General features: G+C 41.1%; 107 protein-coding genes, 2 CRISPR repeat arrays, 1 riboswitch and 1 other annotated feature (2 of these 111 running past the window's edge). Of the genes, 77 read left to right on the forward strand and 30 right to left on the reverse strand.

Annotated elements, in window-relative coordinates; genetic code table 11:
- The 7 genes in view from fabD to I6N90_RS21335 are tightly spaced (at most 39 nt apart) and all read left to right on the forward strand, a layout consistent with a single transcriptional unit that may run on beyond the window.
- Nucleotides 1-575, forward strand: the final stretch of a protein-coding gene (gene fabD, locus I6N90_RS21305; RefSeq protein WP_197937679.1) for an ACP S-malonyltransferase. Its footprint begins 694 nt before the window's first position; only the last 575 of its 1,269 coding nucleotides appear in the window; its start codon lies off the left edge, out of view; its stop codon occupies nt 573-575.
- A 36-nt stretch (nt 576-611) separates the two neighbouring features.
- Nucleotides 612-4,601, forward strand: a complete 3,990-nt coding sequence (locus I6N90_RS21310; RefSeq protein WP_197937680.1) for a type I polyketide synthase — start codon at nt 612-614, stop codon at nt 4,599-4,601.
- Nucleotides 4,594-8,070 carry a beta-ketoacyl synthase N-terminal-like domain-containing protein gene (locus tag I6N90_RS21315; protein ID WP_197937681.1) on the forward strand — a complete coding sequence of 1,159 codons (3,477 nt, stop codon included), beginning with the start codon at nt 4,594-4,596 and terminating at the stop codon, nt 8,068-8,070. Before I6N90_RS21310 ends, I6N90_RS21315 begins: the two co-directional genes overlap by 8 nt.
- A gap of 8 nt (nt 8,071-8,078) precedes the next feature.
- Nucleotides 8,079-8,345: an acyl carrier protein gene (locus I6N90_RS21320; RefSeq protein WP_232243226.1), complete on the forward strand. Its 267-nt coding sequence runs from the start codon at nt 8,079-8,081 to the stop codon at nt 8,343-8,345.
- A gap of 21 nt (nt 8,346-8,366) precedes the next feature.
- Complete coding sequence (locus tag I6N90_RS21325; protein ID WP_197937683.1) at nt 8,367-9,509, forward strand: radical SAM/SPASM domain-containing protein; 1,143 nt, start codon at nt 8,367-8,369, stop codon at nt 9,507-9,509.
- A gap of 39 nt (nt 9,510-9,548) precedes the next feature.
- Nucleotides 9,549-10,646, forward strand: coding sequence for a hypothetical protein (locus I6N90_RS21330; protein ID WP_197937684.1), 1,098 nt, complete (start codon nt 9,549-9,551; stop codon nt 10,644-10,646).
- Between the two features lie 19 nt (nt 10,647-10,665).
- Complete coding sequence (locus tag I6N90_RS21335) at nt 10,666-12,057, forward strand: glycosyltransferase family 2 protein (RefSeq protein WP_197937685.1); 1,392 nt, start codon at nt 10,666-10,668, stop codon at nt 12,055-12,057.
- 113 nt (nt 12,058-12,170) lie between these two features.
- Here the strand turns inward: I6N90_RS21335 and I6N90_RS21340 are convergent, their stop codons facing one another.
- From I6N90_RS21340 to I6N90_RS21350, 3 genes are all read right to left on the reverse strand, one after another.
- Nucleotides 12,171-13,511, reverse strand: a complete 1,341-nt coding sequence (locus I6N90_RS21340; RefSeq protein ID WP_197937686.1) for a WG repeat-containing protein — start codon at nt 13,509-13,511, stop codon at nt 12,171-12,173.
- A 170-nt stretch (nt 13,512-13,681) separates the two neighbouring features.
- Entirely contained in the window at nt 13,682-14,296 is a 615-nt protein-coding gene (locus I6N90_RS21345) for a hypothetical protein (RefSeq protein ID WP_197937687.1), read from the reverse strand.
- A gap of 108 nt (nt 14,297-14,404) precedes the next feature.
- Nucleotides 14,405-14,713: a hypothetical protein gene (locus I6N90_RS21350; RefSeq protein ID WP_197937688.1), complete on the reverse strand. Its 309-nt coding sequence runs from the start codon at nt 14,711-14,713 to the stop codon at nt 14,405-14,407.
- Nucleotides 14,714-14,862: 149 nt separating this feature from the next.
- Between I6N90_RS21350 and I6N90_RS21355 the strand changes: the two genes are divergently transcribed.
- The 8 genes from I6N90_RS21355 to I6N90_RS21390 all read left to right on the forward strand — a co-directional run bounded on the left by I6N90_RS21355 (nt 14,863) and on the right by I6N90_RS21390 (nt 21,067).
- Nucleotides 14,863-15,696, forward strand: coding sequence for a cyclase family protein (locus tag I6N90_RS21355; RefSeq protein WP_197937689.1), 834 nt, complete (start codon nt 14,863-14,865; stop codon nt 15,694-15,696).
- 13 nt (nt 15,697-15,709) lie between these two features.
- Nucleotides 15,710-16,531: an alpha/beta fold hydrolase gene (locus I6N90_RS21360; protein ID WP_332262492.1), complete on the forward strand. Its 822-nt coding sequence runs from the start codon at nt 15,710-15,712 to the stop codon at nt 16,529-16,531.
- A 47-nt stretch (nt 16,532-16,578) separates the two neighbouring features.
- Nucleotides 16,579-16,833 carry a hypothetical protein gene (locus I6N90_RS21365; protein ID WP_197937690.1) on the forward strand — a complete coding sequence of 85 codons (255 nt, stop codon included), beginning with the start codon at nt 16,579-16,581 and terminating at the stop codon, nt 16,831-16,833.
- Between the two features lie 121 nt (nt 16,834-16,954).
- Nucleotides 16,955-17,452, forward strand: a complete 498-nt coding sequence (locus I6N90_RS21370; protein ID WP_232243227.1) for an RNA polymerase sigma factor — start codon at nt 16,955-16,957, stop codon at nt 17,450-17,452.
- Nucleotides 17,442-18,086 (forward strand): hypothetical protein, encoded by a 645-nt coding sequence (locus I6N90_RS21375; protein WP_197937691.1) that lies wholly within the window; start codon nt 17,442-17,444, stop codon nt 18,084-18,086. Before I6N90_RS21370 ends, I6N90_RS21375 begins: the two co-directional genes overlap by 11 nt.
- A 360-nt stretch (nt 18,087-18,446) precedes the next feature.
- Complete coding sequence (locus tag I6N90_RS21380; protein WP_197937692.1) at nt 18,447-19,628, forward strand: NupC/NupG family nucleoside CNT transporter; 1,182 nt, start codon at nt 18,447-18,449, stop codon at nt 19,626-19,628.
- A gap of 141 nt (nt 19,629-19,769) precedes the next feature.
- Nucleotides 19,770-20,477, forward strand: coding sequence for a purine-nucleoside phosphorylase (gene deoD, locus I6N90_RS21385; RefSeq protein WP_197937693.1), 708 nt, complete (start codon nt 19,770-19,772; stop codon nt 20,475-20,477).
- Nucleotides 20,478-20,602: 125 nt separating this feature from the next.
- Complete coding sequence (locus I6N90_RS21390) at nt 20,603-21,067, forward strand: GNAT family N-acetyltransferase (protein ID WP_197937694.1); 465 nt, start codon at nt 20,603-20,605, stop codon at nt 21,065-21,067.
- 83 nt (nt 21,068-21,150) lie between these two features.
- Here I6N90_RS21390 and I6N90_RS21395 read toward each other — a convergent pair whose 3' ends face one another.
- Both I6N90_RS21395 and coaA read right to left on the reverse strand, forming a co-directional pair.
- Complete coding sequence (locus tag I6N90_RS21395; RefSeq protein ID WP_197937695.1) at nt 21,151-21,351, reverse strand: hypothetical protein; 201 nt, start codon at nt 21,349-21,351, stop codon at nt 21,151-21,153.
- 95 nt (nt 21,352-21,446) lie between these two features.
- Complete coding sequence (coaA, locus tag I6N90_RS21400) at nt 21,447-22,367, reverse strand: type I pantothenate kinase (RefSeq protein ID WP_197937696.1); 921 nt, start codon at nt 22,365-22,367, stop codon at nt 21,447-21,449.
- A 140-nt stretch (nt 22,368-22,507) separates the two neighbouring features.
- On the opposite strand from coaA, the gene I6N90_RS21405 reads away from it, so the two are divergent.
- On the forward strand, nt 22,508-22,996 hold the full coding sequence (locus I6N90_RS21405; RefSeq protein ID WP_197937697.1) for a cysteine hydrolase family protein: 489 nt from the start codon (nt 22,508-22,510) through the stop codon (nt 22,994-22,996).
- Between the two features lie 111 nt (nt 22,997-23,107).
- On the forward strand, nt 23,108-23,860 hold the full coding sequence (locus I6N90_RS21410) for an ankyrin repeat domain-containing protein (protein WP_442950977.1): 753 nt from the start codon (nt 23,108-23,110) through the stop codon (nt 23,858-23,860).
- Between the two features lie 88 nt (nt 23,861-23,948).
- Here the strand turns inward: I6N90_RS21410 and I6N90_RS21415 are convergent, their stop codons facing one another.
- On the reverse strand, nt 23,949-25,142 hold the full coding sequence (locus I6N90_RS21415; RefSeq protein WP_197937698.1) for an oxalate decarboxylase family bicupin: 1,194 nt from the start codon (nt 25,140-25,142) through the stop codon (nt 23,949-23,951).
- Nucleotides 25,143-25,364: 222 nt separating this feature from the next.
- Here I6N90_RS21415 and I6N90_RS21420 point away from each other — a divergent pair, with 222 nt between their 5' ends.
- The 4 genes from I6N90_RS21420 to I6N90_RS21435 all read left to right on the forward strand — a co-directional run bounded on the left by I6N90_RS21420 (nt 25,365) and on the right by I6N90_RS21435 (nt 29,262).
- On the forward strand, nt 25,365-25,658 hold the full coding sequence (locus I6N90_RS21420) for a hypothetical protein (protein WP_197937699.1): 294 nt from the start codon (nt 25,365-25,367) through the stop codon (nt 25,656-25,658).
- Nucleotides 25,659-25,733: 75 nt separating this feature from the next.
- Nucleotides 25,734-25,813, forward strand: a riboswitch (ZMP/ZTP riboswitch).
- Nucleotides 25,814-25,865: 52 nt separating this feature from the next.
- Nucleotides 25,866-26,489, forward strand: a complete 624-nt coding sequence (locus I6N90_RS21425) for a DJ-1/PfpI family protein (protein ID WP_197937700.1) — start codon at nt 25,866-25,868, stop codon at nt 26,487-26,489.
- Entirely contained in the window at nt 26,486-26,965 is a 480-nt protein-coding gene (locus I6N90_RS21430; RefSeq protein WP_197937701.1) for a GNAT family N-acetyltransferase, read from the forward strand. The genes I6N90_RS21425 and I6N90_RS21430 overlap by 4 nt, the downstream gene beginning before the upstream one ends.
- Before the next feature lie 290 nt (nt 26,966-27,255).
- Nucleotides 27,256-29,262: a serine hydrolase gene (locus tag I6N90_RS21435; RefSeq protein WP_197937702.1), complete on the forward strand. Its 2,007-nt coding sequence runs from the start codon at nt 27,256-27,258 to the stop codon at nt 29,260-29,262.
- Between the two features lie 139 nt (nt 29,263-29,401).
- Here I6N90_RS21435 and I6N90_RS21440 read toward each other — a convergent pair whose 3' ends face one another.
- Nucleotides 29,402-31,171 (reverse strand): methyl-accepting chemotaxis protein, encoded by a 1,770-nt coding sequence (locus I6N90_RS21440; protein WP_197937703.1) that lies wholly within the window; start codon nt 31,169-31,171, stop codon nt 29,402-29,404.
- A 313-nt stretch (nt 31,172-31,484) separates the two neighbouring features.
- Between I6N90_RS21440 and I6N90_RS21445 the strand changes: the two genes are divergently transcribed.
- The 4 genes from I6N90_RS21445 to I6N90_RS24915 all read left to right on the forward strand — a co-directional run bounded on the left by I6N90_RS21445 (nt 31,485) and on the right by I6N90_RS24915 (nt 33,761).
- A complete protein-coding gene (locus tag I6N90_RS21445) occupies nt 31,485-31,952 on the forward strand; it encodes a GNAT family N-acetyltransferase (protein WP_197937704.1) in 468 nt (155 codons plus the stop codon).
- A 50-nt stretch (nt 31,953-32,002) separates the two neighbouring features.
- Nucleotides 32,003-32,500 carry a hypothetical protein gene (locus tag I6N90_RS21450; RefSeq protein WP_197937705.1) on the forward strand — a complete coding sequence of 166 codons (498 nt, stop codon included), beginning with the start codon at nt 32,003-32,005 and terminating at the stop codon, nt 32,498-32,500.
- 152 nt (nt 32,501-32,652) lie between these two features.
- Nucleotides 32,653-32,979 (forward strand): NUDIX domain-containing protein, encoded by a 327-nt coding sequence (locus I6N90_RS21455; RefSeq protein ID WP_197937706.1) that lies wholly within the window; start codon nt 32,653-32,655, stop codon nt 32,977-32,979.
- Nucleotides 32,980-33,413: 434 nt separating this feature from the next.
- The gene (locus I6N90_RS24915) at nt 33,414-33,761 is read left to right on the forward strand and encodes a hypothetical protein (protein ID WP_232243229.1); all 348 of its coding nucleotides are present in this window, start codon (nt 33,414-33,416) and stop codon (nt 33,759-33,761) included.
- A 204-nt stretch (nt 33,762-33,965) separates the two neighbouring features.
- On the opposite strand, the gene I6N90_RS21465 is transcribed toward I6N90_RS24915, so the two are convergent.
- From I6N90_RS21465 to I6N90_RS21500, 8 genes are all read right to left on the reverse strand, one after another.
- Complete coding sequence (locus I6N90_RS21465) at nt 33,966-35,168, reverse strand: MFS transporter (RefSeq protein WP_197937708.1); 1,203 nt, start codon at nt 35,166-35,168, stop codon at nt 33,966-33,968.
- A gap of 67 nt (nt 35,169-35,235) precedes the next feature.
- Nucleotides 35,236-35,517, reverse strand: a complete 282-nt coding sequence (locus I6N90_RS21470) for an ArsR/SmtB family transcription factor (protein ID WP_197937709.1) — start codon at nt 35,515-35,517, stop codon at nt 35,236-35,238.
- Between the two features lie 122 nt (nt 35,518-35,639).
- A complete protein-coding gene (locus I6N90_RS21475) occupies nt 35,640-37,463 on the reverse strand; it encodes an ABC transporter ATP-binding protein (RefSeq protein ID WP_197937710.1) in 1,824 nt (607 codons plus the stop codon).
- Nucleotides 37,463-37,861: a hypothetical protein gene (locus tag I6N90_RS21480; protein ID WP_197937711.1), complete on the reverse strand. Its 399-nt coding sequence runs from the start codon at nt 37,859-37,861 to the stop codon at nt 37,463-37,465. The genes I6N90_RS21475 and I6N90_RS21480 overlap by 1 nt, the downstream gene beginning before the upstream one ends.
- Complete coding sequence (locus I6N90_RS21485; RefSeq protein WP_232243230.1) at nt 37,846-38,334, reverse strand: hypothetical protein; 489 nt, start codon at nt 38,332-38,334, stop codon at nt 37,846-37,848. Before I6N90_RS21485 ends, I6N90_RS21480 begins: the two co-directional genes overlap by 16 nt.
- Entirely contained in the window at nt 38,331-38,855 is a 525-nt protein-coding gene (locus I6N90_RS21490) for a MauE/DoxX family redox-associated membrane protein (RefSeq protein WP_197937713.1), read from the reverse strand. The genes I6N90_RS21485 and I6N90_RS21490 overlap by 4 nt, the downstream gene beginning before the upstream one ends.
- An 8-nt stretch (nt 38,856-38,863) precedes the next feature.
- Nucleotides 38,864-39,352 (reverse strand): hypothetical protein, encoded by a 489-nt coding sequence (locus tag I6N90_RS21495; RefSeq protein WP_197937714.1) that lies wholly within the window; start codon nt 39,350-39,352, stop codon nt 38,864-38,866.
- A complete protein-coding gene (locus tag I6N90_RS21500) occupies nt 39,349-39,846 on the reverse strand; it encodes a hypothetical protein (RefSeq protein ID WP_197937715.1) in 498 nt (165 codons plus the stop codon). The genes I6N90_RS21495 and I6N90_RS21500 overlap by 4 nt, the downstream gene beginning before the upstream one ends.
- 588 nt (nt 39,847-40,434) lie before the next feature.
- On the opposite strand from I6N90_RS21500, the gene I6N90_RS21505 reads away from it, so the two are divergent.
- Both I6N90_RS21505 and I6N90_RS21510 read left to right on the forward strand, forming a co-directional pair.
- A complete protein-coding gene (locus tag I6N90_RS21505) occupies nt 40,435-41,496 on the forward strand; it encodes an endonuclease/exonuclease/phosphatase family protein (RefSeq protein ID WP_197937716.1) in 1,062 nt (353 codons plus the stop codon).
- An 83-nt stretch (nt 41,497-41,579) separates the two neighbouring features.
- Nucleotides 41,580-41,876, forward strand: a complete 297-nt coding sequence (locus tag I6N90_RS21510; RefSeq protein WP_197937717.1) for a metal-sensitive transcriptional regulator — start codon at nt 41,580-41,582, stop codon at nt 41,874-41,876.
- Between the two features lie 116 nt (nt 41,877-41,992).
- Here the strand turns inward: I6N90_RS21510 and corA are convergent, their stop codons facing one another.
- A complete protein-coding gene (gene corA / locus I6N90_RS21515; RefSeq protein WP_197937718.1) occupies nt 41,993-42,943 on the reverse strand; it encodes a magnesium/cobalt transporter CorA in 951 nt (316 codons plus the stop codon).
- Between the two features lie 271 nt (nt 42,944-43,214).
- Here corA and I6N90_RS21520 point away from each other — a divergent pair, with 271 nt between their 5' ends.
- The 6 genes from I6N90_RS21520 to I6N90_RS21545 all read left to right on the forward strand — a co-directional run bounded on the left by I6N90_RS21520 (nt 43,215) and on the right by I6N90_RS21545 (nt 46,439).
- The gene (locus I6N90_RS21520; protein ID WP_197937719.1) at nt 43,215-44,216 is read left to right on the forward strand and encodes a cell wall hydrolase; all 1,002 of its coding nucleotides are present in this window, start codon (nt 43,215-43,217) and stop codon (nt 44,214-44,216) included.
- A 328-nt stretch (nt 44,217-44,544) separates the two neighbouring features.
- Nucleotides 44,545-45,075 (forward strand): S-layer homology domain-containing protein, encoded by a 531-nt coding sequence (locus tag I6N90_RS21525; protein WP_197937720.1) that lies wholly within the window; start codon nt 44,545-44,547, stop codon nt 45,073-45,075.
- Between the two features lie 9 nt (nt 45,076-45,084).
- Nucleotides 45,085-45,321 (forward strand): S-layer homology domain-containing protein, encoded by a 237-nt coding sequence (locus I6N90_RS21530; protein WP_197937721.1) that lies wholly within the window; start codon nt 45,085-45,087, stop codon nt 45,319-45,321.
- The gene (locus tag I6N90_RS21535) at nt 45,322-45,777 is read left to right on the forward strand and encodes a hypothetical protein (protein WP_197937722.1); all 456 of its coding nucleotides are present in this window, start codon (nt 45,322-45,324) and stop codon (nt 45,775-45,777) included. It abuts the gene before it with no gap.
- A gap of 3 nt (nt 45,778-45,780) precedes the next feature.
- Complete coding sequence (locus I6N90_RS21540; RefSeq protein ID WP_197937723.1) at nt 45,781-46,176, forward strand: hypothetical protein; 396 nt, start codon at nt 45,781-45,783, stop codon at nt 46,174-46,176.
- The gene (locus I6N90_RS21545; RefSeq protein ID WP_197937724.1) at nt 46,173-46,439 is read left to right on the forward strand and encodes a hypothetical protein; all 267 of its coding nucleotides are present in this window, start codon (nt 46,173-46,175) and stop codon (nt 46,437-46,439) included. The genes I6N90_RS21540 and I6N90_RS21545 overlap by 4 nt, the downstream gene beginning before the upstream one ends.
- A 417-nt stretch (nt 46,440-46,856) precedes the next feature.
- On the opposite strand, the gene I6N90_RS21550 is transcribed toward I6N90_RS21545, so the two are convergent.
- Nucleotides 46,857-47,006: a transposase gene (locus tag I6N90_RS21550; protein WP_197937725.1), complete on the reverse strand. Its 150-nt coding sequence runs from the start codon at nt 47,004-47,006 to the stop codon at nt 46,857-46,859.
- A gap of 251 nt (nt 47,007-47,257) precedes the next feature.
- On the opposite strand from I6N90_RS21550, the gene I6N90_RS21555 reads away from it, so the two are divergent.
- Both I6N90_RS21555 and I6N90_RS21560 read left to right on the forward strand, forming a co-directional pair.
- Nucleotides 47,258-48,109, forward strand: coding sequence for a hypothetical protein (locus I6N90_RS21555; RefSeq protein ID WP_197937726.1), 852 nt, complete (start codon nt 47,258-47,260; stop codon nt 48,107-48,109).
- A 48-nt stretch (nt 48,110-48,157) separates the two neighbouring features.
- Nucleotides 48,158-48,421, forward strand: coding sequence for a hypothetical protein (locus I6N90_RS21560; RefSeq protein ID WP_197937727.1), 264 nt, complete (start codon nt 48,158-48,160; stop codon nt 48,419-48,421).
- A gap of 189 nt (nt 48,422-48,610) precedes the next feature.
- Here I6N90_RS21560 and I6N90_RS21565 read toward each other — a convergent pair whose 3' ends face one another.
- Nucleotides 48,611-48,748: a hypothetical protein gene (locus I6N90_RS21565; RefSeq protein WP_197937728.1), complete on the reverse strand. Its 138-nt coding sequence runs from the start codon at nt 48,746-48,748 to the stop codon at nt 48,611-48,613.
- Nucleotides 48,749-48,813: 65 nt separating this feature from the next.
- Between I6N90_RS21565 and I6N90_RS21570 the strand changes: the two genes are divergently transcribed.
- From I6N90_RS21570 to I6N90_RS21615, 10 genes are all read left to right on the forward strand, one after another.
- Nucleotides 48,814-49,314 carry a hypothetical protein gene (locus I6N90_RS21570; RefSeq protein WP_197937729.1) on the forward strand — a complete coding sequence of 167 codons (501 nt, stop codon included), beginning with the start codon at nt 48,814-48,816 and terminating at the stop codon, nt 49,312-49,314.
- Nucleotides 49,254-50,342 (forward strand): ABC transporter ATP-binding protein, encoded by a 1,089-nt coding sequence (locus I6N90_RS21575; protein ID WP_197937730.1) that lies wholly within the window; start codon nt 49,254-49,256, stop codon nt 50,340-50,342. Before I6N90_RS21570 ends, I6N90_RS21575 begins: the two co-directional genes overlap by 61 nt.
- The gene (locus I6N90_RS21580) at nt 50,339-51,499 is read left to right on the forward strand and encodes an alkaline phosphatase family protein (RefSeq protein WP_197937731.1); all 1,161 of its coding nucleotides are present in this window, start codon (nt 50,339-50,341) and stop codon (nt 51,497-51,499) included. The genes I6N90_RS21575 and I6N90_RS21580 overlap by 4 nt, the downstream gene beginning before the upstream one ends.
- Nucleotides 51,500-52,387, forward strand: a complete 888-nt coding sequence (locus tag I6N90_RS21585; RefSeq protein WP_197937732.1) for a carbohydrate ABC transporter permease — start codon at nt 51,500-51,502, stop codon at nt 52,385-52,387.
- 10 nt (nt 52,388-52,397) lie between these two features.
- Nucleotides 52,398-53,225 carry a carbohydrate ABC transporter permease gene (locus I6N90_RS21590; protein ID WP_197937733.1) on the forward strand — a complete coding sequence of 276 codons (828 nt, stop codon included), beginning with the start codon at nt 52,398-52,400 and terminating at the stop codon, nt 53,223-53,225.
- A 14-nt stretch (nt 53,226-53,239) separates the two neighbouring features.
- The gene (locus tag I6N90_RS21595) at nt 53,240-54,577 is read left to right on the forward strand and encodes an extracellular solute-binding protein (RefSeq protein WP_197937734.1); all 1,338 of its coding nucleotides are present in this window, start codon (nt 53,240-53,242) and stop codon (nt 54,575-54,577) included.
- Between the two features lie 23 nt (nt 54,578-54,600).
- The gene (locus I6N90_RS21600; RefSeq protein WP_197937735.1) at nt 54,601-55,335 is read left to right on the forward strand and encodes an HAD hydrolase-like protein; all 735 of its coding nucleotides are present in this window, start codon (nt 54,601-54,603) and stop codon (nt 55,333-55,335) included.
- The gene (locus tag I6N90_RS21605; RefSeq protein WP_232243232.1) at nt 55,335-56,264 is read left to right on the forward strand and encodes a sugar phosphate isomerase/epimerase family protein; all 930 of its coding nucleotides are present in this window, start codon (nt 55,335-55,337) and stop codon (nt 56,262-56,264) included. Before I6N90_RS21600 ends, I6N90_RS21605 begins: the two co-directional genes overlap by 1 nt.
- Before the next feature lie 31 nt (nt 56,265-56,295).
- Nucleotides 56,296-57,234: an NAD(P)-dependent oxidoreductase gene (locus I6N90_RS21610; RefSeq protein ID WP_197937736.1), complete on the forward strand. Its 939-nt coding sequence runs from the start codon at nt 56,296-56,298 to the stop codon at nt 57,232-57,234.
- Between the two features lie 177 nt (nt 57,235-57,411).
- Nucleotides 57,412-57,777, forward strand: coding sequence for a winged helix-turn-helix transcriptional regulator (locus I6N90_RS21615; protein WP_197937737.1), 366 nt, complete (start codon nt 57,412-57,414; stop codon nt 57,775-57,777).
- A 120-nt stretch (nt 57,778-57,897) separates the two neighbouring features.
- On the opposite strand, the gene I6N90_RS21620 is transcribed toward I6N90_RS21615, so the two are convergent.
- The 3 genes from I6N90_RS21620 to I6N90_RS21630 all read right to left on the reverse strand — a co-directional run bounded on the left by I6N90_RS21620 (nt 57,898) and on the right by I6N90_RS21630 (nt 60,545).
- Entirely contained in the window at nt 57,898-58,275 is a 378-nt protein-coding gene (locus I6N90_RS21620) for a hypothetical protein (protein WP_197937738.1), read from the reverse strand.
- 95 nt (nt 58,276-58,370) lie between these two features.
- Entirely contained in the window at nt 58,371-58,901 is a 531-nt protein-coding gene (locus I6N90_RS21625; protein ID WP_197937739.1) for an NAD(P)H-dependent oxidoreductase, read from the reverse strand.
- 849 nt (nt 58,902-59,750) lie between these two features.
- Complete coding sequence (locus tag I6N90_RS21630; RefSeq protein WP_197937740.1) at nt 59,751-60,545, reverse strand: hypothetical protein; 795 nt, start codon at nt 60,543-60,545, stop codon at nt 59,751-59,753.
- A 449-nt stretch (nt 60,546-60,994) separates the two neighbouring features.
- Here I6N90_RS21630 and I6N90_RS21635 point away from each other — a divergent pair, with 449 nt between their 5' ends.
- The 3 genes from I6N90_RS21635 to I6N90_RS21645 all read left to right on the forward strand — a co-directional run bounded on the left by I6N90_RS21635 (nt 60,995) and on the right by I6N90_RS21645 (nt 68,304).
- Complete coding sequence (locus tag I6N90_RS21635; protein ID WP_197937741.1) at nt 60,995-61,429, forward strand: hypothetical protein; 435 nt, start codon at nt 60,995-60,997, stop codon at nt 61,427-61,429.
- 81 nt (nt 61,430-61,510) lie between these two features.
- Entirely contained in the window at nt 61,511-64,417 is a 2,907-nt protein-coding gene (locus tag I6N90_RS21640; protein ID WP_197937742.1) for a glycoside hydrolase family 66 protein, read from the forward strand.
- 38 nt (nt 64,418-64,455) lie between these two features.
- A complete protein-coding gene (locus I6N90_RS21645; RefSeq protein ID WP_197937743.1) occupies nt 64,456-68,304 on the forward strand; it encodes a TIM-barrel domain-containing protein in 3,849 nt (1,282 codons plus the stop codon).
- 125 nt (nt 68,305-68,429) lie between these two features.
- On the opposite strand, the gene I6N90_RS21650 is transcribed toward I6N90_RS21645, so the two are convergent.
- Nucleotides 68,430-68,957, reverse strand: coding sequence for a hypothetical protein (locus tag I6N90_RS21650; RefSeq protein ID WP_232243233.1), 528 nt, complete (start codon nt 68,955-68,957; stop codon nt 68,430-68,432).
- Nucleotides 68,958-69,014: 57 nt separating this feature from the next.
- The gene (locus tag I6N90_RS21655; RefSeq protein WP_197937745.1) at nt 69,015-69,440 is read right to left on the reverse strand and encodes an NUDIX hydrolase; all 426 of its coding nucleotides are present in this window, start codon (nt 69,438-69,440) and stop codon (nt 69,015-69,017) included.
- A 342-nt stretch (nt 69,441-69,782) separates the two neighbouring features.
- On the opposite strand from I6N90_RS21655, the gene I6N90_RS21660 reads away from it, so the two are divergent.
- Nucleotides 69,783-73,853, forward strand: a complete 4,071-nt coding sequence (locus I6N90_RS21660) for a bifunctional 2',3'-cyclic-nucleotide 2'-phosphodiesterase/3'-nucleotidase (RefSeq protein WP_197937746.1) — start codon at nt 69,783-69,785, stop codon at nt 73,851-73,853.
- Nucleotides 73,854-74,275: 422 nt separating this feature from the next.
- On the opposite strand, the gene I6N90_RS21665 is transcribed toward I6N90_RS21660, so the two are convergent.
- Together I6N90_RS21665 and I6N90_RS21670 are read right to left on the reverse strand one after the other, a co-directional pair.
- Nucleotides 74,276-75,661: a response regulator transcription factor gene (locus I6N90_RS21665; protein ID WP_197937747.1), complete on the reverse strand. Its 1,386-nt coding sequence runs from the start codon at nt 75,659-75,661 to the stop codon at nt 74,276-74,278.
- Nucleotides 75,654-77,456, reverse strand: coding sequence for a sensor histidine kinase (locus I6N90_RS21670; RefSeq protein ID WP_197937748.1), 1,803 nt, complete (start codon nt 77,454-77,456; stop codon nt 75,654-75,656). The genes I6N90_RS21665 and I6N90_RS21670 overlap by 8 nt, the downstream gene beginning before the upstream one ends.
- Before the next feature lie 183 nt (nt 77,457-77,639).
- On the opposite strand from I6N90_RS21670, the gene I6N90_RS21675 reads away from it, so the two are divergent.
- From I6N90_RS21675 to I6N90_RS21690, 4 genes are read left to right on the forward strand one after another with little or no spacing between them, the layout of a single operon-like run.
- The gene (locus I6N90_RS21675; protein WP_197937749.1) at nt 77,640-79,001 is read left to right on the forward strand and encodes an ABC transporter substrate-binding protein; all 1,362 of its coding nucleotides are present in this window, start codon (nt 77,640-77,642) and stop codon (nt 78,999-79,001) included.
- 26 nt (nt 79,002-79,027) lie between these two features.
- Nucleotides 79,028-79,912, forward strand: a complete 885-nt coding sequence (locus I6N90_RS21680) for a carbohydrate ABC transporter permease (RefSeq protein ID WP_197937750.1) — start codon at nt 79,028-79,030, stop codon at nt 79,910-79,912.
- Between the two features lie 13 nt (nt 79,913-79,925).
- A complete protein-coding gene (locus tag I6N90_RS21685) occupies nt 79,926-80,750 on the forward strand; it encodes a carbohydrate ABC transporter permease (RefSeq protein WP_197937751.1) in 825 nt (274 codons plus the stop codon).
- Nucleotides 80,747-82,480 (forward strand): glycoside hydrolase family 66 protein, encoded by a 1,734-nt coding sequence (locus tag I6N90_RS21690; RefSeq protein ID WP_197937752.1) that lies wholly within the window; start codon nt 80,747-80,749, stop codon nt 82,478-82,480. Before I6N90_RS21685 ends, I6N90_RS21690 begins: the two co-directional genes overlap by 4 nt.
- 402 nt (nt 82,481-82,882) lie before the next feature.
- On the opposite strand, the gene I6N90_RS21695 is transcribed toward I6N90_RS21690, so the two are convergent.
- Nucleotides 82,883-83,230, reverse strand: coding sequence for a DUF4181 domain-containing protein (locus tag I6N90_RS21695; protein WP_197937753.1), 348 nt, complete (start codon nt 83,228-83,230; stop codon nt 82,883-82,885).
- 163 nt (nt 83,231-83,393) lie between these two features.
- Here I6N90_RS21695 and I6N90_RS21700 point away from each other — a divergent pair, with 163 nt between their 5' ends.
- The 16 genes from I6N90_RS21700 (at nt 83,394) to I6N90_RS21775 (ending at nt 103,142) form a co-directional block, all read left to right on the forward strand.
- A complete protein-coding gene (locus I6N90_RS21700; RefSeq protein WP_197937754.1) occupies nt 83,394-83,828 on the forward strand; it encodes an RrF2 family transcriptional regulator in 435 nt (144 codons plus the stop codon).
- A 206-nt stretch (nt 83,829-84,034) separates the two neighbouring features.
- Entirely contained in the window at nt 84,035-84,589 is a 555-nt protein-coding gene (locus tag I6N90_RS21705) for a hypothetical protein (protein WP_197937755.1), read from the forward strand.
- Nucleotides 84,590-84,624: 35 nt separating this feature from the next.
- Entirely contained in the window at nt 84,625-84,861 is a 237-nt protein-coding gene (locus tag I6N90_RS21710; RefSeq protein WP_197937756.1) for a DNA-binding protein, read from the forward strand.
- A 182-nt stretch (nt 84,862-85,043) separates the two neighbouring features.
- Complete coding sequence (locus tag I6N90_RS21715) at nt 85,044-86,270, forward strand: MDR family MFS transporter (protein ID WP_197937757.1); 1,227 nt, start codon at nt 85,044-85,046, stop codon at nt 86,268-86,270.
- Nucleotides 86,271-86,467: 197 nt separating this feature from the next.
- Nucleotides 86,468-87,190 (forward strand): hypothetical protein, encoded by a 723-nt coding sequence (locus I6N90_RS21720; RefSeq protein WP_197937758.1) that lies wholly within the window; start codon nt 86,468-86,470, stop codon nt 87,188-87,190.
- On the forward strand, nt 87,187-87,873 hold the full coding sequence (locus tag I6N90_RS21725; protein WP_197937759.1) for a hypothetical protein: 687 nt from the start codon (nt 87,187-87,189) through the stop codon (nt 87,871-87,873). The genes I6N90_RS21720 and I6N90_RS21725 overlap by 4 nt, the downstream gene beginning before the upstream one ends.
- A gap of 233 nt (nt 87,874-88,106) precedes the next feature.
- Nucleotides 88,107-89,564: a DEAD/DEAH box helicase gene (locus I6N90_RS21730; protein WP_197937760.1), complete on the forward strand. Its 1,458-nt coding sequence runs from the start codon at nt 88,107-88,109 to the stop codon at nt 89,562-89,564.
- Nucleotides 89,565-89,933: 369 nt separating this feature from the next.
- Nucleotides 89,934-91,343: a CRISPR direct-repeat array (repeat unit 32 nt; unit sequence GTCACTCCCTATGCGGGAGTGTGGATTGAAAC).
- A gap of 377 nt (nt 91,344-91,720) precedes the next feature.
- Nucleotides 91,721-93,235 (forward strand): type III-B CRISPR module RAMP protein Cmr1, encoded by a 1,515-nt coding sequence (cmr1, locus tag I6N90_RS21735; protein WP_232243234.1) that lies wholly within the window; start codon nt 91,721-91,723, stop codon nt 93,233-93,235.
- Nucleotides 93,226-95,145, forward strand: a complete 1,920-nt coding sequence (gene cas10, locus I6N90_RS21740) for a type III-B CRISPR-associated protein Cas10/Cmr2 (RefSeq protein ID WP_197937763.1) — start codon at nt 93,226-93,228, stop codon at nt 95,143-95,145. Before cmr1 ends, cas10 begins: the two co-directional genes overlap by 10 nt.
- Nucleotides 95,114-96,475 (forward strand): type III-B CRISPR module-associated protein Cmr3, encoded by a 1,362-nt coding sequence (gene cmr3, locus I6N90_RS21745; RefSeq protein WP_197937765.1) that lies wholly within the window; start codon nt 95,114-95,116, stop codon nt 96,473-96,475. Before cas10 ends, cmr3 begins: the two co-directional genes overlap by 32 nt.
- 26 nt (nt 96,476-96,501) lie before the next feature.
- Nucleotides 96,502-97,437: a type III-B CRISPR module RAMP protein Cmr4 gene (cmr4, locus tag I6N90_RS21750; protein ID WP_197937767.1), complete on the forward strand. Its 936-nt coding sequence runs from the start codon at nt 96,502-96,504 to the stop codon at nt 97,435-97,437.
- Entirely contained in the window at nt 97,434-97,862 is a 429-nt protein-coding gene (gene cmr5, locus I6N90_RS21755) for a type III-B CRISPR module-associated protein Cmr5 (RefSeq protein ID WP_197937768.1), read from the forward strand. The genes cmr4 and cmr5 overlap by 4 nt, the downstream gene beginning before the upstream one ends.
- Nucleotides 97,863-97,867: 5 nt before the next feature.
- Nucleotides 97,868-98,686 (forward strand): type III-B CRISPR module RAMP protein Cmr6, encoded by an 819-nt coding sequence (cmr6, locus tag I6N90_RS24920; RefSeq protein WP_197937769.1) that lies wholly within the window; start codon nt 97,868-97,870, stop codon nt 98,684-98,686.
- Nucleotides 98,687-98,692: 6 nt separating this feature from the next.
- Nucleotides 98,693-99,715 (forward strand): DUF6602 domain-containing protein, encoded by a 1,023-nt coding sequence (locus tag I6N90_RS21765; RefSeq protein WP_197937889.1) that lies wholly within the window; start codon nt 98,693-98,695, stop codon nt 99,713-99,715.
- 175 nt (nt 99,716-99,890) lie between these two features.
- Nucleotides 99,891-101,496: a CRISPR direct-repeat array (repeat unit 32 nt; unit sequence GTCACTCCTCGTGTAGGAGTGTGGATTGAAAC).
- Nucleotides 101,497-101,731: 235 nt separating this feature from the next.
- Entirely contained in the window at nt 101,732-102,118 is a 387-nt protein-coding gene (locus tag I6N90_RS21770) for a DUF3846 domain-containing protein (protein ID WP_197937770.1), read from the forward strand.
- Between the two features lie 106 nt (nt 102,119-102,224).
- The gene (locus I6N90_RS21775; protein WP_197937771.1) at nt 102,225-103,142 is read left to right on the forward strand and encodes a phosphotransferase; all 918 of its coding nucleotides are present in this window, start codon (nt 102,225-102,227) and stop codon (nt 103,140-103,142) included.
- A 94-nt stretch (nt 103,143-103,236) separates the two neighbouring features.
- On the opposite strand, the gene I6N90_RS21780 is transcribed toward I6N90_RS21775, so the two are convergent.
- The gene (locus I6N90_RS21780; protein ID WP_197937772.1) at nt 103,237-104,202 is read right to left on the reverse strand and encodes a proline dehydrogenase family protein; all 966 of its coding nucleotides are present in this window, start codon (nt 104,200-104,202) and stop codon (nt 103,237-103,239) included.
- 116 nt (nt 104,203-104,318) lie between these two features.
- Here I6N90_RS21780 and pdxR point away from each other — a divergent pair, with 116 nt between their 5' ends.
- A complete protein-coding gene (pdxR, locus tag I6N90_RS21785) occupies nt 104,319-105,728 on the forward strand; it encodes a MocR-like pyridoxine biosynthesis transcription factor PdxR (RefSeq protein ID WP_197937773.1) in 1,410 nt (469 codons plus the stop codon).
- On the opposite strand, the gene I6N90_RS21790 is transcribed toward pdxR, so the two are convergent.
- On the reverse strand, nt 105,708-106,298 hold the full coding sequence (locus I6N90_RS21790) for a DJ-1/PfpI family protein (protein ID WP_197937774.1): 591 nt from the start codon (nt 106,296-106,298) through the stop codon (nt 105,708-105,710). The genes pdxR and I6N90_RS21790 overlap by 21 nt on opposite strands.
- A gap of 152 nt (nt 106,299-106,450) precedes the next feature.
- Here I6N90_RS21790 and I6N90_RS21795 point away from each other — a divergent pair, with 152 nt between their 5' ends.
- The 5 genes from I6N90_RS21795 to I6N90_RS21815 all read left to right on the forward strand — a co-directional run bounded on the left by I6N90_RS21795 (nt 106,451) and on the right by I6N90_RS21815 (nt 112,083).
- Nucleotides 106,451-107,317 carry a LysR family transcriptional regulator gene (locus tag I6N90_RS21795; protein WP_332262496.1) on the forward strand — a complete coding sequence of 289 codons (867 nt, stop codon included), beginning with the start codon at nt 106,451-106,453 and terminating at the stop codon, nt 107,315-107,317.
- 339 nt (nt 107,318-107,656) lie between these two features.
- Nucleotides 107,657-108,106 carry a hypothetical protein gene (locus tag I6N90_RS21800; protein WP_197937776.1) on the forward strand — a complete coding sequence of 150 codons (450 nt, stop codon included), beginning with the start codon at nt 107,657-107,659 and terminating at the stop codon, nt 108,104-108,106.
- Nucleotides 108,107-108,208: 102 nt separating this feature from the next.
- Nucleotides 108,209-109,684 carry an amidase family protein gene (locus I6N90_RS21805; protein ID WP_197937777.1) on the forward strand — a complete coding sequence of 492 codons (1,476 nt, stop codon included), beginning with the start codon at nt 108,209-108,211 and terminating at the stop codon, nt 109,682-109,684.
- Between the two features lie 52 nt (nt 109,685-109,736).
- Nucleotides 109,737-110,000 (forward strand) — a binding site (T-box leader).
- 78 nt (nt 110,001-110,078) lie between these two features.
- Complete coding sequence (locus I6N90_RS21810; protein ID WP_197937881.1) at nt 110,079-111,335, forward strand: MFS transporter; 1,257 nt, start codon at nt 110,079-110,081, stop codon at nt 111,333-111,335.
- 121 nt (nt 111,336-111,456) lie between these two features.
- Nucleotides 111,457-112,083, forward strand: a complete 627-nt coding sequence (locus tag I6N90_RS21815; RefSeq protein ID WP_197937779.1) for a nitroreductase family protein — start codon at nt 111,457-111,459, stop codon at nt 112,081-112,083.
- A 130-nt stretch (nt 112,084-112,213) separates the two neighbouring features.
- Here the strand turns inward: I6N90_RS21815 and I6N90_RS21820 are convergent, their stop codons facing one another.
- Nucleotides 112,214-112,753: a superoxide dismutase family protein gene (locus tag I6N90_RS21820; RefSeq protein WP_332262493.1), complete on the reverse strand. Its 540-nt coding sequence runs from the start codon at nt 112,751-112,753 to the stop codon at nt 112,214-112,216.
- A gap of 247 nt (nt 112,754-113,000) precedes the next feature.
- Between I6N90_RS21820 and I6N90_RS21825 the strand changes: the two genes are divergently transcribed.
- Together I6N90_RS21825 and I6N90_RS21830 are read left to right on the forward strand one after the other, a co-directional pair.
- Nucleotides 113,001-114,047 (forward strand): NADH:flavin oxidoreductase/NADH oxidase, encoded by a 1,047-nt coding sequence (locus I6N90_RS21825; protein ID WP_197937782.1) that lies wholly within the window; start codon nt 113,001-113,003, stop codon nt 114,045-114,047.
- A 186-nt stretch (nt 114,048-114,233) separates the two neighbouring features.
- Entirely contained in the window at nt 114,234-114,674 is a 441-nt protein-coding gene (locus I6N90_RS21830) for a MarR family winged helix-turn-helix transcriptional regulator (protein WP_197937784.1), read from the forward strand.
- A 61-nt stretch (nt 114,675-114,735) separates the two neighbouring features.
- Here I6N90_RS21830 and I6N90_RS21835 read toward each other — a convergent pair whose 3' ends face one another.
- On the reverse strand, nt 114,736-115,343 hold the 3' portion of the coding sequence (locus tag I6N90_RS21835) for a helix-turn-helix transcriptional regulator (protein ID WP_197937785.1). The gene runs 310 nt beyond the window's last position; only the last 608 of its 918 coding nucleotides appear in the window; the start codon falls outside the window, past its right edge; its stop codon occupies nt 114,736-114,738.

Genomic DNA, 115,343 nt, shown 5'->3' on the forward strand with positions numbered 1-115,343 from the left:
ATGTTACGGGTAAAGCTTATGAATCCCCTGAACACGTTGTTAGTTACTTAACGCAGCAGCTAACTGCCCCAGTTCGTTGGGATGACAGTATGAAGTTGTTGCACAGTGAAGGAGTTTCAGTCGCTGTGGAGCTAGGGGCCAAGCAAGTTTTGACGCAGTTTATGAAGGTAGATGCAGCTTCAATTACCTGTTATCCCTATGAAAAAGCAGCAGAGCTCGATTTCCTTCGAAATGAACTGGCAGCCGATAAACTTACGCAGCTCCGCAAGCAAGTGACAAACAACGTTGTAACCAAATGTCTAGCGGCGGCTGTATGTACACGCAATCGAAATTGGGATTTGGAAGAGTATGAGCAAGGTTTTGTTATCCCTTACAGACAAATACAACGGCTGCAAGAACAGTTAGACGTGACAGGGGCTCCACCAACTGAAGCGCAGATGCAGGAGGCGCTGGAGCTACTCAAGGGGATGTTGGAAACGAAAAAAGTACCCCAAACGGAGCTGCAAGAACGATTTGCCGACATTCTGAAGCAAACGGGAACAACAGCGTTATTTCCAGCCTATGCAAGTGCTTAGTTTATAACAAGCCCGATTAAGTATGGAGGTGAAGGGGTGGATTTTAAATCAATCAAGTTGAATCGGGGGCCAGCTGCCGAGCTTGAAGATGTCTCTTTTGATCGTACATCCGGCGGAGATATTGCAATAATCGGAATAGCGGTAAAGCTTCCGCTTGCTGATACGTTAGACCAATTCGTCACAAACCTGCAAATGGGAAAAGATTGTGTGAGGCCAATCCCTCACATGCGGAAGCGGGATACGGACACTTATTTCAAGGGGATCGGTACAGATCCTGAAGGTTTAGCTTATGGCGAAGCTGCATATCTCGATGAGATCGACAAGTTTGACTATCCCTTTTTTAAGTTGTCACCGAGAGAAGCGAGCTTGCTTGATCCAAATCAGCGGATATTTCTAGAGACTGCATGGCGTACGATCGAAGATGCTGGTTACGGTGGAGGGAAACTACGAGGGAGTCGGACAGGCGTTTATGTCGGTTACGGATCAGATGGGGACTATTTGAAGTTGATCCGTAAAGTTGAGCCAGATGCTGTATCGATGTCATTAGCTGGTAACATACGTCCGATCATCGCTAGCCGATTGTCCTATCTAATGGATTTAAGAGGGCCTAGTTTGCTTGTTGATACAACATGCTCCTCGTCCCTTGTAGCTGTCCATCTGGCTTGCCAAGCTATTCGCAATGGCGAGTGTGACTCCGCAATTGTAGGTGGAATTCAGCTTCATCTTATTCCAGTTCGGGAATTTGAGGTTGGAATTGAATCATCTACTTCACGGGCACGAACGTTCGATGATCGAGCAGACGGCACTGGAACAGGCGAAGGTGTCGTCGCAATGATGCTGAAACCGCTGGATCAAGCATTAGAAGCACGTGACAACATTTATGCGGTCATCAAGTCTAGTGCAATGAATCAAGATGGCGGCTCAGTCGGAATAACAGCTCCAAACGTGGAAGCGCAAGAGGCTGTTATTGTTGACGCATGGAATCGGGCGGATATAGACCCTGAGACGATAGGCTATATCGAGACACATGGAACAGCTACTAAGCTTGGAGACCCCATCGAAGTAGAAGGGCTAAAGCGAGCGTTTCGGCAATTTACAGATAAACGTCAGTTTTGTGCAATCGGAGCTCTCAAGAGCAATATCGGACATTTAGACAATACAGCAGGTATCGCGGGTTTGCTCAAAGCTGTGTTATCGCTGAAGCATAAGTGTATCTATCCGACGCTGCATTTTGATAGACCAAATCGAGTAATCGATTTTGCAGAGTCACCCCTTTATGTAAGCGACAGATTGATGGAATGGGAGGAAGGCGCGCATCCCCGCAGATGTGGTGTTAGCTCCTTTGGTATAAGCGGTACGAACTGTCACGTTATTTTGGAGGAGGCTCCAGAAACCAGCACATTATCTAAGAGCAATAACGGTGAGTATCGATTGTTTGTATTGTCAGCACAGTCAGAGTCAGCATTACAAGCTTATGTGGATTCAAGTATTGCATTTATTGAGCACAATTCTACAGTTGAATTTGGCGATGTGTGCTTTACATTAAGTACGGGCCGAGACCATTACCGATACCGAATAGCAATTGCAGCAAAGAGTGTAGACGAAGTTTTGGATGAGCTTAGACGCTTTACAACGATAGGTTTTACGGCTTACCTGAATCGATCGGATGACGAGAAGTTCAATTATTTACACGCAGAAATAATAGATCGCTTTAGCTCTCAGCAAGAGGTAATACGTTCTACCGCCGAGGCTGTGCTAACCTCCTATGTGCAATCCGACAAACGAGATAGGCAACTCTGTGGTGAGTTAGGCAAGTTGTATGCGCAGGGAGCTACTTACAATTGGGATCGAATATATCGACAAGAGCGAAGAAAACGTGTCAGTTGCCCAACATATCCATTCGATAGATATCGTTGTTGGGTGAAGTTGACGGGCACAAACCTGGCGGTCAATCCTCAACAAGAAATGACGAAAGATGATCTCGTGAATGAGTTTAAAGGACTACGAGGGAATGATTGCAGCAGCTTTTACCATCAGCGAATATGGGGTCATGAACCGTTAACGAGCGGCACCCGAAGAAATCGGGGCCGACAGTCTATTCTCATTTTTCATGATGACCAGCATGTTGGCAGTCAGTTAGTCAGTAGATGGAAGGCAACTAATGTTGAGGTTATAGAAGTTGTTATGGGCGAGCGTTACGAACAAGTGAATGAGTCAGCGTTTGTCATTCAAGATGAGCTGCATGATTATGAGCGGTTATTGCTCGATTTAGCTCATGTGTCGATTAATGGGGTCGTTGATCTACGTTATACATCAATGCGAGCAGAAGCGGAAACCTTTCCGGAGCATGAATTAAGTATTGAAAGGTCGATTTATAGATTTTATCGTCTGACACACGCTTTAACACGTCGAGCTAATAATGATCCGTTAGAGATAACGATTGTATCTGCCTATGCGGACGAAGTGATCGCTGATCAAGCAAGAGTGCTGCCTGAGCAATTCGCTATGATCGGATTAAGTAAGGCAATTGGTTGGGAGAATCCGCATATACGTATTCGCTGGATCGATCTCGACGATTCATCAGATTCGGTGGAGTCCATATGGTCGGAACTCCAATATGAATCTAACGATTATTGGAGTGCTTATCGTGACGGGAAACGTTTCGTAGAACGAGTTGACGTACTGGATGTTGAAGAACAATCAGCCAATAGCCATCTTATGAATCTCGATTCTGAAGGTATATATGTAATTACAGGCGGTCTAGGCAACATTGGATTGCTTATCGCTGAGCATCTTGCAAAAGAAGCAAATGGGTCAATAAACATCGCCTTAATAGGCAGGAATGTTTTGCCGCAACGTGAACAGTGGTCTGAAATCGAGCTGAGGAATGAAGACGACAGATTAGTTCAAAAGCTTCGAGCCATTCGCGCTATTGAAGCGGCAGGTGCTACGGTGGAGCTAATCCGTACTGATGCGGCCAATAAAGAACAGCTAAGCGAGGCGATTACTGAGTTGCGGCAACGATATGGGCGGATTGCGGGTATCGTCCATGCTGCTGGCATTGCTGAAGGGAACCTGTTGAGCCGCTTGTCAGCAGAGGAGCTTCAAGCTGTAATTGCATCGAAGGTGACAGGCACTTGGCTCTTGGATCATCTAACACGGCAAGATAAACCAGATTTCTTCGTTTTATTTTCATCAGCAATAACGTTGGTAGGCGGGATCGGCTCAGGTCCATATACAGCAGGCAATGCATACTTGGATGGATATACAGCCTATCGGAATCGACTTGGCTTACGAACGCTGACGATCAACTGGCCTGCTTGGGAACAGTTGGGTGTTGCTGGGGATGCAGACTTTGATGAGTCTAAGGAGATGTTCTGTTTGATGCCTGCCGAGCATGGAATAAAGGCTTTTCGAGAACTGCTTTCTGGGGCTGAAGCTACACCAATACAGCAAGCAATTGTCGGGAAATGGAATCGTAAGAGCAGTTTGTTCGCTCTAGGAGAGATGTTGCCATTCCGACAATCTGAACAGGTTGGGCAGGCGTTGGCACTGTCGTCACATGCAAATAACGTTCAGTCTAACATTGCAACTACCAGACAAACGAAAGCGGTAAATGGTAAGTCGCTTGCAGCGCCGAAAACGTATAGCGAAATTGAACAAGCGGTAACAGAAGCATGGAAATTGGTGCTTGGGTATGAGGAACTCGACATAAACGCCAATTTCTTCGAGATAGGAGGGGATTCGATACTCATTGTAAAAGTGCATCATTATGTCGACGAGTGTTTTCCTGATTTAACAACAATTGCCGATCTGTTCTCCTATCCGACAATAACACGAATAACTAGCCATCTTTATTCTGTTATTACCAGTAGAGTTGACAAAGCTGAGCCAAAACGTGAGTCGATTGAAGCTGATTCATTTAACGATTCGATTCTAGCGTTGTTTGGTCGAATGGAGCAAGGCGAATTATCGATCGATGATGCAGTTGATCTATTTCGCGAGCTGGAGGTAGCAAATGGATAATCTAGTGAGCCAAATATTTGAGCAAGTGACTGCAGGCAGGATAGACAAAGATGCGGCATTGCAGCTGCTTCGAACGATAAAGAAGGAACCCACTTCTATGTCGAAGGATATAGCTATAATCGGACTTTCGCTCAAAATGCCAGGTGCGAGCAACTTGGAGCAATTTTGGGATAATATCGAGCAAGGTCGAGATTTAATCGGTCCGTTTCCTGCAACAAGGCAACAGGATAGTGCAGGATTTATTCGATCGTTCACTCAACTTAGTGAGGAGAACATCCGTTATAGCTATGGAGGATATTTACAAGATGTAGATAAGTTTGATTACACATTTTTTAATCTATCACCGAAGGAAGCGGCCTTAATGGACCCAAATCAGCGATTGTTTTTGCAATCTGCTTGGGAAGCTATTGAGGATGCGGGGTATGGTGGCAAACGTATTCAGGGGAGTAAAACAGGCGTTTATATCGGATATGCGGATTGGCCTGTCTATGGTCAATATATAACAAAAAACCAGCCATCCAATATTCCGATGGCAAGTGCAGGGAACACACCTTCCATTATGGCTGGACGGATTGCTTATTTGCTCGATTTGCAAGGTCCTGCCCTGCTAGTTGATACAGCATGCTCATCCTCATTGGTGGCGGTACATCTCGCTTGTATGGCTTTGCGGAACGATGAGTGTGAAATGGCAATTGCAGGCGGGGTAAAGGTTTGTTTGATGCCTGTAGACGGATTGTTCGAGATTGGCATCGAATCTTCGAATCGCCAAACGAGTGCATTTGACGATAGTTCAGATGGTACGGTGTGGGGGGAAGGGACAGTTGCACTGCTACTCAAGCCGCTGAGTCAAGCGATTCGAGATCGAGACCCAATCCATGCTGTTATTCGAGGCAGTGCGACGAACCAAGACGGCACGTCGGTTGGCCTGACGGCTCCAAATGCAGCTTCCCAAGAGAAATTGCTCATTCGGGCATGGCAGGATGCGAGAATTGACCCGGAGACGATTGGCTACATCGAAGCCCATGGTACAGGAACTAAGCTCGGAGATCCAATAGAGACTGACGGTATACGAAGGGCGTTTCGCAGCTATACGAATCGTAGACAGTTTTGCGCGATTGGTTCCGTTAAAACGAACATTGGGCATCTAGATGCAGCCTCTGGTGTAGCTGGGCTCGCGAAAGTAATAGCTGCACTCAAATATAAAAAGCTGCCGCCAACGCTACATTTTATGAGGCCAAATCGGAATATCCCCTTCGAGAGCTCACCGATTTATGTGAATGATCGACTGGAAGAGTGGGTGGTAGAAGAGGGACATCCGCGAAGAGGTGGTGTAAGCTCATTTGGATTCAGTGGTACAAACTGTCATCTCGTACTAGAGGAAGCACCGCCTAGAGCGACTGAAGCAGTCCATTCTGACTATACTGGCAATGATCAATTGATCATTTTGTCAGCGAAGAGCAAGTCGTCGTTGGAGCGACTCATACAAACTTATGTCACTCGGTTGCCACTCTTTGAAGAGAGCTTTTACGATCTCTGTTACACAGCAAATACGGGGAGAGGGCATGATAACTTCAGAATAGCCATTATCGCGAATAGCACCTCTTACCTTCTGAGACAACTGCAATGGGTGGTTGAGAATGGATTAGACAACATGATGAGGAGAGGGATTTATTACGACGAACATCGAGTAGCAAGTAGCCGAAGAGCTGAACGAAAGAGAGGTGAATGGACGTCAGATGAGCTGAAAGCTCGAAGTATTGCAGCAGAGGAACTTATACAACAGGCTATTTCTACGACTGGAATGCTGGATCGCGATAGCCTTGAGCAGTTGGCTGAACTTGTTGTACAAGGTGCGGAAGTAGATTGGGACAATCTATACGAGGGACAAATTCGCTCGAAGCTGCATATCCCTGTATACCCCTTTGAAGCATCGAGATGCTGGATAGATCCAGCTGCTGATACGTATCAAGCTTTGCCCCAAATTATTAGTCATAATGATTACACGAAAGAAACCCAGACCCCATCTTCTTCTACCACCACTACATTATTAGAACGTACACCTAGACTAAAAGGGAAAGCAGATGGTCATTATTCTTCATTAGAAATACAGATGGCTGAATTATGGGAGCAGCTACTTGGTGTTCAAGAATTCGACCTGGATGATGACTTTTTCGAACTTGGCGGCAACTCAATTACTGCGATTCGGTTGGAGGTTGAGTTAGAACAAAGGGGCATCCAGTTTGGCTCAGATCTGCTTTATCGCTACCCGACGATTCGTGAAGCAACAGCTTATTTAGAGGGACGGTCTAGTGACCGAGCTACAGAAGTAGAGCCAGAAGAGGAAGCTGATACAGGGCAGATCGGAATCTATCAAACCGCCGTTACTAGTGAGCAGGATAAAATCAAATTGCAAACAGAGATAAATGACTGTATTCCATCTAATCGTTCGGAAACGTTACTACTGCCCGATATCGAGCCATTTAACGATTTGTATTATCGAAATTGTTTTTATAATTCCTTTTTTCCTGTAGTCAACCATTTTGGCGGGAGCATCCTCCCTTTTCTCATCAACGATTTAATTGTATTTCAACATACAGATGCGGAAGATGCGGGGCAGTACGAGTTGCAATATGAAGAAATTAAGCCGCTTGAAACGCTATTTGTAGAGCAACATTTTACGGTAGAAACTCGATATAGCTATACGGATATAACGGGTGAGTTCGTACAAAGTATTTGCCAAGGACATCCTGTTATTGTGTGGGTGGATAGCTATTATATCCCATTCAGAAGCGACACATTTATGAAACAACATGTGGATCATACATTGCTGCTATACGGATATGATGAGCGCAATCGATTATTTCATATTTTGGAGCATGATCGACGTGAAAATCTCACCTATAAACCTTGCGTGATCACTTATGACGATCTAATTCGTGCTTGTCGAGGCTTTCAGGAAGAGTATCAACAGCTGGAGCATAGAGTTGCTTATTACAGCATAGAGCACAATAGTCATGCTGAACGCTGGCAACCCAATTTAATAGAACTTCAAGGATTATTTGCAAGCAATGTCCTCTATAACCGTAAGCGATTAAATGAAAGTATGGCAGTGCTTCAACAGTTTGTAGCGTGGTTCAAACAAACCAGCTCAATCGAGGTAACTTTTAAGGATCAAGTTCAAGCATTAGTCGAGACGTTAAATCAGATTTTGAACGCCAAACATGTTGAAGGGTATCGCTTAACAGCTCTTTATGGAGCTGACGCAGAGCTGCTTGTCCTTCATCGCGAATGTGTGGAGCATTGGGAAACGATTCGTAAAGGAACGGTTCGCTTTTTATATATGCCTATCTATCAGATGGACAGAATCAAAGCTATTCATGAGAGATTAGAACGGCTAATGGCAGCCGAGCAGCACTTTTTATCCCGATTAATCGAACAGCTTCAATTAACTTTAATTCACAATAAATAGGAGGAATAATGATGACAATCGAAACAAAGGACGAGCTAAGAATGAGAGTAATAGAGCTACTGAAGGATAATGTTGATGATCCTAACATGCTGGATCAATATGGCCCAGACGAGGATCTGTCTGCATTAGGAATAAATTCATTAACTTTTATTAAGTTAGTCATCGCGACTGAGATGGAGTTTGGCGTCTCATGGAACGACGAGGATCTCGATTTCCGCAACTTCAGCACAATCAACCAGATTTTGAGCTATATAAACTTGAACCAAGGCGAATAAAAATAAAAGGAGGATGACATTATGCTAACAAAAGCAGGCAAACTCGGAGGAACCGCTTTAGAGGAGCATGTAAAGAATTTAGTGCCAGAGATAAAACAGCTTACGTTATACCCGTCAGAGCTATGTAATTATCGGTGCAGCTTTTGCCATATATGGGGTGAAACAGGCTGGGCGCTTAAAGAGCCGCAACGTGCGATCCGTGAACAACTTGATATCAATGTACTGAAAAATTTTCTAGATGATGTTACCGCAGTTAATAAAAACCTTGGGGTTATTATTACCGGCGGTGAACCTATGTTGTACAAGCACTTTACTGAACTGGTCGAGCATCTTCGGAAACGTAAAGCGAAAATTTTCCTACTGACCAATGGTTCATTAATTAAAAATCGTGTTGAGTTCATAATGGAAAATATCGTTGCGATGAACATTTCTATCGATGGGCCTGAAGAGTACCATGATGCGATTCGCGGCAAAGGCAGTTTTAAGACGATTTGCGAAAATATCGATGCACTTATCGCGGAAAAGCGCAGACGCAAAAAAATGTTCCCATTTATTAATATAACGATGGTGTTATCTCCAACAAACTATCTCAGCATTAAACAGTTTATGAGTTCACTTCGTGAACGATTTCCAGACTCTACGGTTATGCTGCACGACTCTCGTAATCCATGGGCGAAGCGCCGTGACTTGTCTATCAATCTAGCACCTTTGCTATTCACAACACCAGAACGAGGCAAGGCATATGCAACACAGATGAAACATGATTTGGATTGTGATGTATCACCAGCATGGCAAGGGTTCGCAGAAGATGAGATACAAATGGACACGAAGCTTTTGAAAAAAGAGCTGGAAGAGCTTTGGGAATCGGAAGGTATTGATTCCTCTCATTATGTAGACATACACGAATATTATACTGACATTGAAAATGTCTTCGGCCGTTCCAAGTGTGTTGCACCGTGGCATGAGATGGTTATACGTCGTACAGGTGATGTGTATCCATGTGTTGATCTACCAGACTTTAAGTATGGAAATATATACGAGAATACATTTAAAGAGATGTGGGAAGGTGAACGTGTAACGAAGTTCCGCGATTATCTGAAAACAACCAATCTAATGATGTGCAATCGCTGCACACGTATGTTTGCTGATCCAGAGTCCTATTAATCGCTAGCACTGCAACTATGAAGAATGGAGGTTGGTCGTATGAACATCTTAGAAATGGAATTAGCGCTGGCGGATACAACTAAAAGAAGCGTTAAGCTGCCATTTGAAATGCCTCAGGTGTATGGCTTTCTAGGTCATGCTTATGTATTAGGCATACTTCAACCGCATGAATATGCACAACCGTGGATTCATAGCAGTTATATTCAATTGTATATGTCCAAGCACTATTTAAATGACTTTGGTGAATACCGATTAGATTTCTACCCGGATTTAATGATTGCTTATCGCAACGTGCCGTGGCTTGAATATCGAAATAGCGATAAAAGGCTACTTAATCAGCTGGGAGTGGATATTCATCGTTATCTCATTGCTCAACTAGAGCGCAATTACTATATCGTTACGTATGTGGATGAGTATTACATTCACAATACAATTGTTTATCAGCAACATCACTTTGTTCATGATATTTTTATTTACGGATACGACTTGGATCGACAAATATATCATGTAGCGAACTTTGATAAAAATCGCCAGTTTTCTATGCAGGAAATAACTTTTGAACAATTTGAGCAAGCTTCTTCGGCAGTGACTAAAAACTCTCAATCGCTAATTAGCTCACTCGGAAGACTTGTGCCTGCGGACTATGAAGGTAGCAAATATGGTGCTGGGCTAGCTAAATTTGATTTTGATCTATCATTAATAATTGAAGTTCTGCACGATTATTTGGAAAGTAGAAACTCAACAGATCGGCTCAAGCTTCAGCAGCAACCAGTCGAAGGCGTCTTCGGTGTAGCCATATACCCTAAGTTGCAACAATATATAGCTCGAATCATTGAAGGGGTTCAAAACTTCGATGTGAGACCGTTTCATATCCTATGGGAGCACAAAAAAATGATGGTTGCAAGAGTTCAATATTTACAGAAACTAGGTCATTTAAGTCCCGAGACTCCGCTATTAGCGGAGTTTCAGAGACTGGAAAAGAAGGCTTATACCCAGCGGAATTTAATTCTTAAAAGCTTTATGAGTGACAACAGACAAATATTGCATACTCTCGGCGATTCGCTTCAAGACTTGCAGATCGATGAGCAACGTGCAATTACGCAACTAATTGAGGAGCTTGGGCAAGTTCAAACGTAGCAAGAAAGGTAGGTGCAAGGTGGACGTATCAATCATTATTCCTGTGTATAACAAAATGGAGCAGTTGGAGCGTTCATTATATTTTATCGCCAAACAAATCTCTACTAACATTTCACTAGAAGTCATCGTCGTTGATGATGGTTCGACTGAGCCGCTAAAGGTGATTGTTGATTCCTATAATGATCAAATTGTGAATCTTAAATATGTACGTCTTGAGCGAGATAAACATTCTTGTCGCTCTCGTACTCGAAATACAGGAATTCGCGAGAGCGCAGGCAACATCGTTGTTTTTCTTGACTGCGGCATCGTTATTCCTGACTTTTTTGTTGAACGAGTCGTCAACCGGATTGGCGTAAGCGACAATATGGTTTTATACCATTATATATTGGGAGCATTCACAGATCCGAATCAAGAGGATCTGTCCGTGATCGAAGGATTAAATCCAACTAACCTTACGGCAATATGTGAGCAGCTTAAATATCATCCAGGCTGGGAAGATATGCGGACGTCACATTTCGAACTGGTAGAAAATGATCTGGGCAAGATGGATGTACCTTGGACGATGGGATGGGGCGGAGCAGTTAGCGCATCACGTGATATCGTTCTCCAAACGGGCGGATTCGATGAGACGCTCAAAGGGTGGGGGGCAGAGGATACCGATTTCAGCTACCAATTGCACAAACATGGTGCTTCAATGTTTGCAACTTCTGATATTTACACATTGCATTTACCACATGCTTCCGACGACAATATCGACCAGAAAATAAAGTCCAGCTTCATAAACCGCAAAAAAATGCATATGAAAGAACGAACCTTCGATACCGAGTTGTACTCGTATTCTGCAGATATGCATTTTGATCAAATTATAGCTAAGTTTAATCGGCTGTTGGTTCATTATTATGTTCCTGTTTATTCTAGTAATGTAATTGAGCTTCTTAATACTGAATATTTACAGGGAGCAGGACGATCAGTAGTACTTGGTGCAGACAGTCATGCGATGTTAACTGCGTTAAATGTTACTCATGTATTTCTGCAAAATAAGCGGCTGATTAACCGTTACCAATGCACTTGGCCAGATAAAGAGTTTCTTTATCTATTAGGTCTAGATACGCTGTATCCGTCTAAACATTTTGATGTAATCGTAGTAACGGATTACTTCAGAATGTTTAGTGAACCACTTATTAGTATTATGCTTAAGGAGTTACATCGAATTAGTAAGAGACTAGTATTGCTGTACAATGACAGCTATGTATCTTATCTTGCAACAACAGCAGGGTGGACATGGCATAGCAGAGAAGAGCTTGAACAGCTCTTTGGCCGGAATCAGCTAATATCGCATACCGAGCGGCAAGTTGACGATTGTAAGGTGTTGGAATTGGACAAAGCAGTTGCGATAAGTCGGATTGGCTAACATATACAAATGCGAAAAGCATCCTTCTAGTGATAGAGGATGCTTTTATTTTGCCGTTAAACGTTATGAAACTCACGATTTTGGGGCTGATGATGATGTTCGTTCAAACCTTATTAATTAGTTGTAGGAACTGCTACATACCCAAACTTTTCACCGTCTAGTGATACAGGCACTAATCCTTCAGAAGGCGCTCCTACGATCATGTACTCTAGCGCTAAAACTTCTTTACCATTACGATCGATTAATCCGTATCCGTCATTATTTCCAACGAATGCTAACCCGTTAATGAAAATATCTTTATCAAAATAATTATATTCTCCAGGGGATTCATATTTAAAATCAATGACGATTTTACCCTTTTTGTCGATAATTGCCCACTTTTTACCCTTTTGCACCCATGCTAGACCATTTTTAAAAGTCCAAACGTCATCATATTGTGCTTTAATAACAATTTTACCGTTTTTATCAGCAAAACCAAATTTATCGTTGTTTTCAACAATAACTAAACCTTCTTTAATACCACCGTAAGTATTATATTTGCCAAAAGATATTTGCTTTCCGTTTTTATTTATTACTCCAAAATCCGTAGGTTCTTCTTCGCCGTACCCAACATTTATAGTCCCTTCAGAAACATTATAAGGGATAAAACCTTGCAACCCATCGTATTGCGGTAGCTTTGCAACTACTTTCCCCTTTGTATCTACGATAACACGTTTCAAATCTTTACTAACAACCGTTAAACCTTCCTCGAAGTAATAAGTAGAAACGTCAGATTCAGGATCAGCATAAAATTCTGTAACTGCACTATCATAAGTAGGTTTTAATATTTCTTTACCACTCAAGCTGTAAAAGCCTAGTCTATCTTTATCATCACGTAGCCAAACAAATCCTTCTTCAAAAGCGAACTCTTCATATGCTATTTCAGTTTGAAGATATAATTTTGTCTGTTTAATAACTTTTCCTGTTTTATTAATAAATCCGACATGCCCCTCTTCATTCACAATAACAGCATATCCATTGTAAAATCTTGATGCGTCTTGAAAAGTTGCAGGAATAACTAGCTTTCCTTTTTTATCTACAAATCCCCATTTATCACCTGTAAGAACAGCCGCTAAATCTTCTTTAAATATATCAACAAAGTCATATTTAAGTGGTAGCACTTCTTTACCTGTTGTATCAATAATTCCAGATAGTCCTTCATCATTAATTACAGTAGAAAAACCTTCGACAAAATCTCCCATTTCTGTGTAAATAGGCTCTACGATTTGTTCTCCTGACTTATTAATAAGACCAAACATACCATCTACTGAAACGATGGCGACGCCATCTTGAAATGGACCAGCATAATCATACTCCGCTTCAATGGCAAACTTGGATGATGGTGCTGCGCTTGCCACAGATGCTAAACTAAAAAATAATAACATGCTAATAAAAATATTAACTTTAACTTTCATTTCACACTCTCCTACCAAAATATTGTAATACTAAAATTATACAATTGATTATTTAAAATATAAACAAATTTTCTGTAGTATGTTGTGAGCATTAAATAGCCTGCAGCTACAAAAAAGGCGCGTTTGAGAGGAGAGATAAACTCTCCTTCACAAACGCGCCTATCTACTATTTACTCTTCAAATCGCAACGTAACGATAATAGCGGTTTCCATATTTTTTAAAGATTCAGGTGAGAAATCGGAAACACGGATTTGATTGGTAGTTGTTGCATGCATTCCCCATATATGCACATCGCCTTTGGCTGGAAATGTATAAGGTGAACGAGTAGAGATTAGTCCGTGTGCTTTTATTTTTTTGTCCCATAAATGAGAAAAACCGTATGAATTTGTACCACGCTCACTTTTTTCAACTATCTTAATTTCGCTTAAATCATCTTGTCCCTCTACAAAAGTGGTATCAATAGAGATGATGAATTCAAGCTCGTTTCTCTTTGCTTTCTCTGATCGCCAAAAAATGTCGAATAGAGATCCAAGCGATTTGGATTTCTTCCCATTCTCCCACAGCTCAACATCTAAAATTGCGTTCGGTTTAGTTCCTTTATAGTTAAGTTTAAATGATCCAGACATGTTTCCTAAGAAAGGTTTGAACTTTTCTGCGTCACCTTTGAACAGGTCAACGGTTGTAACTGTTATTTTAGCAGCTTCCTCATGGGTGGATTTACCTGATCCAGTAGCGCACCCTGTTAAAGATAATGCAATAATCAAAACGCACATCATTAATCGCATAACATACCTCCAAGTAAAGTCATTTCACAAAATGAATTTACTTCAGTATAGGTATGTATCCAATTATTTACAACAAAAATGATCGTGCATTAATGAAATGTGTTTGTATTAACCTTCCGTTATATCTGCTACTAATTCACTAGCAACCTCTAACATCATAGGGATTACTGCTTCATTCGTACCAGATACATAAATATCTCCTTGATAATAACGGAATGGGATTTTTACTTCACCGTAACTCCACATGAAGAAATCTCCGTCAATAGACATCGTAGTAGCACCAGTCACTGTAAATACTGACGAATAAGTGAAATCAGGTTTGGATGCAAAATAGGTTTTGCATTCCTCGAGCGATATCGTTTGCTCTAAATCTCCATTTTCTTGTAATGATCTTGTTATTTTATAACGTTTACTCATTTCGATTGCCTCCAATATGTTTCCTTGTATTTAATTAACCAACAGTATAAATGAATATATCTAAATTATATATAGCGTTACATTCGTCTGGAAATTATTATTATATAAGGTAACTAGTTTTGATTCAAAAGCTGGGAGATGAAGTTTGGATGCCATATGGAAAGCTGCCAGAACCATTGTTTACAGCTGAGCTTATTTCTTTGATTCGTAGTGGCAAAGTATATAGCCTTCAGCATGTACTGGAACGCGGAATACCAGTGTTTGAGGGGCATGCACCTTTTAGAAGTATGCCTTATATTCGCCATTCTGACACGGAGGGCATGTTGAAGGGATCGGCTTGTTTTGCATCCGAGCTTACGATGATGGGACAACATACTGGAACACATATTGATGCGTTATGCCATTTCAGCAAGCGTGTAGGTGATGAAAGATACTTTTATGGTGGAGAAACCGTTTCAAATGCTGAAAGTCATGAAGGTATATCTAAGTGGAGTATTGAGCAAATGCCGCCGATAATTGCTAGAGGCATTCTTTTGGACGTACCGAGAGCGCTTGGAGTGGATGTTTTGGAAGATAGTTATGAGATAACTATTGAGGATATTAAACGATGTGAAGAGAGGCAAGGGGTCGAGATAGTAGCGGGATCTTGTGTGTTAACTCGTACAGGATTTTCAGAATATTGGAAGAAAGACAATTTGCGTTTCCTAAATAGGCATGCAGGGGTGGGTTTGGAAGCTGCAAAATATGTGGTGGAAAAAGGGGCAATTGCTGTCGGAAGCGATACCTCTGCGTTTGAAGTGCTACCAACTCCTTCACATGAAGTCCATACCTATTTGTTAGTAGAACAAGGAGTACCTATTATGGAATGTCTTGATCTTGAACAACTGGCAGGGGATCAATCTTATGAATTTGTAATCATCGTCACCCCACTCAAATTAAAAGGTGCAACAGCTTCGGTCATTCATCCAATAGCTATTGCATAACAGGAGGAACAAAGTGGACATCAACATAAACAATCTTTCTATAAACTATGAAGATATAGGTCAGGGCAAGCCAATCGTTATGATACATGGTTTTGTAACGGATCATCAATTAATGATGGGATGTATGGAGCCTATTTTTGCAGGGAGAGATAGTTTTAGAAGAATATATATTGATTTGCCTGGGATGGGGAAGTCGGAGAGTGCGGATTGGATTACTCATGCAGATGTGATGCTCGACATTGTTATTGCTTTTATTAATACGATAATTCCTAATGAAAATTTCTTGCTTGCAGGAGAGTCATACGGTGGATATTTGTCCAGAGGGATTCTCTACAAGATGCCAGATAGGGTAGATGGTCTTTTAATGATTTGTCCAGTCATAATAGCGGACAGCAGTAAACGAACGGTTCCAGAACATGTTGTTTTAGTAAAAGATCAGGAGTTTTTAAATGATTTGCGAACAGAAGAAAGTGAAGGATTCCGATCCCTCTCAGTTATTTATAACAAACCTGTTTATGAAAGATATACAAACGAAATCACAACTGGCATTAGCCTAGCGGATAATATTTTTTTAAGTGGATACAGAGAAAATGGGTACGGGTTCACGTTTGATGTGGACAAATTAGATACTAAGTTTACCGAGCCCGTTTTATTGTTGCTAGGAAGTCAGGATTCCGTTGTAGGGTATAAGGATGCATGGAGTATTTTGGACAACTTTACAAGAGCAACCTTTGCTGTAATTGATCGAGCAGGGCATAATTTACAGCTTGAGCAAGAAGAAGTATTCAATTGTCTCGTTAGTGAGTGGCTTAGACGAGTAGATGAAATGAAGTAAAATTAGCGGGTAAAAGGACTATGATTACAATGAAAAGGGGGCTGTCTATGAGTAAGTATGTCTGGTACATCGTCTCATCTACTCTCATGATTGTAATTTTTTCATGTGTCCTTTGGTATACGTATTGGGATGCTGCCCAGCCCAAAACAGGGGTAGTTTTTGATGGTAACCATACTCCTGCAGTTCAACATTTAGTTCCTGTTTATACTGCAATCCTTATGGGATTCGCTAATTTACCAATTGCGATTATGAGATATTTGCAAAACAAGAAGCTTGAAAATATGAAGGATTTCAAAAAATAAGGGACATTCTTGTTCATTTATTTAAAAAGTAAACGGACAGCTGTTTCGACAGCTGTTTTTTTTGTGCGAATGAAACAATTTCATAAACTCCAACGTGTTAGGTGTAGAAGGAGGGAAGCCTTTGGAAACGAGCGAGCTGAATAGGAACGAATATGTAGCACTATTAGTGAACAAATATAGCGATATGGTTTTGCGTTTGGCTCTTACTCACCTCGGTAATTTGGCGGATGCACAAGATGTTTGTCAGGAAGTATTCATTAAGTTTTTTAAACGGCAGCCTCACTTTACTAGTGAAGAACATGAAAAGGCGTGGATACTCCGAGTGACGATCAATGCATGTAAAGACGTTATAAGGAGTCCATGGAAAAAATGGTTCGCAACAGTTGCGGAAGTACCGCTATCTAATCATTTCTCAACTAACACGGAAGTTGTGTCTATCGTTCATAAGCTTCCCCGAAAATATCGTTTGGTTATTCATCTCCACTATTATGAAGGTTACAAAACAGCGGAAATTGCCCGGATTTTGAACATAAATGAGAACACTATTCGAACGCAACTAAAACGAGCGAAAGAACTTCTGAAGTCAAAGTTAACGGGAGGGTTTGACGATGACGAATAAACAAAAGTACATAAATGGAATGAACGGAATAAAGGTGGAAAATGAGCTTAAACAAGACATAATCAAAAACGTTAGTCAAAGCGCTAAAGTCTCTCGGAACGCCGTCCTAATTCACCCAAAAGGTGTTATGATTTCTGTTGCTTGCATCATTTTATTGTTGATTGCTGTAAGAGGGCCGCTTGTACTTCAAAATAAAGACAAAGGTCACCCTACTTCATTATTTAGCGGTTTTGTAGTGACTGCTTATGCAGCAGATGGTGCGCCCATAGTGGTCAAACCTAATATAGATTTCCCGCTTGGCCAATATTCAGTACTAATGAGCAGCGTACCGGGTTTTCCGATTACAATTGCTTGCAAGTATGCTGACCAAATAAAAATAAAAACAACAGAAGGGCAGATAATTAAATGGAATACAACGGATACTAAGGTGAGGGTTCAAGGAAAAGAAGCGACAGTTCAGTCAGGCGAAACGATCTATTGGTCTCCATTAGTAAATGGTGATTCATCGCACGTAGCAGCAACTGAAAGTAGGATTGAAATTACAGCTTTCAAGGAGCGTAAAAAGTTAGGCAGTGCTGCGATCCAGATCAAATCAGATGAACATTTTATGTTCAAGGGAAAACTTACTAAATAGGGATAAAACCGATGGTTTTAGGCTATTTTCGAATACAAAATAGGTAGTTTTAAATTTTTTTGTTTCCGTTCTAATTAAAACTTGTTACAATGTAAAGCCGGACGGGTATAAAAGTGTACGTCCATGAAATTTTATAGGAAATGTGAAAGGAGAGTTATAAAAAAATAAACACTAACAATCCTAGTCATGGCAGAGACCTTACTGCTCAAGGGTTAGGCTTGTCAATAAATACAAGTATGCATCATCGTTCTAGGGCAGTATAATAACGATGTTGTTAAAAACGAATGCCGTCGTCACTATGTAAGCGCTTTACAGAAAAGCATCATGTCCTACTATAATACTCAACTAGGAGAATACACCATGAAATTTTTAATCGCTTTACTCGGCTTGCTTGTAGTTTTAGGGCTTTCTTATGTTGCCAGCAATAAGAAAAAAGACATTCGCTATAAACCAATAGCGATTATGATTGTGTTGCAGGTTATTCTAGCGTATGTATTGCTAAACACTGTTGCAGGAACGGCATTAATTAAAGGCTTCTCCGGTTTGTTTGAGAAATTGCTCAAATATGCGAATGAAGGAATTGTATTCGTATTTGGCGGCTTGCTTAACGAAGGACAGTTTTCATTCTTCTTAAGTGTTTTGCTACCGATCGTGTTCATCTCTGCACTTATCGGAATACTACAGTATATCAAGGTGTTGCCTTTCATCGTTAAATATATCGGTCTGTTCTTGAGTAAAATTAACGGTATGGGAAAGTTAGAATCCTATAATGCGGTAGCTTCAGCTATTTTGGGGCAATCCGAAGTGTTCATTTCAGTCAAAAAGCAGATGGGGATGTTGCCTAAGCATCGTTTGTACACACTATGTGCTTCAGCAATGTCCACTGTATCGATGTCGATTGTTGGCGCATACATGCAAATCCTTGATCCAAAATATGTAGTTACGGCGCTTGTGCTTAACTTGTTTGGTGGGTTCATCATCGCATCCATTCTGAATCCTTATAAGGTCGAGGAATCAGAAGATATTTTGGAAGTACAGGAAGAAGAGAAACAATCGTTCTTCGAAGTATTGGGCGAATATATTATGGACGGCTTCAAAGTTGCAGTTATCGTTGCAGCGATGTTGATTGGTTTTATCGCATTGATCGCATTGATTAATGGTCTATTCAGCGGCATTTTCGGCATTTCGTTCCAACAAATGCTTGGTTATCTGTTTGCACCATTCGCTTTTATTATGGGTATTCCATGGAAAGATGCAGTCGATGCAGGAAGCATTATGGCTACGAAAATGGTTTCCAACGAGTTCGTCGCTATGCTTGAAATAGCGAAGTATCCTGAATTGTCTTCACGTGCTGTCGGAATCGTATCCGTATTCCTAGTTTCATTTGCTAACTTCTCATCGATCGGTATTATCGCTGGCGCTGTAAAAGGTTTGCATGAAAAACAAGGTAACGTTGTTGCTCGTTTCGGATTGAAGCTATTGTACGGTGCTACTTTGGTAAGCGTCTTGTCTGCTATCATTGCAGGACTATTCATTAAATAATAAAACGAAGCCTGCATATTTGAATATATGCAGGCTTCGAGCTTGTCGAACGCGGCAAAATATGTGATATTTATGAAGGTAAAGCACAGAATTAGCTTTCTAGAGAAATTTAAAAAACTGATTTTTTGAAGGAGAATGTTCATGAGTGTTCACATCGGAGCCGAGCAAGGCCAAATTGCAGAAACGATATTGTTGCCAGGGGATCCACTAAGGGCTAAATATATTGCTGATACGTATTTGGAGGATGTTATCTGCTATAACGAAGTTAGAGGTATGCTTGGATTTACAGGTACTTATAAAGGACAACGCATCTCTGTACAAGGTACAGGCATGGGTATACCTTCTATTAGTATTTACGTGAATGAATTGATTCGTGATTACGGCGTAAAAAACTTGGTTCGTGTAGGAACTTGTGGCGCTATGCAAGAAAGCGTACATGTTCGTGAAGTCATTTTGGCGCAAGCAGTTTGTACGGATTCCAGCGTTAACCGTCATGTATTTGGCGGCTATGATTTCTCACCGATCGGTAGCTTCTCTTTACTTAAAGAAGCGTATGAGCGCGGTGTTGCTAAAGGTATGAAATTGCATGTAGGTAACGTTTTCTGTTCTGATTCTTTCTATCGCGATGATAAATCGGTTGTTCAGAAATTGATGGAATATGGTGTTCTAGGTGTAGAGATGGAAACAACAGCACTTTACACGTTGGCAGCTAAATACGGCGTTAACGCTTTGACTATTTTGACGGTAAGCGATCATTTGCTAACAGGCGAAGAAACAACTTCGGCTGAACGTCAAAGCACATTCAACGATATGATGGAAGTTGCTCTTGAAACAGTAATTTCGATATAGAATAGTAATAAATCTACGAGTGATGAAGAGATCACGCCCCATTTCGCGATGGGTGTGGCTCTCATCACTCGTTTTTTTGTATACTTAAATAAGTATGCAAAAGTAGGCTGGGGGGAAATGAACAAATGAATATTAACTATTCCGTATCGCAAGCAACAATTAACGATCTTAATGATTTAGCATCTCTGTTTGATCTATACCGTGTTTTTTATGGACAGCCTTCTAACGCAGAGGGAGCTAAGCAGTTTTTGTTTGAGAGATTTGATCATGCGGAGTCAATTATTTATATAGCAAGATGTTCATCAACCAATCAAGCAATCGGATTCACTCAACTATATCCGACGTTTTCCTCCATTTCTATGAAGAGGTCATGGGTTTTAAATGATCTTTATGTGGTCGAGGAGTATCGCAAACACGGAGTTGCAAAAAAACTGTTGGAGGAAGTAAAAGGTTTTGCAATTTTAACAGGAGCAAAAGGGATAGCATTATCAACAGCTCCAGATAATAAAAAGGCACAGTCGCTGTATGAACAGCTTGGCTATGTTAAGGATGATGAATATTATCAATATTTTTTAACATTGCCACAATAATACGTAAGCTCATAAAGGATCAAAAAGGCCAAAACTGCTTTCGCAGCAGTGGCCATAAATTTAATTAACTGGATTTCGGATACTTATTGAGTGTCTTCAACGTCATGTTTATGAGCGGAGACTTCTTCGACTTCTTCTGATTGCACAAGATTTTTGGAAGTATTCAATTCCCTTTGATGAGGATGAGGCGTAGCATCGGCATTATTTCCTTGATTGTTAGTAACTTTATTGTTCTCTTCTGTATGGAAATCATTTTGATCAGCATCAAATATATTAGTTCCCATTGGTAATACCTCCAGTTGTGTGTTATGTTGCGCGAATAATAATATGCTCCTTTGAAGGTTTATTTATTCGCTTTCCAATGGGATAAGCAACTGTTTTATTTCCGAAGCAGAACTTTCTCAACGCCATGATTATCGCCTTTGAAAAGGACTAGCTCTGCACGTGGCTTAGTTGGTAAAATATTTTCGTTCAAATTTAATAAATTGATATCTCGCCATATTTGCTTCGCATGTTGTAACGCATCTTCATCTTGCAGTGCTGCAAAGCGGTGGAAATAGGAGTTAGGATTTTGAAATGCCGTTTTTCTAAGTAAACTGAAACGTTCAATGTACCATTTCTCCAAATTATGAACATCCGCATCCACGAAGATCGAGTAGTCAAAAAAGTCGCTAACAAATACGCTGCCTTCACGGCTTACCTGTAGCACGTTGATTCCTTCTACTATGAGGATATCAGGTTTACTAATTGTCTGTACCTCATCTGGTAATATGTCATAAGCAAAATGGGAGTAGATAGGTGCGTTTACAGTATCTTTTCCCGCTTTGATGTTAGAGAGAAATCGAATGAGCTTTTTGGTATCATAGCTAATTGGAAACCCTTTTTTATTCATGATGTTGCGTTCCAACAGGGTTTGATTCGGATATAAGAAACCGTCGGTCGTAATCATTTGGACATTTGCATGTTCCTGATAGTGATATAACAATACTTGCAAAAGCCTTGCGGTCGTACTTTTACCAGCCGCAACACTGCCTGCAATACCGAGTATAAAAGGAACCTTCTCTGGTTGACGATTCAGAAAAGAAGATGTGATTTCGTTTAATTGTTGTGAAGCTAAAACACGAAGATGAATGAGCTCCGCGAGCGGAAGATAAATATCTTTCAATTCGTGGATGGATACTTGATCATTCAGACCTTTAAGCTCATCAAATTGTTCGGGTGCTATCGCTGGATGAAGAGGGCTTTCTAGGTTGGCCCATTGCTTGCGATCAATTGTAATGTAAGGAGATGTATGTTGCATAAGAGCAGTACCTCGCATTTCATTCCTATTGTTGTTAGAGCGTGATGAATGTTACGTATCCGACCATTTTATTACGAAATGAACGATTAACCAAGTATTATATTGTTATGAAACAAAAAACAATATGAAGGCGGCTAACAATGAAAATCGGACTTTTAATTGTAGATATGCAGATAAACATTTTGGAAGATAAAAAACAAATCATTAATGTTGAAAGAGCTTGCGAGTATATCAATCATGTTGCCAACCTACTTCGTTCAAAAGATCACGTTGTTATACATATTCAGGACATTGAGGGAGCGAGCGAAGCAAGCGCTGAATCAATCGCAATTATTCCGGAAATTCCAGTAGATCCAAAGGATATACGTATCACTAAAGAACATTCCAATGCATTTTGGAATACAGAATTAGAACAGATTTTGAAAAGTAATGATGTCGGTTTAGTTATTGTAGCTGGATTCGCAGCCGAACATTGTGTTCTATTCACTTATAATGGTGCAATTGAAAGAGGGTTTAAAACGGTCATTTTACAGAATGGCATTTTGAGTACAAAAGCAGACTTGTTAGATTTGACTTATCGGGATCGAAACATCATTTCATATCCAGTAATCGAGTTTATTACTAAATAAATGTGTCTTTACGTTTTACAAACACAATCTAACGTTTACTCATTATTTATAATTGGTTTATAGGTTGTTAATCATTCTCTTCTATACTATGTGTAAGAAAGATCAGCGGAAATGAATAACAATACGAAGAAAGGATGGATGCAGGTGTTGCGAATTATCGTATTACTGCTAGCTCTAGTCGTTTCAGGTTGTCAGGTGGACGATGGGCATAAAGTGGATAATGAGGGACAACAAGCAATCCAGTCGGTGAAGAGTGAAATGGACAAATTGAATCAAGCTTTGTTAATAGCAGCCGAGCAAGGGGATAAAGCGTCGATCACAAAGTTGCTAGCCGATGGTGCAGACATCAATACAAGAGATGCCAATGGAAGAACTTCTGCAATGATTGCTGTCCACTCGAACCAACTCGATATTTTTAACTTCTTTGTAGAAAAGGGAGCAGACATTAATATCCGAGATAATCGTTCTGATAATCCACTTCTCTATGCAGGTGCGGAAGGAATGTTGGATTTCGTCCGAGCAGCACTTGCTGCTGGCGCAGATACGACTATTACGAATCGCTTTGGCGGTACAGCACTAATACCAGCAGCCGATCGTGGTCATGTAGAAATTGTGAAAGAGCTACTTACTAATTCTGATGTAGATATTGACCATGTAAACAACCTTGGTTGGACAGCACTCCTTGAAGCGGTCATTTTGGGGGATGGTGGGAAAGATCATCAGGTCATTGTGAAGCTGCTTATTGATCATGGTGCAGATGTAAATATTGCAGATTTCGATGGGGTAACTCCCTTAGAGCATGCAAAGAAGAATGGTTACGAGGAAATGATTATAGCTTTAGAGCATGCGGTTACGCAAAAATAATGATAATTATGACTCCCGATTAAAGAAGAAGAGGGTACTTCAAAAGCCAGAGTGTGGCTTTTGAAGTACCCTCCTTCTATACACTGTGTTATTTAGGAATATAGGAATACCCAGGATAACGAACAACTGGCCATTTCTCCTTACGTAATGCGTTTAGTAATTCATCTCCGACATGTAAATTACTACGAACGAGTTGACGAGGAGTAAGTGCCATCCATTGGTTTAAAGACACATCAACAAATCGGTCGCTCTTGAACATCTCTAGAAATCGCAACGTTTGGGTACCGGTATTTTGAATATAATGTCCAGTAGCAAATGGGACGTAACCTACATCTCCCGCTCTATAATTAAATGTTCGCGCAGTCCCGTTTCCTGCAAATACGGTCATCCGCCCTTGCCCCGTAAGATAATATTGCCACTCGTCGTTATTTGGATGCCAATGGAGTTCTCTCATTCCGCCAGGTTCAACCTCTACGAGTGCAGCGGCGATTTTTTTTGAAATAGGAAAATTAGTAGAATCCACAATGCGTACGTTCCCACCAGGTGTTTTAATTGGTGTTTGAGCTAGAAGTTCATGCTTGAACGTTTGTGGAATTGTTCCGTAGGGAGAGGGAATTTTTTGACTTGCAAGCGGACCCGGAACGTTGTCTTGATAAATATAAACCTGATCTGACGGAATGTCGTTGAATGCACTCTCTGGAACGCCGAAATTGGCAGATAACACTTCTTTAGGCGTGTGGGCGAACCAATCAGAAATAGATAATGTATTAAGATCTGAAAAGTTACCATCATCAAAGACAAGTAAAAACTCACATCCCTGTTCAAGTCCTTGAATAGAATGCGGAATTCCCGGAGGAAAGTACCAAAGATCACCCGGACCAACGTCTGCGATAAAATTTCGACCATCTTGGTCGACTGATGTTATCCGTGCCCTTCCCCACAACATAAATGACCATTCTGCTTGTTGATGCCAGTGAAGTTCGCGGACTCCCCCGGGTGTGAGGCACATATTTACACCTGCGAGTGTAGTTGCAATAGGTAATTCTCTCACTGTAATTTCTCGGGACCAGCCCCCGTGATTTAATGTCATAACCGTATCGGAAAATGAAAACTTTAAATTAGGCAGCAAGCCAGCATCTGTAATAGGAGGAACGAGCATATCAGGATTTTCAAGATCGCGCATAATATCACGAGGGCCGAGATCGGGTGCACCTGCACCGTCACTTCGAATAGGCTGTGGAACATTTATTGGGGTCCCTGAAGTTTTAGGCTGATTTTCCATCACGCATACTCCTCACAATTGAGGTATTGTAAAAATAACTGTAAAACTTCCATGTAATATATGAAGTTTAATTAGCGCTTATGACCTTCGCAAAGCATCTTATCCTCCAAGTAGCAGTCTATTTTCCTTTTCAGTCTAGTGACTGATGAGTTATATTAAGTAGTGGAAAACATATAGAATCGGCCATTAATTTAATCATCCAATCGAGGTGTTGTTAGCAATATGAAAAATGTTAAAGCAGGTCTATTTTTAATCATTAGTCAGTTTGTGTATGTTATCTTCACTGTCCTTTGGTTTATTTTTTTAATTATGACGCTTCTAATGCTAGACCAATGGGATACGCTAAATGTCATTCAAACCATATCTCTAGTTCTCGTTTGGTGCTTTCCTATTGCCTTCATCGGATCAGGAATTGCTAGTTGGGTGCTATATCACAAACGTAAATTTAAGGTAGCGGTATGGATTGGCATGATTCCGCTTCTGTGGGTGCTACCCTTGATCGGCTTTTTTGCATAGTCATTCAGCAATGCGTTTCCTCATTACTAAGCATTGAAATTGTCAGAAAAATCTGATATAAATGATTTTATATAGTCTGGTATGTGCAACTGGCGTAAACGTGGAGAACCACGAGGGAGCACATATTTCATATGCCGTACGCCTGGGCAAAGTATTTGGTCTATGTATGACCGAATACTTTTATTTATTTTACAGGGGGATGATGGAATGAGTCAGGCAGGGGAAGCAAGGAAAGTAGCCATTTTTATTTTTGATAATGTAGAGATTTTAGATTTTGCAGGCCCGTTCGAAGTGTTTATTTGTGGCAGTAACAGAGGGCAAGATTTTCATGTGTTTACTGTAGCAGAGCATGACCGTCCTGTTACAGCATTAGGAAATTTGAGTGTTAATGCTACCTATACGATTGATAACTGCCCGAAGCCGGACATCTTGATTATCCCTGGTGGATGGGGTGCAAGAACAGAAATGAACAATGAAACGATTTTAAACTGGATTCGAGAAACGTCCAAAGAGGTAGAGCTTCTCCTTTCTGTCTGTACAGGTGCATTAATCTTGGCAAAAGCTGACTTGCTGGACGGTCTGCAACTAACGACTAATCGGAATGCTGTAAACGAGCTAAAAGCTATCGCTCCTAAATCAGCTCATATCGTAGAGGATGCACGATATGTTGACAACGGTAAAATCATTTTATCAGCTGGTATTTCTGCAGGTATGGATATGTCGCTATATGTTGTCGGGCGGCTATTGGGAAAAGAAAGAGCATTAAATGCTGCACGAATAATGGAGTATGATTGGAATGACGCAGAGGGAAATTCGGGGGGATTTGATTGAATATTCGTCTGCTACAAAAGGAAGATGAAATCATTGTTCAGGGAATTATGGCAGGACATCCTCTGGAATTCCCTTCATTCGGTATTGATCGGTATCCTCCGCGCTGGGAACAATTTTTGCAGGGTGATGATCGATGTGTTTATTACGTAGCAGCTTCTGAGGCAGGTGAAACCATTGGCCATGCAGGATTTCTCTTTAATGAAGCATTAGGCCTTTACGAAATAGTTGGAGTTGTTGTTTCAAAAAACCATCAGCGCCTCGGAATAGGGAAAACACTCATTCAAACGATATGCAATACATTGCAAGAGATAGGATCCAAGCAAGTTATTTTGTATACGCTTGGTCATATAGGTACAGAAAACACATTATCGTTTTATCGAAACATTGGTTTTGAAATGATTAACTATGAAAAGGATTATTTCACTGCTGATTATCATAGGGTTACTTTTGTGAAAGAGATAGAGCAGACAATTTAATTAGTGATGGCAAGAGGGTGTCCCAAGCTAGAGGCTTCTGGGGGCACCCTTTTTGTTCTTTGTGCGAATCGCTGCATTTTTACGTTTAGTTTCCTATGGTAGAAGGCATAACCCCGATAATCAGTATATTTTTCCACAACGCAAGCTATCCGTCCTGGGATGTATGTAGGTTTCACCTTAGGGCTAGTAGCAAGTGCAGACTAAGGGCGGATTTTGAAGCAAGAAAAGTAACTTACTATAAAGAGGAAGGAAATGTAAAAAAATCAAATTATTTTTTTGGAGGGATAGTTATGTTGAAAGTTAAGGCGAAAAAAAGTAGAAGATCGAAATGGGCGACAGCTTTAATGGCAGCTGTTATTACGGTTTCAGCAGTTTCGCTTCCAGGAAACAAAGTTGAAGCTGCGACCGCTACTGGTCCTAAAGATGCAAAGGAAGTTGAAGCGTTTGCCGATGCCTACTTCAACCGCCCGGAAGTGAAAAAGGCGATGGCAGGAGCTGCATTTGTTGTCGTAGATAATGACAAGGTACTTCTAAATAAAGGCTTTGGGTATGCGGATGTGGAGAGTAAGCAGCCAGTTATTCCAAATGAAACTGTTTTTCGAGTAGCTTCTGTATCAAAGGTATTCACAGCGACAGGTGTTATGCAATTAGTTGAGGAAGGAAAAATAGATTTAGAAGCAGATATTCATAACTATACAGGTGATCTGAAGATAGCAAATCAAACGAACAGCAAGCTGACAATGAAAGATGTGTTAACACATACAACTGGATTTGATTATACCGACATAACTACTCCCGAATCTTATTCACTTGAACAACATATTAAAGAATTTGCGCCGACAGTAGTACGTAAACCAGGAGCTGCTTACCGATATGATAATTATGCTTCTGACTTACAGGGTTATATTATGCAACAGGTAGAAGATCAACCGTTTGAACAGTTAATTGACGAGAAGATATTCCGCCCACTTGGAATGGAAAATAGTGATTTCCGTATGAGCGAAAAAATGAAAGAAAAGCTAGCAACGGGTTATACGGCGACAAAAGAGCCGCATCCTGATTATGAAGTATATCCAACCATTATGCCATCAGGAGGAATGTTTTCTACAAGCACGGATATTTCCAAGTTTATGTTTGCTCATTTGAATGGTGGAAAGTTTGGGAATGAACGAATTCTTAAAGAGGATACTGTAAAAGACATGCATAAAACACGTATTTCTAGCCATCCAGAGCTTCCGAACATGACTTACGGTTTTGAGATGTTCTACCGTGAAAGCTTCAATGGTGAGTATGTCATCGCAAAAGGTGGCGATTTGCCTGGTTATCATTCTTGGATGTGGATGCTGCCAGATCGCAAAGTTGGAGGTTTTGTTGTACTCAATAGCGACGTTGACAGCACTCCTATTATATCAGGGCTGTTTAAAGCATTTATGGATCATTATTATCCGAAAACAAACGAGGAACTTCCTGCTCTCAAGTTGACCAAAGAGCAATTAGCTAGATTTGAAGGTAGCTATCGATTTTTACGCTTTCCTTTTATCTACTTCGATGTAAAAGCAGAAGACGGTTACTTATTATTAAATGGGACAAAAAGTAATGTAAAGCTAGAGCCTATTGGGGATATGTTATTTAAGGATGAAGCAGGAATGTTAGCAGCTTTCAAAACAGATGAGACGGGTAATATCGTTTATCTTGATTACTATTTACCTTCTGCATGGAGTGAGAAAGTAGAGAGCAAACCAGATTATAGTGATGTCCCGCGCAATCATCCTTATGCGAATGCAATTTATACACTACGTACGTTAGATGGTGTTTTACATCCAGATGCCATAACATTTGAACCTGAAAAAGCTCTAACTCGTGCAGAGTTTGCAACCGAATTGTTTCGCTTTATGGGCAACAAGCCCATAACGACAGCAACAACCTTTGTTGATACGGAAGGTCACCGCTATTCAAACGAGATTCATCAGTTAGCTACATTGGGAATTATTCTGGGGAGTTCTGCACAGCGCTTTTCCCCAGATCAACTGATTACGCGTGAAGAAGCAGCGGTAATGATTTATCGTTTAATGCAATCGTTCGGAGCTTCAGCTATAGAAGTAGAACTGAGTGGAGAAACTTCTCCATGGGCAGAAGAAGCTGCTCAGTTTTTAGTGGCAACAGGCATGGCAGGTCCTACTATTTTACCTAAAGAGGGAGGTGCAGATTTCCGTTCGAAGGAACAATTGCTCCATAAAGAATCTGCATTTATGTTATCGAACGTTGCGAGAGTACTCGCAATGGCACTAGGGATCTAAATACACAGTCATCATATATGTGAAATTACGTGTAGAGAGTTAGGTTAAATACGGCGTATATAGAGCTCCACTAAAATAAGCTGAGCCGGCATTAGGTACATGACCTAAGCTGACTCAGCTTACTTTGATTAAAACCTATTTATATTTTAAATCTCGCAACGATGGTTCGTAATTCTTCAGCCGTCTGTGACATGGAAGAAGCTGAAGCAGTAATCTCCTCAATGGATGCCATCTGTTCTTCTGAAGCTGCTGCTACGTTTTGTGTGTTGGAAGCGGAATGTTTGGCTGAATGAGCCATTCCCTGGGCAGAAGCATGAACCTGTTCTACACTAGCTGACATTTGTTCTGCTACAGCAGAAACTTCTTGTATATCAGCTGCGACTTGTTCAATTGATCGAAGGATATATTGGAATCCGTCACCTGTCGATTGGACAACGTCCATACCTGCTTCTACTTCTTTTGTACCATAGGCCATCGCTTCTACAGCAAGAGTAGTGTCTCTTTGAATGTGCCCAATTAACTCTGCAATCTGGCTGGAGGATGCTCGGGACTGTTCAGCAAGCTTTTTCACCTCGTTTGCTACAACGGCAAAACCTTTGCCGTGTTCACCTGCACGAGCTGCTTCAATAGCAGCATTAAGAGCTAATAAGTTTGTTTGTGTTGCAATTCCGGTAATAACATCAACAATTTTACCAATTTCGATTGAACGTTCTCCTAACTGTTTAATAAGAGAAGCGGTCTGTTCTGATGATTGATTAATTGTGCTCATTTGCGCAATCACTTTTCGAATCGATTCATTTCCTTGGACTGCTTCTTTTTGTGTTTCCATCGCTGCTTCCGACACAGAAGAAGAAGTTTCTGCTACTCGCTGAATACCGATTGCTAATTCTTTCATTGCATTTGCACTTTCTTCTGCTGCCTGCCCCTGCGTTTCTGCTCCACTAGCTACTTCTTGAATAGCTGTAGTAATCTGATTCGATGCATGTGCAGTTTGTTCTGCACTTGCAGTTAACTCTTCGGATGAAGCAGCTACTTGTTTAGACGTTTCACTAGCCTTTAGGAATAGATCGCGCAAATTAGAAATCATATTGTTAACGGCATGTATTAATTGACCAATTTCATCTGTCCCATTATAGACGTTATTTTTAACTGTAAAATCGCCTTGTGCCAGCTGGTTCATATGTTCAACCACTTTATAAATAGGTGACGTGAGTGCTCTTATGAAAATGAGTCCTACTATAGTAACGATAATCAGTGCGGAAGAGACAGCTAAGAAGATCGTCATTCTAGTTGATTCCTTCAGCTTATTATCTTCTTGAATACGATTGTCCGAGAACTCATCAATAATTTCACCGACGAGATTCAGCTCATCTCTTGCAGCATTATAGGCAACATCTATCTTTTTTATAGAAAGAGCAATTGATTGTAGGCTCTGTTCATTCGATTGTGTTTCCGTTGACTGAATGATTGAGCTGGATAAGTCTGTCCACGATTTTAATTGTTTTTGAAATTGTTCAATAGGTTCTTCAATTTTTTTATTCGATTCACGGTGCTGATAATGTTTAAGCTCCTCAATTGTCGTTACGAATTCGGTTACTTTTGTTATTCTTTCGTTCACTTGCTCTACATTTTCCTTGAAGCTATCCATCGAGTCTTTGTATTCCTTGCTCTGCTTATCAAAGATAAGGAGGTCCTGTACCGCTACATAAGCTTGATACATGTCTCTATCCGCATTCAAGGTGAGGCTTGAACTAGAGTAAATCTCTGATTTGTTTGCTGTTAAGGTATTCATATTCGAAACGGTTAAAAAAGCTGTGAAGATAAGTGCTAGAGTAGGAATCGACAATAAAATAATAATTTTAGTTCTGAGTCTTACATTTTTGATTCGTAGTGATTGTAGAACGGACATGTGGTTAAACCTCTCTTCAATTGGTATTCTAGATGCGATTTCTTATTATTCATTGGAATTATATCACTATATCAATAGGGTAGTAGCATCATAAATGAAAAAGACTTTAAAATAATAATAATTTTAATTATTTTTTTAATTAGTAAGCGAATAAGATTGAAATACGCTTTTGTTAATAAGGATATTATTGTAAAGTATAAATAACGATTAATGTGAAAATATTGTCCATTCAAACTGCTGAAATCGAAGAGAAGGATATCTGTTTATCAGAATGGGTTAATTTATGTAGCGACAATTTTCGGGGGGATATTGGATGATTAAACTGGCAGAGTCGAAAGAAGCAAACTTGGTTCATGAAATGATGTTACTTGCCTTTGAGGAATATAGACATATTGACGTCCCGTCAAGTGCACTTAATGAGACGATTGTTTCAATAGAGGAATCACTTTCCACTGGAGCAGAGCAAGCGTTGCTTTATTTCAAGGATGAGTTAGCTGTAGGCTCTGTAAGATTTACGAGGAATGAGAAATCTCTTTACTTTTCACGCCTGTCTGTTTCCCCAATAGCAAGAGGAAGAGGTATTGCTAAATCCTTTTTACACTGGCTCGAAGAACATGCAAAAGAACAAGGAATATCAGAAATGAAATGTAGGGTTCGTATGTCGATCCCGCAAAACATAGCATTATATCAATCAATAGGTTTCATCGTTATTGAAGAGGAGGAAGTCATTAATCCAAATGGCTTTCCTGTCAAAACGGTACTGATGAAGAAAGTGATATAACTTTCTTGTCGAGTTGCGAATGATTTTTACACAAGGAGCAGCAGCACTTCATGAGAAAAAGACACATTATTATAATAGCTATTATTGCTATATTATTCACGCCTCTTTGTATCAGCTTTTATAACTTCAAAAAGTATGAAGTGGAAAATAACGATCTAGATGAGTTTATTACTAATCTAAATAATGTGATTCAAGAAAACAGCATATTTTTTATGACGGAAGTTACACATTTTGAGTGGGATAAAATGTATGTTTTTGGTCCATATATGTCGAGAGAAGTAATGGAAGGGGCTATTGGTACGAAGTGGCATACAGAAGACTCCTTTTTTAAGTATGTAATTAATGAGTCTAGTAGGGGGGATTATCCATTAAGCGATGAATCTCTGAGTAAGGTAGTGTTTGTTAAAGAAAATGAAGTGGTATTAGATATTACATTTGATCCGCTATCATCTGTTGTTATGATGGGTAACAATGAGGTGTATGAACGGCACAATTCTGAATTTTGTCTGGGTAGGATTGAAGGTAGAAGAACTTTGATAAAGCTATAAAATGCAATGGACTGCGAGTCAGAAAGGTATTTCCGTACTGGAGGATGTTAGAATGAGGATTCGTAACTCGGCTAAAGCAACCATTATAAAAGATAATAGGCTACTAGTTATAAAGTTGAAAGATGAAGATGGCGATTACTATTTGTTGCCGGGTGGCGGCCAAGCCTGGTGAGAAGCTGATAGATTGTTTAATAAGAGAATGTTGCGAAGAAACGGGTTACTTGGTTGAAGTACATAAGTTAGTATATATGAGAGAATGCTTTATGGATGAAAATGTTCATCGCGTAGAATGTATGTTTACTGCTTCTATAATAGAAGAAACTGAAACTACGAACATGGATCATAATCAACTCGGTGTGGAATGGATCGAGCTTTCTACTATTAAGGATGAACCACTGTTCCCTAAAGAGCTTAGACGACTCATTGAATCGCTGCATCAAGGTAATCATGAGCAGGTTTATTTAGGGGAGATAGAATAGGGGCATAATGACGCATTAAGAGCTAGATTTGAACACAGAAATTGCGGCTAAATCATACGAGTAGAACCTAACGAACTGAATAACTCTTATATGATCAAAATGTGATAGTCTCGCGTCGTAACGAACTCCAAAATCGTTATTTCAAGTAAAGTAGTCTAGTTTCGGCTATATGTTGCGTTATAACGTTAAGGAGGTTCGTTAGAATAAATAAGGTTATGTTTTTAGTAATATAAGCATCATACGGTTCGTTAAACAGGATACCTTATAGACCAAGTTGGATGGTAAATTTATAAAAAGGGGACTAGCATTACAAATGTTAGAGGTACTGAATAGGTGGATAGGGATCTCGGCAGTTTGGAATTTCTGAGCATGAATGTAACTTTCAATCGCATATTCTGAATGATTCCGATCTTTTAGATATGAGTCTCTAATAAATGAGGAATGAAATTGACATAAACAAAAAAAGTTCTAGAAAAATAGTTGTAAGAAATGAACAATATAGTTGGACCGTTTCCCCTGACAGTGGGTATGTCATCACGATAGCGGAACATGAAATCTACAAAGGGAGACGGCTTGAAGTATATATTCAGTCGGATATAGATAGCTACTGGGTTAACTTTCCTAATACAGAACATCTAAACTTGAAAATTATTAGACCCAGAGATGTTGAGTTCTTTATCTGTCAGGCAATTGATCAAGGGTGGGAACCAAGTGTGAAGGGCACGCCAATTGTATTTGACTTTGATGGAGGGAATCTCAATATTAGAAAAAGTAGCAGGTAATTTACAAATACTAGTGGTATATGTGCTGCTTGGCGCTAAGCTGCAAAGGTCAAAACGACTCTTGCAGCGTGGAATCGAGCAACTAAGTGAGCTGCAAGGTTCGAAATGACCCTTGCAGCGTGGAATTGAGCGACTAAGTGTTGTTGTATGGCTATCCTTTGCACGTACAGTATCATCGAGCTTAACCAGCACTCTACATTCTAGTTAAGTCGACTCAATCTGCTGTGGAGCAACCGAAAGCGCTGCTTCCTTTGGCTGTTCCGTTCTAGAAAGCCGGAAAGACAACACTGCTGCTCCTACAGCGATTAATACTCCTATAGCCCCAATCCAGCTGACATCAGACAGTGAAGCTTTCTGGATGACGATGCCCCCTAAACCTGCACCGGCTGCCATTCCGAGCTGAATAAAAGAACTATTTAGACTTAACATAATGCCAGAAGCACCTGGTGCTAAGGTGAGTAAATAATACTGTTGTGTAGGTCCGCTAGACCAAGCTGAGAACGACCATAAAATGAGTAATGCAAATACGAGATAGACGTTTTGGCCAGCGAGAGAAAATGCGAGAAGTGCAACTACGTGCAGCAGCATTCCTATTGTTAGCGTACGCGGTGCACCCCATTTATCGACACTGAATCCTCCGAATTTGGAACCAAGCAGGCTCGCAATACCGAGTGCAAATAATCCAGCGCTTACGACTTGACTGCTCATATTCGTGATCGTTGAAAGATAAGGTGAAATGTAGGTATAGACAATGGAATAGCCAGCAATCCAGAAGAAGGTAACGGAAAAGGCAACGGCGATCTTCGGTTGCAGAAGCAATGCGAACTGATCGCGGAGTGGGATAGGTGCTTCACTCGCCGTACGAGGAATGGAAGCAATGACAACAAACGTCGCGATGATACCAAGTAAGCCGATTACTCCGAAAATAAGCTTCCAATCATAGGAGGCTGCAAATACTCTTCCTAGTGGAACGCCTATAATTAACGCTGTACTAAAGCCCATAACTAATGTTGCGATTGCACTTCCTTGTTTGTCAGCAGGTGCAAGCTTAGATGTGACCGTCATAGCTGTTACGACGAATACGCCTGTGCTTAATGCAAGGATGATCCTTGATACAATTAGAAAGATGAACCCTGGAAGGGCAACTGCAATGACGTTGCCAATAATGAACGTAATTAATGAATAAATAAGCATTTTCCGTCGATCAATAGTTGCAGTTAAAGTCATTATGATAGGTGTACCAAAGGCAAAAACTAACGAATACACAGTAATAAGCTGTCCGGCAGCAGCGACTGTTACCCCAATATCTAATGCTACCTGATCTAATATGCCTGCAATAATATATTCGGATGTACCTACCAAGAAACAAATGATTGCTAGCGTATAAATTTTCCACTTATCTGTCATAAAAATGCTCCTCTCCGTCTTCATACTTTTATATTTCTAGATATATAGAAATATGTACGAAAAAAAATTACTCCAACAAATAAGGGGCATATCTCCCTGCGATGTCGCGATTGAGGCTGTAGTAGATGTAGGTGCCATCCTTGCGTAGGTTAAGCAACCCGCACTCTGTTAATTGCTTCAAGTGATGTGAAAGTGTTGATCCAGCTACACTAACTAGCTTGTTTGCAATTGATGAGCAACACAAATTTTGCTCTTCTATAAGCAAGAGAGCAATTTTTAGACGTGTTGGTTCGCCGAGAGCTTTATACACTTTGATCGCTTGACGCATTTCCAGATTGTCTTCTACCATTCATTTTCCCTCACTGTTGTTTTCGTATTATATTTCGATGTATTTCGAAATATACATTATCATATTGGCAGAGGATAGTAAATAGAAATGGTTAAAAATGGGCGAATGCAGGGAATCACTATTTATGATCCTACTGTCTGCTCCGCCCATTCTTTTGTATACCAACTAGCTTGTTTGCGGAACATGGCTGCATATTCCCCGTTTAGCCCCATTAATGTGTTGTGATCACCATTTTCTACTAACCGACCATCTTTTAGCACAATGATTCGATCTGCAAACCGACAGCTTCCTAGTCGATGCGTAATAAAGACGGCAGTTTTGTCATTCGTTAATGTCATAATATTTTCAAAGATGGATGATTCAGTCATCGGATCAAGAGATGCGGTAGGCTCGTCTAAAACAATCATCTCAAAATCTCGGAAAAATGCTCGGTTTAAAGCAATTCGTTGCCATTGACCATAAGAGAGCTCATGCCCGCCATCAAAGTGTACACCAAGTACAGTGTCCCAGTTTTGTGGCAACTTATTAATAAAAGAAAGGGTATTAGCCTGCTTGCTTGAGAACTGAAGCCTGCTTCGATTATGCAGTTCAGACACTTGTCCAAGTCCGATGTTCTCCCAGACAGGGAACGGATATTGAACAAAATCTTGAAAAATTGCACTGACATGACTGCGGAAATCAGTCCCATGCAGCTGCGAATAATGTATGCCGTCTACTGAAATGTCGCCGCTGCGAGGCTGGTATAGTCCAAGCAGAAGCTTCGCCAAGGTGCTTTTTCCAGCTCCGTTATCTCCAACAATAGCAATTTTCTCACCTGCATGAATGGTGAATGATATTCCATCCAGTGCGGGCCCATTAGCTCCGTCATAGTGAAAGGATACATTGTCGACTACAATGCCATGTTGAATTGGAGTGGGAAAGGCGATTTCGCCGTTTTGGTCATTTTCTTCAGGAAGATTAACAAAATCTATCAATTCATTCGTGTGCAATAAGTCCTGATGAATTCTTGAATAACTCTGAGCTAAGCTTTGTACGAGTGCTTGCGTGCTGAACAATGCCTGTGCTAGAGCAACATAACCACCTATTTCCAAACCGCCATTTACCCCAGTATGAAGAGAAAATAGTAGCATGCCACTTAATAGTGTAAGTGTTACTAATTGTACGGCATATGTAATGCTGATCGTTTTTCTTTCTAAGGCGAGAATACGCTTCGTATTTCTCCAAGCAATTGTTTTCCACTTCGTTATCAAGTAGGGGGCTGTTTCAAATACACGGATTTCCTTAGCGGCTTCTCGACTTTTAAGCAAATTACTTATATAGGATGACATTCGCTCATCCGGCGTTTGGTGAACGATAAGTTTAAACTTGGCTTTACTCTCATATAAATAAGACCATAACATAGGAATAACAAGCAGCAGCATGCCGAGAGATAGAAGCCAGTGGAATTGATATAACACGATCATAAAACCAATGACTGTAATGAAACTTTGGACCATCATTAAGCATGTAAAAACAATACCGATACCTTGCAGTTGTAGGCTGAAAGCGGTTCGTTGCAGTTGATCATAGCTGGAGTGATTATCGAAGTACGTTAGGGACAACCGATTTACTTTCGCCGACATCCATTCATCGAAATAAAGCGTTGCCCGTTGATTAAAGTATTGCTGTGCATAATTAAACACACTGCTGAGAAGAGCGCCAACGAGAAGCAAAGCAAGCTGTAACCAAACAAGCCTCTCAAGGGATTGAAAATTGTTTCCGGTGCTCCCTTGGAACAAAACAGCAGCTTCATTCACCAATGTACTTGTAAGTCTTAGCTGTGCGATCGGAATAAATGCCTGTGCTAATGTTACACACAATAGAATGATTAGGGTTATGCCTGAGATCTTCCACAATAGTGGAAGCAAAAAACCAATTGTACGAAATTTGCTGTAAGAAGGGTTCATTAGGATACTGCTTTGGAAATATAGAGAGGGTAATGTGCTAACGTGTGGCCATCAACATCTGTCATGACAAAATGAAATAAACCTTCGTCATGGACTACAAAACGCGGCTGAAAGGCCATATCCGTCCCCGCTGGAACATGACCTTGTCGCTTATTGACAAGCTCATCGCATTTTTTTTGCCATACAATTTGTTGATTGGAATCATACACCTTTATAAATACGACCCCTTCATCGGTTCCGAAAAATAATACTTTAGCCCATAAATAAAAAAGAGTAACCGAAGGAAATGTACGTATGCGAACTTCGTTACGTACATTCTGAATACAATGTGCTCTCGCCTCATAATTATCTACTACTTGGTCAGCTATAATAAGTTGCCCGCTTATTGATTTGTGCATAAATCATCCTCCTCATCGTGATTGAATAAAGTCATCTTCCGCTCTATAAACATCTGGGCTTCAGTGTACCGATGAAGTGAATACCCATCCCATTGAGAGACTGTCGTTGTTCCATTCAGCACCATTAGCCATTTTGAATGCCGGTATTCAGCTGTATGTCGCACACTAAAGCAACTGCTCCAAGCACGCAGCTTCAGTTGTACGATGAATGGCGGCGCATCCAAAAAAACAATAACATCTTGAAATGCTTTATGTTTCGTCGATAGTAATTCATCAATTTTCTTAAATGATGGGTGTGCGTAATGAACGCTAAGTATAGTGATCGTTGGAGTTGCAGACCAAGTCTCCTCCGCCGAAGCGCTGCTTGCCAAGTGCCGTTCAATCGCGTTTATTTTACGTTTCATTTCAATTAAAGGCAGTGATCCAAGGGCCAAAATGGATACTGCTGAGATGAGCAGCCACATGATCATCATGTCTCCACCGTTAGAGCTCTGTACCGATTACGTGTTTGGTAATAATCTATAAAAATCATGGAGCCACAAATGACTATGATGCTGATGATAAGTTGCAAGAAGACCATATACGTAGAAATAGAGTGTGTCGGAACGATACATTTGACCGCACAAAGTACGATAAAGATTGTATTTCGGCTCAATGGATAACGATTTAGAAAGCTTATGGAGCCAAAACAAGAACAGGAACTATTATTATCGCGATCCAGGCGGCGTTTTCGTATAACGATAAAGTTGAACAGAAGCAGCAAAACAATAGCACAAATCTCCTTATAATAAAGGGCTAGACCAGATGCGAACGTTAAAAAAAGCAGAAGCTCGGAGAGAAGTAAGCCGATTGATGCTGGACGAATCCAGTTTACCGGTATGATTCGATAGGATTGTACGGAAAGTTCTAAATCTCTAAACATATTTGCTTTGGAATAAAAGGCTATGAAAAAGAGTGCCGCTATGATTATATCCATCACAAATATAGCACTCATAAGCAAAGCTATTCGCCTCCTCGATCGAGCCCCAACTCTCTATATAGGTGATTAATATCCTCAATCGTAAAACGTTGCTTCATTAGACCATGTTCAAGAATAATGGCAGAGGGTGTCGCATCCAATTTAAATTGTGATTTATAGCTATTCTCCGCCATGGTTATGACAGGGAATGGATAGTCGTAATAGTGGGCAAGCTCGTTGTTATCTTCCAGCGATGCACTGCTAATGAGCAGAAGAATACCCGTATATGTGTTGCTAAATGTCAGAAGTTTTGGAAGTAGATCGATGCAACTGCTGCAGGTTAAGGAAATGAACAAAATGGCAGCAGAGGGTGCACTTACTAGTCTTTCATCTAACGTAAGGTCTGGGAAGGGCATCCCTAACCCGTGAGCTTCTGATGTTATCTCGTCTTCACTTGGTATATAGGGTACAAAAGAATGATCTCTCTCTAGAGTGTCACTCTTAAACAAATCTCGAAAGCTCAACTTGCTCATCGTGATTCCCCCTTGAGTGATAACTCTTGTTGTTGATTCAAAAACTTTTTGAATGGAGACAGAAGATATTCCAAATATTCGAGACTGCCTGCATGTTCGATTGTGATAATTTGGCCCTCTGCATTTAACCCGAATGCCCAAGGGTAACCGCGAGTTTTTAGCTCATTAAACAACACATCATCAGAAGCATGATAAATGTTTACTGTAGGATGAAAGACTTGTTTTGCCTTTTCAAATGTCTCTTCTTCCGTTTCCATAAAAATATGCATATTAGCGGATGGATAGTGTTGTACAAAAGTATTTAGAGCCTCCATGGCAGGAAGACAAGCTGCGCAGGTGGTACTTATCGTTGCAAGCAGAAGATGGTCCGTAATGAGATCATAGAGGTGTAAGGAGTCATAGTGTGGGATAGCTATATTTGGCATGAAGTCACCTATGTGCAAGCCTTCTTCCACTTTCAGAAATGACGGAATTGTTTTTTCTATCGCATTCATTGTGATTAGTCTCCCTTCTTAAGTAGCTAAATAGTAGAAAGAGAATCTCCCCGTTTAAAAGAGAGATTCTCTATTTATTGGAATTACCAGCAATCACAAGGTCCATTAACGCTACAATTTTCAGAACGACAAACGAACACTCTTCTTCTGTTCATACCAGCGCAATATGCTGTACAATAAGTCACCCAATCCCCTGCTGTACATCTGTTAGGACATGCCATTATAATTCACCTCCTCTCGTGTGGTAGGTTTAATTTCAATTCGTGTAATGAACACCTCGCTAAAAAAATATAATCGATCGGAATAAAGTTATTTGGTTGAAAATAATATAGTAGATAAATGTATTGTTGTAAACGCTTTCACTAAAACTGTGTAAAATAATACTAATTTCGACAGGCATATAGTTGGAATTGTGTATATGATGCGATAAAAAACTACATTTTTTTCAGATTGAACATCTAAAAGTAGGATAAATAGAAAGTAATGTTGAATAAGATGAAGTGAGGTATGCACAAGATTGCGATTGCAGTTGACTGATTGGGCATTGTTTCATCTAGGTAAATGTAACTACAGGGGGTCAAGTTAACAATGGTCAAAAAGGTGTTAAAAATTGCAGGATGGATTGTCGGCGTTCCAGTTTTAGCTTTTGTAGTGTTTCTTATTTATGTCACAGCTGTGGATTACAAACCTGACGCACAGGTAAAACTTAATGTAGTTAATAATCCAACTATAAAAATGAAGCAAGGTGAACCATTTACGGTTACAACTTTCAATATTGGTTATGCGGGAAATGATCAAGGACAAGATTTCTTTTTGGATGGGGGGACAATGTCTCGTTCCAGCAGCAAGGAGCAAACGGAACTAAATTTAGCGGCTATTACTTCCATATTGAAAGACACAGGATCTAATATGTATATGCTTCAAGAAGTAGATAAGGATGCTACTCGTAGTAATCGTATTGATGAAGTAGAGAGATTAAGCAAAGCTCTACCTGAATACAGCTCAGTATTTGCTACAAACTATAAAGTGCCTTGGGTTCTTGTCCCAGTAATGAATCCAATGGGAAAAGTTCATGCAGGGTTGATGACGATGTCAACGTTTGAGAGTACATCTCATACTAGATATGATCTGCCTGGCAAGGAAAAGTGGCCAGTTCAACTAATGGAGCTTGATCGTGCTTTTATTGAAAGCCGCTTCCCTGTAGAAAATGGGAAAGAGCTAGTCCTTCTTAATGTACATTTATCTGCCTACGACAAGGGCGGGAAAATTCGTAAGCAACAATTGGATTTTCTGAAAACATACATTGAAACAGAAACGAAAAAAGGCAACTACATTATCGCTGGCGGGGATTGGAACCATTCGTTGCCTGGATCAGATCCTGCTCACTTCGGATCTCCGGCGGCATGGCCGGCGTGGCTTCAGTCTTTCCCTAAGACATTTGAAATTGATGGATTCCAATGGGCAATCGATCCAAACGTTCCTTCTGTTCGGGAGCTGAATGCTCCATACAAGGAAGGTGTTAACTTCCTTGCTCTAATCGATGGTTTCTACGTATCATCGAACATTAAGATTAATAGTGTGAAAGGGCATGATCTTACGTTTAAACACAGTGATCACAATCCAATTACGGGCACTTTTATTTTGGAATAGCAATTAGAGTCGTAGACTGATCTTTGCATTGAATGGGGGGTTAGGCTAATATAGCCTTATGAGGTTAGGGGGCGGATGGACATATGGAACATAACCAGTGTGAGCGACACAGTCATCATTCGGATAAAACGAAAACGAGTTTAATGAATCGTTTAAATCGAATAGAGGGTCAAGTTCGCGGCATTAAAGGACTAATCGAAAAAGATGCATATTGCGATGATGTACTCAATCAAATCGCTTCAGTGCATTCTGCTTTAAACGGTGTAGGGAAGCTGCTTGTAGAGGCACATTTGAAGAGCTGCGTCATTGAAAAGATTCAAGAAGGCGATGAAGATATCATCAACGAGTTTCTAACTACGGTGAACAAGCTAATGAAATAAATAGTGTATCTAATAGAAGAGCCAGTAGGATCAGCGAAGCTGATCTTACTGGCTTTTTTGCATCGAATTCTATATATATCGGATAGATGTTGCCATGTTGAATATTGCACTTCCTTCTACTTAAACCAGCCCTTGCGCTTGAACCAAAATAATAGGGATGAGCCAACGATCAGCATAACCGTTAATACAGCGTAATAACCCCATTCCCACGAAAGCTCTGGTATAATCTCGAAGTTCATGCCATAGATGCTCGCAATAAAAGTTAATGGGATAAAGATAGCTGTCATAACAGTCAACGTCTTCATAATGCCATTCATCCGATAGGAGTTAATAGAGAGATAATTGTCTCTCAGATCCGACGTCATCTCTCGATTAGACTCGATCATCTCAGACAGCTTCAATAAATGGTCGTGGATATCTGTAAAATATAACCGCAACTCAGCCAAGCCATCAATGCGATCCGAGTTTATAACTCGATACAAGAGGTCTCGCATCGGAAGGATCGTCCGCCGCAGCTTTAACAACTTAGCACGAATGTCGAAGATATCATCCATCAGCGCTTGCATGGATTCTGAGCTAACATTGTTTTCGATTTCGTTCAAATATTCTTCGATCTGGTATACACCGGGGAAATATTGATCTACCAATTTATCCATGACCAAATAGGCGGCGTACAAATGACCTTTGTCCACGCCTTTTTTTTGTTTGGCTATTTTGCACCATGCATCTTCAATCTCTCTAGATTGCTGCAGATGGAACGTAACGACATAGTTGTCGCCAAGAAACAAATCTACTTCTTCAGCAGCAAGTGTTTTTGGATTAATGGCATGCATAACGAAAAAATGCATATTCTCATAGTGATCCATCTTGGGACGCTGAAGTAAATGAAAACAATCTTCAACAGCTAGCGGATGGAAGTGGAAATGCTCGTCTAATTGATTAGCTTCGGCCTCAGTTGGCATGTCGAAGTCGACCCAATACCATTTGATATGGGCATCGGAAAGCTTATTTAAGGGAACGTCTCTAATAACTTCTAGATCGTTAGTGATCGCTAAAGAACGTATCATCGGAATAACTCCTTTTGCAATTACATAATTCGAGCTCAAAGAAATTGTAGCACATGGACATGTTTGAAATATACTAATCTATCGTTGTCATACTTTGCTAGACTAATCATTTACGTGCTTAACAACCGAATACCAACCGCATTTATCTGAATTCTGTGAAATTGTTAATAATTATTGTACCAAAAGCTGTGGTATACTTTTGCGGAGGCAAAATCCCGGCAATCTGAACGATCGGCGTACCATATAACTTGAGAAATTCGAGGAGGTATTTATGATTAGAGGAAATCAGAACATAGGAAAACGAGCATTACTTATTATATGGACAATGTTATTAGTGAGTGTTTGGCCAATGTCAGTCGCTGCTGCACAGGATGAGAAGACGAAAGTTGCAAAGGGCGTTACCATTAAGATTGATGGAGATAAAGTGAAAATATCTGATCCAATCAGGAAACAAGATGAGCGGGTCTATTTGTCAGTTGCAAACATCGCAAGCATATTCGGTGCAAAGAGTAAGTGGGACAAAGAAAATGAGGAAACAACGATAAATTCGGCGCAAGGCGATAAGATTGTGCTTGGCAATGGCGTTCCGGTTGTTTATTTCAACGAAGGTCGTTATGTTATGAAGGAGGAGCCATTCCTTGTAGGTGGCAAGATGTATATGCCGCTTCGCCAGATGGCTGAGCTGCTTCATGCGACTGTTAAGTGGAACGATGAAGAGAACACAGCAGAAATAACGACAGTGAAGCCAGCAGTGGTGGCAGCCGACTACGGATTGGCTGAAATTAGTAAGCAACATGGCAGTACTAAGGCGGAGTTGCTCAAACGCAATGGGCTAGATAGTAAAGATCCGATCAAGGAGGGGACTAAACTACTCGTGGTCGTGCCATCTATATTCGATAATGAGGCCAAGCCCTTCACAGAAGAGGATATTACGTTGCTTGCTAAGATAACGCAGGTTGAAGCGGGGAACGAATCGTATGAAGGACAGCTAGGCGTAGCGAATGTTATTTTGAATAGAGTGAAGGACTCAAGATTCCCTAAATCGATCAAGGGTGTTATTTATTCAGGTAAACAGTTCCCACCCGCACATAACGGTATGCTCGACAAGAGCAAGCCAAATGAAAGTGTAAAACGCGCTGCTAAGGATGCATTAAACGGTAAAAACAATGTTGGAGGCGCCGTATATTTCTTTAATCCAAAGGTGTCCAAAGGTTCATTCTGGGACAACTTAGATGTTATTGTAACCATCGGCCATCATAGTTTTGCCAAATAGAAGGATAAAGTAGGTAAAAGCACGATAGAAACATTCGTCATTGACGAATATTTCTATCGTGCTTTTTCTTTGTATTATCGTCAATCATCGATCTAGTTCGTGTAAGTTTATGTCCGATATTATCGGTTAACAGAACCTTTGTCGGAGCGGTAAAAAATAAAAGGACATTTTAGCATTTTAAGCGAAATGGTTGTCAAAACAACAGCTTTAGCGGTCGAAACAGCAACTATAAGAGAGTATTAACACATCTAGACGAACCCAGCAGAGTCATAAGGGTTCGTCTATTTTTATTAAGACAGCCAATTAGGCTGTTAGAGGAGTGGAAAGAGTGGGGAAACGTTTTATTGCATGTCTGATTATTGTTAGTTTATTGGCAACATTAGCACCACCGCCACCAGTAGTTAGAGCAGTGGAGAGAATAGTTGAAGAGAACTTCACCGCCACGCAAGGCCATTGGGCAGAGAACACAGTTATTGCTGCGAAGAAGAAAGAGACGATTAGCGGCTATGATGATGGGAGCTTTAAACCGGATCAAGATGTTAGCCGTGCTGAGTTTGTTACATTCGTAAATAAAGGACTAGGACTAAATCCTAGAGTTTACGATACTGATTTTCGAGATGTGTCTAGTATGGCATGGTTTGCTAAAGATATTGCAATTGGACAAAAGAGTGGATATATCCAAGGATTTAATGGGCTATTTCGTCCTGACGCTTCGATAACGCGTGAAGAGGCTGCGGTTATTATTCAGAGACTCATGAGCGAGAAGCAATCATTAGTTGATAAGAAGTTAGCAGTTACGTTTGCGGATGAGAGCCAGATTGCGAGTTGGTCATTAGCAGCTGTTGAACAAGTAACGTAACATCAGTTGATGAATGGTTACCCCGATGGAACATTCCAACCGAAGGAATTAATTACAAGAGGTGAGACGTTAGTTGTACTAGAAAGGTACGCTAAGCTGTATTCGATTAAGGTTGCTGGGGACAAGAAGACAGACAGTTATCTCAATCCAAGCTTTCCATTAGAAGCAGAAATTTCTGATGAGAAATCTATTTTGGCTATTAATTCGCCTACAGCAGTTTCTAAGTGGATGACTAGGGAGAATTAAGTGACACTAGGAGGAATAGCGAAGTCACGCTTACTGAAAACAATCAGTTATGAAGATACTGATTTCGGAGTATTATCCAGTAATGAAGTGCGCATTGGAACGGTAGAGCGTGAAACGAAGGAGCAACACCAGCAATATTTTGATCTAGGTGAACAAGTGCTTGAGCAAGTAGACAAGCAGTTAGGCGAGAACGCTATAGCAAAAGAACAAGTTGTGGATTGGTTATTAAAACAGCCGAATGTAGCCGAAGCTGGTGTATCTTTCGAAGGAGGAAGCATTGGGTACGAAGGTGTAGACGGTTTGCGTGGAGGTATTTTAGTTAATAAACCAGGAGTGAAGGGCGCAGTTGATGAGGGTATTGCTGCTCAGCCTGAGCTTGAACTAGTAGACCGTACGGATATGTTTCAATTAGGGATAAGTTTGTCTTCTATTGTGCCAAGTTCGAGGAGCGAATGAACAGTGGGCAGTGGTAATGTGCTTATTGCTTCGTCTTTTGCTAGCAAAGGACTCACTTCAACGGCTTACGATGACATATCGGACAGCTTCAAATCAGCACAATATAATATGAATCGCTTAAAGGACGAAGTGGTAACGGTTGAAACCTTCAAAATACTAAGTCAATATGGCGTTGTTATACTCGATACGCATGGAGAATTGTTTGGATCGGCGACTAGGGAAACTCAGCTGTTTTTAACAGGAGAGAAAGCTATGGCAGCGAATCTTAACGACTATGAGGCGGACATGAAGAGTGGCCGTCTAATGGAGATGAATGGTTATTACGCCATTACCCCTGCATTTATTGCTGCCTATAACAAGACACTACCAGCAACTATCGTATTAACGGTAGTTGTTTGAGTGTTGCCAATGATAGCTTTGCCAATACTTTTCTTCGGCTAGGTGCTAACTCCTATCTTGGTTATTGGGACTATGTTGAGGTGAAAAACGATCAAGCTATCGTAAGGAAGCTACTCCTACCGCTCGTACAAGAGAAACAATTACTACATCAAGCATATGAAGCTGTTCGAACAAGCGGTTTGTTCGGTGTAGAAACTCTACAATTTATTAAGTTGTTCAGTAGAAGAGGAATGATAAGATACCATAATGGAGAATTAACTTAGGGAAGGGCAGGACGTTCTCGAATTGTTTCTGGAGGAATGAGCAAGGTTGAACCCGAGGATATCAGTGAAAAGACTTTTGATAAACTCGATAGAAATTGAAATGAGATAATTTCGCAATAATTATTAAGAATAGGCTTCAGTCAATTGTCAGTTCGAAAGCTAAATCATATAAGTACAACTAACAATACCACAATGCGAGCTAGCCGCCCGGGTTGTGGTATTTTTCAGTGAGAAAATCAAAAGGTCGATAACCCATTAAAGGCAACTCTGTTCATTTAATAAATTTAAGAAATAAATCTATTCGTTATACGATATCCAAAGCAATACTCTTTGACTACGACTAATTTCCAGCAAAGACTGCTTTTTATGGGACTCTTGCTTGAACAGAACAAGCAAGCAGTAAGAGATAAGGACTATCTAAACCTGATTCATCATGGCATTCTCACTTGTGCCATAGAACGTTTTGATTCGAATATGCTGCTTCATCCACTTGAAAAAAGTTTCGATTGCCCAGCGATTCCGATACATTTTACCAATCTCATCCGCAGTTAAATCATATCGATTCATTAAACGCTTTTTTACAAATTGGCACTAGCAATTTACGGAATGAAGAAAATAGTGTATTCTTGTCCACTCGGTTATCCTTTTTATTATTGTAAAGAATTCTTTGTATTTAAATTATGTAATTTAATAAATATTTGTAAAAAAATATATAAAATTAATGAGACAAAAGTAATAATTTTATTATTTTATATTGATAGTTAAAAATTTACATGGTATATTGTGGGCTGTCTTTAAATAATAATAGGGGTGAAATTATGAAAAAGAAGTTCGTTAGTGCATGTCTATCTCTTGTTTTATTGTTAAGTAGTTTTGGGTCTGTAGTACATGCAAGTGAAAAGAAGGTTGAAGATGAAACAACGGTTAATTTTACAAGTGATATTATTGTTGAGAGTGTTAAGATTGGTAGCGTTGAAGTAACAACTGTTTCGTCTGCTATTGAAACAAAGGACGGAAGCCAAACTACAATTAATCAAACTAAAGATTACACTATATATCCAGAGTATATTGCGGAATACGGTTCAGTATTTACTGACTCTTTCGACCAATCAGAGATAATCTTTTCGAATAATAATCAAGATGTTTACATTGATGGTATCAAAGAAGACGTTAGCGCTTTTGATGAGAATGTAGCGATTGCTCCCCAAAATGTTGCACCTGCAAATAATTACATGCTAAGATCAACTGGTGGTAGTGATAGAGGGGGAATTTCTTCTATTTGTCATTATTATTCCACCACTGCAAGAACTAGTTATGCATTTGGATGTTATGAGTCTATGAATTACAATTGGGTCGGAAAAGGCTGGGGATCTGGAGAACCAACAGGCAAGAATATTTCTAAAATTGGAATTTTGAATACAAATTCAGACTTTCAAACAGCTAGAAATGATGTAATTAGATTTGAAAGTGATTACAACAGTTACCAAACTACTTTGGCTACGGTTATACTTGCTGTTGTTGGTGAGGCTGTAATTCTACCTTGGTTTGGACCTGGTGGATTGGTAGCATTGGGAATTTTATCAGCTAGTGAAACTGCTCTTGTAGTATACCAGTTTAGTGAGGCAGAAAAGGCATTAAAGAGAGCATATAGCTCAATAACTTTCCTATAAGTGATATAGGTAAAAGTACGTTAACTTACATGGTGGTGAGATTAAAACATGATCGCTGTTTCATTACTGGTAAGCTCACTTTTGATATATTTTGGAGTGCTAGGCTTTTTTGTTTACCGTATAGTAAAAAATATTAAAAAACCAAAAAATATTGTTGAGAATGCAGGAGTTATTGCTTCAACTGGAACTTATGCTTATATCATGGGATATTTAGAAAATTTCCCTAGAATTCCATTGATGTCTTTAAGTGCAATGCTTTTTTGTTTATACCTTATTCATGTCTATGTTATAAAAAAGAATGAAAAAAGATGAAAAAAATAGTAACTACTCAGCCGATCTAAATTGAGCCATCTAAAAAAATGGTATCAATCGTCTGAGATAATGTTACCCTGAATTGTTGTTCTAAGCCACTTAATGGTGGCTTGGATTGTTGATGAATGTGTTTTATCATGAACATAGATTTTGTTCCGGTATATCCGCCAAGGATGACTGGAGGCGGGTTTACGTTGCTACGTAAATTCCGCCTTTTTTTGTTTCCGTTACCCGTTTGTTTCGTTCTGTTTCTTTGAGTGAAATCGCCTCGCCTTGATGCCACAAAAATAGTTCTCCAGTTAATGTTTCACGTACCTCTACCATCATTTTACCCTTTAGTTAGTGATTTGTTTTTTGCCCCATATATGATTTCTGAAGGGGTAATATATATTGTGTATTGCAAACAAACCGCATCTGAAGTAGGACTACTAAATAAGAATGGTAAGCAAGCACCTCTTGGAAAATTATATCCATACGATGGTTATAAGGATGGTTTAGTTATCGTCGAAAGTAACAGTAAATTAGGTTATGCTGATACAAACGGTAAGGTTGTTAATAGCGCGCAATATGATGAAGTAAAAGCATATAAAACATGGAACAATTACCTAGCCCATCGTTTACAAAAAGCACGTTTAGAAAGCTCAATTGTTGAGTGCTCTAAACCTGCTTTTTACGTTGTACAGACACTAATTAACCGATTATTCTACTCCGCCAGAAATGTAAACACCTTTACAAGACGTTCATTTGAACATGATTCCAGGTTAACAAATGAAGCCTACAATGGGCATACGTTATCAAACGAAGTGCCAATTTGGAATGGAGGTATCGCATCATGTCAGCCATCACGTTACAGTCATTGTCCAAACAATATACGAAAGAAAAGCGGACGTTAGATAACGTTAGCCTTGAAATAAAAGATAAAGAATTTTTAGTATTACTCGGGCCATCCGGGTGCGGGAAGTCGACCTTGCTCAGAATGATTGCAGGTATTGAAGACATTACGCATGGCACAGTTACAATAGGCGATGTATGTGTCAATGATGTGGAGCCGAAAGATCGAGGGGTAGCGATGGTTTTTCAAAACTATGCGCTCTACCCACATATGACCGTTTACGAAAATATGGACTACGGATTGAAAATTAAAAAGGTAAAAAAAGCTGAGAGAGAAGAACGAATCCATGCGGCTGCTGACATCCTGCAAATTACTCATTTGTTGAAACGTCTTCCAAGTCAATTATCTGGAGGGCAGAAGCAGCGGGTAGCGATTGGCAGAGCAATCGTGAAAGAGCCGAAGGTATTCCTAATGGACGAGCCTTTATCGAATCTTGATGCGAAGCTTAGAAACGAAATGAGAATCGAAATTAAAAAGCTCCATGAGCGTTTAAATTCTACCTTTATATATGTTACGCATGATCAAGTGGAAGCTGTTACGTTAGGCGATCGCATCGCGATTATGGCTGAAGGAAAGTTTAAGCAGATCGGAACACCGATGGAAATTATCGAATGTCCGGTCGATATGTTTGTAGCTAATTTTATTAGCTCGCCGCCAATTAATTATATCGAAGCTGAGCTGGTTGAACGTTATGGGCAAACGTATGCAGACATCGATGGTTTGCTCGTGGAGACTAATCTTCCACTAGATACAATTAGAAACCATCCGAACGTTATAGCAGGCATTAGACCCGAGCATTGTTTCATTACAGAAGAAACAAACAACACTTATGCAATGAAGGTTACGTTCACAGAAATTATTGGGACCGATATTCTGTTGCATCTGGCATACAAGAACACGACATTCCTTGTCAAAAAGAGCTTTGATCACATGTACGCAAAGGGTGAAATGGTTAATGTAGGTTTACTTGCCAATCATGTTCTCCTCTTTGATCAGAAGACACAACTGAATGTTAGGAGCATCCGATGAATGTTCTGATCTCAGTAGATGGACCAAGTTTCAAAACGTTTGAGCGATATGCACAGACATTTATAGATAGTGGATTTTCGTATTGTAGCAAATTGATTACAACATTCCCTTCAGTGACCTTTAATGCTCACACAACCGCGATAACGGGCAATTTTCATCCTAACCATCTTGTGTACGACAATGTATTATTGCGATCCAGCACGATGGAGCAAATACCGCTTTATGGCGATCATGAACTTATCTGCAATGAGACGCTGCATGAGCAAACGTTATTTCAATCCCTTGCTGCGAACGGGCTCAAGAGTTGCTGTATCCATTGGCCATTAACATCAGGCAATCCTTACATCGATCATTTGTTAACGGAATCGAGCAGCAAGAAGCGGGTTCAGGAGGGTGACTCCGCATCAGTGTACGAGATAGATGGAATCGCCATTCGTGAAACGTTGGGTGCAATTAAGTCGAACGCTTATAACTTTGTAGCGGTACGTTTCGTTGGGTACGATGCGATGTCGCATCAATATGGGAAGGATTCTGTTGAAGCATTGCATTGTCTCCAGACTGTTCTCGATTATGTCGGAGAGATTCATCAAGCGCTGGCGGAGTCCGGTAAAGCATTCAATTTAATCGTCTTTTCGGATCATGGCCAAAGTGATGTGGGGTCGTTCTTTTATCCAAATGAAATTTTGTCACGCAGCGACTGGCGGGAACAACTCGCAAACAATCAAATCCGATTTGTTGGCGATGGGAATGGGTCCATGCTGTTCTATAGCACGCTGGCACAAGAGCAAAACAGAGAGATAATGAACGATTTTAAGGAGATGGAAGAGGTTAATGATTTCTACGAGCTCGAAAGTGAGGGTGACTCTGATCTAAGGCCTGTTGGCATTTTAGATTTGAACGATACGGTATGCGGTGAAGATGTCTTCGCCTCAGAGGATGCAAAATATGTGGATATGAAGAGCTTGCATGGATATGATCCAGCTAGGGTGGACGAAATGAACGGATTTATAATTTGCATCGGTGACGGATTGGAACAGCATAAACAGTTTGGGCCACAATCGATAGCGGGTATTGCGCCTACAATTGCGAAGCTGTTTGGTATCCACCATCCATGTGACAGCAAGGAAATGCAAGACATCATTAGGGAGCTTAACTAAATGATTAGGTTAAAGGGCAGAAGTGTAAAGGATAACTTGTGGGCGCTTGCGCTTCTATTGCCGGTATTAATTCCGTTAGCAGTATTTTGGATATATCCGATGATTAAGACGTTCCATATTAGCTTTACCGATTGGAACTATATTTCTCCAACCTACGACTATGTGAAGTTAGACAATTATGGGGATTTGTTAGGAGATTCGTTCTTTCTAAAAGTGCTCGTAAATACGCTTGTATTCACTGTTTTCACAGTCGTCCCACCAATCGTGATCGGACTGCTAGTAGCCATTAGACTAAGCAAAATAAAAGCGCTTCGCACGTTGTTTGTCGCTACGATCTTTTCATCATGGCTAACGCCAACCGTTATTGTTTCTATGGTTTGGGTTAGCATTTTTGATAAAGATACAGGAATCGTTAATACGATTCTGCAAGCGATAGGACTACAGCCTGTGAAGTGGCTTGGCGGGGAATTTACAGCAATGTTCGTCGTTATCGTGGTCACGGTGTGGAAGTATTTAGGTTTAGCGATTTTATTGCTAACTTCATCTTTGGCTAAGTTAGATCCAGAAGTAGAGAAAGCGAACGCTCTTGATGGGGGCAAGGGATTAAGGAAACTAATGAAAATTACGTTGCCTGCAATTTCTCCGATTCTAGTGTTTCTGTTTATCCTATTTACGCTAGATTCCTTGAAAGCTTACGATCAAATTTATATTTTGACACAGGGCGGACCAGCAGGGGCGACATCAACTATTCTTTATTACTTCTATGTACTAGCATTTCAGTGGTATGAGACGGGACCAGCATCAGCTCTGGCTATTCTATTCTTAGTTATTTGTCTATTCATTAGTGCCCTAAATTACTTCATATCGAAGTTATTTGTAAAGAAATGAGGTGATAAAGGTGAACGGTGCGAATGTGAAAAGGTGGTTGAATTACAGCCTGCTAATAGCACTCAGTGGACTAATGGTATTTCCGTATATATGGATGTTTATTATGTCCATCAAGCCTAAGGATGAGTTGTACAGCGGATCAATATTGCCAACGACCTTTCATTTTGAAAACTATTTACGTGTATTTACAGAAACAAATATGCTGCTTTATTTATGGAACAGCATTTACGTAAGTGTCATCATTATCGTGTTCCAAATCGTATCCGCCATATTTGCAGCATATGTGTTTGCGGCGATTCCGAAAAAATGGGTGCAGCTCATCTTTGTACTCATTCTCGCAACCTATATGTTACCTGCGGCAGTTACGTACATTCCATCATTCATTTTAATATCGAAGTGGAATTTGTTAGACACGCACATTGGCTACATCTTCAGCGAATCAATCAGCATCTTCGCGATCTTCTTCCTTAGGCAAACATTCGTGCAAGTGCCTAATGATGTTGTTCAAGCAGCGAAGCTGGATGGGGCGGGACATTTGAGGCTGATCTTTACGGTCTATATCCCTTATTCCAAAAATGCGATTGCTTCACTTATATTGATCACTTTTATTTACAGCTACAACAACTATATGTGGCCTTCCTTGTTAATCAAATCCGAGGAAAACATGTTTGTGACGATTGGCCTCCGCAGATTGTTTATGAGTCAGGCGGGATATGGAATGGACTTCCCTCTAGCAATGGCTGCTTGTGCTGTATCACTCCTGCCTATGTTTATTTTGCTGGCAGTTTCTAATAAAAGGATCATTCAATCGATGTCTAGTCTCTATGTGAACAAATAAGGAGGAAGCACACAGTGAAAAAGCAGAAAAGAAACATGAAAAGCATCGTGCTGACCGTAATGAGTCTTGCATTAATTTTGGTGGGAGTAGCTGGTTGCTCGAATCCTAACAATGGTTCGACGGCAAACAATGGGGCGAATGCATCTACTGCGCCGACAGAGAAAACGAAGCTGGAGTTTTATTATGGACTTGGCGGTAAGCTTGGGGAAACGATGGACAAGCTGATCAAAGACTTCAACAGCAGTAATGAGCAGTATGAAGTTGTGTCGATTGTTCAAGGAAATTACAGCGAGACATTGCAGGCATTACAAGCGTCACTTGCAGCAGGAGCACCGCCTGCATTAGCTATTAATGGTTACCCTGAATTTATGAAGCTAGCGAAAAACGACGTGCTTTTACCATTAGATGACCAAATTAACGAGCCAGCGTACAACAAGGACGATATTCTCCTTTTGGAGCAAGGCAAATACAATGAGGCAACGGTTGGTGTACCAGCGTTTGTTTCGACTCAAATGATGTATTACAGAAAAGATATTTTTGAAAAGGTTGGTATTGATTACGACTCACTTCAAAACTTCGAGCAATTAGCAGAAGCAGCGAAAACGATCAAGGAAAAAGAAGGCATCAACGGCTGGTCCGTTATGTGGTACGCGGAGCATATGATCGATTATGCACGTTCAGCGGGCGGCGATATTGCAAGCGCTGATGGCAAGACGATTACGATTGATTCCGAGGAATGGATTTACGCATGGGATCTAATTCGTAAATCGATTCATGAAGATAAGACGATGGAAACGGTATATGGCGGCAATGGCTGGGAATGGTGGTACAAAACGATCGACAATGTTATGAACGGTAAGTCCGCAGGATATACAGGCTCATCTGGCGATGGCGGTGACTTGGATTTCACTAAAGTAGCAACCGGCATGCAAAAAGGGTTTAACGGAAGTAAGCCAAGACCTGTAGCTGTTTCTGTCATGTTTAATATGTTCAAAGATTCCTCGAAAGAGCAGCAACAAGGTGCATGGGAGTTTGTGAAGTTCTTCTCAGAAGCGAAGCAAACTGCTTATTGGGCTGTAGAAACAGGGTACATTCCGATTCGCAACAGTGCGGTTGAGACTGATATTTTCCAAAACCAATTAAAAGTTAATCCTTATTTATCAGTACCTTTGGAGCAAGTAAAGGCTAACGGAATCGCACCTTATATCGATCCAACAGGCGGTAAAATTTATGCGGAAATCGAGCTGGCGAAGGACAAAGTGCTTGTGCAAAATATGCCTGCTGCGCAAGCACTGAAGGAAGCAAAAGAAAAAGCACAAAAAGAGCTTGATGACGTTTTGAACAAAAAATAATGACAACTAGGGAGAGATGACAGATGAAAAACGGAATTGAACTAGCGATATTTGATCTAGCAGGAACACTAGTAGAGGATAACAATGGAGTTAGAGACTGTCTTTATCAAGCGGCAGTTGATTTTGGCCTTGAGGTTACGAGAGATGAAATCAGTACACATATGGGAACAAATAAAATTCATCTCTATCAATATTTGATTGCTAGATCGAAGGGCAACATGATTGACTTTAAAAATTTCGAAATCGAAATCGATAACGAGACGCTTGATGAAGCGATCAAGCTCTACGACAAATATACGGAGTACATGATTGCTTATTATATGGAAAATTGTCGTGAAATTGAAGGCGCTACGGAGACGCTGAGATGGTGCAAGGACAATGGTATTAAAGTAGCAACGGGAACTGGTTTCCACCGGGAAATTAATGGAGTCATTATGGACAAGCTCGGTTGGGTTAGGGATGGATTAATTGATTATGCAGTAGATTTGGACATGGTTCCAGAGGGAAAAGGACGCCCGGCACCATTCATGGTGTTTAAAGCAATGGAATATTTAAATGTACAAAATGTTAAGCACGTAATCAAAATCGGTGACACACCTGCCGACATGCTCGAAGGTTATAATGCGGGCTGTAAAGCAATCATCGGTGTAACGCAAGGATCAACGCCAATTGAAGTATGGGGCAAATATTATCATACTCACGTTATTCACACTGTTAAGGAACTGCCTGAACTTATTATGTCGGGCAAGATTGTATAATGGAGCAAATCGAGAAAGTAGCCAGCGTCGGCATCGTTTTACCTAAACTGTACCCGTTTCAGCAGAGGAATCCTGAAGCCATGATTGCAGGTTTGCTCACTATATTGGAAGACCCTTTTTTTACGGCAGTGGAAGTTTCCTATATTGCTGACAAAGATGCTAGAGAACTTGCCAAATCGTATATGGAGTACAGCGGTGTAGAGATTTTATTTAACGGTGGGGACGCATTCCGAGAATTGAATATCAATCTAAGTGCTCTAGACCCAGTTATTAGAAATCAGTCTATAGAGCAGTGTTACATGCTAATCGATCAATGTTACGAAATGAATGCGAAGGTCATGCATATCGTTACTGGCAAGTATGAGGGTGAGGACGTAAAGCAACAAGGGATTATCGTGTTTATGGATTCGGTTATCCAGCTTTGCAAATATGCAAAGAAAAAAGCTCATACGTATGAACTTTGTATATCCCTCGAAATTGGGGATCGTCATATGGATCGCCGCTACTTGCTCGGGCCGACCCATGAGGCGGTTAACGTAGCTCGTATTATTGGTAGTGAATTTGATAACTTTGGTTTGCTGCTTGATCAAAGCCACCTTCCTCTTATGGGAGAAGATCCGAAAAAGTCGCTGTGGCTGGCAAAAGATTATTTGACCCATATTCACATCGGCAACTGTTATATGAAGGATAGAGAAGCCAGTTATTTTGGCGATAAACATATTCCATTTGGAATTAAAGATTCCGAAGTAGGTGTAGCGGAGCTGACCAGCTTCATCCGAACGCTGAATGAAATCCAATTTTTCGAAAGTCCGAAGCCAACTCGGAGGCCAGTAATCACCTTTGAGGTAGGTCGTCTTGGCTTTGAATCTCCAAGTCTAGTTATCGCTAACATTAAACGAACGTTCGCTGAAGCTTGGGCACGTGCATAATAATAATCTAGCAGCAGGAGTTGAGACATAGATGAACGTTTTAATTACGGGTTACTTTAACGAAACTTCTAAGGAAAGAGTGACAGGAGCTTTTCCTGAAAGCTGGACAATTGCAATTGTGGAGCCTCAACATATTGACGCGTTCATCGGCGAGGCGGACGTGTTAATTCCAGAGCATATTCAAGTGGATGATGTTTTGCTTGGGAAAGCGCATCGGCTCAAATTTGTTCAGACGGGTGCAGGTTATGACAACGTGGATATTGAAGCATGTACGGCAAGGGGAGTTTGGGTTAGTAATGCCGCAGGCGTAAATGCCAACGCGGTAGCGGAGCATATTATGGCGTTTGTTCTGAGCTACTATAAGAACATTCCATTTCTCGATGGTGCTCTTAAGGACGGGGCAGATGAAACGCAGCTGGATTACGCCGGTGGTGAGCTGTTAGGGAAAACAATTGGAACAATTGGTTTCGGCGCCATTGGCTCCAGAGTTGCGGAGCTTGCAAGAGCATTTAAGATGAACGTACTTGCGTATGACACAAACAAAAACATTAAGAGTGATGATGTTGAGTTAGTCGACTTGGACACGCTGATTGCTAACTCTGATGTGATTGCGATTAACATATTTTTGAATGAGTCTACTAGAAATATGGTGGATAAGGCTTTCCTTAGAAAAATGAAAAAGAATGCGCTGCTAGTGAACACGGCAAGAGGTCCTCTTGTATCTGAAGTGGATTTAATCGATGCGCTCAAAAACAACGTTATCGGCGGCGCATGTTTGGACGTATTTACGGTGGAGCCATTAAGTGAGGACAGTGAGCTGAGAAGGTTAAGTAATGTCATATTAACTCCGCATACAGCGGGTATGCCGGATGGTTATAAGTTCCATGAAACGAGATATCGCTTCTTCGTAGACAATATTAGTAGGGTTGGGCGTGATGATAAGCCGCTTAATTGCTTGAACAAAGTCTGATCGTTAATGATGTAAATGATATGGCAAAAATGAAGTGACATGCGAAATAGATGTACAAAAGGGATGGATCAACGGTCATTATGACCTGAGATCGATCCTTTTCTTATATAATAGTAATAATTTATTGTAGAGTACGCACATTTGTGTCATATATATAACAAAAGGAGAGTGTAACTTGTGAGCGAAACTTGTGTACCGACTGGCGTGGGACCAAAAGATACTGGCTTTGGATACACGTTGTCCCTAATTGGCGGCAAATACAAAATGATCATCCTCTATTGGCTGTCTGAAAATAAAGTTATGCGGCATAATGAGTTAAAGCGGAGTATTGGCTCCATTTCTTTTAAAACATTAAGTATTATGTTAAAAGAGCTAGAATCAGACGGCCTTATTATACGCGAGGAATTTCCCCAAGTACCTCCCAAGGTTGAATATTCCTTATCGGAACGTGGTCTTTCTCTCATTCCAGTGTTGCATATGATGTGTGAGTGGGGCGAGCAAAATAGTGTGCCAACGCCGGAGGTCGTAAGGGTGAATGTCTAGAACTACATCCATTTTCAGTTATTGATCGATGTTTTTAGATCTCAATCGAGCGGCAGCCCTAGACGGAAAAATAAAGGTTTAGGACTGCCGCTCTAATTTTAAGTACCAGCTTGTCTGTAATTAGTCGTGATAAATAAAGTTAGAAGGCAGATTTGTATAAGTTGTTTTTTTAATGAAAAGTTCAGCTTGATTGCCACCGTCGACAAATCCGCTAACATTAAATACTTTATGTTGACCAGCGCAGAGAGTAGCCGTTCCAACTTTATCGTTTGGATCAAAAGGATCATATTCCCAGAGCTCAATTTTTACGCATCTAGTATTGTAAGGATCAGCTGTTACCTTCCAATTGCCTCCGCCAGAGTTCCAGACATCTCCAACTGTGTAAACCGTTTCTTCACCAATATAATCCCATTGTCCTGGTGCGGCTGATGCAGGAACTGCAGCAGACAGGGCAAAAAGAAATGTCACTGGCAAAATAAATTTTTTGAATCTGTTCATAATTACACCCCCTTCCTTTATAGGGTATTTTAAGTCATATTATAAGTATTTGTAAGAGTCGATTCTCCTAATTAAATAATTGTAATTGCCGCTTTTTACAGATGATCTACAAAGTTTAAATAGTCTTGCACACTGTTTTCTAACTCGCTTTCGGAAGTCCCACTTTCTGCACCATACAATGCAAAGAACGAACGATAATCGGCGTTGCAATATAGGAAGGTAGTTTCGAAAGGGGACAATAGTTGCTCTAGCGTATAACGATATTTTCCCTCTTCGGTATAATCCTCTTTTTTAATTCCGGCAGATACTGCCAAAGCAGCTTTGCGCCCTTTTAATTTATCGCCACCATTTGAACCATACGCCCAGCCATAAGTGAAAACATCATCAAGCCATTTTTTAAGAAGTGGCGGGCAATTAAACCAATAGAAAGGGAATTGGAGAACGAGATTACTGTGTGATTCGATAAGCTGCTGTTCTTTTATCACATCAATGTTGCCGTCAGGGTAAGCCTTGTGCAATTCATGCACCGTATACTTTTCGGGAAATTTCTTCAGTTCATCTACCCATCGCTTATTGATGAGTGATGTTTCTATATTGGGATGCGTTACGATAATAAGAGTTTTCAAATTGTATTCCTCCCCAAATATTATTATTTCTTGAGTATAAAGTGTGAACTGAAAATATGTAAGTATGCACTTTTTTTACAGGTGCTTACATAAAGGTAAGTATCAACTCACTCATTCCTTTTCCTACATAACTAAGCGTTCTAGTCAGTCATCCCTTTTACACGCAACTAAATGTAGACTTAAAACAATGTTTGATAATATGGAATAAAGATTGATAATTTTATTTCTCATATTTGTCCTATATTACAAAAAACTGTTTTTGTATATTGTTTTCTAATCCGTTTTTATCAAACTTTATTTTAAAATACTTAATCTCCTTAGCGAAAAACGAAGGGGTTGTAGCTTTAAAATTATCAAACATTATTATAAAGCTACAAAATGTGAATATTCCTACTGACAAAAAAATAGATCTCTCTATAGTTTTAGAGAGACCTAAGTAGTAACATTAAAATGAGACATTTTTCAATGTAATTTTCACTTTTACTTCAAACATGCAGTATTAGTTTATCAGACTTGATTACCTTTTCTCGCAATTATCGATCCTACAACTAATGATAATAATAGTAGAACATCCAAAATAATGCAAACAAAAAACACAATTCTATTCATGTCTATTAAAAACAACAAAATTCCGAATATAATTGTAAGTCCAATATTCTCTTTAGTATATTTTCTAAACTTATGTTCTAAAATCCTTTTAGTTAAAAAAGTTACAATGAAAATTAACATTGCAACCATAAGTATTGTAAGAAACATGTTGGTTCCTCCTATTCAAATGTAAAAGGCATAATAGCAGTCGACTGCTATTATGCCTTTTAACACTAATTATAATACAGATGTAACTAAAAGTTAAGCGTTCGAAACATACATATATGCATCTGCTACATCACTATCACAATCATTAAATCTATTAATAGCAGCAGTTGCTGCTACAGCTGCAGCTCCTCCTCCTACAACTGCACCTACAACTGTCTGCCATGTAAGAATCAATGTGCCTAATGCGGCATATAACGCTACCATTGCTTCGTGATATGAGGCATAATTACCTTCAAATGAATCTACAGCAGCTTTTGCATCCTGGAAATAACTACTGGTACGAAGAATTGATTTACCAACATTTTTTCCAGCCGGACCCATATAATTTCGGGACTGAAACTCTATATCATTGTAAGTACCAAAAGTATATGAGGTCAAATTCTTATTGCTATAATAATGACTTATAGCTGGTACTCCGCCTGTATCGCTTAATAAGGAAACACGATTTCCTCGATCACTACCGCCGTTTAATAATTTCCCATCTGCGTAAATTTCATTACCTACAATATTATAAATATGTGTTTCTTTTCCATCAGAAAATCTTTCTTGATACTCCTTAATTTGGGCATACTCCGGCGACAATTTGTAATCATTGTTTTCTGTAACCGTAAACGACGTTTCATCACCTTTCGTAGTGATGGTGGTTAGTGTTTCAGTGTCAACAGTACCAAGGTAGTTACCATCAGAAGTTAAAAGTGTTCTGTGCTCAGAAGTAGTGAAACTTTCGTTTTTAGTTTGCTGCGAAGAAGCTGCAAAGCTAGAAGGGGCTAAACATGCTACTACTAAAGAAGAAATAACTACATTGGTTAATATTTTTCTATATTTCATACAAACACCTCCATATTTTTTTGAACTTCATAAGAATATCATTATGTAATATATTAGTAAACATATTTAGTTAAAACAATATTATATACCTAGATAAAGGTAAACTTTATGGTTTAATAGAACTATTCAACAATTTTTACGTGATTTTTCGCACACATTTAAACGATATGTTAAAACATGCTTTAACATACTGTGAAATTCTTTTATTGGAAAAGTGAGATGTAGACTTAAAACAATGTTTGATAATTTTTTCTTCATATTTGTCCTATATTACAAAATACTCTTTTTGTTTTCTATTCCGTTTTTATCAAACTTTATTTTAAAACACTTAATCTCCTTAGCGAAAAACGAAGAGGTTGTAGCTTTAAAATTATCAAACATTATTATAAAGCTACACTAAATGCGCCTACTCAACGTCTTAGAAGAAACTTTAATAAGGCGGTGGAACAATGAGCAACGCCATTCTTTACGGGATAAAGTGGTTTGTTTTTATCATTTTATATAGCGGCGCAATTATAGGATTGGAAGTTATGGAAGGTTCTAAAATTACAACGACATTACATATGGGACTGCGCGATTTGGGTGTTAGTTTTATTTTCATAGTGGGTACGTTTTCTGCCGTTGCGTATTTCGTGACGTTATTACCACTATCTATCCTCATTCGTAAATTCGTCAGAAACAGGCTACTACCTATCATTTTGTATACGATCCTGTTTTCTTTAAGTGGGAAAGTCATTTTTCATTGGTTATTTGGTGACGACTTCTCCCAGGCGTATGAACTGAAAATCGAAACGGCTCTGCTCATTTTCGGAATAACTGGTTTCATCTATTCGATTATTGACTACGTTTTGGACATCTTCGATAAAAAACGTACTTCCGTATGAATTTTTTGGTATTTCCTTCAATAGAGTAGTAGGCATACAATTAAGGTGCATCGTATTCTATCTTGAAGGGAGAGAGTTGATGTGAGTAGAACAACATATCGAAATGGTCTCGTACTGTTGCTGTCGCTGTTGCTTGTTGGACTTTCGGGTATAGTGTCACCGCCTACAGAAGCAGCTGCGAGTGGAATTGTGAAACGAGTGTATACGGATAAAGCGAGGTATAACCCCGGAGGGAGCGCAACGATAAAGGTTGATTTGAAAAATGATACAGGGACTACTTTCAGTGGAAATATAACTGCAACGATCCACCACCTCGAAACGCAAGTGCACACTGCCTCAACCCCAATTACTTTATTAAGCGGAAATTCCACGACTGTTACATTCACTTGGACAACACCTAACACAGATTATAAAGGCTATTTTGTAAATGTTGCTGCGGGATCGTCCAAAGGGGCAACCGCCATCGACGTATCTAGTAAGTGGACCCGATTTCCTCGATACGGCTACATCACAGAATTCCCTTCGGAATTATCTTCGGTTACAGATGCACGGGTGAAGCGTACCGTTGAAGATTACCATACAAATGCCTTCCAGCTTTATGACTGGATGTGGCGCCATGAAAACAACATTAAACGGACTGGCGGGACGGTCGATAACTCATGGACCGATTGGAGTGGCAAACATACGATGTATTGGCCCACGATCCAAAACCTGATTTCCTCGATGCACAATTATAATGCGGCTGCTATGCCTTATACGATGTCCTATGCAGCGCTCCACAATTATCAAACCATCTCTGGCGTAAACCCCCAGTGGGCAATGTATTCCGACACCACACATTTGAATCAGCTAGGTTTTGACTTCGATGACAATAACCCTAATACGTGGCTATGGCTATTTAACCCCGCAAATACAGGTTGGCAAAATTATATTTACGGTCAATATCGGGATATGATTACGACGGCAGGCTTCGATGGTATTCATCTCGATCAGATGGGAGAACGAGCCGATCCCTACGATTACAACGGTAACGTCGTTGATTTGGACAACAGCTTCTCTGGTTTCGTTAACAATTTACGTAGCAACTTGAACAGTAATGGCATGTCCGATAAAGTTCTCACGTTTAACAATGTGGACGGTGCAGCTAATGGCTGGGCTTTTGACGATGTAACAAAACATGCGAATTACGACTTCACCTATACCGAAATATGGGGCGGAGCAAACGATTATATTGAGCTGAAAGCGCTGATTGACAAGGCGAAGCGTAACAATGGACAAAAAGCGGTCGTGCTCGCTGCTTATATGAATTTTGAAGAAAATACGGGTACTCGTTATGAAGCGGAATCAGCAACGTTGAACGGAGTAACAACAAATACGAATCATACGGGTTACACGGGAAGCGGGTTCGTGGATGGCTTCGGCGACAATGGGGACTACGTGCAATTTTCGATTACTGTACCAGAGGAAGGTTGGTATGGGATTGTCTTCCGCTATGCCAATGATACAAGCACGAACAACACGCGCAGCCTGTATGTAGACGGTTCTTTTGTGAAACAGGTTGGCAATTTCCTTGATCAAAACAGCTGGGGAACGTGGAAATTCGATGCTTCACATACCGTCTGGTTAAGTGCTGGTACGCATACCGTTAAGCTGGCTAAAGATGCTACAGATACAGGTTTTATCAATCTCGACAGCCTAACTCTCGGCACGTTTAACGATGCTTCTGTAAGGTTGACTGGAGCGGCAATTGCTGCTGCGGGTGCATCTAGAATTGAAATGGGTGAAGGCGATCAAATGTTAGGTCACCCGTACTTCCCGAATAGAGCGAAGCAAATGCGCAACAGTTTGAAGGAAGCAACGAAAGACCAATACAACTTCATTACCGCATATGAAAATTTACTCTTCGATAAGGATGTATTCAATACCGATTCTGGCAACCAGTTCGTTGAAATTACAGGTCAGCCGGTTTCAGGTAGTGGGACAGCGGGCAATATTTGGAGCTTTATGAAACAAAGCGACAACTATAACATCGTTCACCTCATTAACTTAAAAAATAGTACAGATACCGATTGGCGGAACTCCGACACTGCACCAACTACACTAACTAATTTAGCGACAAAAGTGTACATCGGCAATGGAGAGACCATATCGGGTGTATATGTAGCTTCGCCTGACATTGCAATGGGCGCAACACAATCGCTTTCTTATTCGACTGGCACGGACAGCAAAGGCAAATACGTTGCATTCACACTTCCATCCTTGCAATATTGGGACATGATTTATATGAAACGTTCCTTCACCACGCCAACATTGGATATCTACGAAGCGGAAAAAGGTGTGAAAGTGAACGTAGGTGTAAACACGAACCATGTAGGTTATACGGGAACTGGCTTTGTCGACAACTTCTCAGACAATGATGGTGTTACGTTCACTGTATCGGCCGCACAAGATGATGATCAGGTACTACGATTCCGTTATGCGAATGGCGGGACGGATGCGACTAGAGATATTTTCGTAGATGGCAACTATGCAGGAACAATCTCATTCCCATCTACAGGGAGCTGGAGTGGTTGGTCTACTTCAGAGTTAACGGTATCTTTGAAGAAGGGAATTCATACGATTACGATATGGAAAAATACTTCCAACACTGGAGCCATCAATTTAGATAATCTCGATTTAGACAAAACGTATGTGTGGCAATTCGATAGGCAGATTACATCTGTTCCAGCCGGATATCGGATTACATTTCGAACTGGTGCATCGGGGTGGGCTCATCAAGGTGTGAATGGGTGGGCTAGCACAACAGATTCCAAAATGAGGCCAAATGGATCAGGCAAAGCGGCACTTGATCATGAAATTTCTGTTGGACCGTTCTCTGCGAGCACAATTATCGATTTCACTTTCTTATGGGATGACAATGGAAACGACGTGCTTGAGAGTGGAATAGACAGATGGGAAGGCACTGATTACCACATTACGGTGAATTAAAATGTCTCATATCTCTCAATGGAAAGGTAGGAGTTGTTATGTCTATCCCTCATAGGATTAGGAAAAAGAGATTAGCCATCTTTGGAATTATAGTTGCGCTCGTATGCTCGACCTTTATATCCCTTCCTGCAAAACAGGTATCTGCTTTTGTACCTGCACTCGGCAACGTTACAGCTTTCACATCAACGGCAGATTCTTTAACGCTTACTGTCGATAATGGTGCTGAACCTAATAATGACATCCTCATCTTTAACGTTCTGCAAAATGATATCGTGAAAGTATCGTATCGCCCCAATAATGTATCTCCAAGTAATGACACGCCGATGATCGATCCAAACAAAACATGGAGCGCTGTAGGGGCAACAATTAATACGTCAGGCAATCCCATTACCATTACGACATCGAAGATGAAAGTAGAAATTGCCAAAACTCCGACGAGAGTGACGATCAAGAAGGCGGATGGCACGACGTTGTTATGGGAGCCAGCGGGCGGTGGAGTATTTTCTGATGGCGTCAGATTCCAGCATGCCAGCGGACACAATATATACGGCATTCGAAGCTATAATGCGAATGAAGATGCACCGGATTTAACTCGTAATAACAGCAGCCACCCTGCTCATGCAGGGAATCAAGGAGATTCCGGCGGGCCACTCATGTGGTCGACGGCTGGTTACGGCATTTTGGTCGATAGTGATGGAGGATATCCATACACTGATAATACGAGCGGGAAGCTAGAGTTTTATTACGGCGGAACGCCAGAAGAAGGCAGACGGTATAGTAAAACCGATGTTGAGTATTATGCGATAGTCGGCAATCCGAAAGAAATTATGTCAGGTGTAGCTGAAATAACGGGCAAATCTCCGATGCTTCCGAAGTGGTCTCTTGGCTTTATGAACTTTGAATGGGGCATGGATCAAACGGAAATGACAACGATGATTGATACGTACAGAGCGAAGAACATTCCACTGGATGCATACGGACTCGATTACGATTGGAAAAAATACGGTGAGACGAATTATGGAGAGTTTGCTTGGAACACCCACAACTTCCCTTCTTCCGCTGGGACTGCTCTGAAGACACATATGGACGCAAAAGGCGTGAAGTTAATTGGCATTACAAAACCTAGAATCGTCACGATGGATAAGTACGGCAACCGTACGAGTCAATACAACGACGCGAATAGCGGCGGCTATTGGTACCCGGGACATAGCGAATACTCGGACTATTTTATCCCTGTGTTAGTTAGAAGTATTGATCCTTACAACGCGGCTATGCGCGCATGGTATTGGGATCATTCGAAGGATGCGTATGATAAAGGAATCGTAGGCTGGTGGAATGACGAGACGGATAAAGTAGCTTCCGGTTCTGCCCAGTGGTGGTTTGGCAACTTTACGACAACACATCTTTCACAAGCGATGTATGAAGGACAGCGAGCTTATACGAGCGATGCTCAGCGAGTATGGCAGACGGCAAGAACATTTTATCCAGGAGCGCAGCGTTATGCGACTACATTATGGTCAGGCGATATTGGCGCACAATTTTACAAAGGGGAAAAGGTTAGCTGGGCTTCGGGTATGCAGGAGCAACGTACGGTAATGCTTTCTTCCATTGCAATGGGTCAGCCGAAGTGGGGCATGGATGCAGGTGGATTTAATCCATCCGATAGCAACCCTAGTCCAGAGTTGTATGCGAGATGGCTTCAGTTCTCTGCTTTGACTCCTGTATTCCGTGTTCACGGCAATCTTCAGCATCAACGGCAGCCATGGTATTTCGGCAATACTGCGGAGGAAGCAGCGAAAGGAGCGATTCAGCTCAGATATTCGCTAATACCGTACATGTACACATATGAGAGAACGGCTTTGGAGAATGGTTTAGGATTAGTAAGACCACTCTTATTTGATTATCCGAATGATGCCATTGCAAGCAACTATACGGGAGCATGGATGTTCGGAGATTATTTGTTAGCAGCCCCAATTGTTGATCAGTCGCAGACGACCAAAGATATTTATTTGCCAGCTGGGACGTGGACGGATTATTTCCGAGGAGTTACGTATTCTGGTGGACAAACGATTAAATATCCTGTTAATGCAGAAACATGGTCAGATATCCCGCTTTTCATTAAGAAGGGAGCGATCATTCCATCTCAGAAGGCACAAGACTATATTGGTCAAAGTGTTGTTACACGAGTTAATGTTGATGTGTTCCCCGATACGACAGCCACAAGCTTCAATTATTACGAAGATGATGGTCAAAGTTACGATTACGAGGGCGGAGAACATTTTAAGCAGACAATTACAGCACAAGATAATGGCGGGAGCGGAGTAAGTGTAGCAATTGCCGCAAAGTCTGGGATATATACGCCTGAGGTTCAACATTATATCGTCAAAGTTCATGGAAAAGCGGGTACAGCTGTTACAAGCAACGGTACAGCTCTTACTTCTTATGGAGACTTGAATGCTTTACAAGCGGCTAGCGGAGAGGGCTGGGCTAAAGGTAGAGATGTGTATGGTCTAGTCACGTATGTAAAAGTAGCGGCAGGAAGCTCTTCTGCCAAAAACATTGTCGTTACTGGCAATGGAACGGTTACAGCATCTTCTGTAAAGCTGGAGGCGGAGGAAGCATCCCTATCGGGCAACATAATAGCGACAAGAGCTAAAGTGAATAACAACCATACTGGTTATACAGGCACTGGTTTCGTTGACGGCTTAGATCAGGCGGGCGCTGGAGCTACCTTTTATGCAGATGTAAAAACAGGTGGCGATTACACGATAGATCTTAGATATAGTAACGCTACGGGAGCTACCAAGTCGATAAGTATTTACGTAAACGGGAAGAGAGTGAAGAGTACTAGTCTTCTAAGTTTGGCGAACTGGAGTACATGGTCTACGAAAAGTGAAAGTGTACCTTTATCTGCTGGGCGAAATGCAATCACGTACAAGTATGACAATATTGCTGGCGATACAGGCGCTGTAAATATCGATTATATTACCGTCCCATTTGCCGCAACGGTTGCTAAGTATGAGGCGGAAAGTGCTGAGCTCTCGGGAGGAGCAACTACGAATAAGAACCATAAGTTTTATTCGGGTGAAGCTTTTGTAGATGGAATAACGACGGTCGGCGCACAAGTAAAATATAATGTTGACGTGCCTTCGGCGGGAAATTATAGCGTTGCTCTGAGATATGCAAATGGAAATGGTAGTCCGAAAACACTAAGCACATATGTAAATGGAGTAGATGTATCTCAAGCTAGTTTGGCAAGTTTAGGTAGCAATTGGGATGTGTGGCAGGATGCCGTTCAAACTGTATCTTTGAATGCGGGGGCGAATACAATTGCATTCAAATACGATGGTGCAGATAGTGGCAATGTAAATATAGACCGATTGTTAGTTTCTGCATCATCTCCAGGTATACCAGAGTCAGAAAAGAATTTGCTTGATAATCCAGATTTTGAGCGAGAAACGACATACGGTAGCGGGTGGACGGAGTGGCATCCAATGGGTCAGGCACTTGCTTATGGAATAGACAGCGGCTCAGGAACAAATCCGCCGTCATCTGCGTGGACAGAGGATAAACGAGCTTATTTTTATTCTGCAAGTGCGTATAAACAAAGCATTCATCAAATGATCAACGTGCCTGTTAACAACAGCTACTACGAGTTCGAAGCGAGAGTCCGTATGCAATATGCCAATCCGACGACCGCGAGAGCTGAAGTTTCGTTATATGGCGGAGCAATGCTTGGGCAAAGTATCACCAATGACGGGGTATGGAAGTCGATCAAGATAAGCAATATTTTTGTAATAAGCGGGGTAATCGATGTTGGATTTTATATTGATTCCCCTGGTGGGACTGTCCTTCATATCGATGATGTGAGGGTGAGAAAGCAATAGAAGGAGTTTAGTTATATAGCTAGTTGTGCAGATTGGAGTAACGGTTAAAGAGAAAAGGACGGCATTTACCGTAGTGAAATCTACTGTGTAAATGTCGTCCTTTTTTATAGAGGGGTGTCTATAACTCAATCATTTCGAGCTATATTTCTAATAATGAGTTCAATTGAGTTAGAAGTGGAGTCTCCGTCAAAATGTGAATGACCGCTATAAGAAACAGCTAAATAAGCACAGCTATGCATTAACAATTCAAGACCAAGTTTAGAAGCATTTATTTTTGCTAGATCTTTATCTGCATGAATTCTAAGTTGTTTTTCATACTTCCCGCTCTCCCACGTATCCCATAAAGACTCGTCGTGGTCATTCAACATTGTTAATTCAAAATGCTTCGGTTTATTATGATGGAGAGCATGTTTTATTTCTTTAATTACTTTCCTATTCAATGGATTAACAGCGCCATTGAATACAATAAGATCAGTATGTGATGGATTTTCACGCTGAAGAAAAAGCACATCATTAGTGTCATTTACATGTTTGAAAAGACTAGACACCACAAACATTTCTTTAGAATCTTTTGCATCGATAAGTAATACACTTCCCATTTCTTCTCTAACAACTACTCCAATATCTTTTTGCTTTAAAAGCACAACATTCAATTTTAACGACCCTACTGTAACTGCTGTTCGTTCTACAATCGAGAATAGATCCTCCATCTAGCAATCTTTGATAAACTGCGCCGCTAGTATACTATCTTTGAGCCAAATAGGAGCCAATGAATGATTCATTATTTCATCAGTTGTCATCCAATACACAGCATCAACCTCATCGGGACTCTTGGCATAAGGCTCACCCTGATCAAACTCGCAAAGGAAAACGATATCAATTACTTCACTGCCATCGTCTAATGTAAACGAGGTGTTTCTAACAAATGTAATCTTATCTTTTACCTGTACGCCAACCTCTTCAAAGAGTTCTCTTTTTATTGTTCTTTCTAATATATCTTTGGAATTGCCCTCATTTTCAACTGTACCCCCAACAAGAGCAAGAAGTCCCCCAGCATGCTCCTCTTTTGTACTGCGCCCAATGATTAACCACTTATCCTGTTGAAAAACGGCTCCTTCTACATTTACATGGAACATTTGTTGTACCCCCTTGTATCGTCATCCATCTTGATTCCCAGCCTATCCGAAATGTTTCCTTACTTATTCGACATGAAGGTTTAAAATTCCTTACCACGGTTTTCTAATCTGTAGTTCAACTTACCGATGTTAATAAAAGAAATTGCAGAAGACTAGTACTGCGAGTTAGGTCATTTAGCCTAATTTGCATTGAAGTCAAAAGTTTTAATTGTCCTTCCCTAAATTTTACCGTTATTATAAGTAAGGTTCTATTAAGTTCACAACTAGAAGTGTTTGAATTTAATAGCTTCTGCTCTATTCTATTTTCACTTGCACTGTTGACATGAGAGGATGATTAGTAGAATGAAAGAAATTTATCGTAAGAAGAAAAGGTTACAGAAGATTGCTGTTGCGTCAATGACGGTACTTCTGCTGTCAACGCCGTTTAACGGCATGTTCACAGCGGCTGCGGATGCAGGATCTAGTGTAAAGCTCAGAATTATGGAAACAACAGACATTCACACTAATCTGGTCCCTTACGATTATTACAAGGATGCTGTATCTCAAACGGTTGGATTTGCAAGAACGTCAAATCTGATTAAATCAGCTAGAGCAGAATCAAAGAACACTTTCCTTGTGGACAACGGAGACCTTATCCAAGGCACACCGCTAGGTACTTATAAGGCAGTTGTAGATCCTATCAAAGACAAAGAAGTTCATCCGGTCTATAAGGCCATGAATCAGCTTGGATACGATGCTGCAACACTTGGGAATCATGAATTTAACTATGGTTTAGACTATTTAGATAATGCACTTAAAGGTTCTAATTTCCCTTATGTAACTGCAAACGTTTACATTGATGATAAGGATTCAAACCCTGATAACGACGTTAACCGCTTCGATCCGTATAAGATTATTTCTAAAAAAGTAGTAGATGAAGCAGGTCAAGAACAAACATTGAAGATTGGTGTTATCGGCTTTGTGCCTCCGCAAATTACGCAATGGGACAAGGCTTGGCTCGAAGGTAAAGTGATCACGAAGGATATTGTCGCCACTGCTACGAAATTTGTTCCCAAAATGGAAGCAGAAGGCGCAGATATCATTATTGCTATGGCCCATACAGGCTTTAATGGCAGCACTGAAGCGAACACAAATGCTGAAGACGCTGTGCTCTTGCTGAGCAAAGTGCCAGGCATCGATGCAATCACTTTCTCTCACACGCATAAGGTATTCCCTGCTGCTGACGAAAAAGCGCTTGATTCACTATTCAAGGATGCTACTGGTAAAGTATACCCGAGCGTAGATAACGCTAAAGGTACGATCAATGGCGTGGCTGCTGTTCAAGCAGGATTTGGTGGAAGCCATTTAGGTATTATCGATTTGTCACTTGAAAAGCAGGATGGCAAATGGGTAGTTGCAAACTCCCAATCTTCTACGAAAGCTATTTATGATAGTGTAGCGAAAAAACCACTTGTTGAAATCGATCAAGCGATTGTAGATGCTGTGAAGGAAGATCACGAAGCAACGATTAAATACGCTAACAACGCTATCGGTACGACAACATCACCAATTCATAGCTACTTTGCACTCGTACAGGATGATCCTTCTATTCAGATCGTAACGAACGCTCAGAAATGGTATGTTGAAAATTATGTACAACAAAACTTACCACAATACAAGGATACACCAATTTTGTCTGTAGGGGCTCCATTCAAGGCGGGACGTAATGGTGTAGAAGAATTTACGGAGATTAAAGCGGGTCCTCTAGCCATTAAGAGTGCTGGCGATCTCTATCTCTATGACAACACGTTAAAAGCGATTATGGTCAAAGGTTCTGTTGTGAAAGAATGGTTGGAGATGTCTGCGGGCAAATTCAATCAGATTGATCCGAGCAAAACAGATGAGCAAGCGCTGCTTAACCCTGCATTCCAAGTGTACAACTTCGACGTCATTGACGGCGTAAATTACCAAGTCGATGTTACTAAGCCAGCTAAATATAAAATTGACGGTTCGATTAACGATGCTAACTCTAGCCGGATCATCAATCTAAACTACAAAGGCAAGGCAATTGATCCGAACCAAGACTTCATCATCATTACGAATAACTACCGCGCAAGTGGTGGTGGAAACTTCCCAGGTGTTAAAGGCAGTAAATACATTATTGACGCACCGGACGAAAACCGCCAAATTTTAATGAACTACATTACTGCTCATAAAGAAATTAATCCTTCGATTGATAACAACTGGTCGATTGCTCCGATCACTGGAGACGTAAATGTTACATTTATTTCATCTCCGAAAGGAGCAGAATATGCGAAGACAACTAACAACATTCACTACTTGGATAAAGTCGACGAAAAGGGCTTTGGCATCTTCTCACTCGATCTAAACAAGCAATTTACGGATGTTCCAGCTACTCACTGGGCTAATCCGGCTATTACCGAATTAGTTGCCAAACAAATCGCAACAGGCAAAACGGAAACAACGTTTGAGCCGAGCAAAGACATTACACGCGCGGAATTTGCGACACTGCTTGTAAAAGCTTTGAAGTTGACTGCAAAAAATAAAAGCTCGTTCACAGATGTGCCTGCAACAGCATGGTATGCAGAGTTTGTTGCAGCAGCAAGTGAGAACGGTTTAGTAAACGGAGTTTCCAAAGGGAAATTTGCTCCGAACGAAAAAATTACACGCGAGCAAATGGCGGTAATGGCAAGCAATGCATTGAAGCTTAAAGCAGGCAAAGAAATTACGGCTGCAGCAGGCAAAACATTCCTTGATGATTCTCACATTAGCACATGGGCGAAAGCTGGCGTAAATCTTGCAGTTGACCGCGGAGTAATGAATGGACGCGGCGCAGACAAGTTCGTTCCTAAAGATTCCTCTACGCGCGCTGAGGCGGCAAAAGTTGTTTATACCCTTATTAACGGTATTTCGGTACAATTGCTCGGAATTAACGACTTCCATGGACAATTAGATTACAAAAAAGAGATTAAAGACGCTTCTGGCAAAGTTGTATCCTCTGTTGGTGGCGCGGAGTATTTAGCTGCTTACCTCAAGCAACGTGAAGCTTTGAATCCGAACACATTGCTTGTACATGCTGGCGATGCGGTTGGCGCTAGCGCACCAGTATCCGCTTTGTTGCAAGACGAGCCGACTATCGATTTCTTAAACCGTGTTGGTTTCGATATTGCTACAGTAGGTAACCATGAGTTTGACGCTGGCCGAGCAGAGGCGCTTCGTCTAATTAATGGTGGAAAAAATCCGAAATCAGGTAAAGATTTTGCAGGAGCGAATTTCCCTTATATTGCTGCTAATGTAGTGGATGAAAACGGGAAAACGCTACTTGATGCTTACAAAGTAATTGAAATTGGCGGAGTTAAAGTCGGTTTCATCGGCGTTGTAACGAACTCGACGCCAAGCGTAGTAAAAGCTGATAGCATTAAAGGTTTGACCTTTGTTGAGCAAGCACCCGCAGTTAACAAAGCGGTAAAAGAATTGAAAGAACAAGGCATCAGCACAATTGTTATTTTGGCACATGATCCGTTTGAAGGAAAAGCAGATGCTCCAACTGGTGAAGTTATTGATCTGGCAAACAATGTGGATGATGAAGTAGATGTCATCTTTGCTGGACATAACCATGGTGGCTTAAACAAAATGATCGATGGCAAGTTAGTCATTGAAGCATTTTCTTATGGCACTGCATTCTCTGACGTTGATCTCGTTATTGACCGTGCGACACTTCAATTGACTTCTGTAAAAGGTGAAATCGTTGATGTTAAGCGCGAAGGGATTACACCAGACGCTGAAATTGCAGGAATGATCAAGTCCTATCAAGAGCTGAACGCTCCAGTTATGAACGCACCGGTTGGTAAAACTTCCGCTGCTATTTTACGTGCTACTAACGCTTCAGGCGAATCGGCACTCGGCAATTTGATTGCAGATGGCATGCGTGAAGCTATGCAATCGGACTTCGCATACATGAACTCAGGCGGCATACGTAATGATCTTCCAGAAGGAAATGTAACTTACGGCAACGCGTTCTCTGTACAGCCTTTCGGTAACGTACTCGTTAAGATTACGCTAACTGGTGCACAGATGAAAGAGTTGATGAATCAACAATGGGCAGGTACAAGCCCGAAGATTGGTCAAATTTCCGGTTTCACCTATAAGTATGATGACAGCAAACCAGCGGGCCAAAAGATCATTGAGATGAAGAAGGCTGATGGTACGGTACTAGACGATGCAGCTTCGTATACGATCGCCGTTAATGATTATATGGCATCAGGCGGTGACGGCTACTCGGTGCTTTTAAAAGGTACAGATCGTGTTGCTGGACCCGTTGACCTTGATGCGACAATCGCATACATCAAGGCAAAAAGTGCAGATGGATCGATCTCTGCGAAAATCGAAGGTCGCTTCACGAAAGTAAACTAAACTAAACTAATTGTAGTTATATGATAAGCAGAAGAGCCGTTCCGATTGGGACGGTTCTTCTGTATTCTCTTTTATATAGTAGAGTGGCTCGATTATTGATAGTAGCGAATCTGAACGATTGGCATGGCTAGATGCAATTCGAGCCTTTGATTCCGTTAGAGTTATGAGAGGACAGGGGATCCGCTATTAGTAATATTGAAGCACTTTAACATTTTCCGAGGACATCAGATCCGTTATTTTAGAAAAATGGCTGCTTATTAGATATTTTTTTATAAATAAGAGATCCTATGTCCTCGAAGGTGTAATTTTGCCGTATTTCTAGCTAATTAGCGGAACCAGTGTCCTCTTGGAGGACGACTATTTTTGGGACATGTTGGTTTCATAGCAAACTACACAAATTACCCGTTTTAGTCGCTCATCCCTTACCGCCAACCCTTTTCCTGATACTCACCAGGCGGCATACCGTAATGGCCTTTGAAGACGTAGGAGAAATGTTTGACGCTCACATAACCAACCTTTTCGGCAACGTCATAAACCTTTTCAGTCGGCCTCTTCCGCAATAACTCAGCCGCATGTTCCATTCGTACCCGTGTTAGAAACTTAATGTATGATTCATCGGTTTGCTGGTGGAACAAGCTGCTTAAATAGCCAGAGGACATCTTCATTTTCTCTGCAATTGAGGCGAGGCTAATTGGTTCAGCAAAGTGGATATGGATATATTCCTTCACTTTAGTGATCGTTTCATGCTCCGCTTTTTTAGTAGAATGATGAGGATATATGGTCATTGCCATAAAATCCGAATGTGCGGCGTTTTTGTTGTAACGAACATTAGCTTGGTTGTCAGCCTTTTCGTCGCTAACCTTGTCGTTGTCAGACTCGAAGCAGAGAAGTGACGGAGCCGCTTTTAGCATCCTGCTTTTTAGTAATTTATCAGCTCGCAGATAGGAACTATTTAATTGAAGCAAATCAATCTCCGATGTGCCGACAGCACCCCATAAGTGTAGGCCAGTCATTTTCCGAATAGCATCCGATAGTTGACGAAACAGGAGCTGACAACGGTGCAATACATCAAATTTATTTTCTCCCGGAATAAGAATAACGGATCTTTGCTCATTATCGATAAATAGAACGGGGCCGGGATTTAAAGGAATTAATTCAGATGCTGTCTGATGCAGGATATAACGAAATAACGCCTGATCCGTTTTGGACAAGTTTCGCCCAAGCAGTTCGTCAACATCAAGGTCAACGATCATTATGGCACCTTCAGCCTCTATTAAGCTGATCTTCAGCCGATGCAAAATAGGATAAAGTACTTTAATTTCAATATTGTTGTCTAGGACGATTGCTCGCAACGCATTTCTAGCGACTTGTCCACGGGACTCCTCTGATAATGAAACGAGTGACTGGTAAGCGGTTTGCTCCACTTGCTCTACTGAAAGTTCAGAAGCGATAGTGTCTAACACAGCTACTAATTCCTCTCGTACGAGCGGCTTGAGCAAATAGTCGTGTACACCGTAGTGCATAGCCTCTTTTGCCAAAGAAAACTCATCATATCCCGAAACGATGATCATCCTTGGCCTAGGATGTCTACGAGATAGTTCACGTGCTAGTTCAATGCCCGTCATAACGGGCATCTTAATATCGGTCATAATTAGATCGAAGGATGCCCCACCATCGATTAATTCCAATGCTTCCCGTCCATCTGCTGCTTCTCCCGTACATATCCATTCATTATGAAGCGCGCTCAAATTCGACCTTATATATTGCCGCGTTAATGGCTCGTCATCAACGATCAACAGCTTATACATGGCTAGTCTCCTTTGCTGTAGAATACGGAATAGAAATAACGACAGTTGTTCCTTCATAAAGCATACTTTTTATGTTTAGCCCATACTCAGTACCGTATTTAACCTGCAATCTTTTGTTCACATTAACTAATCCGATGCCTGTATGAGTGCGATCAAGACTACCCGTTTCTTCTAGCTGCTCTACCTTTTGTTGCAGATAGTGAAGAGTGTCCGAATCCATTCCAGGACCATCGTCATTTACTTCGATCAATATGCAATCAGGTTTTAGATGAGTAGTAACCGTAATTGTCGTTTTGCCCTTTTTCAGCTCACAGCCATGTACAACGGCATTTTCTACTAGAGGTTGGAGTAATAGGGCCGGGATAGTCAGACTGAGTAACTCCGGATGGATCGTGATGCTGTAATCAAGACGACCTTCAAACCGACTACTTTGAATAGCTAAGTAAGCATGGAGTAGTTCAACTTCTTTCTGAAGAGGCATTTCCTTGTTCCACTGGGACATTCCTCTAAGTATGCTGCTGAGTGCATGGATGTGGTCGATCGCTTTATCCTGTTTGCCCGATTGCATGGATAAGCTTATTAAGTTTAATGTGTTAAAAATAAAATGTGGACGAATTTGGCTGAACAACGCATTAATCTGCGCTTCCTGCTGAAGTAGCTTTGATTCGTATACTTCCTTCACAAGAACGGTGTTCTCGCGTAACATCTCACCAATCCGGCCAACAAGCCGATTAAACGCCGCACCCAAATAACCGATTTCATCTCTCCGATTGCTGTGGAACGTGATGTCTAGCTTCCCCATCTCTACATCCTTCATTAACTTGACGATTGCAAGCAAAGGCTTCAAAAATTGACGAATGAAAATAACAAGCAATAGGATCGCTAACAAGGCGGATGCGATAGACAATAAGGATGTTTGATTTCGCGTATGAATAGCTTCTCTGTTCATTTCCGTCACAGAACTAATGGCAACAATTGTCCAAGCCACCCTTGGGATAGATGTTACGTTTAGAAGATAGCCATCTTCCACTTCACCATCCGTATGAAGTACAGCAAGAGCCGTTTCTTTAAACGTATCGTTAGAGGAATAGATGAAGTTATTCTGATCGTCCAAAATAAATAATCCACCATCGTGCCCCATTTGTGCCCTCTCAACAATTTCAACTATTCCTTTGTAGTTTGCATCGGCTTTGATTACACCCAAAATTCTTCCTGTATTCGTTATGCTTCTTAATTGTTTAACGACAGAAAATATCTGTATATTGCCGCTAGTTGTAAACTCGTTTTCGCTTGCAGGAACGAGAATATAATCCTGTGAAGTTAGTGCTTTCTTATACCAGTCGTAATCTTCCATCTCTTCATTAGGAATAAGTTTAGTAGGAAGTCGTGCGCTCGAATAAATGGCATCGGTTACGATCGAGACACGAAGGATATCCTCACGTGGAAATATCATCATTTCATCAAGGAATGTTTCCATAAGTCTACGTTTCTCTAATTGGGCCAGCTCTGTGTCAGCAGTCTGCTCCTCCAGAGCATGCATAATATGTGCGTTGCGGTAAGGGAATAGGGTTAGTCTGTAGAGGTCATCGAGATAGGTATCGATATTTAAAGATATTTGCTCAATAATTTGCTGAACCTTATCAGAGGATTGTCTGTGAAAGTCACGAGTATATTGCGTATAGGATAAATAAGATTCAAAAAAGACAGAGCCAAGAAGTAGCAATCCGGTCATCGTGATGAGCTTTATTTTAATGCTCCATTCACGGTAGCTTTTGAAGGGGAGGAAAGATTTCATCGCATTCTCCTCTCAAGCATGTATCTTTTCTGTTTCCTATATTGTATAGGATAGTCCTGCATATTATTAAAGGAGATATGAAAAATTCGTACCTTTATCACTAAAAACAGGTATTCCGCGAGCGGGGTTATATCCATAGTCTAAATCTGTAGCGGAAATCTATCCTCAAGAGGAGGAACGCCAATGATCCGAAGCAAAGTGATTTGGTTTATGAGTGTATTGCTCATCCTTACACTGATCGCGGCATGTAGTTCGAATGGGAACAAGCCGAGTAATTCTGAAAGCGTTTCATCACCAAATCCATCGCCGACTGAAACAGTGAAACCGACTGCAACAGCAAAGCCGCAGGCAAAAGTAACGCTGAAGTTTTTTACAGGCAAGGTGGAGACGGTAGATCTGATGAATGAATTGATAGAAAAATTTGAAGCAGCAAACCCGGAGATTAACGTGGAACAGGAATATCAGAAGGATGCAAGCAACGTCATTAAAGTGAAATTTGCCTCTGGAGACATTCCAGACATTACGACGGTTTATTCTCAGGATTACGTTGATCAGGGCAAATATTTGGACCTATCTAATGAAGCATTCTGGTCCCGCGTTTTGCCTGCCATTAAGGAATTAAATACAGACATTAAGACAGGTAAGCAATTCCGAGCAGCAACGAATGTAACGATGGCGGGCATTTTTTATAATAAACGGGTATTCGAGGAACTTGGATTAAAGGAAGCTCATACGTGGGCGGAGTTTAAAAGCAATCTGCAAACGATTAAAGATAAAAAGCCTGATATGACACCTATGTTCATAGCGGGCAAAGATTCATGGACGCTTGGCCATCTCATTGAATTTATGGCTCATGGTGTGACTAAACAGCAATTTGGTGTAACGGAAGCACGTACAGCATTTATTAATAACGATGCTAGCAAGTTGCAGTTCGATGCCGCTGGTGGCGGAATCGATACGTTCGGAGGAAGGCTACTTGAGCTTAAGGAAGCTGGACTAATCAACAATGATGCACTAACAGCCACTTATGATAATCAGAAGGAAGCATTCGTAACCGGTAAGTCAGCTTTATTTAGCCAAGGGATGTGGGTACTTGGAGATTTGCTTAAGTTAAATCCACATATCGGAACGAATATCGGCTTCTCTCCATTTCCAGCTATCGTAGACGGAACAAAACCTGTAACACTTTCTGCTGAGGATTCCGTTTATGCCATTACGTCAGAATCTAAACATCCAGATGAAGCGAAGAAGTTTCTTGAGTTTCTGTTCGAGCCAGACAACTTAAAGCAATATAGTGAGTTTTTGAAATCACCACCAGCGTTTACGGATGTTAGTGCGGATTGGGGACCACTTAAGAATCAAGCTGCGGCAGCGCTGAAATCAGGGGTGAATATTGCATTTACCGATACGCCGTCTGGTTTCTCAGGTGATGATGCTGGTCGGATGGTGCAGGAACTGCTTGCTGGCAAATATAAGAGCTCAAGTGAATTTGCCTCGGCCTATAAAGCCGCGTGGGATAAAGCATGGGGTGCAACGAATAAATAGCGAAGAAGCGGTAGGAGAGAGAAACGATGCGCATCATTTTCCGAAAAGTGTGGGGCAATTTGCATCATTTCATGGCGATACCAGCTATTCTGCTGTTTGGTTTGTTTTTCCTCTATCCGTTAGTGCAGGGCGTTGGCATCAGCTTAACGGATTCAAATGGCATATCGGCACCCAATTTTGTCGGGCTACAAAACTTTGTTGATTTTTTTAATGATGATCGAGCACGCAATGACGTACTCATCACTGTCTACTTTGCTTTAGGTAGCGCACCACTCCTAAATCTACTTGGACTCATGTATGCGTTGTTGCTCGATCGGAAGCTCGCAGGCAGGGGAATCGTTAGAGCAATTGTTTATTTGCCAGCCGTTATTAGCCCACTCATTATGGGGTATATCTGGTACTTCATTCTACAACCAGATCGAGGATACTTGGCTCATGTCCTGAATAGTGTAGGGCTTGGATTTCTCGATGTAAATTGGCTGGGGGAGAGTTCTTCGGCACTTGTTGTGTTAATCGTCGTCAATGTTTGGCAGTATGTCGGTATGACGATGATCGTATATTTGGCGGGACTTCAAAGTATCCCACCTGATCTGTATGAAGCAGCAACTATTGATGGAGCGGGCAGATGGACTTCACTACGGTATGTAACTCTGCCCCTTCTGTATCCATCAATCAAAATCAATGTCGTCACGAACATTATCGGTTCCTTATCTGTCTTCGAGATCATCGTCGCACTGACGGATGGAGGGCCGGGTTATGCCACGGAGTCGCTCAGTATCTATATTTTGCGAATGCTATATGGCAGCTTCACAGGTTACTCTACAGCAGTCGCTCTTATACTCTTCGTCATCATTTTGATTCCCGTTGTATTATTTTTGCGATTCACTCGCAAGTCTGAATATGAGCTTTGAGAGGGCAGACGCTATGAAACTACGAGTAACGACCGTAATCAAATATGTCATCGCCGGAATGATGGTTCTTATCTCTATCATTCCGTTCTATGTTCTATTGTATTTAGCGATGAATACCCCATCGAGCAGTATGTTCGGAGGACTGTTCCTGATGCCTGATTTTCACTTTGGCAATTTTGTGGATGCTTGGAATGGTTCTAAGCTTGGGCGAGCGATGATTAATTCCATAGTCATTACGCTAGGAGCAGTAATTATTGTCGTTGTTGTCGCTAGCTCGACAGGGTATGCAATTGCACGATTTCGTAATTGGAGGCATGCTACAATATTCAACATTTTGCTCGCATGTCTCATGATTCCAGCCATTATTATTACGGTTCCTCTCTATACGTTGATGAAATCAATCGACGGCATTAACACCCATTGGGCGATGATTCTACTTACAGCGACAAATGCTCTACCACTGTCCGTGTTCCTTTATACGAGCTTTATTCGATCCTTACCTAAAGAGGTAGAAGAATCTGCTGTCATGGATGGTTGCACCTACTTCACAGCATTTTGGAGAGTGACGTTTCACTTTCTTCGGCCAGTAACGTCGGCTGTTGTTATATTGACTGGACTTGGTATATGGAACAATTATGGGCAGGCGGTATTTTTCTTGCAGAGCCAAGAGATGCGAACCGTTCCTCTTGCAGTATCGATGTTTTTCCAAACGTATGGTGCGAAGTGGAACTTGATGGCGGCGACCGCTCTTATCGGTCTTGCTCCAGCAGTTCTAGCTTTTATCGTATTTCAAAGGTACTTCATTAAGGGCATCACAGCTGGTGCATTGAAAGGGTGAAGGAATTGAGCCTGGAGAAAACGGCATGCAGAATTAGGGATATCTATCCGTCAAAAGCGCAATTCCTTCGTGGGGAAACGGTCGCATTAACAGTCGAGCTGATCAACGAGGGGGATGAAGCGCAACTCGTTCGGGTGAAATGTGTCATTCGGGAGCTTGCGGATGTTGTAGGGAAGGTGGAGCAGCAGATACATCTTCTCCCTCATGCAACATTTTCTATCCAGCTAGAAATAGGGTCGTTCGACACGGAATGTACTGGCTATGGCGCTGATGCGGAATTATATGTCGGCGAGAATGCCGTCGATTCCGCATCGACGGCGTTTGATGTCGTCTCGAATTTTAGGAAAGCGACAAGATACGGCTTCCTTAGCGATTTTGGTCCTGAAGAATGTAATGACGATGAAGATGTGAAATGGATGTCGAAACTTCATTTGAATCTAGTCCAATTTTACGATTGGATGTATCGGCATGACGATCTTGTTAGCAGTGAGGAAACATACACGGATTTAATGGGGCGAGTCGTTAGTAGAAGTGTGGTGGAGGAGAAAATAAAGCTCTGCCATCACTATGGGATGAAAGCTGTAGCTTATGGCGCGGTTTATGCCGCTAGTAAGGAGTTTGCAGATAGGCATCCAGACTGGAGACTGTATACTAGCTCGGGTGATCCGTTTGATTTTATCGGCATATTTAACATTATGAATATTTCTGCGGATAGTCCGTGGCACCATCATATTGTAGCGGAATATCGGAAGGCGGTCACGGAGCTCGATTTCGACGGTATTCATATGGATACGTATGGTTTTCCTAAAACGGGGTGGTCAAGGCGTAATGGAAAGCCTCGTCTGGAGCGGCTTGAGGATCAGTTTCCGGTACTAATCGAATCAACTAGGGAGGCATTAGCATCTGTTAAAGATGATAGTTGCCTTATCTTCAACAATGTAGGCAATTGGCCCGTTAATACGGTTGCGAAGGCAAGCCAAGATGCCATCTACGTAGAAGTATGGAAGCCGTATGAGCGATATCATCATTTACGAGAAATTATTGCGTGGGCAAAACATTTGAGTGAAGGTAAACCGATTATTTTGGCTGCATACTTGAAGCCGTTTCGGGAGCTTGGCGTGAATGGTGTAGAAGGAGCAGAGCATGGTTTCCGTTTGTTGAATGCTGTCGTTACCGCTCACGGTGCGTATCATTTGTTGCAGGGGGAACATGGAGGTGTGCTGACACAAGGTTATTATGTCGATCACTCGAATCTTCGTCCATCGTTCATCCGTACTGTGCGAGACTATTGCGACTTTGGCGTGCGGTATGGGCATGTCACTCACGATCAATTATTAAGGGATGTGTCGATGACTCATGCAGACGGAGATAATCTGGAGTATGCGTTTATAGGATTTCCGTACAGCACGTATGGGGAAGCGGGTAAAGTATGGACCATTATTCGGGAGCGCGAAGGGTTAAAACTCATCCACTCTGTAAATTTGACTTCAGCCAGCGAAGATTACTGGAACGAGTCAAAGGAAGCGCCACAACCTGTGCTGGGCCGAGTCTTTACCATTGCAGTCGATCATGATGTGGATTCTATTTTTCTAGCGAGTCCCGATCATAATAGTGGCAAAACGGTTGTGCTGGAATATCGAATGGAAACTAATTCTCGTGGAAATGTCGCTATTGTAGAACTGCCGCCGCTTCTTTATTGGGATTTGTTGATCGTTAAAATGAAGGTTTGAGTCATCTCGTTTACCGTGAGAAGCCTCCAACCCCACTTTGGTAGTGGTGTTGGGGGCTTTTTCATTCTGGTATATAGCTGAACATACGAAGGATCTTATTTCTTTGAGACAGCGCCTTTGTCTTTTGTAGAAAATGGGGATTAAATATAATTTGTGGTGAGTGTAGCTGCCGACTACAAATTCTAAGCGCAAATATACACTTATTTTCAAGGATTAAGAGATGTTTTTGGCTATTAAGTGCATAAATACGCTTATTCCAGGCGGCAGGTTCGATAAAAGGGAAATCTAAGTGTAAAAATGCACTTAATGCGTTAGTCGCAAGTCGATTGTGGGTTTACTCCAAAATGATATGAAGAAATAAAGGAATGCGCCTCCTAAAACAATTGATGTCCCACCCTAACATCACACTAAAAAGTACAGCATTATGACACCAACAATCATAGTAATGAGTGAAACGATATACCGTTTTGACCCTTTACGATACGTATATTCAATAAATGAATTGAACCCAAAAGCGATAACAAGTAATGATATGAAAAACCACTTAAAAGCATTGCTTTCCGCATCGCTCAATATTGTAATGACAACAAGAGCAATGGTTGTAAGGATGACCAATATGATCTTTCCTTTTCCACGTAATTCTCGGCCCTCTTCTAACATTAAAATATCTTCATTTCGGACTATGTTTCTTTCCAAAATAAATCGTACCAGATGGCATACTAATAAAATGATTATAATTCTAGCATCCATTGTAGTTCCTCCATTCGACAAAGACTACTATCTATGTAACGCGACTTGTATGGTTAGAGTTGCGCAACTTGCACATTCCTTTTCAACATAATACAATGTGCTTCAAATGGTTGCATTGATGGCGTGTGTTATTGCCATTACAACTGCACGAAGGAGATCAAATATGAGTACAGCCAATCGTGGAATTAATATAGGTCCTCCAAGGTTCAAAATAGCCGTTCATGCCATCGTGTGGCTAGCGCAAAGCGGATGCGTATTATCAAGCGCAATGATCGCTAACCAAGTAGATTCGCATGCAACCTTTATGCGCAGAGTGATGCAAGCTTTAGCTATGGCAGGTATTGTAGCATCCAAAGGCGGCCGAGAAGGCGGTTATATTTTGCGGAAAGCTGCGGATCAAATAACGTTGGGCCAAATCTATTGTGCGGTTAATTTAGCTACTGAACCAGAAGTCGAGGGAGGTTGTGGAGAAGCTGGCGTACAACTCGACTTAGAGCTGGAAAAAATATTGTACGAGGCTGAACGTCAGACAATCGATTATTTGCAGCAATTTACTATAGCTGATGTGATGAAACGAGTTGAGTTTTTTACGCAATAACGTGATTTATTCAGTGGGGATTATTTCGCATTAATCTTTCTGCTAGCAAGTACCGGTAAAGTAGCTGGTTATCTCATACATGAGGAAGCAATCTTCTTGAAACACGTGTAGGTTGCTTTTTTGTCGTGGAGAAAAGTTTTGGCTGCTCTAGCATAGATGCAACATTAATGCCTCTCGATTTCGTTAGGGTAAGTGGAGGTGTTTTGATGAAAAAGCAATTAATATTGGTTTGCGTAATGCTGATTGGTATTTGTTTCTATCCTAAAAGTACGTCTGCTTTATCATGTGCATCACCAGGAACTATTGAGGAATTGTATACCCAATATGATGGGATTGTTGAAGCTCAAGTGATTGACGTCATTCATAAAGCACAGGAAAACAAGGTAAAGCTGAAAGTACTGAGAAGCTTCAAAGCAATAGAGGAATCAAACCTCACTATATACGAAAATTCTACCTGGGGTGCAACGAATGGACCTAGTGAGAAAGGTAAAACGTATCTGTTTTTCTTGAATAATATTGAAAAATGGTGGCAGAATCCCCTTTGTTCCCCTTCCAAGGAGGTTTCTCAAGCTTCAGAGGAACTGAAGTTTCTAACATCGAAAGAGATACCTATAAAAGTTAAGGACGCTAGTGATAACTCCATTTATAAAAAAACGTCCAATATTTCCACTTCTACATGGGTATTCATTTCAACTATAGTTATTTTATTAGGAATCACCTTATTTATTTGGCTTCGCAAAAGGACGAATAGGGGAAACTAGCGCAGTATTTCGGAATGTTGAAGGGAGGAATAGCAATGAGTACTACGAACGGCAATTCACTAGAAAGCGACTTGCCTGAGGGCTTAAGTAAGCCAGCAATTCGAGCACTTACCGGTGCAGGATTTGTACGTTTGGAACAATTTACGAAGCTGAGAGAAAAAGATGTTCTACGTCTTCATGGGTTCGGGCCAAAAGGGATTAGAATACTTAAAAGTGCACTTGAAGCAAGAGGACAATCATTTTTATCGGAATTCGCCCAATCGAACGAGTGAATAAGGCGGGCATAACGATTCTTATCCGAAAGAGCCAAATGGAGATCAGTGCGTTCCACTGATTTCCATTTTGGCTCTTTCTCGTTTATTTCTGGTGATGTATAATCAGAATTCTAAGACTATTCTTAAAAGTACGGAAGTTACATCTTGGAATCATTACAGCGACGGAAAGAAGGATCTCGATGATTAGACGCTTACAATCCTTTAAAAATGACTTTCATCCAATCGTCAATGTGTTACTAGTAGGCACTGTTTTTGCCCGAATTGCTAGTTCGATGAGCTTGCCATTCCTAGCGATTTATTTGTTCAAATATACAGATATGAGCGGAGTAATGATAGGTTTTACAATCGGAATCGGATCTCTAGCAGGAATGTTTGGTGGATTTTTCGGAGGATATTTGTCTGATCGATTCGGGCGAAGAATCGTTATGCAGGCAGCCATCTATTTATGGGCTATTGTATTTATCGGGTTTGCGTTCGCAGAAGTTCCCATTATCTTTGCACTGCTTAATGCTTTAAATGGTTTATGTCGTTCTTTCTATGAACCTGTCTCTCAAGCATTGATGGCTGATTTAACGAAAAAGGAAAAACGTTATGCAGTCTACTCTCTAAGATATATGGCAATTAATATCGGGGTAGCGGTGGGCCCATTGCTTGGTACTATAATTGCAGGGATGAATGGTCGTTTACCGTGGATTATTACAGGTTGTATCTATCTGGCTTATGGTATCGTGCTTCATTTCCTCCTTAATAAGTATGGCATTCGCAGTATAGAAGGAGAAAAGAAAAATCCGGTCTCCATTGCAGAGTCTTGGGGCGTTATCCGCAAAGATGCAGCTTTCCGCTTTTTTATAATCGGAGGTATCGTCAGTGCAATTGGTTACGCTCAGATGACTTCTACTTTATCGCAGTTCATTGGGCAAAATTATGAGCAAGGCGTCACTTTATTCGCTTGGATGATGAGTATAAATGCGATTGTTGTTGTTGCACTCCAGATCCCATTTTCGAAATGGGCAGAGAAACGTTCTCCACTTACAGCGATTGTAGTAGGGAGCATCTGTTATGCGATAGGAAACTTAGGTTATGCATTTAGTAATAGCTGGTGGATCTTAATTGTATCTATGATTGTCTTCACGTTGGGTGAGATTTTGACCTTCCCAGCAGGCGCAGTCATGCTTGATCGATTGGCACCTGAAGAGATGCGAGGTACTTACTTTGGAGCACAGACCTTTACGAATTTAGGTTTTTTCCTCGGGCCATGGCTCGGTGGTTTCTTGCTTCAAGGATATGGTGGACAAACCTTGTTCATCGTAATAGCGATTATTTCTCTTGTATCTGTATGGTTCTATCGTTTAGGTGAAATGAAGGCACCACTTGCAAAACAAAAGTCAACGGGAATAAGTGCTTAACAAGATAAAACGTAATAAGTAAAGATAGATCAATGGTTTTGAACGTCCTAATACTATTGGCATAATAAAGGTTACATTTCCAAATGATGTATGTTAGATTAAAAGCATAGGCTCTAAACATTAGCTAAATCAGCCTTCCAATCCGCGATTCGGATCGGGAGGTTTTTTTATTGGAACATATGGACGGGAGGTAGAATATGTCTTTTCAATTTGGTTTTTCTAGTAACCTCATCTCAATGGTGTTAACGGTAATTAGCTTGGGTATCATTCTATTTTATGTCGCTCGACATTATCGCAAGCTACTAGAGAAACCAGCCATTTGGCGAGTAGTGCTGGTTACTTTTATTGGCCTGTTTTCATTGTCGTTTACTATAACGATGTTTGGAACTGCAGTAAAGCTTTCTGTTCTCCCATTAGGTGTATGGATTGTTTACTTTCTATTGAAAAATACATCTTGGCAAACGTATCGCAAATTTGCGTGGCTCGGTTTCTGGTCTAATTTCCTCTTTCTTGGCGCAACGTTATTATCCGTATTTGTACATAATGGCATCTACCCAAAAGATGAGGTGGCAACATATATCGCAGATGTGGAGCAAGCGACAATTTTGGAAATACATCCTTCGGCAACGTTTGCGACGTTTGACAAAGAGATATTTAATAATGAGCTTAACGAGATTAAACCATCTGAAAATATAGCTTTTGAATGGTATCAATGGTCAAGGCAGGAAAATGAGCCATTTTACCAGAATGAACATTTTCCTTATATGCTTATCGGGAGTAAGTCCAGTCTAGGTAGCGGGCTGAAAGCTACTATTTATATTGAGGCGGATGGCAAAGGATTGTTAATCTCAGATGGGGACAAACAATATTATTATCGCTCTGAGCAGCCTTTAATTGAAGTGGAGGTGAAAGAGAGATGACAAAGAAGGTTATATTGACGATCATCCTTTTGATTGCAGCCGCTTTTCTGTTTTTCTATAATTATGACGGTAAACCGAGGGCATTTCATAATGCTACAAAAACGATGTCTATCATAAATGAGTTTCATCCAAACATATTTGCTTACGAAATTTTGGATGTCATCCCTCTAGATAAAAAGCATATGTACGTTCCGTTTGTCACTAAGCAGGGTCAATATAGTGCAAGTTTCTGGAAATGGGATCGATTCAAGTGGAGAGTTATCAGAGTAGATAAGGCTGGTAATCCAACACTTTGGAAGCTTAGCAAACACGACAAGGCGAAGCAAGTTCTGATGTGGAACGTTAAACCTAATGGACCTATTCAAGAAATAGATTATTACCTCATACGTGATCGTCATGCATCTGAAAGTAACGGACATAGATTTTATACACCACATATTCAGATGAAATTGTCAGTAAGTATGAAAGAAATGAGTTATGGCATCTTACACTATCCTGAGGAATGGAACAATGTAATTGAGTTAGAGGGTAAAAGAGACTATTCGAATCTTTATGTAGGCTGGCTGCCACATAACAAAGAGCAAGTCTATATTCCAATATACAACAGTAGTAGTTATTCAAGTAGCGATCTTGGCTTGGAGGAAATCCGAATATTAAATAAAGAGGAATTGGAACTTCCCTAATTAGTTGTTTGGGAGTTGGATGATGCTTGAATGGGGCGATCATTGTTTGCCGAGAGGGAGATGATGATGGCTCTTTTTTCATGGACATAAAGGGGGAAGATATGTTCAAAAAAGAGATGATGAGATGGTAGTAATATCCTTAAGCAACTGGCTTATGCTGTCTATTTGCTTGTATTTGTGTTATCCTTATACGCTATGACATTCAAATAAACGTTTTTTAAATAGGAGATACCATGACATTTAACGAATTGAACCTTACTCCAGATATATTAAAAGCTTTAAGTAAAGAAAACTACACTTCGCCGACTCCAATTCAGGAACAAGCGATACCAGCTGTGCTTGAAGGAAGAGACATTTTCGGTTGTGCACAGACGGGAACGGGGAAGACAGCAGCATTTTCTTTGCCTATCATACAACTATTAAGCGCACAGAAGTCGCAATCATCTCGTCGCCGTATTCGTTCATTGATTTTGTCACCAACAAGAGAATTAGCGCTACAAATTTCGGAAAACATAGATGCATATAGCCAGTTTACAGATTTGCGCAGTGCAGCAATCGTTGGTGGCGTTTCACAACGTGCTCAAGAGCGTATGTTAGAGAGAGGTACAGATATTCTGATTGCAACTCCGGGCCGACTTATGGACCTTATGAATCAGAAACTTGTTGACTTGCAGCATGTTCAGATTCTCGTTCTTGATGAAGCGGATCGTATGTTAGATATGGGCTTCATTAACGATGTAAAGAAAATTATCTCGAAGATGCCAAGCAAGCGCCAAACGTTGTTCTTCTCCGCAACAATGCCGCCAGAAATCGCCCATCTAGTGAAGTCACTTCTTACTAATCCAGTAAAAGTAGAAATTACACCAGTATCATCTACTGTTGAACGTATTGAGCAATCGATGTATTTGGTTGATAAAGACAATAAGCCTGAGCTTTTAATTCACTTGTTGAAAGACCCAGCTATCAAAACAGCGCTAGTATTTACACGTACGAAGCATGGTGCTGACCGCGTTGTTCGTGGACTTACGAAGCTGAACATTACCGCTCAAGCTATCCATGGAAACAAATCGCAAAATGCTCGTCAAAGCGCATTAAGCAATTTCAAAAACGGAACAACACGGGTGCTAGTTGCAACAGATATCGCAGCACGTGGAATCGATATTGATGAGCTGTCTCATGTTATTAACTATAATCTCCCGAACATTCCAGAAACATATGTTCACCGTATCGGTCGTACAGGCCGCGCGGGTCACACTGGCGTAGCGATTTCCTTCTGCGAAGCGGAAGAATTGCCATACCGCAGAGATATCGAGAAGGTAATCAAGAAGACGATTCCTGTTGTTGAGGATCAACCGTATCCGATGTTAGTGACAACAGTTGCTCCGTCATCGAAGTCAGGTGGTCAATCGAAATCAGGCGGACAATCCAGATCAGGTGGACAAGGGCAATCAAGATCATCGAATGCGGGTAGAGCTCCGAGAGCAAATACGTCACAAAGATCTTCGAACTCTGGATCACAAGGGACATCAGGTTCATCTAGACCATCGAGACCTGCAAGTTCACAAGGATCAGCAGGCTCGTCCAGACCATCGAGACCAGCAGGTTCGCAAGGATCAGCAGGCTCTTCGAGACCATCAAGACCTGCAAGTTCTCAAGGTTCAAGCTCACCAACTAATCCTTGGTTGCGATAATTAGCTAAAAAGGATATCAATAACAGCGGCATTTAGGAATGTGAGTTCCTGAGTGCCGCTTTTTTATGATGATAAAAGAGGATGTAGATTATGTAAATTTACAAAACTATAATGAAATCTTATGTTTAGGTACTCTTCAGTATCTTGCATCTGGGATAGAAGTGGCAGTTTGATATTTAGAAGTCGAGTAGATTTATCATGGTGCGAACCATAAGTACACATGAAATCCCTGGGGGATTCGCACCTCAAGCTGGACAAGGAATTTCAGCGTATATAGCGAATAAGTATACTAAATTAACCTCGTGAAATTCGAGGTTCGCAAAAAAGGCACCGAAAACCCTTGCTGTGCAAGGGTTGGAAAGGCTCGCTGTCACTCCCTATGCGGGAGTGTGGATTGAAACTGATTTTTGTAAACTTTCTCTGTAAACGACGTAGTCACTCCCTATGCGGGAGTGTGGATTGAAACTTGATCTAATGCCATTGGTATAAACCTCCTAACATGTCACTCCCTATGCGGGAGTGTGGATTGAAACAATTAATCGACCCCTTTTCGTTAAACTGCGCAGGTCACTCCCTATGCGGGAGTGTGGATTGAAACATGGACTATCCGGAGTTGGTGGCCGAAATGGCGCGGTCACTCCCTATGCGGGAGTGTGGATTGAAACATCGATACGATGACTATAGCGCGCGATCGGCACGTCACTCCCTATGCGGGAGTGTGGATTGAAACTACTCTGCAGGATTGACAATCGATGTTAAAGGCGTCACTCCCTATGCGGGAGTGTGGATTGAAACTGCTGCTGTTCCTCTGTCTCTGTCATACTGCCGAGTCACTCCCTATGCGGGAGTGTGGATTGAAACGTCAATATCCTATAATCTCTGTTTCGAATATTAGTCACTCCCTATGCGGGAGTGTGGATTGAAACTAAGCGGTTATCTGCTGCTGAAAAGAAATGGCAAGTCACTCCCTATGCGGGAGTGTGGATTGAAACGCTAATACAGCGACACCTGCTCCGTCACTTGGTGGTCACTCCCTATGCGGGAGTGTGGATTGAAACATAGCTGCCCATTTGTAGAAGTATAGAATCTGAGTCACTCCCTATGCGGGAGTGTGGATTGAAACTCAAAGCTTCGTTTTGTATACCCAACCACTTTGGGTCACTCCCTATTCGGGAGTGTGGATTGAAACATGCTCGTGATATTTGGGTTTGTTCACCCGAAGCGTCACTCCCTATGCGGGAGTGTGGATTGAAACTACGAAATGAAAACGGTAGAGTAGCTTGGCATATGTCACTTCCTATGCGGGAGCGTGGATTGAAACTTAACATCCTTAAAAATGAAGTTCATAAAGGTCGTCACTCCCTATGCGGGAGTGTGGATTGAAACATCTGTAGGAAGATGGAATGATGATTTAAGAGTTGTCACTCCCTATGCGGGAGTGTGGATTGAAACTTATCCGGTAAAACGGTATTAACGGTGGTGTACGTCACTTCCTATGCGGGAGTGTGGATTGAAACAAGTCATTAATAATAGCAGTCGTTTTTCTATCCGTCACTTCCTATGCGGGAGTGTGGATTGAAACTATTATCTGTGCCATTAATGGGTATCCCATAAGGTCACTCTCTGTGCGAGAGTGTGGATTGAAACGATGTGTCCGATACGCGAAGCTCGAAGCTGTCTGGGTCACTCCCTGTGTGGGAGTGTGGATTGAAACTGAGGGTTATAAAAATCTCTGGCTCTCAAGGTAGTCACTCCCTATGTGGGAATGTAGATTGAAACGTCATTGAATCAGATGGATACGTATTCGTTACAGTCACTCGCTATGCGAGAATGTGAGTTGGAGCTTGGCTTGATGTGACTCCAAGCTTCACCTCATGCGTGAACAATCAGCTCATAGGATTACCAAACCTCCTTCTATTTACAGAATGACCTTTATATCTGGGCTACTTCGTAGTTTCTAAGAAGTTAAAAAAGCAAGGCCACATCGACAGGATGTGGCCTTTTTCTTGTTCAAATGTTGCGGTTTATTGTCACAATCTATCGATAACCATCATTTAGCGATGGAAGATTAGGAGGTATTTTCTTTTTTTGGTCGAATTAGCACGTGGAGAAGGGAAACATTGGGTTATAAAAAAGTTGTCGAGAGGAAGAGGCAATTGAAACGAAAACTAGAATTCCCAGTGAAAGACGAGAATTTTACTACAATCATTTCAAATGTGGGTAGATTTAAAAAACAGCATAGCATTACTATTGTAACGCCTATGTTTGGTGGGGGAACTGAAGCGGGTGCAGTGGATGAAGCAAACCCAATTCGATCTTCATCCGTCCGTGGTAACTTGCGATTCTGGTGGCGAGCTACACGAGGAGCATCCTTCGAATCAACAGCCGAATTGCTCAATCGTGAAATAGAGATTTTCGGAGATACATCTAACCCTAGCCCTATAAAAATTTGGGTAGAGGCGAGTGAAGATGCATCCAAATTTCATGATGCAAAGGTACCCCGTATTAACCCTAAGAACAACCAAACCAATTATGTACTCAATTCTAGTCTTAATAGATACGCTTTGTTTCCGTTTGATGATAACAAACCTAAAACAAGATATTGCAACGATCTTAAATTTAATTTGTTTATTGAGATGCCGTCCGGGATGGAACAGTTATATGAAAAGGAACTAAAGCCAGCTTTGTGGGCATGGATTAATTTCGGTGGAGTAGGCGCTAGGACAAGAAGAGGATGCGGGAGTTTGCATTGTGACGATTTTTCACCTGGAGCTAAAACGTATGAGAAACTCTTCCCTCTGGAATCTGTAACGAAAGTAGATTTACTTCGCTGGTACAAAAAGAGTATAGAAATTTATGAGTTGAAACTTCCAACAGTAGATGCAGCTAGTTCTACAGAATGGCCTGTTCTATGCGATAGTATCAAAATAAATAGAGCCCAGATAACAGTTACTAGTGCGTGGAACGAAGCGGTGGAAGTATATAGAAAATTTCGGCGTACACCAAATCCACCGATGAACCGAAACATGTCAGAAGCCCATCCAAAGAGAAGCTTCTGGCCAGAAGCAGATTCAATCAGAAAGCTTACAAATATGTCTGACCCAGACCATGTTAATTCTCAAACTATTCAAGATAGTAAGGGGGTCTTTCCAAGAGCTCAATTAGGACTTCCCATACAATTTCAATTTGCTAATCGAAGAAAACAGACATTCAATCCCAAAGACCCTAATAAAGGTATTGATCCATACAAAACAACCTTGTTGCCTAAAGTTAAAGATAAAGTTAAGGAAAGATTAGCTTCTCCACTTATTTTAAAAGGACTTGCCATCTCCGTTCAAAGTGGAAAGGAGTTTCTAATCAAAGGTTGTTCCATTATTGCTATTTTGAAGCAGCCTGAAATTGAAAAATTAACACTTACATTAATCAAGGATAACAAGATTAGAGGTAATGAATTGTCATGGTGGAAACAGGTTAGTGATGAGTTGGAAAAAGTAACTATATATAAAGATGAAATTTATCCGACCTTAAATTACTTTGAGAAATTTGAGAACAGGAATCCAATGAGAATAGGGGTTAGTTCAAATTGGAAGGATGGGGTAGGAAATATCCCTAAAACCCAGTCGGCCATATTAGCCTTTCTTCACAGCAAGGAGGTTGCCCAATGGGAGTAGACAATAAACAAGTCCTCATTATTACACTTGGACCAGTGCAGCATTTTATAGCCCAGGCACGCAAAACGAGGGACCTTTGGTACGGCTCGCATCTACTTGCTGAGTTAAGTAAAGTTGCTGCTAACGCAATGGTTTCTCAGCCAGGTGTTGAACTCATCTTCCCTAACAAAGCTGGTAATATCTTATGGGAAGATATTAGAGTTGCTAATAAAATCGTTGGCGTAGTAGATACAGGGCAAGATGCTAGAGAAGTTGCAATTGCTACATGTACTGCTGTTGTTAAAGCTTGGATTGAACGATCAGACAAAGTAAAGAATGAGCTTCAACAATACATTAATACTTCTATGTGGGATCGGCAAATTAAAGATTTTATCGAATGTTATGCAGTTTGGACTCCTTATAATGGAAGTAACATCAATTATAGTCAAGCCATTGAACGTGCAGATCAATTAATGGCTGCCCGTAAATCTTTCCGTGACTTTCGGCAAAATGAACCCGGCACATTGTTCGGCGACAAAAAGTCTCGTTTAAATAGTGGTCGCGAATCTGTTATTTGGCCTGAAAAGCTTCATCTGCTTGCTAAATTTGGAATTACGAAGGATGAAACGCTGGATGCAATTTCCCTCGTGAAACGGCTATCGAATCGAACAGATCCAAGAACATTCCCTTCGGTCTGCGATATGGCGTTTCTTCCATATCGTAATGATATGCAGAATCACGCTAAAATAAGAGATTACTATGAAGCAGTTCGTCACAGTTGTAGAGCTTTGCAGTTAGATGGCAAAGCGATAGATGAGTTTGAGTCAGCTTTATTTTATGAAAATAGGGTAGAAGAGTTTGTTGCTGAGCGATTGCATCAGATGAGTGAAAAAAGAGGAAGCGGGAGCTTCTTTACTAACAAAGAACATGTGCAAGAACAGAATCAAGTAACGGAGATCGTGACAAGTATTGCACAGTTACGAACTAGCCATGAGATAAACAAGAATAGCTTGCCGAATTATTATGCGTTTATTATGTGCGACGGCGATAATATGGGTGAGACACTACGCGCAATGAAAACTAAAGAAGAACATCAAAAATTTTCTCAAAACTTGTCCCGTTTCGCATTGGCTGCCGAAGAAATTGTGTCATATCGAAAACGAAATGAAAGCGCTAATATGATTGAGCGTGGAAAGCTAGTTTACAGTGGCGGAGACGATATTATGGCATACGTCGCTTTAAGTGACTGTATGGATGTATGCGATAAACTGCAACGCAAGTTTACAGAAATTATGAATGAAGCTGTACCACAAGGGTTGCCAAAGCCAACATTGTCAATTGGAGTAGCTATTGTACACATGATGGAGCGTTTAGAAGTAGCATGTGAAATAGCACGTCGTGCTGAACATTTTGCTAAGAGCAGCGGGAAAAATAGAATGGCTGTCATTATGCAGAAACGGCATGGTGGAACACTGTCTACGATCAGTCTGCCTTTCGGAAATAGGGCATCCAACGAAGAATCGTCCACGCATATCGGACAGGTTGACGTACATATCAGCCCAACTCGTCAAATTGAAGATTTACAGACATTCTATCGTAAGGGCTATTTCTCAACTAGGTTTCCACATGAGCTTCGTGAGATGTATTTGGAATACACTCGTCTGATGAAAGGTTCTGCTTGGTTAAATGATGTGCATGGAAAAGAAAACTTGATGTTGCTGGAGGTTGAGCGTTTGCTCAGAAAGAAAAAACCTGCACAAGTAGAGGGCAAAGACTATGCAACGCTCATCGAGTGGGTGAAGAAATGTTTCCAAACAAATGCTTCCCCTCTTGAACAGATGCGTGAACTTGCAGAAAAGATGATTATTGCTGTCATGATTGAAAAAGAAGGAGGTAGCTATGAAGAAGCTCATTCAAATTCAACCATTTGATCCGATTCTGATGCGGGACGGAAGACCTTTTAATGCAACTCCAGGAGAAACGGCACATTCGCTCACGGAAGTTATTCCTAGCGTTCTAGCTGGTTCCATTCGAACGATGCTCGCTAAGAAAATGATGAACCAAGAACACAATTTGAGCATATTTTCATCTAAAAAGTCTGCTTCTATTAAGAAGCTTATTATAAAGGGACCGATTTACGTACGAGGGGGTAGACGATTTTACCCTGTGCCAAAGGATTTATTCGGATATGACGACGAAAATAAGCAATTCCAAATTAAAGCTTTGAGTCCTATTAGCTCTTTTCAAAATAACGAATCTGAAACTGGTTTTCTAGGTACGGGCAAGCTGGGTGCTCATGAAGATATATTATGGCCTATCTATGTACCACCTAGAAGTAAGGAGTGGAAGGAGTCACCGGCCTATATTTCTGAAGAACGTATGACCGATTGGTTGATCGGTAGCGAGGATGAGGAAGTACTTGCACGTATGAAGCTTGAACTATCGGTATGGAGAAAGATGCAGCGAGCAGATAGGGGAGTAAATCTACAAGATGAAATTGATCATAACCTAGCATTGGAGATCAGCCAACATTACTTAGCTCCATTCGCTATCGAGGAACGTACATCTACGGCCATTAATAGAGAGACATATGCTGCCAAAGACCAAGCACTGTATACGATGAAGATGCTTGTTTTACCGCCTAATGTCAGTATTTTAGCAGAAGTAGGAGGAGAGCTCGATAATGGGTTGGAATGGCCCGAAAAGTTATCTGTTATTCATCCGATAGGTGGTAAGCGCCGACTTGCACATTTCCAAGAAGCAAGTGATGTTACATATCCTACATGTAGCGATGAAGTATTAGAGGCGCTAAAGGGAAGGACATATATCCGAATGATATTGATGACGCCCGCTTACTTTGCCAAGGGATGGAGACCAGATTGGCTGGATATGGACCTCAAAACAAATGACAAATGGGCATATAAAAAACAGGCAAAGTTGAAGCTTCGTTGGGCATGCATCCCAGGTTATTTACCAATATCGGGCTGGAGAAATGCTAATCAAGATCCACAGAAAGTGAGCGATTCAGCGAAATCGAATCAACAGAAGACTTACGGTGTTGAAAAGGCTGTCCGACGCATGGTTCCAGCGGGAAGTGTTTATTACTTTGAGGTTGAAGACGGATATGATGCAGCGGAGCTAGCAAGAAACTGCTGGATGTCTCCGGTGTCGGATAAAGATCGAAGAAAAGGCAGTTTTGATCATGAAGACGGGTTTGGGCTAGCTATCTGGGGAACTTGGGAGCCGAGTCATTCTCTGTAACACAATAATTTTTGGGAGGGTACACGATGAGCGATAATAGAATGTTTTATATACACTGTCTGTCACCTGTACATGTTGGAACAGGACAAGGAGTTGGCATCATCGATTTGCCTATTATGAGGGAGAGAGTAACTTCATGGCCCTTAGTACCTGGTAGTTCGATTAAAGGTGTTTTGAGAGAGTTTTCTACAATAAATGCTATAGATAAAAGGCAGGAAGATATTATCCATGCTGCTTTTGGTAAAGTTGCAAGTAGTAACGAGGAGTCATCGAGCGCAGGCTCATTAGCTTTCACGGATGCACGACTACTGGCTTTTCCTGTAGTGAGTCAACATGGAACCTTCGCATATGTAAGTTGCCCACTTGCACTGAGAAGATTATTGCGTGATGTATCGGCTGCATCATTATCTATAGATGGTATAAGTATGGGCTTGGTCGATCAATGGGAGACGATCTTAAATGAAGGAAACAACGGTAGCAAGGCTTTGGTTGGGGAAGATGCTACTTCGGTATTAGTTATCGATAAAAAAGTTTCTATTGATGAATTTGAGTTTGTAGCAGCAGGACATGTTGATTTTGGAAAAGCTATAGCAAGTTTAGCAAAGCTAATATTTGCGGATGATAGTTCGCGTAAATTATTTTGCGAGCGGTTTATGCTTGCGAGTGATGATGCTTTTAATTATTTTGCAACGTTATGTTGTGAGATAGTACCTCGAATTAAAATTCAACAAGAAACAAAAACGGTAGATGGGGGTGCGCTATGGTATGAGGAATATTTGCCAACTGAATCTATTCTGTATGGTATTGCTTGGTCAGATAAGATACATATCAAGGGAACTGCTATTAAAGGAGCGGACTTGTTCGAGCCTTTCCAGTCAACGATGCAGCTTCAAATCGGCGGTAATGCGACAGTGGGCAAAGGGCGGGTAAGCTGCCGATTCACTAAGGGGGATGATGTATGAATTCTCTTGAGCAGCAATACGCAGTGAAAGTGTTATCGTGCATGAATGAGGTATTGAATAACGAAGAGAAGTTTATGGTGGATTACGGCAGATTGTGTCATAAGTTCCCCTATATGGTGCTGACCAATGGATTACGTTTAACGGTTGCTTTCTATCAGGGAAAAGGGAAGAAAGATAAAGCATATTCCATCTTTATTAAAGACTTGGGAGAGGTACTCGACTTAACAGCTTGGAATGAAATGATGAATAAAGGTGTAGGACCTGCTGACTATAGGATGTTAACAATGCGGTCATTAAAAGCGGCAGCTTGGTTTAAACGTTATGCGCAGACGATATTGCAGGTAGATAGTGATGATGATTCTACCATATCGACCCCTGAGTTGAAGGATCTACAAGCTCCACGAGCTACAGATGGGGGAGCGTGATAAGGGTGAACGCATACTACTATTTAACTAAACATGCTAAATTCGAAGGGACATCGAAGGGGTTATCGTTTCATGTTGACAAAGGTTTAGTAGATAAACCCGATAAAAAAGCGACAATTGATACGGCAATTAAACACTTTGAAATTTCTGAAACGATTGGTGTAAAAGGCGATAGAACGGTTGAATACATTAAGAAATTTGGGATGTATGAAGAGAGGTATGACAACCACTTATTTAAACCGCTTGCTGGGCATCAAGCAGAGCATATGATTTTTGAATCTACGTCTAATCTTTGGATAGGCACAGGGTCTCATTCTATCTTGGATACTATGCTCTCCCTGCATCGGATTTATGGTGTTCCATATATTCCTGGTACTGCTCTCAAGGGTGTAGCTGCTCACTATTGCCATAGTTATCTTGGCCTTCAGAACGAGAAGTTTCTACAAGGAGGAGAATGGTACACGATTTTATTCGGCTCGCAAGACCAACAAAGTTTTATTTACTATTATGATGCATTTCCTACCCCAGAAACAGTTGCGGCATCGCTTAGACGAGACATTATGACTCCTCATCACACGGAATATAATATGAGTTCGGCAGGGCAAGCCCGCAATGCACCTAGGGACGATGACTCGCCAGTACCTCATTTATTTATGTCTGCAAAAGCAGATTTCAACGTAATGCTTTCTTGCGAAAACAATGACGATGCAGGGCGTGAGTGGCTGAATGCTGCTAAACGTATTTTAATCCAAGCCATTCAGCAAGAGGGTGTTGGAGGTAAAACGAATGTTGGTTATGGAAGGTTTAAGTTGAAGGAGGGATGAGGAGAGATGACTGACAATAAGGAAGAGATAGGTGCTCCCAGATTAGATATTATGAAGAAAATCGTCGGTAATTATAGACTGTTAGAGAGAAATATAGTGGAAGAATTAGATTACACTGTTGATCATCATTTAACTGCTGGCATTTTTAGAGAAGGTGTATGGAAAAAAATGTTTGAGCAAATGATTCCACGCAAATTTGCAATAGAGCAATCCGTTTTTATTGTAGATTCGGAGTCAAGAGTATCGAAAGAAGTAGATTTAGTAATATTTGATGAGCAGTATACACCTTATATCTTTAGGTACGGGAATATTAAATATATCCCTATTGAAGCGGTAGCGGTAGTCGTTCAATGCAAGAGTACAAATGTGGTTTTTGATGAGTTGGAAAAATGGGTGAAATCAATAAACTGTTTGAGAACATCGCCTAAATCTGTTGTTCGTACTGCACAGGCAATTAATTATGGAGAAGATCAATACAATAAGTATGTGCAGTATTATGAAAGTTTGCCTAAAGTTGAAGTGGGTCAAGAAAATGATCAGAAATATTCAGAATTTGGTAAGGAACTGAATAAGCAGGGAGCGCCTAAAACTACACAAACATCAACGAGGCCGATTACAATTTTGTGTCATACAGCAGAAGCGAAAAGTGCTTCTATAAGTAATTTGTTTGATATTACTATTTGTCGCTCAACAGATCCAGGTAAATTAAGTGTTACAATTATGAGAGAACACGATAGTATTAAAAGATGGAGTCATAAGTTAAACCATGTGTCAGATAGGGATAAAGGGGAGGAATTGTTTGGTTATATCAATGAAAATGAGAAAAACGTCCGTACTTTAAATCAATATCGTGTAAAAGGTAAATCTCAGACATCTGAGGAGATCTCATTATTGTCATTAACATTTCAATTGAATCAATTATTGATGTTAATTAATAATCCGATATTTTTCCCGCACATGGCTTATGTAGATATGTTCAATTCTATTCTTGAAGACAAGAAGACTAATAGTGGCGTCGAAACGAAATAAAATCGTGGTGCGAACCTCAAGTGCACATGAAAACCCCGGGGGATTCGCACCTCAAGCTGCATAAGGGATTTGGGCGTTTTTAATCAATAATCATGCAAATTTAACCTCTCTAAATGATAGGTTCGCAAAAAAGACCCTACGAGCCCTTGCTAAGCAAGGGCTCGTAGGGATCGCAGTCACTCCTCGTGTAGGAGTGTGGATTGAAACTGACGAATGGACAACTATATTTTACAGGGAGGCTGTCACTCCTCGTGTAGGAGTGTGGATTGAAACCGGAATTGGCGTTGTGAGCACAATCAAACCCTCGTCACTCCTCGTGTAGGAGTGTGGATTGAAACAATATGGACTTATTAGAACGGTAGAAAAAAGGAGGTCACTCCTCGTGTAGGAGTGTGGATTGAAACCTTGCTGATCGATCCGCTCGACGATTCCTATAAGTCACTCCTCGTGTAGGAGTGTGGATTGAAACGCTTATAATGCCGATTAGCTTACCGATGTTGCTGGTCACTCCTCGTGTAGGAGTGTGGATTGAAACTCATTACTGCCTTGATCAGCTGTAAGATTGCTAGGTCACTCCTCGTGTAGGAGTGTGGATTGAAACGACAAGGAAGCGTTGCTGGAGTTATTAAACCGAGTCACTCCTCGTGTAGGAGTGTGGATTGAAACTCAATACAGTCAAAGGAGACTTAAGCTGTGCTGGGTCACTCCTCGTGTAGGAGTGTGGATTGAAACTCGTAATATATCGATTGGTCTCCCACGATAACCGTCACTCCTCGTGTAGGAGTGTGGATTGAAACCTATGTACAGGTTGCGCGACAGAACGGGAAGTCGGTCACTCCTCGTGTAGGAGTGTGGATTGAAACACTATCGAACTATATCCACTCTATACATACACTGGTCACTCCTCGTGTAGGAGTGTGGATTGAAACTCTTTTTCTTTCTCGATCAGAACCGCACAAGAAGGTCACTCCTCGTGTAGGAGTGTGGATTGAAACTGTTCATGACAACATCCTTCACAAATAACAATGTCACTCCTCGTGTAGGAGTGTGGATTGAAACTGTACTGGCACAAGAACCTTTTCAATCTTGATTGTCACTCCTCGTGTAGGAGTGTGGATTGAAACTGTTACTGGAATAGTCACATTATTCAAATCGTAAGTCACTCCTCGTGTAGGAGTGTGGATTGAAACTAAAAAGAACCACCCTAAAGGGGATGCTGGCTTGTCACTCCTCGTGTAGGAGTGTGGATTGAAACAACCTCATTACTCGACCATCGACCACATCATACTGTCACTCCTCGTGTAGGAGTGTGGATTGAAACAATGAATGGAACTCTTGCATTTGTGAATCTCAAAGTCACTCCTCGTGTAGGAGTGTGGATTGAAACCATAACAAAGCAATTCTATTTTGGATTTGCGCGAGTCACTCCTCGTGTAGGAGTGTGAATTGAAACGTCACTCGTATGAATTCCTTTGCTCTCTTTCGTAGTCACTCCTCGTGTAGGAGTGTGGATTGAAACTTTGATAATATGAGCATAGTAGTCCATAGTAGTGTCACTCCTCGTGTAGGAGTGTGGATTGAAACGATAAACTCATATTCCGTACCTTTGTTCTTAACAGTCACTCCTTGTGTAGGAGTGTGGATTGAAACGTTCTGGTGTTGGACCAGATATAACTATGAACTTGTCACTCCTCGTGAAGGAGTGTGGATTGAAACTGAGCTACCGTCGCTGTCATCATTTATTATTTCGTCACACCTCATGTAGAAGTGCGAATTGAAACTCTATAGGCTTACGCTCTATGAGCAACTATTCATATCAATCCTTATGCAGGAATGTAGATTGAAACATTACTATCTCCTACTGTTGCTCTTCAGGTTATCCCTCCCCTAAAAAAGCATGGTTTGAAATCAAAATGGTGATAGTGTTTCTAAGGTCAATATTTTGCGACCTAGTGAGCAATAGTCACAAAAAGATTAATAATATAATTTTATGTAATTAGAATGGAGCGGGTTGGAATGGCTACGATCAACGTAATTGTTGCAGATGTTAAAAGTGATGAAATAGAGGCAAGGGAACTAGACATAAATGAAGGTATATACGAGGCATTAGAAAAAATTGCAGAGGGCAATGTAGTTTCTATTAGTATATGGAATGATGTTGTATTGTGGATGAACTTGGATGTACAACAAGATCAATCAGCATTTAATTTCGATCTTACTGAGAAAGAACGAGCTGGAAATGTTGATGAGTATCAACCTAAAGTATCCGTTTTCGGTAACGCAGTGTTCACTGGTACAGATGCAGACGGTGAGCCGATTGGAATGACAGCGGACGAAATTGATTATATAAAGAGCAAGTTCGTCAATCGTCGTACTTATCACCAATTCACTAAAAAGTTTTAAGCATAAGAATCCACGAGTTTGCCTATAAATCGTTTTATCCCTATCATCCCAGCAACGAAAACAGCTATTATTAGGCTATGATTACACCTAAATAGGAGCTGTTGCTTTGAAAAATAAAAATGAATATATTTGTAATGTATTGCTAGCTATGGAGCAGCGAGGACTAACTAATATTACACCAAATACGCTGAGCGAAGGCGGCAACCTAATTGTCCATCTTGCACCTCATCCTATCGTCGCTCGTATAGCAATGGTACGTTCCATGGAAGACGGAGTCAAAGCGTTCCAAACGATGAACCGTGAATTGCAAGTAACGAGACACTTGCATGCGATGGGCGTTCCCGTATTGTTACCCTCGGACTTAGCAGGAATAGAACCACTCGATGTGGATGGAACGTGGATGACACTATGGGAGTATATACCTCGTATCTCCATCCAACCGTTAAGACCAGAAGAAGACTATCTTATGGTGGACAATCTTTCAGTAAACATACAGAGTTTCCAAGGTGAACTTCCACCCCTCGGTGTATGGGAAGGAGTCACTAAGTCGGCTCAGAGACTGGAACAACAAACAGATTCACGTATAAAAAAGCTACTTAAGCTCTACCAGAGCATAAACGAAGAGATGAGATCAGGAACTAGAGCGTTGTATCCTTGCCACGGAGATGCCCATGCCCGCAATACGATTGCAAGTCAGAGGGGATGGCTGTGGATGGATTTCGAGGATGTATCTTTGATGCCTGTCTATTGGGATAAAGCCTCATATGTTGCAAACCGTGCTCTGATGAGCAGATATCACGAGCCAAGCTTCCATTACATGTTGGAAAAAGCTAATGAATCTGATCAACTAGAAGATTTTCAATTTGCAATTACTGCGAGAGTGCTTATGTCTACGCTCGGTAATCTAGATTATGCTCTAAGGGGAGACGGGGATTTGACTTATGCTTCACGTCAATTGGAGCTAGTGGGGAATTTTATCAATGAGTTGCCATCTGTCATAACAAAAAGAGGGAGAAGAGCCTAGAAGGGTAGACTGTTTATGCAGACTACCCTATTTTATCTTTCACCATCCTCATCATTATAATGAAAATGTTCATGATGAATGGAGTCCAACCCCCTCACTCATAATCCAAACTTCCCTCCCCCTCAAAAGGATGTATCATATCTGCCACAGCCTGATACAAATTTTCTGGATTTTCTGCAATGCGATGACATACATACAGGTACCATTCTTGCCCGTAGGGCAAATAAACTCTACAGCTATTTCCTCTACGCTTCAGCTCGCTGATCCGTTCTGGTCGAATACCATAAAGCATCTCATATTCGGCATATGTACCGGAAGTAAGTTCATAACGCAGCTCCAGCTCTTGCAGCACAACTTCGTCATGTGTAGCAATAGAAACAGGATGTTTCGCTCTCAAAATTTGCATAGCCATATTCAAATAGCGATCATTTAGCTCCGTAGATCGAGAAAACGACGTGCCAGCAGACTCTTGATAAGCCCCTTTTACAAGACGAATTCTCCCTGGAAAATGAAGCAGCTCCTTCAAATCCTGCTGTGAGCGATGCAGATGTGCTTGCAACGTAACCCCAACATTCGGATATTGATCCGTCACCCGTTTATAAATATCCAAAATCGCATCAGTCTTTGATGACTCCTCCATGCCAATCATGATGGAAATCCCAGACTCCTGTGCTTTCTCAGCTAATTCCAACAGGTTCGTATAAGCTAAGCTCTTGCTAACCGTTAATCCGATATGAGAAAGGTCGAGCGAAATCGATTCGCGAGACGAGCCTCCACCTAAGCCTTCGATAACTGCCAGAAACTCATCTTTAACTTTTTCACATTCCTCAACGGTGCTCGTATTTTCTCCTATGTATTCCACAGAAACGGCATAACCTTTCGCCAACAACTGATTCGCCACATCTATAGCCTCGACCTTACTTTCTCCCGTCACAAATCTTCTAGCTGCCTTCCACAGCAGCGGGTAAAGCTCCTCAGACTGCCTAATGTAGGTTTTAATCTGATCATTACGCGAAATCGATTTAAGTGCATCTGTTAATTGTATTGCAGGGCTAAGCATAACACGTTCACTCCTTTTTCTATTTGATACCAATGTAACATGTTAAAATGGTTCTTATGAGTGCCACTTCCATGCACCTTTTGTGGTACCACTTTCGCATAAGGAGGTTATCCACCATGCTCTGGATACCGATTGATAGATCGCTAGATATTCCGTTAATTAGACAAATATATGGTCAAATAAGAGGACAAATATTAGGGGGCGATCTGCAATTCGGGGACAAGTTGCCTTCCACACGCGAGCTTTCAGAACAATTAAAGGTATCTAGAAATGTTGTACTAGAGGCATATGATCAATTACTAGCGGAAGGTTTTTTGCTTTCGGAGAGGGGATCAGGAACGTATGTTGCGGAAGGTACTTTTTTGGAGCAGACGAGATTAACTTCTCCCTATCAATCCCATCTCGTAGTAGAAGATGAGAAGATTTATAGCGACGTCATCAACTTTCGATCCGGCATACCTGCACTAGATGAATTCCCGCGAAAAACGTGGATGAGATTATCCCAGTCCATTTGGAACGAAGCCCCGTCTACTTCTTTTGGCTACGGCATGCCAGAAGGTCAATACAAACTAAGATACCAGTTATCACGTTATTTGCTAAAAACAAGAGGAGTCGATTGCCATCCTGATCAAATTGTCATTACGTCGGGAGCTACTCAAGCGCTAACGTTAGTTTCCAAGCTTCTTTTAACGCAAGGGGATCATGTCATTATCGAAGATCCGATTACCCACGATATTCAAACGATATTTACGAATGCAGGTGCACAGTTATACCCTATTCCTGCGGACGAAAACGGCATGCAGACGTCATTGCTGCCTCAACATATAGGGCCGAAGTTTGTGTTCCTTACACCATCTCATCACTTTCCGTTAGGGGGGACACTACCGATCCAGCGGCGCATTCAATTAGTGAACTATGCAAGACATACGAATGGTTATTTGGTTGAGGATGACTATGATAGTGAGTTTCGTCATGAAGGTACACCAGTTAGCTCCCTGCAAGGGCTAGAGCCAGAACGTGTTTTGTACATCGGTTCCTTTAGCAAAATATTATCGCCAGCGCTTCGCCTCGGTTATCTCATTCTTCCGATTCATCTGATTGAGCAATGCCGCAGACTGAAGTGGTTTTCGGATTTGCACACATCCTCATTAGATCAACTGATTCTTGCCCGATTTATCGAACAAGGCTATTTGGAGAAACATGTTACAAAGATGAAGAAGCTTTATAAGGGTCGAAGAGAGGTTTTAATAGAGAGTTTGAAGGAAATGTTTACCGATCAAATGACGATTAAAGGATACACGACAGGTCTGCATTTGATAGCGGAATGGAAGGATGTTTATTTTACAGAAGTGGTGCTTGCTCATATTGAAAGCTTCGGTGTTAAAGTATACCCAGTGGAATCTCATACGCTTGTAAAAGGAAAACATACCCGCAGCATCATTATTGGCTACGGGCATTTGACGAATGAACAAATACGAGAAGGGGTAAGTAGACTGCATCAAGCGCTACTTAATAACGCCCATTAACCGTTTCACATGGTTAGCATTATCGGTAGAAGTAAGCTTCTCTAGCAATAAAAACGCCACATCAAGCGCAGTTGATGGATTGAACGAAGTTATAATGTTGCGGTCAATAACGATGGGCTGGTCAGGAATAACGTTAACGCCCATCTCGGTAAGTTGAGTTTGACGCATACGATTGTTCAGATTATAAGTTGTGGCTGTTCTACCCTCTAGAGCACCGCTTTTACCAATGGGCAGTGCTCCTACACAAATGGATGCAATATATTTCCCTTGTCTATCGAACTCTCTGATGAATGCAAGCACATCTGGTCGATAGGCGTCCTCGTAAAACCCAGCAGACTCAAACCCGCCAGGCAATGCCAATGCGTCGAATTCATCAACCGTTACGTCAGAAAGAAGCTTCTCTGGAAGGACGGTGAAGTTAAATGTACATGTTAGTTTGGCCCGTGTACCTACAGCTACTAGCTCCGTCGAACCATCGCCTTGAAGCTTGTTCCATCCAATTACATCAGTAAATACGCTCGCTTCATACGCTTCGAACCCATTTGGCAATAACAAACACGTTTTTTTCATCGCAAACGCCTCCATCTCTTCCGTTACTTTTTTTGTCATATCTTGTTTTCATCGTATGCTACAATTTATTATTAGTAAAATTGAAATATCCGACCATAACATTCAGTATTTCTGATAATTAAATAAACCGTAAGGAGCGATGACCTATCGATATCCGTCAGTTTCAAACGTTTAAAGCAGTCGCAGATTTGAATAGTTTTACGAAGGCTGCGCAGCAGCTCCAATATTCACAGGCGACCATTACGTCTCATATTCAACAGCTTGAAGAAGAGCTAGGATATCCGCTGTTTGACCGATTGGGTAAGCGGATTGCACTCACTGCGGTTGGACATGAGTTGTATATCTACGTCGGGGAGCTTCTTACTGCCTATACGAAAATCAAACATATATCGGATAACGACGATACAGTAAAAGGTGAGCTTCGAATAGGTGCATCTGAGACGATGACTGTTTATAAGTTAGGTCCAGTGTTGTCGCAATATAAGAAAAGTTATCCTGACGTGAGACTTTCACTTGTTAACGATAACTGCATACCGCTGCGGGAGAAGCTGCATGCAGGAGAGCTGGATATCGTGATTACGATGGAGCCTATCGTGAGCGACGCACAATTGATTTCAAGAACACTCTTCGAGGAGCAGCTTGTTTTCGTAAGTGGCAGGGATCGTGCAGCATCGTCTATTTTGGCTGCATCGGGCGAATGTATGATTTTTAGCGAAAAAAACTGCTCATTAAGACGTACCTTCGAGGCCTATATGGTGGAGAAGGGATTGGATGTTAGCAACCAGATGGAATTTACGAGTATGGAGGCTATGAAGCAGTGTATAGTAAGCGGACTTGGCATTAGCTTAATGCCTACTATCAGTGTGGCCGCTCTATTAGGGAATGGAGATATGAAGGTGATCGAGCTGACCGGGGAGCCACTTACCTTCTACGCACAAGTTTCCTACCATAAAGACAAGTGGCTGTCCGTTGCCCATAAGAAGTTTTTGTCATCTCTTTCAAAACATTTTGATTATTAAATAGATCCATTTAGTACGATTAACAGCCGAATTAAGCTATGAAACGCAAGTTATCTATCATTTTCATAGCAAAACACGGCTTTTACTCCGTCTCATATACAATCATTTCAACTAAAAATTGATAATGCGTGCAAGGATGAGTAGAGGTGAGCTTTTTATCGTTGATGACCCTATTACGTAATAAATTCCCTCCAATTTGACCGTTTTTTGTCTTTTAAAAGCGTTAGATTGACGTTTACGATTTGGAACTGCTGGGAGTATCATTTGGCTCATAGCAATTGACGACTTTAGCGTTTCAAAGTAAGTCGTAAGTGTAGATGGGGATAGGAGATATCATCAATGAAACTAGAAGAATATGTACTCATTTCTGCACCGAATGAAGCGGGACGGTCGTTTCTCAAAGCTTTGCTTATGAGAGGTATTCCCGTTGTAGGTCTTGCGAATACAATCGAACAATTGGAATATATGCGGGAGCTTGGTCTGGTTTATACCATTATGGTTATGCAGGGCGACGAGCATAAGTGTGTACTGCCTCCAGTCCCAATCGGGAAAGTTTATTTGTTCGAGCAATCATTGCCGGCTTTATGCCAATATTTGCTCGTCTGTCGTGTATGGACTTCCAAATCAATTTTTATCATTAAGTCAGTAGCTGATCGTATCTCAAATGCCCCATCCATATATCGACAACTCGGTGCTAACCACGTACTTCTCTCCACTGGCAACGATATGAATTTCTTATTAGGATCAGAGCTTAGGGAAGATCCAGCTTCAATTAGGCTTGCTCACTAATCCCTCATATAACTATAATCAAACTTTACATTCCTACGAACAAGCCTCTTATGGTAGCTTTATCCTATATAGAGACAATTTGTGATTGTGGGGATGAAAAGGATGACTGTGAACATTGATAAATGGATCGTCGACGCTACAATTGCAGATATGCAAACGGCGTTGGAAAGCGGAGCAATTAAATCCGAGCAGTTAGTACGGGCGTATCTAGATCGTATAACACGTTATGACACGACGATTAATTCGGTATTGGAAATAAATCCAGATGCGCTGGAAATAGCGAAGGCTCTGGATATAGAACGAGAAGATTATGGCAGTCGCGGTAAGTTGCATGGCATTCCTATTTTGCTCAAGGACAATATTGATACACACGATCGTATGCATACGAGTGCGGGATCGATAGCGTTGACAGATTCTATTGCGGAACAGGATTCTTTTGTAGCGGCACGTCTCCGAGCAGCGGGTGCTGTACTTTTAGGGAAAACGAACATGACAGAGTGGTCAAACTTTATGTCTTCTCGAATGCCAGCAGGATATAGCTCAAGAGGTGGTCTAGTCCGCAACCCGTACGGGCTAGAAGAACTTTTTGTCAGCGGTTCAAGCTCAGGCTCAGCAGCTGCGGTCGCCGCTGATTTAGCAGCAGGGGCAATCGGAACGGAGACAGCTGGGTCGATAATTGGACCAGCGAGCCAACATTTCCTAGTTGGCATCAAGCCAACAGTTGGACTCATTAGCCGCTCAGGTGTGATTCCAATTTCGGTTAGCCAAGACACTCCGGGACCAATAGCGAAAACGGTAACGGATGCAGCCATTATACTAGGAGCGTTAACTGGTATAGATGATAGAGACCATGCAACGTATCGTAGTGAAAATAAATCATTCCATGACTACACACCATTTTTGGATAGAACATTTCTAGAGCAAGCAAAAATCGGAATTCCACGTCATTATTATAAAAATCTAGATGCAGAGAGACTGGCCATTATGGAAGAAGCGATTGAGACACTAAAATACGAAGGTGCAACAATCGTTGATCCTATCGAACTTCATGCGGAGCATTTGCCATGGAATAATGATGTCATTTGTTATGAGTTCAAAAAGGGACTCAATGCGTATTTATCGGGACTAGATGCGACCGTTCCAGTTCATTCCTTGGAGGAGCTAATCGCTTATAACGAACAATATGCAGATAAGGCATTAAAGTATGGGCAAGATACGCTGCAATTTTCGCAAAAGAATACGTTGACTGAAGAAGAATACCTAGCGAAGAGAATCACTTATAATGAACTAGCACTCACAAAAGGGATTGATGATGTGCTTGATCGTTACAAACTGGATGCACTGCTGTTGCCTGGGGATGTAGACGGTATGTACATTGCAGCAAGACTTGGGTATCCATTGGTGACTGTTCCTGCGGGTTATTCCGAGCATGGTATTGTTGACGGAGATGGTGATTCTACGAAAGGCCCGTTCGGAGTAGTATTCTCTGGCAGAGCTTTTAGTGAACCAACTTTAATCAAGATGGCTTACGGATTTGAGCAAGCTACAAAGCATCGTTATCCGCCAAAATTATTGTAAAAAACAGGATTTACTTTTAAATATTCATATGGTAATATTTCCAATAATATATTTAAATGCGCTGAAGAGAAGAGTAAATAACAGCAGTCTTTCACAGGGAGCCCCGGCAACTGGGAAGGGGTAGAGAAGGCGTTATTGAAGCAAGTCTCTGAGCTTCGTATCGGAATGAATGGTAGCTGACAATGATGATGCGACAGATGCTCCTGTTATCGAGCAATAGTATGGCATGTTAGGTAATGTCGTACTTAGCGAGGTTAATATGGTGACATATTAACGAAGCTGGGGTGGCACCGCGATGAACAATCTCGTCCCCAAGACTTTTGGTCTTGGGGGTGGGATTTTTTTGTTTGTCTACTAGAAGAGGGGAGCTACCGAAATGCCTATTAACTCGAAAATGAAAAGTATGCTGGAATCGTGGAAATATCCTTCATTATTGCTATTCGGAATTGGAATATCGAATGTAGGTGCTTGGATTTATTTTATAGCGTTAAATTTAATTGTGCTCGACATGACCGAATCAGCGTTAGCAGTATCTATCTTGTACCTCATTAGACCGATTGCTGCGATGTGTACGAATAGCTGGTCAGGCAGTTTCATTGATCGTATGAACAAACGTAGCTTAATGATTGGCCTTCACTTTTCACGAGCATTCCTTATTTTCTTGCTTCCATTATTCGATTCGCTGATCTATATGTATGTGCTAGTTTTCCTCATCAATATGGGAAATTCAGCCTTCTATCCAACCTCAGGAACATATATCGCTAAGTTAGTGCCACCAGAGATGAGGAAAAGGTTTAATGCGGTAAATAGCTTAATCGGTTCGGGTGCATTTATGATCGGCCCTGCAATTGCGGGATTGCTGTTCCTGATCGGTTCACCTACTTCTGCGATTTATATTAATGCAGGTGCATTAGCGATAGCAGGTTTAGTTATGCTACTGATGCCAAATCTAGAGAAGGATTCTTTTATGGAGGCGGACATTGAACGGATTTCATGGAAGGTTCTCAAGCAAGATTGGGGAGTTGTCATTACGTTTTATAGGAAGGCGCTTTATGTACTGGCGATTTGTTTATTATTCAGCGTAGTTATGGTTGTTATGGCAACTGCGGTAGACTCGCTTGAAGCTGCTTTTGCTAGAGTTGTACTTGGTCTGTCAGAGAGTGATTACGGTATTCTAGTAAGTGTAGCAGGTGCAGGTATTATTGTAGGAGCAGCAATCAATGTCATCATTGTAAAAAGAGTTGCCAATTCGATTATGATTGGAGTCGGAACGCTTGGTGTTGGCGTTGGTTATCTCATCTATGCTTTCTCGGGGACATTTGCCATTGCGGCTGTTGGATTTTTTGTACTCGCCTTTTTTATCGCTTTTGCCAATGCGGGTTACACGACATTTTACCAAAACCATATCCCAGTTGACCTGATGGGGAGGGTCGGCAGTATAAATGGATTCATTGAAGCGAGCTTAACTATGTTTGCAACCATTGTAGTTGGAGTCGCAGCAGAATGGATTTCGATCGAAAGCGCCGTGCTCGGAGGCGTCATTCTAATGGTATTGCTTGGTGTTGTATTATGCGCTTGCGTGTTGCTTCCGTCGAAGAAACGTTATTATGAGATGCCGAATGCTCACAACGTAGTCGCTTCACACGATTAAAGAGCATGCGGATATGCTTTACAAACGACTAATAGAAAAATATACTCAGTTGGAAGGATTACTGTACTATTTTGCAAAATGATCACATGCTCGTAATTTTTCAATTGAGGAGTGGACAGCAATGAGTGATTTTACAACAGTACTAAAAGAAAGACGATCCGCAACCAAGTTTCAACTAGGTGTTGAGCTGGCAGATGCGGAGTTAGATGCAATATTTCAATTAGTGAAATTTACGCCGTCAGCTTTTAATTTGCAGCATGCCCATTATGTTGTTGTAAAAGATGAAGTGGTAAAAGAGAAAGTATACGAAGCAGCCTACAAACAGTACAAAATTAAAACAGCTTCTGCCGTTATTTTGGTACTTGGAAATATGGATGCCTATCAAGAAGTAGCAACCATTAATGAAGGGCTTCTGAATTTGGGTGTGCTCAGTAAGCAGGAGTATGATCAAACGGTAGATTCGGTTACTTCTTTTTATGAAACTAGAGGGGAAACCTTTAAGCGGGAAGAAGCGATTCGTAACGCAAGTTTATCTGCGATGTCGTTTATGTTGGCGGCAAAAGATAGAGGGTGGGACACTTGCCCGATGATCGGTTTTGACCCAAAAGCGATGAGTGAAGTGCTAAATGTACCGGATAGATATGTGCCAGCAATGCTCATTACGATAGGCAAAGAAGATATATCTGCTCAAAGACCACGTGGTTACCGTAAGCCGGTTGGTGAGTTTGTGAGTAGAGATACTTTTTAAATGATTACTTAAATACATTAGATATTTATAGGGAATTGAAGACTTCTAAATTATGTTTATTGCCAAAAAAAGAGACGACTTTCATTCTTTTGAGTAGAATGAAAGTTCGTCTTTTTTGTGTGAAATGACACTACTTAATAAATCCACATGCAATACGTGCCCCGGAGTTGCCGGATGGGTCAGTAGCATAATCATCAGCCTTCTCATGAATGACGATTGCTGATCCGCCTTCCTTTAGCAAAGAATTTGGTTTGCCAGGCTGAAGAGTTACGTTCGCACTTTCGATAATTGTATTGACTGTGCCATCTGCTCCTACCTCAATATTGGGGAGATCGCCGCGATGGAAGCCTTTTGGATTGTTGAAGCCATGTTGTTTATGCTCTGGGTTTAAATGATCTCCTGCCGTTTTGAAATCGGGAGCATCACATTTCCCAACATTGTGAAAGTGAATACCATGTGTGCCTGGGGGAAGTTCTTTCGCTTCCACATGTAGCACAACCTTATCTTTTTCCTCCGTAAGCTTAGCACTGCCAATTTCTTTCCCTTCACTATTGATGATGGGAACGAGCAGACCAGCAAACTCGCTTTCTTCATGGGAACTTGCAGCAGCATAGCTGATCGTTTGTGTTAGTAGCAGCAAGGCTACTAGTAGCATTATTTTTTTCATCATATCCTCCAAATGTATGTGCAAGTAGTTTGATCGTTAGCACAACACGTATGCCAACACATCTATCATGTTCAAAAATTTGGAAACTATTCAATCGTCCAAGTTTTCAACGATTAACCAAGCAGTAATGAACAACGGTTGACAAAGGAAAGAAAACGTTGATAATATAAATGCATGCACATGCATATAATTTGGGTGAGCAATCAAAATAACGATATACAATTCAAATGTGGATGAAGGAGTGGGGACGATGAGCGATTTATTTACACCATTTGTTTGGAAGGGTCTTGAGCTGAAGAATAGGGTGGTTATGCCACCAATGTGTCAATATTCGGTGACGAAGAAGGACGGAATAGCGAATGATTGGCATTTTGCCCATTATGTTAGTCGTGCTATAGGTGGTGCGGGTCTAATCATTATTGAGATGACTGATGTCGAGCCGGACGGTCGTATAACGGACTTTGACCTTGGCTTATGGTCAGACGATCAAATTCCTGCCCTAGCGAAAATCGTGGACGCTTGTCATCAGCACGGTGCGAAGGTAGCTATTCAAATTGCACATGCTGGACGCAAAGCAGAACATGCGGACGTTCCAGTTGCTCCTTCAGCGATTGCATTCAGTGATAAATATAAAACGCCAAGAGCGCTTGAAACGACTGAGGTTCAAGAGATGGTCGAGAAATTCCGTGTTACCGCAAGACGTGCAATTGAAGCAGGGGTTGATGCAATCGAGCTACATGGTGCACACGGCTACTTGCTCCATCAATTCCACTCCCCTCTAACAAACCAAAGGACAGACCAATATGGTGAAGATTTAACCTTATTCGGATCTGAAGTTATAAAAGCTGTTAAGAGTGAGATGCCGGACAATATGCCGCTAATTATGAGAATTTCCGCGAAGGAGTATGTTGAGGGCGGGTACGGATTGAAGGAGAGTACAGCTTTCTCCAAAACGTATCAAGAAGCTGGAGTAGATATTTTCCACATTAGCTCAGGTGGAGAAGGAAGTACCGTCAATACTCCAATGGGTGCCCCTGGTTCACATGCTGGTTATCAAGTTCCGCTAGCTAGAGAAATTAAACAGGAGTTAAATGTTCCTGTCATTGCAGTAGGAAGACTGGATAATCCAGTTCTCGCTAATGCATTAATCGGTAATGAAGATGCAGATCTCGTTGCAGTAGGCAGAGGAATGCTTCAAAATCCATATTGGACGTTGGAAGCAGCACTTGCGCTAGGACAGAAGACGGATTTCCCACGTCAATATGGGGCGTCATTTTACAAACTAACAAAAGAATAACTCATTAATCAAGTATCGATTCGAAGTAATATCACATGTGCAGAGTATTAGTTCAGCTGACACTTTCGTCTAACCGTTCGTTAATTATATGGCTAGATGATATAATAACTCTACTATGTTTATCCCAAAGAACGATGCCAAAGACATGATCAGTTTGTTGCAGCGATTGGGAGAGGGGATTGCAGGATGGAGAACGAACGCAAGGATGTGCTCACTGAGAGCTGGTTGGATTTAACGAATCTATATATATCGATCACGAATGAGCTTGAACAAGCGCTGCAAGAGCGGCATGGGCTGTCGTTAAAGGAATTTTATATGCTTTATTTTTTGCATTTAACGCCAGACAAAAGATTAAGACTGCAACAGCTTGAGGCAATGGTCGGGCTTAGTCAGAGCGCAATGTCTAGACTCGTCAGTAGGTTTGAAGCAAAAGGATGTGGAGCGCTCGAACGGTATACGTGTGATACAGATCGCAGGAGCATCTATACGTCATTAACAACGTATGGCCAAGAGAAGGTAGACTTGGCATATACAACCTACAGCACTGTTTTAAGTGAGGCATTCCCGGATGAGCGCATCGGTGGACTCATTAAAGAATTAGTTGGTTTGCGTGAACAAAAGAAATAAGCGAACGGTATATAAAAAGCGGAGTGTTCAAGGGCGTTGCGACCCTGCGAACACTCCGCTTTTACGTTTCATACATGACTTGTCCGCTCAAAGAGAGATCATAGCTGGCAATGGCTAGGAGCTCTTGCTGAAACTGATTTGAACGTATAATGTGCAACAGATCCTCGATCCATTTATCATTTTCTAGTTTCTTAAGCATAACAAGATCATACCGTTCTTGTATAAGTGGTATGAAGTCGATTTGCTTTACAACTGAAGCTGCCTGTGCTGTACCAATACCCACATCTGCTTCTCCAGAAGCTACTTTTGCAGCGACAGACAAGTGATTGCTTTCGATGTTATTATAGCCAACTAGATCCTCCGGTTTAATACCATGTAAACGGAGCTGTTCATCGAGCAGGACGCGTGCGCCGGAGCCGCGCTCTCGGTTTACCAGTCGGAGTCCCTTTTGCTGAAGATCGGTCCAGTTTGTAATACCGAGCGGGTTGCCTTTTGCCACATATAGTCCCGCTGGACGAGTTAATAGATTAACGACTAGATAAGAAGTGCCAATAAGCAGTTTACGGATATAAGGGATGTTGTATTCTCCGCTGTCCCCGTCCAGCAAATGAGTACTGACTATATCGGAATGACCTTGATACATACTAATAAGACTGTCGAGGCTGCCAG

Origin of the sequence: Paenibacillus sp. GSMTC-2017 (assembly GCF_016019935.1) — a bacterium.
Classification (GTDB): domain Bacteria; phylum Bacillota; class Bacilli; order Paenibacillales; family Paenibacillaceae; genus Pristimantibacillus.

Excerpts from the sequence above, each read along its gene's own strand:
- I6N90_RS21495 (WP_197937714.1), bottom strand. The coding sequence starts at position 39,352 with ATGAGCAAGTTGAGCTTTCGAGATTTGTTTAAGAGTGACACTCTAGAG.
- I6N90_RS21780 (WP_197937772.1), bottom strand. The coding sequence starts at position 104,202 with ATGCTTAGCCCTGCAATACAATTAACAGATGCACTTAAATCGATTTCG.
- I6N90_RS21375 (WP_197937691.1), top strand. The coding sequence starts at position 17,442 with ATGACGAATAAACAAAAGTACATAAATGGAATGAACGGAATAAAGGTG.
- I6N90_RS21655 (WP_197937745.1), bottom strand. The coding sequence starts at position 69,440 with ATGTTCCATGTAAATGTAGAAGGAGCCGTTTTTCAACAGGATAAGTGG.
- corA (WP_197937718.1), bottom strand. The coding sequence starts at position 42,943 with ATGATACGTTCTTTAGCGATCACTAACGATCTAGAAGTTATTAGAGAC.
- I6N90_RS21440 (WP_197937703.1), bottom strand. The coding sequence starts at position 31,171 with ATGTCCGTTCTACAATCACTACGAATCAAAAATGTAAGACTCAGAACT.
- cmr4 (WP_197937767.1), top strand. The coding sequence starts at position 96,502 with ATGAGCGATAATAGAATGTTTTATATACACTGTCTGTCACCTGTACAT.
- I6N90_RS21820 (WP_332262493.1), bottom strand. The coding sequence starts at position 112,753 with ATGATGAAAAAAATAATGCTACTAGTAGCCTTGCTGCTACTAACACAA.
- I6N90_RS21485 (WP_232243230.1), bottom strand. The coding sequence starts at position 38,334 with ATGATGATCATGTGGCTGCTCATCTCAGCAGTATCCATTTTGGCCCTT.
- I6N90_RS21450 (WP_197937705.1), top strand. The coding sequence starts at position 32,003 with ATGAGAAAAAGACACATTATTATAATAGCTATTATTGCTATATTATTC.
- I6N90_RS21345 (WP_197937687.1), bottom strand. The coding sequence starts at position 14,296 with ATGCGATTAATGATGTGCGTTTTGATTATTGCATTATCTTTAACAGGG.
- I6N90_RS21520 (WP_197937719.1), top strand. The coding sequence starts at position 43,215 with ATGATTAGAGGAAATCAGAACATAGGAAAACGAGCATTACTTATTATA.
- I6N90_RS21575 (WP_197937730.1), top strand. The coding sequence starts at position 49,254 with ATGTCAGCCATCACGTTACAGTCATTGTCCAAACAATATACGAAAGAA.
- I6N90_RS21465 (WP_197937708.1), bottom strand. The coding sequence starts at position 35,168 with ATGACAGATAAGTGGAAAATTTATACGCTAGCAATCATTTGTTTCTTG.
- I6N90_RS21685 (WP_197937751.1), top strand. The coding sequence starts at position 79,926 with ATGAAACTACGAGTAACGACCGTAATCAAATATGTCATCGCCGGAATG.
- I6N90_RS21725 (WP_197937759.1), top strand. The coding sequence starts at position 87,187 with ATGACAAAGAAGGTTATATTGACGATCATCCTTTTGATTGCAGCCGCT.
- I6N90_RS21410 (WP_442950977.1), top strand. The coding sequence starts at position 23,108 with ATGAATAACAATACGAAGAAAGGATGGATGCAGGTGTTGCGAATTATC.
- I6N90_RS21580 (WP_197937731.1), top strand. The coding sequence starts at position 50,339 with ATGAATGTTCTGATCTCAGTAGATGGACCAAGTTTCAAAACGTTTGAG.
- I6N90_RS21710 (WP_197937756.1), top strand. The coding sequence starts at position 84,625 with ATGAGTACTACGAACGGCAATTCACTAGAAAGCGACTTGCCTGAGGGC.
- I6N90_RS21800 (WP_197937776.1), top strand. The coding sequence starts at position 107,657 with ATGAAACTAGAAGAATATGTACTCATTTCTGCACCGAATGAAGCGGGA.
- I6N90_RS21350 (WP_197937688.1), bottom strand. The coding sequence starts at position 14,713 with ATGAGTAAACGTTATAAAATAACAAGATCATTACAAGAAAATGGAGAT.
- I6N90_RS21490 (WP_197937713.1), bottom strand. The coding sequence starts at position 38,855 with ATGAGTGCTATATTTGTGATGGATATAATCATAGCGGCACTCTTTTTC.
- I6N90_RS21505 (WP_197937716.1), top strand. The coding sequence starts at position 40,435 with ATGGTCAAAAAGGTGTTAAAAATTGCAGGATGGATTGTCGGCGTTCCA.
- I6N90_RS24915 (WP_232243229.1), top strand. The coding sequence starts at position 33,414 with ATGAGGAATGAAATTGACATAAACAAAAAAAGTTCTAGAAAAATAGTT.
- I6N90_RS21565 (WP_197937728.1), bottom strand. The coding sequence starts at position 48,748 with ATGATGGTAGAGGTACGTGAAACATTAACTGGAGAACTATTTTTGTGG.
- I6N90_RS21420 (WP_197937699.1), top strand. The coding sequence starts at position 25,365 with ATGAAAAATGTTAAAGCAGGTCTATTTTTAATCATTAGTCAGTTTGTG.
- I6N90_RS21825 (WP_197937782.1), top strand. The coding sequence starts at position 113,001 with ATGAGCGATTTATTTACACCATTTGTTTGGAAGGGTCTTGAGCTGAAG.
- I6N90_RS21620 (WP_197937738.1), bottom strand. The coding sequence starts at position 58,275 with ATGAACAGATTCAAAAAATTTATTTTGCCAGTGACATTTCTTTTTGCC.
- I6N90_RS21380 (WP_197937692.1), top strand. The coding sequence starts at position 18,447 with ATGAAATTTTTAATCGCTTTACTCGGCTTGCTTGTAGTTTTAGGGCTT.
- I6N90_RS21550 (WP_197937725.1), bottom strand. The coding sequence starts at position 47,006 with ATGAATCGATATGATTTAACTGCGGATGAGATTGGTAAAATGTATCGG.
- I6N90_RS21705 (WP_197937755.1), top strand. The coding sequence starts at position 84,035 with ATGAAAAAGCAATTAATATTGGTTTGCGTAATGCTGATTGGTATTTGT.
- I6N90_RS21585 (WP_197937732.1), top strand. The coding sequence starts at position 51,500 with ATGATTAGGTTAAAGGGCAGAAGTGTAAAGGATAACTTGTGGGCGCTT.
- I6N90_RS21635 (WP_197937741.1), top strand. The coding sequence starts at position 60,995 with ATGAGCAACGCCATTCTTTACGGGATAAAGTGGTTTGTTTTTATCATT.
- I6N90_RS21475 (WP_197937710.1), bottom strand. The coding sequence starts at position 37,463 with ATGAACCCTTCTTACAGCAAATTTCGTACAATTGGTTTTTTGCTTCCA.
- I6N90_RS21810 (WP_197937881.1), top strand. The coding sequence starts at position 110,079 with ATGAAAAGTATGCTGGAATCGTGGAAATATCCTTCATTATTGCTATTC.
- I6N90_RS21530 (WP_197937721.1), top strand. The coding sequence starts at position 45,085 with ATGAATGGTTACCCCGATGGAACATTCCAACCGAAGGAATTAATTACA.
- I6N90_RS21320 (WP_232243226.1), top strand. The coding sequence starts at position 8,079 with ATGATGACAATCGAAACAAAGGACGAGCTAAGAATGAGAGTAATAGAG.
- I6N90_RS21730 (WP_197937760.1), top strand. The coding sequence starts at position 88,107 with ATGACATTTAACGAATTGAACCTTACTCCAGATATATTAAAAGCTTTA.
- cmr3 (WP_197937765.1), top strand. The coding sequence starts at position 95,114 with ATGAAGAAGCTCATTCAAATTCAACCATTTGATCCGATTCTGATGCGG.
- I6N90_RS21670 (WP_197937748.1), bottom strand. The coding sequence starts at position 77,456 with ATGAAATCTTTCCTCCCCTTCAAAAGCTACCGTGAATGGAGCATTAAA.
- I6N90_RS21390 (WP_197937694.1), top strand. The coding sequence starts at position 20,603 with ATGAATATTAACTATTCCGTATCGCAAGCAACAATTAACGATCTTAAT.
- I6N90_RS21325 (WP_197937683.1), top strand. The coding sequence starts at position 8,367 with ATGCTAACAAAAGCAGGCAAACTCGGAGGAACCGCTTTAGAGGAGCAT.
- I6N90_RS21600 (WP_197937735.1), top strand. The coding sequence starts at position 54,601 with ATGAAAAACGGAATTGAACTAGCGATATTTGATCTAGCAGGAACACTA.
- I6N90_RS21700 (WP_197937754.1), top strand. The coding sequence starts at position 83,394 with ATGAGTACAGCCAATCGTGGAATTAATATAGGTCCTCCAAGGTTCAAA.
- I6N90_RS21805 (WP_197937777.1), top strand. The coding sequence starts at position 108,209 with ATGACTGTGAACATTGATAAATGGATCGTCGACGCTACAATTGCAGAT.
- I6N90_RS21405 (WP_197937697.1), top strand. The coding sequence starts at position 22,508 with ATGAAAATCGGACTTTTAATTGTAGATATGCAGATAAACATTTTGGAA.
- I6N90_RS21765 (WP_197937889.1), top strand. The coding sequence starts at position 98,693 with ATGACTGACAATAAGGAAGAGATAGGTGCTCCCAGATTAGATATTATG.
- coaA (WP_197937696.1), bottom strand. The coding sequence starts at position 22,367 with ATGCAACATACATCTCCTTACATTACAATTGATCGCAAGCAATGGGCC.
- I6N90_RS21695 (WP_197937753.1), bottom strand. The coding sequence starts at position 83,230 with ATGGATGCTAGAATTATAATCATTTTATTAGTATGCCATCTGGTACGA.
- cas10 (WP_197937763.1), top strand. The coding sequence starts at position 93,226 with ATGGGAGTAGACAATAAACAAGTCCTCATTATTACACTTGGACCAGTG.
- I6N90_RS21340 (WP_197937686.1), bottom strand. The coding sequence starts at position 13,511 with ATGAAAGTTAAAGTTAATATTTTTATTAGCATGTTATTATTTTTTAGT.
- I6N90_RS21395 (WP_197937695.1), bottom strand. The coding sequence starts at position 21,351 with ATGGGAACTAATATATTTGATGCTGATCAAAATGATTTCCATACAGAA.
- I6N90_RS21605 (WP_232243232.1), top strand. The coding sequence starts at position 55,335 with ATGGAGCAAATCGAGAAAGTAGCCAGCGTCGGCATCGTTTTACCTAAA.
- I6N90_RS21355 (WP_197937689.1), top strand. The coding sequence starts at position 14,863 with ATGCCATATGGAAAGCTGCCAGAACCATTGTTTACAGCTGAGCTTATT.
- I6N90_RS21560 (WP_197937727.1), top strand. The coding sequence starts at position 48,158 with ATGATCGCTGTTTCATTACTGGTAAGCTCACTTTTGATATATTTTGGA.
- I6N90_RS21630 (WP_197937740.1), bottom strand. The coding sequence starts at position 60,545 with ATGAAATATAGAAAAATATTAACCAATGTAGTTATTTCTTCTTTAGTA.
- I6N90_RS21720 (WP_197937758.1), top strand. The coding sequence starts at position 86,468 with ATGTCTTTTCAATTTGGTTTTTCTAGTAACCTCATCTCAATGGTGTTA.
- pdxR (WP_197937773.1), top strand. The coding sequence starts at position 104,319 with ATGCTCTGGATACCGATTGATAGATCGCTAGATATTCCGTTAATTAGA.
- I6N90_RS21510 (WP_197937717.1), top strand. The coding sequence starts at position 41,580 with ATGGAACATAACCAGTGTGAGCGACACAGTCATCATTCGGATAAAACG.
- I6N90_RS21330 (WP_197937684.1), top strand. The coding sequence starts at position 9,549 with ATGAACATCTTAGAAATGGAATTAGCGCTGGCGGATACAACTAAAAGA.
- I6N90_RS21680 (WP_197937750.1), top strand. The coding sequence starts at position 79,028 with ATGCGCATCATTTTCCGAAAAGTGTGGGGCAATTTGCATCATTTCATG.
- I6N90_RS21555 (WP_197937726.1), top strand. The coding sequence starts at position 47,258 with ATGAAAAAGAAGTTCGTTAGTGCATGTCTATCTCTTGTTTTATTGTTA.
- I6N90_RS21315 (WP_197937681.1), top strand. The coding sequence starts at position 4,594 with ATGGATAATCTAGTGAGCCAAATATTTGAGCAAGTGACTGCAGGCAGG.
- I6N90_RS21660 (WP_197937746.1), top strand. The coding sequence starts at position 69,783 with ATGAAAGAAATTTATCGTAAGAAGAAAAGGTTACAGAAGATTGCTGTT.
- I6N90_RS21790 (WP_197937774.1), bottom strand. The coding sequence starts at position 106,298 with ATGAAAAAAACGTGTTTGTTATTGCCAAATGGGTTCGAAGCGTATGAA.
- I6N90_RS21715 (WP_197937757.1), top strand. The coding sequence starts at position 85,044 with ATGATTAGACGCTTACAATCCTTTAAAAATGACTTTCATCCAATCGTC.
- cmr5 (WP_197937768.1), top strand. The coding sequence starts at position 97,434 with ATGAATTCTCTTGAGCAGCAATACGCAGTGAAAGTGTTATCGTGCATG.
- I6N90_RS21665 (WP_197937747.1), bottom strand. The coding sequence starts at position 75,661 with ATGTATAAGCTGTTGATCGTTGATGACGAGCCATTAACGCGGCAATAT.
- I6N90_RS21770 (WP_197937770.1), top strand. The coding sequence starts at position 101,732 with ATGGCTACGATCAACGTAATTGTTGCAGATGTTAAAAGTGATGAAATA.
- I6N90_RS21675 (WP_197937749.1), top strand. The coding sequence starts at position 77,640 with ATGATCCGAAGCAAAGTGATTTGGTTTATGAGTGTATTGCTCATCCTT.
- I6N90_RS21425 (WP_197937700.1), top strand. The coding sequence starts at position 25,866 with ATGAGTCAGGCAGGGGAAGCAAGGAAAGTAGCCATTTTTATTTTTGAT.
- I6N90_RS21610 (WP_197937736.1), top strand. The coding sequence starts at position 56,296 with ATGAACGTTTTAATTACGGGTTACTTTAACGAAACTTCTAAGGAAAGA.
- deoD (WP_197937693.1), top strand. The coding sequence starts at position 19,770 with ATGAGTGTTCACATCGGAGCCGAGCAAGGCCAAATTGCAGAAACGATA.
- I6N90_RS21470 (WP_197937709.1), bottom strand. The coding sequence starts at position 35,517 with ATGGTAGAAGACAATCTGGAAATGCGTCAAGCGATCAAAGTGTATAAA.
- I6N90_RS21645 (WP_197937743.1), top strand. The coding sequence starts at position 64,456 with ATGTCTATCCCTCATAGGATTAGGAAAAAGAGATTAGCCATCTTTGGA.
- I6N90_RS21365 (WP_197937690.1), top strand. The coding sequence starts at position 16,579 with ATGAGTAAGTATGTCTGGTACATCGTCTCATCTACTCTCATGATTGTA.
- I6N90_RS21830 (WP_197937784.1), top strand. The coding sequence starts at position 114,234 with ATGGAGAACGAACGCAAGGATGTGCTCACTGAGAGCTGGTTGGATTTA.
- I6N90_RS21445 (WP_197937704.1), top strand. The coding sequence starts at position 31,485 with ATGATTAAACTGGCAGAGTCGAAAGAAGCAAACTTGGTTCATGAAATG.
- I6N90_RS21500 (WP_197937715.1), bottom strand. The coding sequence starts at position 39,846 with ATGAATGCGATAGAAAAAACAATTCCGTCATTTCTGAAAGTGGAAGAA.
- I6N90_RS21415 (WP_197937698.1), bottom strand. The coding sequence starts at position 25,142 with ATGGAAAATCAGCCTAAAACTTCAGGGACCCCAATAAATGTTCCACAG.
- I6N90_RS21815 (WP_197937779.1), top strand. The coding sequence starts at position 111,457 with ATGAGTGATTTTACAACAGTACTAAAAGAAAGACGATCCGCAACCAAG.
- I6N90_RS21480 (WP_197937711.1), bottom strand. The coding sequence starts at position 37,861 with ATGCACAAATCAATAAGCGGGCAACTTATTATAGCTGACCAAGTAGTA.
- I6N90_RS21435 (WP_197937702.1), top strand. The coding sequence starts at position 27,256 with ATGTTGAAAGTTAAGGCGAAAAAAAGTAGAAGATCGAAATGGGCGACA.